102 protein-coding genes and 1 pseudogene (1 of these 103 running past the window's edge) are annotated in these 115,343 nt (G+C 62.8%); 60 read left to right on the top strand and 43 right to left on the bottom strand.

Going from position 1 to position 115,343, the window contains the following annotated elements; genetic code table 11:
* Positions 1-584 carry the 5' portion of a fumarylacetoacetate hydrolase family protein gene (locus DMY87_RS12075; protein ID WP_425353497.1) on the bottom strand. 115 nt of this gene lie to the left of the window's left edge, so 584 of the gene's 699 nt are visible here — the first part of the coding sequence; its start codon is at positions 582-584; its stop codon lies beyond the left edge, outside the window.
* Positions 585-881: 297 nt separating this feature from the next.
* Here DMY87_RS12075 and DMY87_RS12070 point away from each other — a divergent pair, with 297 nt between their 5' ends.
* From DMY87_RS12070 to DMY87_RS11980, 19 genes are all read left to right on the top strand, one after another.
* Positions 882-2,309, top strand: a complete 1,428-nt coding sequence (locus DMY87_RS12070) for a mannose-1-phosphate guanylyltransferase/mannose-6-phosphate isomerase (protein ID WP_110791619.1) — start codon at positions 882-884, stop codon at positions 2,307-2,309.
* Positions 2,310-2,442: 133 nt separating this feature from the next.
* Complete coding sequence (locus tag DMY87_RS12065) at positions 2,443-5,787, top strand: transglutaminase family protein (protein WP_110791618.1); 3,345 nt, start codon at positions 2,443-2,445, stop codon at positions 5,785-5,787.
* Positions 5,788-5,791: 4 nt separating this feature from the next.
* Positions 5,792-8,206 carry a circularly permuted type 2 ATP-grasp protein gene (locus DMY87_RS12060; RefSeq protein ID WP_110791616.1) on the top strand — a complete coding sequence of 805 codons (2,415 nt, stop codon included), beginning with the start codon at positions 5,792-5,794 and terminating at the stop codon, positions 8,204-8,206.
* Positions 8,207-8,210: 4 nt separating this feature from the next.
* Positions 8,211-9,092: a transglutaminase family protein gene (locus tag DMY87_RS12055; RefSeq protein WP_110791614.1), complete on the top strand. Its 882-nt coding sequence runs from the start codon at positions 8,211-8,213 to the stop codon at positions 9,090-9,092.
* 112 nt (positions 9,093-9,204) lie between these two features.
* Positions 9,205-10,434, top strand: a complete 1,230-nt coding sequence (locus DMY87_RS12050) for a VWA domain-containing protein (protein WP_110792159.1) — start codon at positions 9,205-9,207, stop codon at positions 10,432-10,434.
* 265 nt (positions 10,435-10,699) lie between these two features.
* Positions 10,700-13,162 carry a glycogen/starch/alpha-glucan phosphorylase gene (locus tag DMY87_RS12045; protein WP_110791613.1) on the top strand — a complete coding sequence of 821 codons (2,463 nt, stop codon included), beginning with the start codon at positions 10,700-10,702 and terminating at the stop codon, positions 13,160-13,162.
* Positions 13,162-15,375 carry a 1,4-alpha-glucan branching protein GlgB gene (glgB, locus tag DMY87_RS12040; RefSeq protein ID WP_110791611.1) on the top strand — a complete coding sequence of 738 codons (2,214 nt, stop codon included), beginning with the start codon at positions 13,162-13,164 and terminating at the stop codon, positions 15,373-15,375. The genes DMY87_RS12045 and glgB overlap by 1 nt, the downstream gene beginning before the upstream one ends.
* A gap of 13 nt (positions 15,376-15,388) precedes the next feature.
* Positions 15,389-16,648 carry a glucose-1-phosphate adenylyltransferase gene (gene glgC / locus DMY87_RS12035; RefSeq protein ID WP_110791610.1) on the top strand — a complete coding sequence of 420 codons (1,260 nt, stop codon included), beginning with the start codon at positions 15,389-15,391 and terminating at the stop codon, positions 16,646-16,648.
* A gap of 8 nt (positions 16,649-16,656) precedes the next feature.
* Positions 16,657-18,096: a glycogen synthase GlgA gene (glgA, locus tag DMY87_RS12030; protein WP_110791608.1), complete on the top strand. Its 1,440-nt coding sequence runs from the start codon at positions 16,657-16,659 to the stop codon at positions 18,094-18,096.
* A gap of 3 nt (positions 18,097-18,099) precedes the next feature.
* Positions 18,100-19,728 (top strand): alpha-D-glucose phosphate-specific phosphoglucomutase, encoded by a 1,629-nt coding sequence (locus DMY87_RS12025; protein ID WP_110791606.1) that lies wholly within the window; start codon positions 18,100-18,102, stop codon positions 19,726-19,728.
* Positions 19,729-19,844: 116 nt separating this feature from the next.
* On the top strand, positions 19,845-20,204 hold the full coding sequence (locus DMY87_RS12020; protein WP_110791604.1) for an ArsR/SmtB family transcription factor: 360 nt from the start codon (positions 19,845-19,847) through the stop codon (positions 20,202-20,204).
* 10 nt (positions 20,205-20,214) lie between these two features.
* Positions 20,215-20,724: an arsenate reductase ArsC gene (locus DMY87_RS12015; protein WP_110791603.1), complete on the top strand. Its 510-nt coding sequence runs from the start codon at positions 20,215-20,217 to the stop codon at positions 20,722-20,724.
* 5 nt (positions 20,725-20,729) lie between these two features.
* Positions 20,730-21,431, top strand: coding sequence for an aquaporin (locus DMY87_RS12010; RefSeq protein WP_110791601.1), 702 nt, complete (start codon positions 20,730-20,732; stop codon positions 21,429-21,431).
* On the top strand, positions 21,428-21,853 hold the full coding sequence (gene arsC / locus DMY87_RS12005) for an arsenate reductase (glutaredoxin) (RefSeq protein WP_110791600.1): 426 nt from the start codon (positions 21,428-21,430) through the stop codon (positions 21,851-21,853). The genes DMY87_RS12010 and arsC overlap by 4 nt, the downstream gene beginning before the upstream one ends.
* Positions 21,828-22,556, top strand: a complete 729-nt coding sequence (gene arsH, locus DMY87_RS12000; protein ID WP_110791598.1) for an arsenical resistance protein ArsH — start codon at positions 21,828-21,830, stop codon at positions 22,554-22,556. Before arsC ends, arsH begins: the two co-directional genes overlap by 26 nt.
* Positions 22,557-22,635: 79 nt before the next feature.
* The gene (glgX, locus tag DMY87_RS11995) at positions 22,636-24,594 is read left to right on the top strand and encodes a glycogen debranching protein GlgX (protein WP_110791597.1); all 1,959 of its coding nucleotides are present in this window, start codon (positions 22,636-22,638) and stop codon (positions 24,592-24,594) included.
* An 88-nt stretch (positions 24,595-24,682) separates the two neighbouring features.
* Positions 24,683-25,171, top strand: a complete 489-nt coding sequence (locus DMY87_RS11990; RefSeq protein ID WP_110792157.1) for a MaoC family dehydratase — start codon at positions 24,683-24,685, stop codon at positions 25,169-25,171.
* Positions 25,172-25,191: 20 nt separating this feature from the next.
* Positions 25,192-26,250, top strand: a complete 1,059-nt coding sequence (locus DMY87_RS11985) for a DUF2332 domain-containing protein (RefSeq protein WP_110791595.1) — start codon at positions 25,192-25,194, stop codon at positions 26,248-26,250.
* A gap of 228 nt (positions 26,251-26,478) precedes the next feature.
* Positions 26,479-27,015: a hypothetical protein gene (locus DMY87_RS11980; protein WP_110791593.1), complete on the top strand. Its 537-nt coding sequence runs from the start codon at positions 26,479-26,481 to the stop codon at positions 27,013-27,015.
* Between the two features lie 336 nt (positions 27,016-27,351).
* Here the strand turns inward: DMY87_RS11980 and DMY87_RS11975 are convergent.
* The 7 genes and pseudogenes from DMY87_RS11975 to DMY87_RS11945 all read right to left on the bottom strand — a co-directional run.
* Positions 27,352-27,489: pseudogene (locus DMY87_RS11975) on the bottom strand (sarcosine oxidase subunit gamma); the annotation flags it as partial.
* Between the two features lie 22 nt (positions 27,490-27,511).
* Positions 27,512-27,826 (bottom strand): type II toxin-antitoxin system RelE/ParE family toxin, encoded by a 315-nt coding sequence (locus DMY87_RS11970; protein WP_110791592.1) that lies wholly within the window; start codon positions 27,824-27,826, stop codon positions 27,512-27,514.
* Positions 27,813-28,082, bottom strand: a complete 270-nt coding sequence (locus DMY87_RS11965) for a ribbon-helix-helix domain-containing protein (RefSeq protein ID WP_110791590.1) — start codon at positions 28,080-28,082, stop codon at positions 27,813-27,815. The genes DMY87_RS11970 and DMY87_RS11965 overlap by 14 nt, the downstream gene beginning before the upstream one ends.
* Positions 28,083-28,214: 132 nt before the next feature.
* Entirely contained in the window at positions 28,215-28,769 is a 555-nt protein-coding gene (locus DMY87_RS11960; RefSeq protein WP_110791589.1) for a sarcosine oxidase subunit gamma, read from the bottom strand.
* The gene (locus DMY87_RS11955) at positions 28,762-31,755 is read right to left on the bottom strand and encodes a sarcosine oxidase subunit alpha (RefSeq protein ID WP_110791587.1); all 2,994 of its coding nucleotides are present in this window, start codon (positions 31,753-31,755) and stop codon (positions 28,762-28,764) included. Before DMY87_RS11955 ends, DMY87_RS11960 begins: the two co-directional genes overlap by 8 nt.
* Positions 31,752-32,072, bottom strand: a complete 321-nt coding sequence (locus tag DMY87_RS11950; protein WP_110791586.1) for a sarcosine oxidase subunit delta — start codon at positions 32,070-32,072, stop codon at positions 31,752-31,754. The genes DMY87_RS11955 and DMY87_RS11950 overlap by 4 nt, the downstream gene beginning before the upstream one ends.
* A 17-nt stretch (positions 32,073-32,089) precedes the next feature.
* Positions 32,090-33,343 carry a sarcosine oxidase subunit beta family protein gene (locus tag DMY87_RS11945; protein ID WP_110791584.1) on the bottom strand — a complete coding sequence of 418 codons (1,254 nt, stop codon included), beginning with the start codon at positions 33,341-33,343 and terminating at the stop codon, positions 32,090-32,092.
* 304 nt (positions 33,344-33,647) lie between these two features.
* Between DMY87_RS11945 and rpsU the strand changes: the two genes are divergently transcribed.
* Positions 33,648-33,872 carry a 30S ribosomal protein S21 gene (gene rpsU / locus DMY87_RS11940; protein ID WP_062280187.1) on the top strand — a complete coding sequence of 75 codons (225 nt, stop codon included), beginning with the start codon at positions 33,648-33,650 and terminating at the stop codon, positions 33,870-33,872.
* Between the two features lie 141 nt (positions 33,873-34,013).
* Positions 34,014-34,874, top strand: coding sequence for a tetratricopeptide repeat protein (locus tag DMY87_RS11935; protein ID WP_425353496.1), 861 nt, complete (start codon positions 34,014-34,016; stop codon positions 34,872-34,874).
* Between the two features lie 159 nt (positions 34,875-35,033).
* Here DMY87_RS11935 and DMY87_RS11930 read toward each other — a convergent pair whose 3' ends face one another.
* The 3 genes from DMY87_RS11930 to DMY87_RS11920 form a co-directional block, all read right to left on the bottom strand.
* Positions 35,034-35,258 carry an aa3-type cytochrome c oxidase subunit IV gene (locus DMY87_RS11930; protein WP_062280190.1) on the bottom strand — a complete coding sequence of 75 codons (225 nt, stop codon included), beginning with the start codon at positions 35,256-35,258 and terminating at the stop codon, positions 35,034-35,036.
* A gap of 130 nt (positions 35,259-35,388) precedes the next feature.
* The gene (locus DMY87_RS11925) at positions 35,389-36,138 is read right to left on the bottom strand and encodes an N-acyl amino acid synthase FeeM domain-containing protein (RefSeq protein WP_110791581.1); all 750 of its coding nucleotides are present in this window, start codon (positions 36,136-36,138) and stop codon (positions 35,389-35,391) included.
* A 161-nt stretch (positions 36,139-36,299) separates the two neighbouring features.
* Positions 36,300-38,609 (bottom strand): putative bifunctional diguanylate cyclase/phosphodiesterase, encoded by a 2,310-nt coding sequence (locus tag DMY87_RS11920; RefSeq protein WP_110791580.1) that lies wholly within the window; start codon positions 38,607-38,609, stop codon positions 36,300-36,302.
* 362 nt (positions 38,610-38,971) lie between these two features.
* On the opposite strand from DMY87_RS11920, the gene DMY87_RS11915 reads away from it, so the two are divergent.
* Positions 38,972-39,523: a TRAP transporter small permease subunit gene (locus DMY87_RS11915; RefSeq protein WP_110791578.1), complete on the top strand. Its 552-nt coding sequence runs from the start codon at positions 38,972-38,974 to the stop codon at positions 39,521-39,523.
* A 1-nt stretch (position 39,524) separates the two neighbouring features.
* A complete protein-coding gene (locus DMY87_RS11910) occupies positions 39,525-41,411 on the top strand; it encodes a TRAP transporter large permease (protein ID WP_110791577.1) in 1,887 nt (628 codons plus the stop codon).
* 112 nt (positions 41,412-41,523) lie between these two features.
* On the opposite strand, the gene DMY87_RS11905 is transcribed toward DMY87_RS11910, so the two are convergent.
* Entirely contained in the window at positions 41,524-42,630 is a 1,107-nt protein-coding gene (locus DMY87_RS11905; protein ID WP_110791575.1) for a TRAP transporter substrate-binding protein, read from the bottom strand.
* A gap of 260 nt (positions 42,631-42,890) precedes the next feature.
* On the opposite strand from DMY87_RS11905, the gene DMY87_RS11900 reads away from it, so the two are divergent.
* Positions 42,891-43,643, top strand: a complete 753-nt coding sequence (locus tag DMY87_RS11900) for a gamma-glutamyl-gamma-aminobutyrate hydrolase family protein (RefSeq protein ID WP_110791574.1) — start codon at positions 42,891-42,893, stop codon at positions 43,641-43,643.
* 10 nt (positions 43,644-43,653) lie between these two features.
* Here DMY87_RS11900 and DMY87_RS11895 read toward each other — a convergent pair whose 3' ends face one another.
* The 4 genes from DMY87_RS11895 to DMY87_RS11880 form a co-directional block, all read right to left on the bottom strand.
* Positions 43,654-44,118 (bottom strand): hypothetical protein, encoded by a 465-nt coding sequence (locus DMY87_RS11895; protein WP_110791572.1) that lies wholly within the window; start codon positions 44,116-44,118, stop codon positions 43,654-43,656.
* A gap of 88 nt (positions 44,119-44,206) precedes the next feature.
* A complete protein-coding gene (locus DMY87_RS11890; RefSeq protein ID WP_110791570.1) occupies positions 44,207-45,172 on the bottom strand; it encodes a 2-hydroxyacid dehydrogenase in 966 nt (321 codons plus the stop codon).
* A gap of 19 nt (positions 45,173-45,191) precedes the next feature.
* On the bottom strand, positions 45,192-46,208 hold the full coding sequence (locus DMY87_RS11885; RefSeq protein WP_110791569.1) for a LacI family DNA-binding transcriptional regulator: 1,017 nt from the start codon (positions 46,206-46,208) through the stop codon (positions 45,192-45,194).
* 76 nt (positions 46,209-46,284) lie between these two features.
* Positions 46,285-46,842 carry a MarR family winged helix-turn-helix transcriptional regulator gene (locus tag DMY87_RS11880; RefSeq protein WP_110791567.1) on the bottom strand — a complete coding sequence of 186 codons (558 nt, stop codon included), beginning with the start codon at positions 46,840-46,842 and terminating at the stop codon, positions 46,285-46,287.
* A 102-nt stretch (positions 46,843-46,944) separates the two neighbouring features.
* Between DMY87_RS11880 and DMY87_RS11875 the strand changes: the two genes are divergently transcribed.
* From DMY87_RS11875 to DMY87_RS11850, 6 genes are all read left to right on the top strand, one after another.
* Positions 46,945-47,736 carry a creatininase family protein gene (locus tag DMY87_RS11875; RefSeq protein WP_110791565.1) on the top strand — a complete coding sequence of 264 codons (792 nt, stop codon included), beginning with the start codon at positions 46,945-46,947 and terminating at the stop codon, positions 47,734-47,736.
* A 59-nt stretch (positions 47,737-47,795) separates the two neighbouring features.
* A complete protein-coding gene (locus tag DMY87_RS11870) occupies positions 47,796-48,068 on the top strand; it encodes a type II toxin-antitoxin system Phd/YefM family antitoxin (RefSeq protein ID WP_110791564.1) in 273 nt (90 codons plus the stop codon).
* Positions 48,065-48,478: a type II toxin-antitoxin system VapC family toxin gene (locus DMY87_RS11865; RefSeq protein ID WP_110791562.1), complete on the top strand. Its 414-nt coding sequence runs from the start codon at positions 48,065-48,067 to the stop codon at positions 48,476-48,478. The genes DMY87_RS11870 and DMY87_RS11865 overlap by 4 nt, the downstream gene beginning before the upstream one ends.
* A gap of 80 nt (positions 48,479-48,558) precedes the next feature.
* Complete coding sequence (locus DMY87_RS11860; protein ID WP_110791560.1) at positions 48,559-49,668, top strand: CobW family GTP-binding protein; 1,110 nt, start codon at positions 48,559-48,561, stop codon at positions 49,666-49,668.
* Positions 49,669-49,736: 68 nt separating this feature from the next.
* A complete protein-coding gene (locus DMY87_RS11855; RefSeq protein ID WP_110791559.1) occupies positions 49,737-50,723 on the top strand; it encodes a WD40 repeat domain-containing protein in 987 nt (328 codons plus the stop codon).
* A 305-nt stretch (positions 50,724-51,028) separates the two neighbouring features.
* Positions 51,029-52,876 carry a methyl-accepting chemotaxis protein gene (locus tag DMY87_RS11850; RefSeq protein WP_110792156.1) on the top strand — a complete coding sequence of 616 codons (1,848 nt, stop codon included), beginning with the start codon at positions 51,029-51,031 and terminating at the stop codon, positions 52,874-52,876.
* 77 nt (positions 52,877-52,953) lie between these two features.
* Here DMY87_RS11850 and DMY87_RS11845 read toward each other — a convergent pair whose 3' ends face one another.
* The 5 genes from DMY87_RS11845 to odc2 all read right to left on the bottom strand — a co-directional run bounded on the left by DMY87_RS11845 (position 52,954) and on the right by odc2 (position 57,439).
* On the bottom strand, positions 52,954-53,586 hold the full coding sequence (locus tag DMY87_RS11845; protein ID WP_110791557.1) for an outer membrane protein: 633 nt from the start codon (positions 53,584-53,586) through the stop codon (positions 52,954-52,956).
* 295 nt (positions 53,587-53,881) lie between these two features.
* Positions 53,882-54,580, bottom strand: a complete 699-nt coding sequence (locus DMY87_RS11840; protein WP_110791556.1) for an OmpW/AlkL family protein — start codon at positions 54,578-54,580, stop codon at positions 53,882-53,884.
* Positions 54,581-54,850: 270 nt separating this feature from the next.
* A complete protein-coding gene (locus tag DMY87_RS11835) occupies positions 54,851-55,486 on the bottom strand; it encodes an outer membrane protein (RefSeq protein ID WP_110791554.1) in 636 nt (211 codons plus the stop codon).
* A 153-nt stretch (positions 55,487-55,639) separates the two neighbouring features.
* Complete coding sequence (locus DMY87_RS11830; RefSeq protein ID WP_110791552.1) at positions 55,640-56,236, bottom strand: GNAT family N-acetyltransferase; 597 nt, start codon at positions 56,234-56,236, stop codon at positions 55,640-55,642.
* A gap of 69 nt (positions 56,237-56,305) precedes the next feature.
* Entirely contained in the window at positions 56,306-57,439 is a 1,134-nt protein-coding gene (gene odc2 / locus DMY87_RS11825; RefSeq protein WP_110791550.1) for an ornithine/lysine decarboxylase, read from the bottom strand.
* 572 nt (positions 57,440-58,011) lie between these two features.
* On the opposite strand from odc2, the gene DMY87_RS11820 reads away from it, so the two are divergent.
* The 3 genes from DMY87_RS11820 (at position 58,012) to DMY87_RS11810 (ending at position 60,767) form a co-directional block, all read left to right on the top strand.
* Entirely contained in the window at positions 58,012-58,908 is an 897-nt protein-coding gene (locus DMY87_RS11820; protein ID WP_110791548.1) for a LysR family transcriptional regulator, read from the top strand.
* An 87-nt stretch (positions 58,909-58,995) separates the two neighbouring features.
* Positions 58,996-59,640, top strand: a complete 645-nt coding sequence (locus DMY87_RS11815) for a DUF1007 family protein (protein WP_110791547.1) — start codon at positions 58,996-58,998, stop codon at positions 59,638-59,640.
* Entirely contained in the window at positions 59,634-60,767 is a 1,134-nt protein-coding gene (locus DMY87_RS11810; RefSeq protein WP_110791545.1) for a nickel/cobalt transporter, read from the top strand. Before DMY87_RS11815 ends, DMY87_RS11810 begins: the two co-directional genes overlap by 7 nt.
* A gap of 13 nt (positions 60,768-60,780) precedes the next feature.
* On the opposite strand, the gene DMY87_RS24390 is transcribed toward DMY87_RS11810, so the two are convergent.
* The 4 genes from DMY87_RS24390 to DMY87_RS11790 form a co-directional block, all read right to left on the bottom strand.
* Positions 60,781-61,182, bottom strand: a complete 402-nt coding sequence (locus tag DMY87_RS24390; protein WP_245408903.1) for a hypothetical protein — start codon at positions 61,180-61,182, stop codon at positions 60,781-60,783.
* A 19-nt stretch (positions 61,183-61,201) separates the two neighbouring features.
* Complete coding sequence (locus tag DMY87_RS11800; protein WP_110791543.1) at positions 61,202-61,906, bottom strand: GNAT family N-acetyltransferase; 705 nt, start codon at positions 61,904-61,906, stop codon at positions 61,202-61,204.
* Positions 61,907-62,005: 99 nt separating this feature from the next.
* A complete protein-coding gene (locus DMY87_RS11795; RefSeq protein WP_110791542.1) occupies positions 62,006-62,704 on the bottom strand; it encodes a tellurite resistance TerB family protein in 699 nt (232 codons plus the stop codon).
* Between the two features lie 86 nt (positions 62,705-62,790).
* Entirely contained in the window at positions 62,791-63,429 is a 639-nt protein-coding gene (locus DMY87_RS11790) for a 2-dehydro-3-deoxy-phosphogluconate aldolase (RefSeq protein ID WP_110791540.1), read from the bottom strand.
* Positions 63,430-63,583: 154 nt separating this feature from the next.
* Between DMY87_RS11790 and DMY87_RS11785 the strand changes: the two genes are divergently transcribed.
* The 5 genes from DMY87_RS11785 (at position 63,584) to trhO (ending at position 67,168) form a co-directional block, all read left to right on the top strand.
* Positions 63,584-64,072, top strand: coding sequence for a CYTH domain-containing protein (locus tag DMY87_RS11785; RefSeq protein ID WP_110791538.1), 489 nt, complete (start codon positions 63,584-63,586; stop codon positions 64,070-64,072).
* Complete coding sequence (locus DMY87_RS11780) at positions 64,056-64,985, top strand: CHAD domain-containing protein (RefSeq protein WP_110791537.1); 930 nt, start codon at positions 64,056-64,058, stop codon at positions 64,983-64,985. The genes DMY87_RS11785 and DMY87_RS11780 overlap by 17 nt, the downstream gene beginning before the upstream one ends.
* Positions 64,986-64,991: 6 nt before the next feature.
* Positions 64,992-65,690, top strand: a complete 699-nt coding sequence (locus tag DMY87_RS11775) for a helix-turn-helix transcriptional regulator (protein ID WP_110791535.1) — start codon at positions 64,992-64,994, stop codon at positions 65,688-65,690.
* A gap of 63 nt (positions 65,691-65,753) precedes the next feature.
* Positions 65,754-66,119, top strand: a complete 366-nt coding sequence (locus DMY87_RS11770) for a VOC family protein (protein ID WP_110791533.1) — start codon at positions 65,754-65,756, stop codon at positions 66,117-66,119.
* Positions 66,120-66,223: 104 nt separating this feature from the next.
* Positions 66,224-67,168, top strand: a complete 945-nt coding sequence (trhO, locus tag DMY87_RS11765) for an oxygen-dependent tRNA uridine(34) hydroxylase TrhO (protein ID WP_110792152.1) — start codon at positions 66,224-66,226, stop codon at positions 67,166-67,168.
* 98 nt (positions 67,169-67,266) lie between these two features.
* Here the strand turns inward: trhO and DMY87_RS11760 are convergent, their stop codons facing one another.
* Together DMY87_RS11760 and DMY87_RS11755 are read right to left on the bottom strand one after the other, a co-directional pair.
* Complete coding sequence (locus DMY87_RS11760; RefSeq protein WP_245408902.1) at positions 67,267-69,504, bottom strand: bifunctional diguanylate cyclase/phosphodiesterase; 2,238 nt, start codon at positions 69,502-69,504, stop codon at positions 67,267-67,269.
* Between the two features lie 196 nt (positions 69,505-69,700).
* Complete coding sequence (locus tag DMY87_RS11755) at positions 69,701-70,339, bottom strand: NAD(P)H-dependent oxidoreductase (protein WP_110791532.1); 639 nt, start codon at positions 70,337-70,339, stop codon at positions 69,701-69,703.
* 160 nt (positions 70,340-70,499) lie between these two features.
* On the opposite strand from DMY87_RS11755, the gene DMY87_RS11750 reads away from it, so the two are divergent.
* The gene (locus DMY87_RS11750) at positions 70,500-70,895 is read left to right on the top strand and encodes a winged helix-turn-helix transcriptional regulator (protein WP_110791530.1); all 396 of its coding nucleotides are present in this window, start codon (positions 70,500-70,502) and stop codon (positions 70,893-70,895) included.
* A 36-nt stretch (positions 70,896-70,931) separates the two neighbouring features.
* Here DMY87_RS11750 and DMY87_RS11745 read toward each other — a convergent pair whose 3' ends face one another.
* Together DMY87_RS11745 and DMY87_RS11740 are read right to left on the bottom strand one after the other, a co-directional pair.
* Positions 70,932-72,305: a GH1 family beta-glucosidase gene (locus tag DMY87_RS11745; RefSeq protein WP_110791528.1), complete on the bottom strand. Its 1,374-nt coding sequence runs from the start codon at positions 72,303-72,305 to the stop codon at positions 70,932-70,934.
* A gap of 399 nt (positions 72,306-72,704) precedes the next feature.
* On the bottom strand, positions 72,705-73,877 hold the full coding sequence (locus DMY87_RS11740) for a Gfo/Idh/MocA family protein (RefSeq protein ID WP_110791526.1): 1,173 nt from the start codon (positions 73,875-73,877) through the stop codon (positions 72,705-72,707).
* Between the two features lie 181 nt (positions 73,878-74,058).
* On the opposite strand from DMY87_RS11740, the gene DMY87_RS11735 reads away from it, so the two are divergent.
* Positions 74,059-74,694: a CatB-related O-acetyltransferase gene (locus DMY87_RS11735; RefSeq protein ID WP_110791525.1), complete on the top strand. Its 636-nt coding sequence runs from the start codon at positions 74,059-74,061 to the stop codon at positions 74,692-74,694.
* A gap of 2 nt (positions 74,695-74,696) precedes the next feature.
* Here the strand turns inward: DMY87_RS11735 and DMY87_RS11730 are convergent, their stop codons facing one another.
* From DMY87_RS11730 to DMY87_RS11715, 4 genes are all read right to left on the bottom strand, one after another.
* Positions 74,697-75,749, bottom strand: a complete 1,053-nt coding sequence (locus DMY87_RS11730) for a sugar phosphate isomerase/epimerase family protein (RefSeq protein WP_110791523.1) — start codon at positions 75,747-75,749, stop codon at positions 74,697-74,699.
* 139 nt (positions 75,750-75,888) lie between these two features.
* Positions 75,889-76,842 carry a substrate-binding domain-containing protein gene (locus DMY87_RS11725; protein WP_110791521.1) on the bottom strand — a complete coding sequence of 318 codons (954 nt, stop codon included), beginning with the start codon at positions 76,840-76,842 and terminating at the stop codon, positions 75,889-75,891.
* 68 nt (positions 76,843-76,910) lie between these two features.
* Entirely contained in the window at positions 76,911-77,921 is a 1,011-nt protein-coding gene (locus tag DMY87_RS11720; protein WP_110791520.1) for an ABC transporter permease, read from the bottom strand.
* Between the two features lie 97 nt (positions 77,922-78,018).
* Positions 78,019-79,545, bottom strand: a complete 1,527-nt coding sequence (locus tag DMY87_RS11715; protein WP_110791518.1) for a sugar ABC transporter ATP-binding protein — start codon at positions 79,543-79,545, stop codon at positions 78,019-78,021.
* A 174-nt stretch (positions 79,546-79,719) separates the two neighbouring features.
* Here DMY87_RS11715 and DMY87_RS11710 point away from each other — a divergent pair, with 174 nt between their 5' ends.
* Both DMY87_RS11710 and greA read left to right on the top strand, forming a co-directional pair.
* Positions 79,720-80,739, top strand: coding sequence for a LacI family DNA-binding transcriptional regulator (locus DMY87_RS11710; RefSeq protein WP_425353495.1), 1,020 nt, complete (start codon positions 79,720-79,722; stop codon positions 80,737-80,739).
* 129 nt (positions 80,740-80,868) lie between these two features.
* The gene (gene greA / locus DMY87_RS11705; protein ID WP_110791515.1) at positions 80,869-81,351 is read left to right on the top strand and encodes a transcription elongation factor GreA; all 483 of its coding nucleotides are present in this window, start codon (positions 80,869-80,871) and stop codon (positions 81,349-81,351) included.
* A 243-nt stretch (positions 81,352-81,594) separates the two neighbouring features.
* Here greA and xylA read toward each other — a convergent pair whose 3' ends face one another.
* From xylA to DMY87_RS11675, 6 genes are all read right to left on the bottom strand, one after another.
* The gene (gene xylA, locus DMY87_RS11700; protein ID WP_110791513.1) at positions 81,595-82,905 is read right to left on the bottom strand and encodes a xylose isomerase; all 1,311 of its coding nucleotides are present in this window, start codon (positions 82,903-82,905) and stop codon (positions 81,595-81,597) included.
* Positions 82,906-83,047: 142 nt separating this feature from the next.
* Positions 83,048-84,496 (bottom strand): xylulokinase, encoded by a 1,449-nt coding sequence (gene xylB / locus DMY87_RS11695; protein WP_110791512.1) that lies wholly within the window; start codon positions 84,494-84,496, stop codon positions 83,048-83,050.
* Positions 84,497-84,519: 23 nt separating this feature from the next.
* Entirely contained in the window at positions 84,520-85,545 is a 1,026-nt protein-coding gene (locus DMY87_RS11690) for a LacI family DNA-binding transcriptional regulator (protein ID WP_110791510.1), read from the bottom strand.
* Between the two features lie 117 nt (positions 85,546-85,662).
* A complete protein-coding gene (locus DMY87_RS11685; protein ID WP_110791508.1) occupies positions 85,663-86,313 on the bottom strand; it encodes a hypothetical protein in 651 nt (216 codons plus the stop codon).
* Positions 86,314-86,404: 91 nt separating this feature from the next.
* On the bottom strand, positions 86,405-87,934 hold the full coding sequence (locus DMY87_RS11680) for a DHA2 family efflux MFS transporter permease subunit (RefSeq protein WP_110791507.1): 1,530 nt from the start codon (positions 87,932-87,934) through the stop codon (positions 86,405-86,407).
* Between the two features lie 108 nt (positions 87,935-88,042).
* A complete protein-coding gene (locus tag DMY87_RS11675) occupies positions 88,043-89,266 on the bottom strand; it encodes an HlyD family secretion protein (protein ID WP_110791505.1) in 1,224 nt (407 codons plus the stop codon).
* 144 nt (positions 89,267-89,410) lie between these two features.
* Between DMY87_RS11675 and DMY87_RS11670 the strand changes: the two genes are divergently transcribed.
* The 5 genes from DMY87_RS11670 (at position 89,411) to lysS (ending at position 96,524) form a co-directional block, all read left to right on the top strand.
* Entirely contained in the window at positions 89,411-90,106 is a 696-nt protein-coding gene (locus tag DMY87_RS11670; RefSeq protein ID WP_425353494.1) for a TetR/AcrR family transcriptional regulator, read from the top strand.
* Between the two features lie 87 nt (positions 90,107-90,193).
* The gene (locus DMY87_RS11665; RefSeq protein ID WP_110791503.1) at positions 90,194-90,952 is read left to right on the top strand and encodes a TerC family protein; all 759 of its coding nucleotides are present in this window, start codon (positions 90,194-90,196) and stop codon (positions 90,950-90,952) included.
* 139 nt (positions 90,953-91,091) lie between these two features.
* Entirely contained in the window at positions 91,092-92,858 is a 1,767-nt protein-coding gene (locus tag DMY87_RS11660; protein WP_110791502.1) for an SLC13 family permease, read from the top strand.
* A gap of 466 nt (positions 92,859-93,324) precedes the next feature.
* On the top strand, positions 93,325-94,782 hold the full coding sequence (gene gltX / locus DMY87_RS11655; RefSeq protein WP_110791500.1) for a glutamate--tRNA ligase: 1,458 nt from the start codon (positions 93,325-93,327) through the stop codon (positions 94,780-94,782).
* Positions 94,783-95,027: 245 nt separating this feature from the next.
* Entirely contained in the window at positions 95,028-96,524 is a 1,497-nt protein-coding gene (gene lysS, locus DMY87_RS11650) for a lysine--tRNA ligase (protein WP_110791499.1), read from the top strand.
* Positions 96,525-96,634: 110 nt separating this feature from the next.
* Here the strand turns inward: lysS and DMY87_RS11645 are convergent, their stop codons facing one another.
* The gene (locus DMY87_RS11645; RefSeq protein ID WP_110791498.1) at positions 96,635-97,042 is read right to left on the bottom strand and encodes a tautomerase family protein; all 408 of its coding nucleotides are present in this window, start codon (positions 97,040-97,042) and stop codon (positions 96,635-96,637) included.
* Positions 97,043-97,143: 101 nt separating this feature from the next.
* Between DMY87_RS11645 and DMY87_RS11640 the strand changes: the two genes are divergently transcribed.
* Entirely contained in the window at positions 97,144-98,040 is an 897-nt protein-coding gene (locus DMY87_RS11640; protein ID WP_110791497.1) for a LysR substrate-binding domain-containing protein, read from the top strand.
* Positions 98,041-98,080: 40 nt separating this feature from the next.
* On the opposite strand, the gene DMY87_RS11635 is transcribed toward DMY87_RS11640, so the two are convergent.
* Complete coding sequence (locus tag DMY87_RS11635) at positions 98,081-99,808, bottom strand: hypothetical protein (protein ID WP_110791496.1); 1,728 nt, start codon at positions 99,806-99,808, stop codon at positions 98,081-98,083.
* A 234-nt stretch (positions 99,809-100,042) separates the two neighbouring features.
* Here DMY87_RS11635 and DMY87_RS11630 point away from each other — a divergent pair, with 234 nt between their 5' ends.
* The 5 genes from DMY87_RS11630 (at position 100,043) to arsA (ending at position 105,407) form a co-directional block, all read left to right on the top strand.
* A complete protein-coding gene (locus DMY87_RS11630; RefSeq protein ID WP_110792147.1) occupies positions 100,043-100,930 on the top strand; it encodes a metal ABC transporter substrate-binding protein in 888 nt (295 codons plus the stop codon).
* A complete protein-coding gene (locus tag DMY87_RS11625) occupies positions 100,927-101,814 on the top strand; it encodes a manganese/iron ABC transporter ATP-binding protein (RefSeq protein ID WP_280953045.1) in 888 nt (295 codons plus the stop codon). The genes DMY87_RS11630 and DMY87_RS11625 overlap by 4 nt, the downstream gene beginning before the upstream one ends.
* Entirely contained in the window at positions 101,795-102,703 is a 909-nt protein-coding gene (locus DMY87_RS11620; RefSeq protein ID WP_110791495.1) for a metal ABC transporter permease, read from the top strand. Before DMY87_RS11625 ends, DMY87_RS11620 begins: the two co-directional genes overlap by 20 nt.
* Positions 102,700-103,557 (top strand): metal ABC transporter permease, encoded by an 858-nt coding sequence (locus tag DMY87_RS11615; protein WP_110791494.1) that lies wholly within the window; start codon positions 102,700-102,702, stop codon positions 103,555-103,557. Before DMY87_RS11620 ends, DMY87_RS11615 begins: the two co-directional genes overlap by 4 nt.
* Positions 103,558-103,637: 80 nt before the next feature.
* Positions 103,638-105,407, top strand: a complete 1,770-nt coding sequence (gene arsA, locus DMY87_RS11610) for an arsenical pump-driving ATPase (protein ID WP_110791493.1) — start codon at positions 103,638-103,640, stop codon at positions 105,405-105,407.
* 14 nt (positions 105,408-105,421) lie between these two features.
* Here the strand turns inward: arsA and DMY87_RS11605 are convergent, their stop codons facing one another.
* On the bottom strand, positions 105,422-106,318 hold the full coding sequence (locus tag DMY87_RS11605; RefSeq protein WP_110791492.1) for a DMT family transporter: 897 nt from the start codon (positions 106,316-106,318) through the stop codon (positions 105,422-105,424).
* Positions 106,319-106,505: 187 nt separating this feature from the next.
* Here DMY87_RS11605 and DMY87_RS11600 point away from each other — a divergent pair, with 187 nt between their 5' ends.
* From DMY87_RS11600 to DMY87_RS11575, 6 genes are all read left to right on the top strand, one after another.
* Positions 106,506-107,414, top strand: a complete 909-nt coding sequence (locus DMY87_RS11600; RefSeq protein WP_110791491.1) for a LysR family transcriptional regulator — start codon at positions 106,506-106,508, stop codon at positions 107,412-107,414.
* A gap of 293 nt (positions 107,415-107,707) precedes the next feature.
* On the top strand, positions 107,708-108,865 hold the full coding sequence (locus DMY87_RS11595; RefSeq protein ID WP_110791490.1) for an ABC transporter substrate-binding protein: 1,158 nt from the start codon (positions 107,708-107,710) through the stop codon (positions 108,863-108,865).
* A gap of 196 nt (positions 108,866-109,061) precedes the next feature.
* Positions 109,062-110,051, top strand: coding sequence for an ABC transporter ATP-binding protein (locus DMY87_RS11590; protein WP_110791489.1), 990 nt, complete (start codon positions 109,062-109,064; stop codon positions 110,049-110,051).
* Positions 110,048-110,998, top strand: coding sequence for an ABC transporter permease (locus DMY87_RS11585; RefSeq protein WP_110791488.1), 951 nt, complete (start codon positions 110,048-110,050; stop codon positions 110,996-110,998). The genes DMY87_RS11590 and DMY87_RS11585 overlap by 4 nt, the downstream gene beginning before the upstream one ends.
* On the top strand, positions 110,988-111,803 hold the full coding sequence (locus DMY87_RS11580; RefSeq protein ID WP_110791487.1) for an ABC transporter permease: 816 nt from the start codon (positions 110,988-110,990) through the stop codon (positions 111,801-111,803). Before DMY87_RS11585 ends, DMY87_RS11580 begins: the two co-directional genes overlap by 11 nt.
* A gap of 68 nt (positions 111,804-111,871) precedes the next feature.
* Entirely contained in the window at positions 111,872-113,296 is a 1,425-nt protein-coding gene (locus DMY87_RS11575; RefSeq protein ID WP_110791486.1) for a gamma-aminobutyraldehyde dehydrogenase, read from the top strand.
* A gap of 43 nt (positions 113,297-113,339) precedes the next feature.
* On the opposite strand, the gene DMY87_RS11570 is transcribed toward DMY87_RS11575, so the two are convergent.
* Positions 113,340-113,810 (bottom strand): YccF domain-containing protein, encoded by a 471-nt coding sequence (locus DMY87_RS11570; protein WP_110791485.1) that lies wholly within the window; start codon positions 113,808-113,810, stop codon positions 113,340-113,342.
* Between the two features lie 228 nt (positions 113,811-114,038).
* On the opposite strand from DMY87_RS11570, the gene DMY87_RS11565 reads away from it, so the two are divergent.
* Positions 114,039-114,509, top strand: coding sequence for an SH3 domain-containing protein (locus tag DMY87_RS11565; RefSeq protein ID WP_110791484.1), 471 nt, complete (start codon positions 114,039-114,041; stop codon positions 114,507-114,509).
* Positions 114,510-115,343: the final 834 nt, after the last annotated feature.

Below are 115,343 nucleotides of genomic sequence, written 5' to 3'. Positions count from 1 at the left end.
TCGCCGGGCGTCAGGTGATAGTAGCGCGACAGGTGGCTGACGATCTCCGGCACCGACCAGACCATGTCGGAGAGTTCGCCCTCCTGGCGGATCGTGTCATTGACGGTCAGTTCGATACGCTGGCGGCCAGGCGAGAACTCGGCGGCTTGCGTGATCGGTCCGATCCCAGCCGAATCTTCAAAAGACTTGCCCATGTCCCAGGGGCGCTGCTTGTCCTTGGCCGCCTGCTGCAGGTCGCGCCGGGTCATGTCGAGGCCGACGGCGTAACCGAAGATGACACGGGCTGCCTCCTCCACCGAGACCCGGAATGCCGGCGCACCGATGGCGATCACCAGTTCGATCTCGTGGTGGCAATCCTCGGTCCCTGGCGGATAGGTCATGGTGCCGCCGCTCAAGACCAGCCCTGTCGGTGGCTTGGTGAAATAGAAGGGCGCGGCGCGATCGATCGTGTTGCCCATCTCTGCGGCATGGGCGGCATAATTGCGGCCGACACAGAAGATCCGGTGTATGGGAAAGCCTTGCGCCAGCCCCTCGACGGGCAGAAGCGGCGACTGGGGGACGGCAAAAAGCGGAGCGGTGGGGATCAAATCGATGACTTTCCTGGGCGACGAATGAACATCCTCCTGCGCGCTCGGCGACGAAGGTTTGCCCGACTTGATCACATCGCCCCACAGGCGGCAATGCGGAAGCTTGCTAAATTAAGGACGATCTTGGACCGCACTTGGAACCATCGGCCAAACATGTAACAAAACCGGCGCCCCCGCGTTTGGGTTGCGTCGGCCGCCTGCCGGACGACGTCTGACAGAGGCGCTGCACAGAGGCAGGCACAGCGAATTCGGTCGGGACAATTGCCCCGGCCAGACATCGAAAGGCAAGAAAACATGAGCACCAAGATCGTGCCGGTCGTCATGGCCGGCGGCAAGGGAACCCGCCTCTGGCCATTGTCGCGCGCGGCTGCCGCCAAGCAGTTCATCCGTTTCCTCGGCGACGAAACGCTGCTGCAGAAGACCTTGCTGCGCGTTTCCGACGAGACCCTCTACGACGCGCCGCTCGTCGTCACCAATGAGGACTTCCGCTTCCTCGTCGCCGAACAGGCCCGCGAGCTGAATGTGAAGCTTGACGGCATCGTGCTGGAGCCGGAAGCGCGCAACACGGCAGCCGCCGTCGCGGCCGCCGCCGTCATCGTCAGCCAGCGCCATGGCCGTGATGCGCTGATCCAGATCCTGCCCTCCGACCACGAAATCACCGTCGACGACCCCTACCGCGCCTGCGTCGCCAGTGCCGCCGCCGCCGCCCGCACCGGCAAGATCGTCACCTTCGGCATCACCCCCACCGAACCGGCAACCGGCTATGGTTACATCGAGATCGGCGCCGAGATCGGCAACGGTGTTCACGAGGTCTCGCGCTTCGTCGAAAAGCCCAGTGCGGATGTCGCCCAGCAGATGCTCGACAGCGGCAACTATGCCTGGAACTCCGGCATGTTCGTCTTCTCCGCCGGCCGCATGATCGAGGAATTGAAGGCGCTCGCCCCCGAGGTGCTGGCCGCCGTCGAAAAATCCGTCGAACAGGCCAAGGGCGACCTCGACTTCACCCGCCTCGATGCCGAAACCTTCGCCGAAGCGCCCAGCATCTCCATTGACTATGCCGTGATGGAAAAGACGGCCAATGCCGCCGTCGTGCCGGCCGCGATCACCTGGTCCGATCTCGGCAGCTGGGATGCGATCTGGAAACTCGCCGGCGGCGATGAGAACGGCAATGTGGTGAGTGGCCATGCCACCGTCTCCGACACGAAGAATTCGCTGGTCATGTCGCGCGAAGCCCATCTTGCCGTGCAGGGCATGGATGGCGTTGCCGTCATCGCCTCGGAAGATGCCGTCTATGTCGGCCGCCTCGACCGCAGCCAGGATGTCGGCAATCTGGTCAAGCTTCTCGCAGCAGATAAGGAGACCGCAGGCCTCACGGAAAACCACCCGACGGCACTGCGGCCATGGGGCGGCTACACCTCCGTTCTCAACGGCGACCGCTTCCAGGTGAAGCGGCTCTTCGTCAATCCGGAGAAGAAGCTGTCGCTGCAGAAGCACTATCACCGTGCCGAACACTGGGTCTGCGTGCGCGGCACGGCCGAGGTGACGATCGATGACAAGGTCACAGTTCTGCACGAAAACCAGTCGATCTATATCCCGCAAGGCTCGGTCCACCGTCTGGCCAATCCCGGCAAGATCCAGCTTGAGGTCATCGAGGTCCAGACCGGCTCCTATCTCGGCGAAGATGACATCATTCGCCTCGTCGACGAATTCGGTCGCAGCTGACGACTATCAATCTGCGTAAGTTGTGCGGCCCGGAAGCTTCGGCTCTCCGGGCCGCTTGCTTTATGGCGCTGCATTGCACAAGATCGATGCAAGCCGGAAAAAGCGGCACGGGCGAACAGCGAAACGGTAACGAATGTCGATCAAGGCAAGCATCTACCACCTCACCCACTACAAGTATGACAATCCGGTCCGTCTCGGGCCCCAGGTGATCCGGCTGAAGCCGGCGGCGCATTCGCGCACGAAGGTGATCAGCCACTCGCTTAAGGTCACGCCGGAAAACCACTTCGTCAATCTGCAGCAGGATCCCTACGGCAATTACCTCGCCCGCTTCGTGTTTCCCGATCCGGTGACCGAGCTGAAGATCGAGGTCGATCTCGTTGCCGATATGGCGGTCTACAATCCCTTCGACTTCTTCACCGAGGAAGAGGCGGTCAAATGGCCCTTCGACTACGCCGCCGACATCCGCGACGATCTGGCGATCTATCGGACCCCGGAACCGGCAGGCCCGGCGCTGGAAGCCTTCATGGCGACGGTAGACAAGACGCCCGGCCAAGGCACGGTGGACATGGTTGTCGGCCTGAACGCCCGCCTGCAGCAGCAAATCGGCTATGTCATCCGCATGGAGCCCGGTGTCCAGACGCCGGAGGAAACACTGACCTCGGCGCGCGGCTCCTGCCGTGACACGAGCTGGCTGCTCGTCCAGATCCTGCGCCATCTCGGCCTCGCCGCCCGCTTCGTCTCCGGTTATCTGATCCAGCTCACGCCCGATCTGAAGGCGCTGGACGGTCCCTCCGGCACAGAGGTCGATTTCACCGACCTGCATGCCTGGGCCGAGGTCTATATCCCCGGCGCCGGCTGGATCGGGCTCGACCCGACCTCGGGCCTGCTGACGGGAGAAAGCCACATCCCGCTTGCCGCCACCCCGCATTACAAGAATGCGGCCCCGATCTCCGGCGGTTATATCGGCCAGGCCAATACCGAATTCGCTTTCGACATGCGCGTCACCCGCGTCGCCGAACATCCGCGTATCACCAAGCCCTTTTCAGACGACAGCTGGGACGCGCTGAATGCGCTCGGCCTCAAGGTCGATGCCGACCTGAAAGCGCATGACGTGCGGCTGACCATGGGCGGCGAGCCGACCTTCGTGTCGATCGATGATTTCCAGTCGGCCGAATGGAACACCGATGCCGTCGGCCCGACCAAACGCGACCTCGCCGACCAGCTCATCCGCCGCCTGCGCGAAAAATTCGCCCCCGGCGGCTTCCTACATTACGGCCAGGGCAAGTGGTATCCGGGCGAAAGCCTGCCGCGCTGGACCTTCTCGCTCTACTGGCGCAAGGACGGCAAGCCGATCTGGCACGACCCCGCGCTGATCGCCGCAGAAAAAGCCGACACCGGCATCACCCACGAGCAGGCCGAGGCCCTGATGGCGGGCATCGCCGGAGAGCTCGAGATCGAGCCCGAAATGATCATCCCGGCCTATGAGGATCCGGCCGAATGGATCATCAAGGAAGGCAGCCTGCCGGAAAATGTCGATCCGTCCAATTCCAAGCTCGAAAGTGCTGAAGAGCGCGCCCGCATCGCCAAGGTCTTCGAGCGCGGCCTCACCACCCCGACCGGTTATATCCTGCCGGTCCAGGCCTGGAACGCCAAGGCCAGCGGTCGCCGTTGGGTGAGCGAAAAGTGGCGCACCCGTCGCGGCAAGATCTTCCTCATCCCCGGCGACAGTCCGATCGGCTTCCGCATGCCGCTCGGCACCCTGCCCTATGTGCCGCCGTCGCAATACCCCTATATCCACACCACGGACCCCTCGATCCCGCGCTCGCATTTGCCCGATTTCGGTCCGAAGATGAGTGAAGGCCGTGCGATGCCGGAAGCCTCCCGCAAGAGCGGGGAAGGTCAGCAGGACCGCAACGAGCAGAACATCACGGGCTCGGCCGGCGATATCAGGGGCGCCGTGCGCACCGCCATGAGCGTCGAACCGCGCGACGGAAGGCTTTGCGTCTTCATGCCCCCGGTCGAAGCCATCGAGGACTATCTGGAGCTGGTGGCAGCCGCCGAGACGGCCGCCCGCAATCTCGGCCTTCCCGTCCACATCGAAGGTTACGCCCCGCCGCAGGACGAGCGCATCAACGTCATCCGCGTCGCCCCCGATCCGGGTGTCATCGAGGTCAACATCCACCCGGCCGACAGCTGGGAAGACTGCGTTGCAACCACCAACATCATCTATGAAGAGGCCCGCCAGACGCGGCTCGGCGCCGACAAGTTCATGATCGACGGCCGCCACACCGGCACCGGCGGCGGCAACCATGTCGTGGTCGGCGGTGCCAACCCGGCCGACAGCCCCTTCCTGCGCCGCCCCGACCTGTTGAAGAGCCTCGTTCTGCACTGGCAGCGCCACCCGGCGCTCTCCTACATGTTTTCAGGCATGTTCATCGGCCCGACCAGCCAGGCACCGCGTTTTGACGAAGCGCGGCACGACAGCCTCTACGAACTGGAGATCGCGCTTGCCCAGGTGCCGCTGCCGGCCAGCGGTGCGGCAGCCCCCCTGCCCTGGCTCGTCGACCGGCTGTTCCGCAATCTTCTGACCGATGTCACCGGTAACACCCACCGCTCGGAAATCTGCATCGACAAGCTGTTTTCGCCTGACGGTCCGACGGGGCGTCTCGGCCTCGTCGAATTCCGTGGCTTCGAAATGCCGCCAAACCCGCGCATGTCGCTTGCCCAGCAGCTCCTTGTCCGCGCGCTCATCGCCCGCTTCTGGAAGAACCCGATCGGCGGTGGCTTCGTGCGCTGGGGCACCAGCCTGCATGACCGTTTCATGCTGCCGCATTATCTCTGGCTGGATTTCCTCGAAGTTCTGGCCGATCTCCGCGAAAACGGCTTCGACTTCAAGCCGGAATGGTTCGCAGCCCAGCTCGAATTCCGCTTCCCCTTTGTCGGCGAGGTCGAATACGAGGGGTCTAAGCTCGAACTGCGCCAGGCGCTGGAGCCCTGGCATGTGATGGGCGAGGAAGGCGCGATCGGCGGCACCGTGCGCTATGTCGACTCCTCCGTCGAGCGGCTGCAGGTGCAGTTGGAGACCGCCAATCCGGAACGCTATGTCGTCGCCTGTAACGGCCGCCAGGTGCCGCTGCGCAAATCGGTGGTCAATGGCGTGGCCGTCGCCGGCGTGCGCTACAAGGCCTGGCAACCGGCATCGGGCCTGCATCCGGTTCTGCCCGTCAACACACCGCTAACATTCGACATCTATGATACGTGGTCTGCCCGGTCCATCGGGGGCTGCGTCTACCACGTCGCCCATCCCGGGGGCCGGACATACGATACTTTCCCTGTGAACGGGAATGAAGCGGAAGCCCGTCGGCTTGCGCGTTTCGAGCCTTGGGGCCATACAGCCGGTTCCTATCCATTATGGCCCGAGACCGTGTCGCCGGAATTCCCGCACACACTGGACCTGAGACGACCGCAGGGTATCTGATCCGATGGCACCAAAGACGGCAGCGGAGCTCTCTCCGCCGGAGGCAGCGAATGGCACGGCCCTTCTGGCCGGCTATCGCGCGCTGGCGGGTGCTGCCGATGAAATGCTCGACAACAAGGGCAATGTTCGCCCGGTCTGGCAGCCTTTCGTCTCGGCCATTGAGACCATGGCCGAGCAGGAACTCGACGAACGCTTCGCCCGTGCCGACCGCTATCTCCGTGATGCCGGTGTCTTCTACCGCGCCTATGGCGCGGGGGGATCGAGCGAGCGGGCCTGGCCCTTCTCGCACATACCGGTGCTGATCTCGGACGCCGAATGGCAGGTGCTGGCGGACGGCCTCGTCCAGCGTGCGAACCTGCTGGAAGCTGTCGTTTCCGACATCTATTCGGAAAACCGGCTGGTGCAGGAAGGCTTTTTGCCGCCGCAGCTGATCGCCTCCAATCCGGAATTCCTCCGCCCCCTTGTCGGCATCAAGCCGGCCGGTGGCCACTATCTGCATTTCTGTTCCTTCGAGATCGGCCGAGGACCTGATGGCAACTGGTGGGTTCTGGCCGACCGGACGCAAGCCCCCTCCGGTGCCGGCTTTGCGCTGGAAAACCGTGTCGCCACCGCCCGCGCTTTCTCCGATCTCTACGCCGAAACCCATGTGCACCGCCTCGCCTCCTTCTTCGGCGCCTTCCGCAAGGCGCTGCAGGGGCGCCAGCAGAGCGCCGACGATCGCATCGCCGTTCTCTCTCCAGGCCCGGCAAACGAGACCTATTTCGAGCACGCCTATATCGCCCGTTATCTCGGCATCATGCTGCTCGAAGGTGAGGACCTGACGGTTGTCAACGGCAAGGTCATGGTCCGCACGGTGGCCGGTCTCAAACCCGTCAGCGTGCTCTGGCGCCGCCTCGACGCGGCCTTCGCCGACCCGCTGGAACTCGACCAGAATTCCTATATCGGCACGCCCGGCATGGTCGATGCGCTGCGCAATGGCTCCGTCACCTTCGTCAACGCGCTCGGCTCCGGCATCCTCGAAACGCGCGCGCTGCTCGCGTTCATGCCCACGCTCTCGCGCCATCTGCTCGGCGAAGAGCTGAAGCTGCCCTCCATCGCCACCTGGTGGTGCGGCCAGAAGGCCGAGCGCGAACACGTCGCCCGCAATCTCGACCGCATGGTCGTCGGCTCCGCCTTCTCCCGCCTGCCCTTCTTCGACGACAATGGTCGCTCGGTGCTGGGGTCGCGTTACAAGGATCCGCAGAGCCGCAGCATCTCGGAATGGCTGGAAGCCGAAACCGGCAATCTCGTCGGCCAGGAAGTGGTGACGCTTTCGACCACGCCCGCCATGGTCGATGGCAAGCTGACCCCCCGGCCGATGTCGCTGCGCGTCTTTGCCGCCCGAACCAGGAACGGTTGGCAGATCATGCCTGGCGGCTTTGCCCGCATCGGCAGCGGCTCCGATGTCTCGGCCATCGCCATGCAGTCCGGCGGCAGTGCAGCCGATGTCTGGATCGTTTCCGACAAGCCGGTCGACCGCACCTCGCTGTTGCCGGCCGAAGAAAGCTTCACCCGCAACATGCCGGGAAGCCTGCCGAGCCGCGCGGCCGACAACCTCTTCTGGCTCGGCCGGTACATCGAGCGGGCCGAAGGTGTCCTGCGCATCCTGCGCGCCTGGCACGCGCGTTATGCCGAAAGCGCCAATCCGGATCAGCCGCTGCTGGCCTTCGTCAGCGACTACCTCGCCGACATCGACGTCGACACCAAGACCGGCGTGCCCGAAAGCCTGCTGCGCAACATCGACAGCGCCGTCTATTCCGCAAGCAACATCCGCGACCGTTTCTCGCCCGATGGCTGGCTTGCCCTGAACGACCTGTCGAAGACGGCGAAACGCTTCCACGAACGGGTCAAACCCGGCGACGATGCCGCCCATGCGATGACCATCCTGCTGCGCAAGCTGGCGGGTTTTGCCGGTCTCGTGCATGAAAACATGTATCGCTTCACCGGCTGGCGCTTCCTGACGATCGGCCGCCTCCTGGAACGTGGTCTGCACATGACCCGCCTGCTTGGCCGGATGACCGGGCCGGACGCTCCCGATGGCGCCCTCGACATGCTCTTGGAGATCGGCGACAACGTCATGACCCATCGCCGCCGCTACAACGTCTCGACGGCGCGTCTGACCGTGACCGACCTTCTGGCGCTCGACCCGCTCAATCCGCGCTCGATCCTCTTCCAGTTGAACGAGATCCGCATCGAGGCCGAGCAACTGCCGAACGCCATGGTCAATGGCCAGATGTCGATGCTCTTCCGCGAAGCCATGCGCCTGCATTCGGGGCTCGCGGTGATGACGCCGGAAGCGATGAGCGCCGAGGTCTATACCAATCTCGAGCGCGAGCTGGAGAAGTTCTCCGACATCCTCGCCCGCACCTATCTGAATTGAGCCGATGCTGTACGATCTCTCGCTCCACATCGGTTACAAATACGAGGTCCCCGCCTCAGGCGCCCATCACATGCTGCGCCTGTTGCCCTTGTCCCTGCCCGATCGCCAGCGGCTGGTCGCCGGCGCCGTAACGGTCACGCCGGAGCCGGACGAGATCGCCACCTTTGAAGATTTCTTCCACCATCCGACCCGCCATGCGATCCTGCGCGCGCCTCACGAGACGCTCGACATCCGCATGCAGGCCCGTGTCATGGTCCAGCCGGTGCCGGTCCCGGCCGACTTCTCGCCGATCCTTGACCGGATGCCGCAGGAACTCGCCGAAACCTGGACGCTGGATGCCGCCTCGCCGCACCATTTCCTCGGCGTCAGCCCACGGCTGCCCCGAGACCGCGAGATTGCGGCCTATGCCCGCAAGGACCTGAAGCCGAGCATGACGGTGCGCCAGATTGCCGAGCAGCTCTGCGCCTCCATCTTCAAGGATTTCAAATACGACCCTGAGGCGACGACGGTGGACTCGACGCCCGGCGAAGCCTTCACCAAGAAGCGTGGCGTTTGCCAGGATTTCTCCCATGTGATGATCGTGGCACTCCGCAGCCTCGGCATCCCCGCCGGTTACGTCAGCGGCTTTCTGCGCACCATCCCGCCGCCAGGCAAGGAGCGCCTGGAGGGGGCAGACGCCATGCATGCCTGGGTCCGTGTCTGGTGCGGCAAGCTGACCGGCTGGATCGAACTCGATCCGACCAACAACATCTCGGCCGGCACCGACCATATCGTCGTCGGCTACGGTCGCGACTATTCCGACGTTGCTCCCGTGATCGGGGTTTTAAAGAGTTATGGCAGCCACAAGACCGATCAATCCGTCGATGTCGTCCCCGTGAAGCCGTAATTCAGCACATTTGCTCGAATTTTACCGTCTTCTTTAAATCGAATGGAACGGGTCCACCCCTATAAATCGTCCATAGCCTGCGTTTGGGTGGACCTGCGTTTGGATGGACATGATGACTAGGACCAAGACACAGAAATCTTCGATCTTCGCGCGGCTCGCCGCCTGCCGTTCCGGCAACTTCGGAATGATGACAGCTATTCTCATGCCTGTCGTCGCCGCCGGAGCAGGTGTTGCCATCGATTACAATCGCATGGTCCAGATCAAGACACTGCTGCAGGACTCCGCCGATTCCGCAGCCCTGGCCGCAGCAAACGCGCTGGCCGTCAAAAACGTCTCCGACGAAGAAGCCATCGCACTCGCCAAGCAATTCATGGCCGCGCAGTTCTACAACATCGTCCCGCGCAACGACAGCTCGACCGAAGACGGTGCCGCCGCCCCGGTCGATATCGACAAGGCCGCTGTTGCCAGTGTTGAGCGCCAGACGTCAACCAGCGGCAAGACATTCGATGTCGAACTTGCCGGCTCATACACAATGGAGACGAACGGCATGACCGCCCTCCTGGGCTGGAAATCCGTGACCCTCAAGGTGACCGCAAGCGCGCAGAGCACCACGGAAAGCAAGAATGCTCTGTCGATGTTCCTCGTGCTCGATCGCTCCGGCTCGATGGCGGAGGACACGAGCACCGTCAATGGTGCCAAGCCGCTCAAGACGGTCAAGTATGACTGTGGCTACTATCAGGGTGACAAATGGATCTCCCGGACCTGCAGCTATCAGGCTACGAACTACTATTCGAAGATCGAATCCTTGAAGCTCGCCGTCGGCAGCCTGACCACACAGCTGACCAAGGCAGATCCGCTGAGCAAATACGTCCGAACCGCAGCCGTGTCCTATAACGCTTCTATGCAGAACCCGACGACTCTGCAGTGGGGTAGCGCCACCGCCCTGACCTATGTCCAGGCACTGACTGCGACCGGCGGCACCGATTCGTCCGGCGCCATGGCGCGAGCCTATAGTGACGTCTCGGCTTCGTCGGAGGACACTGCTCACAAGAACAAGAACGGCCAGGTTCCAAGCAAGTTCATCATCTTCATGACCGACGGCGACAACAACCAATCGAGCGCAGACACCAAGACCAAGGCCACCTGCGATACCGCGAAGAAGGCCGGCGTCCAGATTTTCACCGTGGCCTTCATGGCCCCGAGCAAGGGCCAGTCCCTCTTGAAATACTGCGCCTCCAGCACGTCCAATTATTATGACGCACAGAACGCCGCGGAGCTCGTTGCAGCCTTCAAGGAGATCGGTGACAAGGCCGTCCAGGCGTCGACCCGCCTGACCAACTGACACGGTCCCAAAGCGTTTTCGGAGAATTCGCTGGCATTGGCCGCGCCCCACCGGGTCGCGGCCTTTCCATGTCCATGACCAGACAAACAACCCTCTGAAAAATCAGGTATTTGCAACAAACCTGATATTCGCGAACAATTTCGCGCGGCCACTCACGGGCCTGTTGCATGTGTATCATATCGATGCGTAAACTGGCGGCGAAGGGGGTGACCGCCGAGAGCGGACTTGGCGGTGCCCTGCGAACCGAGCAACGCCAGGCGGACCGATGATCAAGACCCCCCACAAAGCCGACCTTCCCCTTCCCAAGCGCGGTGCATCTGACCCGGCCGCCCTTGCCGCCGAAATCATGGACAAGCTGACCTACAGCATCGGCAAGGATGCCAAGGTCGCAACCCCGCATGACTGGCTGACCGCCACCATCCTCGTGGTCCGTGACCGGATCATCGACACCTGGATGGAATCGACCCGCGGCACCTACATGAACAACGGCAAGCGGGTGTATTACCTGTCGCTGGAATTCCTGATCGGCCGCCTCCTGCGCGACGCCATGTCGAACCTCGGCCTGATGGACGATATTCGAGACGCTCTGCAGTCGCTCTCGGTCGAGTTCGACGTGATCGCCGGTCTCGAACCGGATGCAGCCCTCGGCAATGGCGGCCTCGGCCGGCTCGCCGCCTGCTTCATGGAATCGATGGCGACCGTCAACATCCCGGCTTACGGTTACGGCATCCGCTATGTGCACGGCCTCTTCCGCCAGCAGATGGCGGAGGGCTGGCAGGTCGAGCTGCCGGAAAGCTGGCTCGCCCACGGCAACCCCTGGGAATTTGAACGCCGCGAAAGCTCCTACGAAATCGGCTTCGGCGGCACGGTCGAGACGATCGACGCGCCGGATGGCGAGCTGCGTTACGTCTGGAAGCAGGGCGAGCGCGTGATTGCCACCGCCTATGATACGCCGGCCGTCGGCTGGCGTGGCGAGCGCGTCAACACGCTGCGCCTGTGGTCGGCCCAGCCGATCGACCCGATCCTGCTCGACGCCTTCAATGCCGGCGACCACATTGGTGCGCTGCGCGAAAGCAACAAGGCCGAGTCCCTGACCCGCGTCCTCTATCCGGCCGACGCCACGCCGGCCGGCCAGGAGCTGCGCCTGCGCCAGGAATTCTTCTTCTGTTCGGCCTCCCTGCAGGACATCGTCCGCCGCCACCTGCAGCAGGGCAACACGCTGGCGCAGCTGCCGGAAAAGGTCGCGATCCAGCTCAACGACACCCACCCGGCCGTCTCGGTCGCCGAACTGATGCGCCTTCTGGTCGACGTGCACGGCGTGAACTTCGACGAGGCCTGGGAGATTTCCTCCAAGACCTTCTCCTACACCAACCACACGCTCCTGCCCGAAGCGCTGGAAAGCTGGCCGGTGCCGCTCTTCGAACGCCTGCTGCCGCGCCACATGCAGCTGGTCTATGCGATCAACGCCAAGATCCTGCTCGACGCCCGCAAGAACCGCGGCTTCAACGACCAGGAAATCCGCCACATCTCGTTGATCGACGAAAGCGGCGATCGGCGCGTGCGCATGGGCAACCTCGCCTTCATCGGCTCCCACTCGATCAACGGCGTCTCGGCCCTGCACACCGAACTGATGAAGGAGACGGTCTTTGCCGATCTCCACAAGCTCTATCCGACCCGCATCAACAATAAGACGAACGGCATTACGCCCCGCCGCTGGCTGATGCAGTGCAACCCGGATCTGACGAACCTGATCAAGGAAGCGATCGGCGCCGAATTCCTCGACGACGCCGACAAGCTGAAGGCGCTCGACGCTTTCGCCGACGACGCCTCGTTCCAGCAGAAGTTCGCCGCCGTCAAGCGCGCCAACAAGGTGCGGCTCGCAAGCCTCGTTGCCGGCCGCATGGGCATCCGGCTCGATCCGGACGCCATGTTCGACATCCAGATCAAGCGCATCCACGAATACAAGCGCCAGCTCTTGAACATCATCGAGACCGTCGCCCTGTTCGACCAGATTCGCTCGCACCCCGAGCGCGACTGGGTGCCGCGCGTCAAACTCTTCGCCGGCAAGGCGGCGCCGAGCTATCACAATGCCAAGCTGATCATCAAACTGGCCAACGACGTCGCCCGCGTCATCAACAACGACCCCTCGGTGCGCGGCCTGCTGAAGGTCGTCTTCGTCCCCAACTACAACGTCTCGCTTGCCGAAGTCATGGTACCCGCTGCCGACCTCTCCGAGCAGATTTCCACCGCCGGCATGGAAGCATCCGGAACCGGGAACATGAAGTTCGCGTTGAACGGTGCATTGACCATCGGAACACTCGATGGCGCCAATGTCGAAATGCGCGACCATGTCGGGGAGGAAAACATCGTGATATTCGGAATGACCGCGGACGAGGTCGGACGGGTGCGTGCGGAAGGACACAATCCCCGCACCGCCATCGACGCCTCGCGCGAGTTGCAGCAGGCCCTGTCCTCCATCTCCTCCGGCGTCTTCTCGCCCGATGACCGCGAACGGTATGCCGGCCTCATGCAGGGCATTTATCAGCACGACTGGTTCATGGTTGCCGCCGATTTCGACGCCTATGCCCAGGCACAGCGTCAGGTCGACGAGATCTGGAACGGCAAGTCGGGCTGGTATTCCAAGACAATCCGCAACACCGCACGCATGGGCTGGTTCTCCTCGGACCGCACCATTCGCCAGTACAATGCGGACATCTGGAGAGCCTGATGGCAAAATCGCCGAAGAAGAACGGTGTCGACCCCAAGCCGGATACACCGTCGGCGGCCGAAATTGAGGCCATCATCAATGGCACGCATGGCGACCCCTTCGCCTTTCTCGGTTTGCAGCAGCATGAGGGCGGCTTCGTCGCACGCTGCTTCATACCCGGCGCCGAGACGGTCACGGCCCACACCCTGTCGGGTGAGGCGATCGGCGAGCTGACCCGCCGGCATGATGCGGGCTTCTTTTCCGGCCTCGTCAAGGCGACGAGCCTTCAGCCCATCCGCTACCGCGCCACCCGTGGCGACGATGAGTGGATGGTGACGGATCCCTACAGCTTCTGGCCGATCCTCGGCCCCATGGATGACTACTTCATCCGCGAAGGCTCGCATCTGCGGCTGTTCGACAAGATGGGCGCCCATCCGGTCAGGCATCAGGGCGTCGACGGCTTCCATTTCGCCGTCTGGGCACCGAACGCCCGTCGGGTCTCCGTCGTCGGCGACTTCAACGACTGGGACGGGCGGCGCCACGTGATGCGCCTGCGTCGCGACACCGGCATCTGGGAAATCTTCGCGCCCGATGTGCGATCAGGTGCGACCTACAAGTTCGAGATCGTCGGCCCGCATGGCGAGCTTCTGCCGCTGAAGGCCGACCCTTACGCGCGCCGTGCCGAACTGCGGCCGAAGAATGCCTCGGTCACCACGGGCGAACTGGAACAGGTCTGGGAAGACGAGGCACACCGGAAGCACTGGGCGAGCATCGACCAGCGCCGCCAGCCGGTCTCGATCTACGAGGTGCATGCCGGCTCCTGGCAGCGTCGCGATGATGGCTCGATGCTGTCCTGGGACGAGATGGCCGAACGGCTGATCCCTTACTGCGTCGACATGGGTTTCACCCATATCGAGTTCATGCCGATCGCCGAACACCCCTATGATCCATCCTGGGGTTACCAGACGACCGGCCTCTATGCCCCGACCGCCCGTTTCGGCGAGCCGGAGGGTTTTGCCCGCTTCGTCAACGGCTGCCACAAGGTGGGTCTGGGTGTCATCCTCGACTGGGTCCCGGCCCATTTCCCGACCGACGCGCATGGCCTTCGCCATTTCGATGGCACCGCGCTCTACGAACATGCCGACCCGCGCCAGGGTTTTCACCCGGACTGGAACACGGCGATCTACAATTTCGGCCGCCTCGAAGTCCTGTCCTACCTGATCAACAACGCGCTTTACTGGGCCGAGAAATTCCACCTCGACGGCCTGCGCGTCGACGCTGTCGCCTCGATGCTCTACCTCGATTATTCCCGCAAGGAAGGCGAGTGGATCCCGAACGAATATGGCGGCCGCGAGAATCTGGAGGCCGTGCGTTTCCTTCAGCAGATGAACCACCATGTCTATGGCAGCCATCCCGGCATCATGACCATTGCCGAGGAGAGCACCTCCTGGCCCAAGGTCTCGCAGCCCGTGCATGAAGGCGGCCTCGGCTTCGGCTTCAAGTGGAACATGGGCTTCATGCACGACACGCTGAGCTATTTTGCCCGCGACCCGATCTACCGCAAGCATCACCACAGCGAACTGACCTTCGGTCTGCTCTATGCCTTCTCGGAAAACTTCGTCCTGCCGATCTCCCATGACGAGGTCGTGCACGGCAAAGGCTCGATGCTCGCCAAGATGCCCGGCGACGACTGGCAGAAATTCGCCAATCTCAGGGCCTATTACGGCCTGATGTGGGGCCATCCCGGCAAGAAACTGCTCTTCATGGGCCAGGAATTTGCCCAATGGGGCGAATGGTCCGAGGAGCGGTCGCTGGACTGGAACCTGCTCGCCTATGCCCCGCACGAAGGCATGCGCCGCCTGATCCGCGATCTCAACTCCACCTACCGCTCGAAGCCGGCACTGCATGCCCGCGATTGCGAGGGTGACGGCTTTGAATGGATCGTCGGCGACGACCAGGACAATTCGGTCTTTGCCTGGCTGCGCAAGGCGCCCGGAGAAAAGCCGATCGCGGTCATCTGCAACCTCACCCCGACCTATCACGAGCGCTACGAATTGAGCTTGCCAGTCGCTGGCCGTTGGCGTGAGATACTGAACACCGATGCCGAGATCTATGGCGGCAGCGGCAAGGGCAATGGTGGTCGCGTGGAGGCGCATGCCACGGGAAGCGATTGGGCAAAGGCGGGGCTTACCCTGCCGCCTCTGGCCGTGATCATGCTGGAACTGGAACACTAAGGGGAGGATAACAATGACGGAAAAGAGAACAAAAAGCCTGTCGCGCGATGCCATGGCCTATGTGCTGGCCGGTGGTCGCGGAAGCCGCCTCAAGGAACTGACGGACCGCCGCGCCAAACCGGCCGTCTATTTCGGCGGCAAGGCCCGCATCATCGATTTCGCCCTGTCGAATGCGCTCAACTCCGGCATCCGCCGCATCGGCGTCGCCACCCAGTACAAGGCCCACTCGCTGATCCGTCACCTGCAGCTCGGCTGGAACTTCTTCCGTCCCGAGCGCAACGAGAGCTTCGACATCCTGCCCGCCTCCCAGCGCGTCTCCGAAACCCAGTGGTATGAAGGCACGGCCGACGCCGTCTACCAGAACGCCGACATCATAGAATCCTATGCGCCGGAATACATGGTCATCCTCGCCGGCGACCACATCTACAAGATGGACTACGAGCAGATGCTCCAGCAGCACGTCACCTCCGGCGCCGATGTGACCATCGGCTGCCTGGAAGTGCCGCGCATGGAAGCGACCGGCTTCGGCGTCATGCATGTTGATGGAACCGACCGGATCATCGATTTCGTCGAAAAGCCCGCAGACCCGCCGGGCATTCCGGGCAACCCGGATCTGGCGCTGGCCTCGATGGGCATCTACGTCTTCCACACCAAGTTCCTGATGGAACTGCTGCGCCGCGACGCCGCCGACCCCGATTCAAGCCGCGACTTCGGCAAGGACATCATCCCTTACGTGGTCAAGAGCGGCAAGGCCGTCGCCCACCGCTTCGCCCAGTCCTGCGTCCGCTCGGACTTCGAGCGCGAACCCTACTGGCGCGACGTCGGCACGATCGATGCCTATTGGCAGGCCAATATCGACCTGACCGACATCGTCCCCGAGCTTGATCTCTACGACAAGAGCTGGCCGATCTGGACCTATTCCGAGATCACCCCGCCCGCCAAGTTCGTTCACGACGACGAAGGCCGACGCGGCTCGGCGATCTCCTCGCTCGTCTCCGGCGACTGCATCATCTCCGGCTCGTCGCTCTACAAGAGCCTGCTGTTCACCGGCGTGCGGGCCAATTCCTATTCCCGCCTTGAGGGCGCCGTTGTCCTGCCGAAGGTGCAGATCGGGCGGCATGCACGCCTGACCAATGTCGTCATTGACCACGGCGTGGTGATCCCCGAAGGCCTGATCGTCGGGGAAGATCCGGAAATGGACGCCAAGCGTTTCCGCCGCAGTGAGAATGGCATTTGCCTGATCACCCAGGCGATGCTCGACAAACTGGGTTAGACACGGAAATGAAGGTCCTTTCGGTTGCCTCCGAACTCTACCCGCTGATCAAGACAGGGGGCCTTGCCGATGTGGCCGGCGCCCTGCCCTTGGCGCTTTCCGCCCATGGGGTGGAAACGAAAACCCTCATCCCCGGCTACCCGGCGGTCATGAAGGCAGTCAAGGCACCGAAGAAGGTTCACGAATTCGAGAACCTGCTTGATGAACACGCGACCCTGCTTTCGGTCCGTCATGAGGGGCTGGATCTGCTCATTCTCGACTGCCCGCAGCTCTACGAGCGCTCGGGCGGCCCCTATCTCGATACCCATGGCCGCGATTATCCAGATAACTGGAAGCGTTTTGCCGTGCTGTCCAAGGCCGGCGCGGAGATTGCCGCCGGCATTCTGCCGGATTTCAGGCCTGACCTCGTCCATGTGCATGACTGGCAGAGTGCGCTCGTTCCGGTCTACATGCGTTATGCCGAAACGCCCGAGGTCCCGAGCCTCATCACCATTCACAACATCGCCTTCCAGGGCCAGTTCGCCGGCTCGCTCTTTCCCTATCTCGAACTGCCCGGCCATGCCTTCTACGAAGCGCTCGAGTATTACGGCACGCTGAGCTACCTGAAGAGCGGCATCATCACGGCCCACGCCGTCTCCACCGTCAGCCCGTCCTATGCGGAAGAGATCCTGACGGCGGAATTCGGCATGGGCCTGGAGGGACTGATCGCAAGCCGCGCGGACGATCTCTACGGCATCGTCAACGGCATCGACGCCGATGTCTGGAACCCGGCCGCCGATGCGCTGCTGCCGGCGGGCTATTCTGCGGCAAACCTGAAGAAACGCGGCGGAAACCGCGCGGCGCTCCTGGAGCGCTTTGGCCTCGACAGCGATGACGGGCCGATCTTCTGCGTCGTCTCCCGCCTCACCTGGCAAAAGGGCCTCGACCTGCTGCCCGCCGTGATCGACGACATCGTGGCGCATGGCGGCAAGCTCGCCATCCTCGGCTCGGGCGACAGCGAGATCGAAGCCGCCCTCCAGCATGCCGCCGCCCACAATCGCGGCCGCGTCGGCATGGTCCTGGGTTATGACGAAAAACTCTCGCATCTCATGCAGGCGGGCTCCGACATCATTCTCGTGCCCTCGCGCTTCGAGCCCTGCGGCCTCACCCAGCTCTACGCGCTGCGGTATGGCTGCATTCCGCTCGTCGCCCGCACCGGCGGCCTCGCCGACACCATCATCGACGCCAATGAAGCGGCTCTCGCCGCCGGTGTCGCAACGGGTGTTCAGTTCGCACCTGTGACCACCGACGCGCTGCGCCGCGCAATCCACCGCACTTTGCGCCTGTACAGTGACCAGGGTCTCTGGTCGCAGATGCAGAAGCAGGGCATGAAGTCCGACGTCTCCTGGATCAGGAGCGCCGCGACCTATGCCGAACTCTATCAACGCCTCGTCTCGAAAGGCCAGTAATCGATGATCTCGACCGTCTCTACCAAGCCCTATGCCGACCAGAAGCCCGGCACCTCGGGACTGCGCAAGAAGGTTCCGGTCTTCCAGCAGGAGAACTACGCCGAAAACTTCATCCAGGCGATCTTCGACAGCCTCGAAGGCTTCGAAGGCCAGACGCTGGTGATCGGCGGCGACGGCCGTTACTACAATCGCGAAGTCATCCAGAAGGCGCTGAAAATGGCCGCCGCCAATGGCTTCGGCAAGGTCTTGGTCGGCAAGGGCGGCATCCTCTCGACGCCGGCCGCCTCGCATGTCATCCGCAAATACAAGGCCTTCGGCGGCATCGTGCTCTCGGCCAGCCACAATCCCGGCGGCCCGACCGAAGATTTCGGCATCAAATACAATATCGGCAATGGCGGCCCGGCCCCGGAAAAGATCACCGATGCGATCTTCGACCGCACCCGTAACATTGACAGTTACAAGATTGCCGACGTCGCCGACATCGACCTCGATACAACAGGCAGTTTCGACCTCGCCGGTATGACCGTCGAGGTCATTGACCCCGTCACCGACTATGCCGACCTGATGGAAACCCTCTTCGACTTCCCGGCCATCCGCGCGCTGATCGCAGGCGGCTTCCGCGTCGTGATCGATAGTATGAGCGCCGTCACCGGCCCCTATGCCGTCGAGATCCTCGAAAAGCGCCTCGGCGCGCCCGCCGGTTCCGTGCGCAACGAAGTCCCCCTGCCCGACTTCGGCCACCACCACCCGGACCCGAACCTCGTCCATGCCAAGGAACTCTATGACGACGTCATGAGCGCTGATGGCCCGGACTTTGGTGCGGCCTCCGATGGCGACGGCGACCGCAACATGGTCGTCGGCAAGGGCATGTTCGTCACGCCCTCCGACAGCCTCGCGATGATCGCCGCCAACGCCACCTGCGCCCCCGGCTACAAAAACGGCATCGCCGGCATCGCCCGCTCCATGCCGACAAGTGCCGCCGCCGATCGCGTTGCCGAAAAGCTCGGCATCGGCATGTACGAGACGCCGACCGGCTGGAAATTCTTCGGCAACCTGATGGATGCCGGCAAGGTCACCGTCTGCGGCGAAGAAAGTTTTGGCACCGGTTCGGACCATGTGCGCGAGAAAGACGGCCTCTGGGCGGTGCTCTTCTGGCTCAACATCGTCGCTGCCCGCAAGCAGAGCGTGAAAGAGATCGTGGAAAGCCACTGGGCCGAATACGGCCGCAACTACTATTCCCGCCACGACTACGAAGCCGTCGACACGGACAGCGCCAACGCCCTCGTCGCCGCCCTCCGCGCCAAGCTCGACAGCCTGCCCGGCAGCAAGATCAACGGCCTCACCGTGACCGCTGCCGACGACTTCGCCTATCACGACCCGATCGACCACTCCGTCTCAAAGAACCAGGGCATCCGCATCCTTTTCGAAGGCGGCAGCCGCATCGTCTTCCGCCTCTCCGGCACCGGCACCTCCGGCGCGACGCTGCGTCTTTATGTCGAGCGTTATGAGCCCGACGCCAGCCGCCATGGGATCGAGACGCAGGCGGCGCTCGCCGACCTGATTGCGGCAGCGGAGGAAGTGGCCGATATCACGCGCTATACGGGGATGAGCGAGCCGACGGTTATCACCTGACCACATCGAGGCCTTCGCTCAAACATCGGAACCCCGGCGTCTTCGACACCGGGGTTTTTCTTTGCCAGCAGCGTGACCCCGATTGACTCCATGCTCATATCCAATATTCTGGATATATGGATGAAAAATCGACAATCGCGGCCCTCGCCGCCCTGGCTCAACCGACCCGGCTGCAGACCTTTCGCCTGCTGGTGGCGCACGAACCCGACGGTATTCCCGCCGGTGAACTCGCCCGCCTGATCGGCGTGCCGCAGAACACCATGTCGGCGCATCTGTCGACGCTTTCCCAGGCAGGCCTCGTCACCGGCGAGCGCCAGAGCCGCTCGATCATCTACCGCGCCGATCTCGACCGCTTCCGCGCCGTTGCCCTTTACCTGCTTAAGGATTGCTGCGGCGGCAATGCCAGCCTTTGCCAGCCGCTGATCGACGATCTCGCCTGCTGTTCACCCACCCTCGAAGTCACCCGCCCCAACTGAGAGACCGGCCATGTCCGACAAGGTCTACAACGTGCTCTTCCTCTGCACCGGCAATTCAGCCCGCTCGATTATCGCAGAAGCGCTCCTCAACCGTCTTGGCCAGGGCAAGTTCAAGGCCTATTCAGCCGGCTCTCAGCCGAAGGGCGAAGTCCACCCCTACACGCTGCAGCTTCTGAAGGGCATGAACTACGACACGAGCTTCGCCCGCTCGAAGAACTGGGACGAGTTCGCAGTACCCGGCGCGCCCCAGCTCGATTTCGTCTTCACCGTCTGCGACAACGCGGCCGCCGAAGCCTGTCCTGTCTGGCCGGGCCAGCCGATGACCGCCCATTGGGGCGTTCCCGACCCGGCTGCCGCAGACGGTACGGAAGCGGAGAAGCACTTTGCCTTCGCCGAAGCCTATCGCATGCTCAACCACCGCATTTCGATCTTCGTCAGCCTGCCGATGACGAGCCTCGACAAGCTTTCGCTGCAGAAGCGGCTGAATGAGATCGGCAGCGACACCTCGAAGGCGGATTGAGACGCATGGTCGAGCTGACCCGCCGCCTGACTGCCGAGGCGCTCGGCACCGCAATCCTTGTCGCAACCGTCGTCGGCTCAGGCATCATGGCCGACCGCCTCTCCGACGATGTCGCGGTCTCCCTGCTCGGCAACACGATCCCGACCGGCGCCATCCTCTTCGTGCTGATCACCATTCTGGGACCGATCTCCGGCGCCCATTTCAACCCGGCTGTGACCCTCGTCTTTGCCCTGCGCAAGGAGCTGGAGAGGGCAGCCGTTCTGCCTTACATGCTCGCCCAGATCCTTGGCGGCATTGCCGGCACGCTCATCGCCCATGCCATGTTCGAGCTACCGATCTTCCAGGTCTCGGAGACAGTTCGCACGGGATCGGCGCAATGGACGGCGGAGGCGGTGGCAACCTTAGGCCTGCTCCTCACCATCCTCGGCGGGTTGCGCTTCAAGGCAGACGCCATCCCCATGCTGGTCGGCCTCTACATCACGGCCGCCTACTGGTTCACCGCCTCGACCTCCTTCGCCAATCCGGCAGTGGCCATCGCCCGCAGCCTGACCAATACCTTTGCCGGCATCCGTCCGATCGATCTGACAGGCTTCATCCTCGCCCAGGTGGCCGGCGCGCTGATCGCTGCCGCTCTCGCCTCATGGCTCTTCGCCGAGAGCCGCAATCAAATCCCCCCGATCATACCCGAAGGAACGGAACGTCCATGACCGTCACCATTTATCACAATCCTGCCTGCGGCACCTCGCGCAACACGCTCGACCTCATCCGCCACGCCGGCATCGAGCCCACGGTCATCGAATATCTGAAGACCCCGCCGAGCAAGGAAGCACTGGCCAAGATGATCGCCGACGCCGGCCTCTCCGTACGCGAGGCGATCCGCGAAAAGGGCACACCCTATGAGGAACTCGGCCTTGCCGATCCCGCCCTCTCGGACGACCAGCTGCTCGACGCGATGATCGCGACGCCGATCCTGATCAACCGTCCGCTTGTTGTCACCGAGATCGGCACCCGCCTCTGCCGCCCGTCCGAAGTGGTGCTCGACATCTTGGCCCCGGACGCCTTCATCAGCGCCTTCGTCAAGGAAGACGGCGAAGCCGTGCTCGATGCGGAGGGCAAGCGCATTGTCTGACGCGAAGATAGACCTCCCCGCTGCCGATCCCGATTACCTGCGCCTGCCGGACCCCGAGGCGCTGCGCCGCCCCTTCTCGACGCACAAGCCGCGCATCCTGATCCTCTATGGCTCGCTGCGGCAAGTCTCTTTCAGCCGCCTGCTCGCCATGGAAGCCAAGCGCCTGCTCGAACATTTCGGCGCCGAGGTGAAGGTCTTTGACCCGTCCGGCCTGCCGCTCCCCGACGATGCACCGGTGAACCATCCCAAGGTGCAGGAATTGCGCGACCTCTCCGAATGGTCCGAGGGCCAGGTCTGGGTGAGCCCCGAGCGTCACGGCACGCTGACCGGAATCATGAAGGCGCAGATCGACTGGATCCCCTTGTCGATCGGCGCCATCCGCCCGACCCAGGGCAAGACGCTCGCCGTGATGCAGGTTTCCGGCGGATCGCAGTCCTTCAATGCGGTCAACGCCATGCGCCTGCTCGGCCGCTGGATGCGCATGATCACCATCCCCAACCAGTCTTCCGTCGCCAAGGCCTGGCAGGAATTCGACGGCAACGGCCGGATGAAACCCTCGTCCTATTACGAGCGTGTCGTCGACGTCTGCGAGGAGCTGGTCAAGTTCACGCTTTTGACGCGCGATATCTCGGGTTACCTCACCGATCGCTACAGCGAACGCAAGGAAGCGGCGGTGAAAGCGGTGAACCTCAAGGCCATGTAAGCCAACCGCTCTGGCCGATGGCGCGCCGCCTGCTATTGTTCCCTGAGGCGAGCGAATCAACCGGACCGCGAGGCGACCCATGACGGAAACGATGCTCGGAGCCATCCTCAGCAAGGCCGGGGCCGATTTCCGCCTCTGGTCGCACCATGCCAGTCTCGTCGAGCTCTGTCTCTTCGACGACCACGGCCAGACGGAACGCTCCCGCCTGCCGATGAGCCGGGGTGACGGTGATGTGCACCATGTTTTCGCAGCGGGCATCAAGGAAGGCGCCCGCTACGGCTTCCGCATCCACGGCCCCTATGATCCTGCGCAAGGGCATTGGTACGATCCGTCCAAGCTGCTGGTCGACCCCTACGCCACCGAACTCGACCGCCCCTTCGTCTATGACCCAGGCCTCGGCCAGTTCGGCGTCGACACTGCGGATCTCATGCCGAAGACGATCCTCAAGGCCCATAAGTCGCTGAAGCCGATGATGCCGCTCGGCGACCGCGCCGGCTTCATCTACGAGGTCAACGTCAAGGCGCTGACCATGCTGCATCCTGGCGTGCCCGAGGCTCAACGCGGCACGCTATCCGCCCTCGCTCACCCCGCCATCCTCGCCCATCTCAGGCGCATCGGCGTCGACATGGTCGAACTGATGCCGATCACCGCCTGGATCGACGAACGCCACCTGCCCCCGCTCGGCCTCACCAACAGCTGGGGCTACAATCCCGTCGCCATGATGGCGCTCGATCCGCGCCTCGTGCCCGGCGGGGTGAAGGAATTGCGCGAGACGGTCGCTGCCCTGCATGCGGAGGGCATCGGCGTCATCCTCGACCTCGTCTTCAACCACACCGGCGAAAGCGATGTTTTGGGCACCACGCTCTCCCTGCGCGGCATCGACAACCGCTCGCTCTTCCGCCATGTGGCTGATGATCCCGGCACGCTGGTCAACGACACCGGCTGCGGCAACACGCTGGCCTGCGACCATCCCTTCGTCCGGCAACTGATTGTCGATACGCTCCGCCACTTCGTCCTTACGGCAGGAGTGGACGGCTTCCGCTTCGACCTCGCCCCGATCATGGGCCGCCACTGGGACGGTTTTCATCCGGACGCGCCGACCTTGAAAGCCATCCTTGAGGACGAGGTGTTGGAAGACCGCATCCTGATCGCCGAACCCTGGGATATCGGCCCCGGAGGCTATCAACTCGGCCGCTTTCCGCCCGCCTTCCTTGAATGGAACGACCGCGCCCGCGACACCTTTCGCCGCCACTGGCGGGGTGACGCTGGTACGACGGGCGATCTCGCGACGGCACTGGCCGGCTCCGCCGATCTCTTCGCCCATGACGGCCACGGCCAGACCCGCAGCGTCAACTTCATCGCCGCCCATGACGGCTTCTCGCTCTACGACGTCGTTTCCTTCGAGCACAAACACAACGAGGCGAATGGCGAGGAGAACCGCGACGGCCACAACGAGAACCATTCCTGGAACAACGGGGTCGAGGGTGAGACATCGGACAAGGCGATCCTGAAGAAACGTCGGCAGGATGTCGAAGCCCTGCTCTCGACCCTCTTTGCCAGCCGCGGCGCCGTGATGCTGACGGCGGGCGACGAATTCGGCCGCAGCCAACGCGGCAACAACAATGCCTATTGCCAGGACAATGCGCTGACCTGGCTCGACTGGTCTGGGGCGGACGAGGAGCTGATCGAAACCACCGTACGGCTTGCCGCCATGCGCCAGCGTTTCTCCTGCTTCATGGACACCTCGACACTGACCGGAAACGGCGATGTCAGCTGGCTGAATACAGAGGGGCTGCCCATGACCGTCGCCGACTGGGAAACGCCCGATCTCGGCGCCTTCGCGATGCTGCTCGCGTCCATCGATCGTGAGACCGGCAAGGACTGCCGTGTGGCCGCCCTGTTCAATCGATCCACCGAGCCGCAGGACTTCGTGCTCCCCGCACAAGACAAACGCAAATGGCGCCGCCTCGAGACGGGTCGAAGCGCCGCGAAGATCAGCGTGAGGGCCCGCAGCGTGGATTTCTGGGTCGAAGCCTGAGTTTTTGACGACCAGTGACGTTAGCCTCTTCCGCCTGACATGAACCGGCTGTAGCCTGCGGGAATTATTGAAGGATCAGGTTCTTTTCATGCCGCAAGAGATTTCGCTCAAGGACGTACCGGGCCTCGTCGGCACCGTGGTCGGCGTATCCGACTGGATCACGGTGGACCAGCCGATGATCGACGCCTTCGCCGGCGCCACCATGGACCATCAGTTCATCCACACCGACCCCATCCGCGCCGCAGCAGAGACGCCCTTCGGCGGCACCATCGCTCACGGTTTCCTGACGGTCTCGCTTCTGTCGGCGATGAACTACAACTGCCTGCCCAAGATCCGTGAACAGACGCTCGGCATCAACTACGGCTTCGACAAGCTGCGCTTCATGTCGCCGGTGAAGACTGGCAAACGCATTCGCGGCTCCTTCAAGCTCGCCGAAGCCCGCTTTCGCGGCGCCGGCATGCTGATGAACACCTACGAGGTGACGGTCGAGATCGAGGACGAGCGCAAGCCGGCGCTGACCGCCGATTGGATCACGATTTCCCAGTTCGACCCGAAGGATCGGCCGGAAGGCGTCTGACACGAAAGGCGCCTCAGACCATGACCGACGACCGCAGCGAACTGATCCGCCAGAGTTTCCGCCGTCAGGCCAAGGCCTGCGCCGATCTCGGCTCCCCTTTCACCGCACGGCTGTGCACACTGGCGGCCGAACGGCTGACCGATACGACGCCCGTCGGCGCCACGGTCCTCGGCTGGCCGGGCAATCCTGACGGCACCGGCGATGCGCTGGCACTCAGGCTGGCCGGCACACTGCATGCCCTGGTCCGATCCGGCCAGGACCCAGCCCTGGCGGCGGTCTATCCCCCGCATACCGCCGACGATGATACGCTCTGGGCCGCCTTGGAAGCCGCCTTGCGCCGCGACGAAGCCTTCATACTGGAGCGCCTGAAATCCGCCCCACAGACCAACGAGGTGCGCCGTTCCTCCGCCCTGCTCCCCGGCTTCCTGACCATCGCCGCGCAGACCGGCAAACCGCTGATCCTCTCGGAAGTCGGTGCAAGTGCGGGGCTGAACCTGCAATGGGACCGCTACCGCAACCAACTGGGAAACTTCCGCTGGGGCAAGGCCTCCGCCGTCGAACTCGCCCCACGCTGGGAAGGCCCGCCGCCACCGCAAGCCGCAATCGAGATCACCGACCGCGCCGGCTGCGACCTGAACCCGCTCGACCCAGCCTCTGAAGACGACCGCCTGCGGCTCTTCTCCTATATCTGGGCCGACCAGCAGGACCGCCTCGACCGCACGGCAGCAGCGCTCGAAATGGCAACCGAAAGCGGCTTGAAGGTCGAAAAGGCCGATGCCATCGGCTGGCTGCGGCACCGTCTGGCAACGCCCCGCTCAGGGCTGACGCACGTGATCTACCACACCATCGCCTGGCAATATCTGCCGCCGGCGCTGAAGGCCGAAGGTGAAGCGCTGATCGCCAACGCCGGCAGCCGCGCGACGGAAGCCGCGCCCCTTGCCCGCTTGCAACTGGAGGCCGACGGCAAGCCGGAGGGGGCGGCAATCCTGCTCACGCTGTGGCCATCAGGCGAGACTCGCGAGATCGGCCGCGCGGATTTTCATGGGCGTTGGGTGAAATGGGTGGGGTGGGAAAGTTGAGCCGCTTGAGTTGGACAGAGCCGGTCTCACGTCTACTATCGGTCCAAACCGGTCATGGCGGCAGCACTTAAAGACAAAGCTCTGCTCGCTCCGGTTCGGTCGGCAGCGCCTTGTGCGCCGGGCCCATCAGCAGATAGCGTCCGCGGTAGAGTCTCATATCGCTGCGCTCTTGAATCTTGCTCCGTCTAAGACCTCCCGTGTGTGGAGGTAGTGATATCGAGGCCGCTTATGTTACACAAATTTCCAACAATAGCCCTGGCAGCAATCCTCTTTTGTAACTTTGCAACAGTCTCCAAGTCGTCGGAATTGCAGGATGCTGACTATGCTAGCGCGACAGATTTGGTGTCCAAGGGCGATTGTCAGAGGGCATGGGAGTTGATTCGAGACTCCATTGTCACGCAGCCGGCAGTCTTAGATAGTTTCTTAACGTTCGCGTTCAGCAATGATTTTCGTGTATATCCTTCCATGGAGGATGAGGAAGAATTCGCAAAATTCTTTATCGCGGTGTCGATATCTAATTCTGAGAAATTAGACACTAGCGCGCTGAACTTCATTGACTCCGCTTTATTCCAAATTATTGATAAAGATGCGAAAAGCGCATTTCTTAACTACGAAATTGAAGGGACGCATTGCAGAGAGGAAGCTTTTTTCTCTTTGGAGCGTAAAGCGGTAGGCGAATATTTAAAAGAATTTGTTGCATCTATGTCGGATGTACATAGCTACGGCTATTGCCCACCTGGCATGGGCAAACGACGAAAGCCTTAGGCCTTCCTTGATTTCCACAGAAGCAACAGCGCATGTCCTGAAGACTCACGGAATTTTCTATTCCCTGTAGTCTTTGGGAGGTTCCCGGGTTTCAGATCAACTTGGTTCTTTCGCCCAGGCTGCCAAAGCGGTCAGTTTCCGCCCGGTCCCAAATTGGGAGACCCCTTGCGTCGACCGAATGTCCGTTTTTGGAACGAAGCGGTCATCAGCTCTCCACACCTCCGAGCCACGTGCTACCTCGCAATGCCGTCCACGCGCTTGCGCCGAAGTCACCATCAAACGCAAAAAGGCCGGGTCACCCCGGCCTCCTCAAATCCCGTCTAACATCCCCGTCCCTCAGAGCGAGGCATCCTCCGCACCCTCGGCCAGCATGCCAAACGCATACTCCGCAAAGGACCGCCAGCATTCGACCCGGAACATATCCTCCTCAACCCGGTAGAGGATGATCTCGATCCTGCCAAACACCGAGCGGGTGAAGTGGGCAGGTTTGGACCAGTCAACCGCTTGAGTTGAATAGAACCGCATAGTTGCGCCGCCCGTAGAATATGTTGGTGATCTCCACGCCACCGTTCTCCACGACGTAAAGCACAATTGCACTATGTTCGAACGGCACCATGCGCAGCCCCGGAGCCAGATCCTCCCGTGACACTCCGCCATGGGGAATATCACCGATCTTCTCGCAGCGCGCACGAATACGACCGACATAGCGTCTTGCCGTCACCGGTGACTGACTGAGCGACAGCACGAACGCGAATATGTCTCGAAGATCGGTCAACGCCTCGGGGCGAAAACGGACCTTAGCGCGCCGCACGTCCCGACACCGGTCGCGCCTCGGCCATCATCTCGTCAAGTGCGGCATCCACCTCTTCCATGCTGAGGCTTGGCCGGGGGTCATCAATCGACCGGCGCACACGCAGCCGGATGGCCTCAAGCTGCTGAGCCGGGTCGTCCGCCGTTTGGTGCCAAGCCTCGATTGCGGCAAGCACAGCCTCGTCCGCAGACGCAAAACCGCCGACCTCGACAAGGTCGTCCACAGCCTTCAGGGTCTCGTTTCGCAAAGATTTCATCAAACCTGACTTCCATGCTGCGCAATCGCGACCTCACAATAGCATGCGGAAAACATCGACGCGAGATCCACGCCAAACGCAAAAAAGGCCGGGTCACCCCGGCCTCCTCAAACCTCTTCAAACACCAGCCCCTCAGAGCGAGGCATCCTCCGCACCTTCGGCCAGCATGCCGAACGCATACTCCGCAAAGGACCGCCAGCATTCGACCCGGAACGTCTCGTCCTCGACGCGGTAGAGGATGATCTCGATCTTGCCGAAGACGGTGCGTGTCACCGCACCCACCGGGAAGGCGGCGAGCGACAGGTCAAGTGGGCAGGCCGCGTTCAGCGTGTCGGCGGCAGCCGGACCGGAGACGATGATCGCGGTGTTGCGGTGGGAAATGTCCGTCGCCGAGTGAACCACGCCGGAGGCGGCGCAGTCGGTCATCGGCGTGTCACCCTTCTCGTCGATCAGGAACCATTCGTCCGGACCGATCCAGAAGGCCGTGCGCCCCTTGGCCGAGGCGGAGGTCTTGGGCTTTGTCGGCAGCTTCAGACCGAGCGTCTTGGAGAGGCCTGCGACGGCATCGGCGCCTGCGCGCAGCGACACGCGGGTCGCGGGAAGTGCCGGCGTTAACCGCACCTTGGCGCTGCCGCCGTGGAGGCCGGCGAGAACGGGTTTGCGCTCTGCAACAGACATATCAGCCATGGATGCGGCCTCCTTCCTTGTCAACGAACACCATGTCGGTCACTTCGACCGCGATGGTCTTGTCCTTCATCGGCACATAAAGCGTCTCGCCCATGCGGGCGCGTCCACCGGCCACCATCGCAATCGCAATCGAGCGACCGAGGTTTTCCGACCAGTAGGACGAGGTGACATGACCGAGCATGGTCATCGGCTTCGGCTGGTTCGGGTTGGCGACGATCTGCGCGCCCTCTTCCAGCACTTCGCTCGGATCCTTGGTGAAGATGCCGACGAGCTGCTTGCGGCCTTCCTTGACGAGGTCAGGACGCTTCATGCCGCGAATGCCGACAAAGTCGGTCTTCTTCTTCGACACCGCCCAGGAAAGGCCGGCATCGTCAGCCGTCAGGGTGCCGTCGGTGTCCTGGCCAACGATGATATAGCCCTTTTCAGCACGCAGCACGTGCATGGTCTCGGTGCCATAGAGGCAAGCACCAAGTGATTGCGCGCGCTCCCAGATTTGTCTGAAGACGTCAGCACCGAAATCGGCAGGTACGTTGACTTCGAAACCGAGTTCGCCGGTGAACGACACGCGGAAGAGCCGCGTCGGCACGCCGCAGAACTTGCCTTCGGCCACGCTCATATGCGGGAAGGCTTCGTTCGAGATGTCGATGCCCTCGACAAAAGGCGCGATGATGTCGCGCGCCCTCGGACCCTGGACGGCTATGACCGCCCACTGTTCGGTGGTCGAGGTGAGCCAGACCTTCAGATGCGGGAATTCCGTCTGCAGATAGTCTTCCATGTGATGCATGACACGCGGCGCACCGCCGGTCGTCGTCGTCACGTGGAAGCGGTCCTCGGCCAGACGCCCGACAACGCCATCGTCATAGATGAAGCCATCTTCGCGGGTCATGATGCCATAACGCGCCTTGCCGGGCTTCAGCGTGTCCCAGGCATTCGTATACATCAGGTTCAGGAACTCGGCGGCATCGGGACCGACCACCTCTATCTTGCCGAGCGTCGAGGCGTTGAACACGCCGGCTGCCTCGCGCACCGTCTTGCATTCGCGGTTGACGGCGGCATGCATGTCCTCGCCCGCCTTGGGATAGTACCAGGCGCGCTTCCAGTTGCCGACATCTTCATAGACGGCGCCCTGAGAGACTTCATAGGCATGCATCGGCGTCTTGCGCACGGGGTCAAACAGCGCATCGCGCGAATGGTTGATCAGCGTGCCGAAGGTGACAGGCGTGTAGGGCGCGCGGAAGGTGGTGAGCCCGACCTGCGGGATCTCCTTGCCGAGCACTTCCGCCGCAATGGCAAGACCATGCATGTTGGACAGCTTGCCCTGGTCGGAGGCCATGCCGTTCGTCGTGAAGCGCTTGATATGCTCGATCGAATGCATGCCTTCGCGCACAGCCAGACGAATATCTTTGGCGCAGACATCGTGCTGGAAGTCGACGAAGGCCTTGACGTTGTCCTCGCGGCCAGCGCCTTCGGCAGCGCCGATCATGCCCCCGGTCCAGGCATGGGCATTGGCACCGGAGATAGAGATTGAAGGCGTCTCGGTCGCACCGGCAGCCTTGGCCGAGGAAAGGCCGGCAGCCGTTGCCTCGTCGAGCAGCGCCTGCAGATCGTCAGTGCCGTTGCAGCCACCGACGGAGACACAATCCTGAACATAAACATCAGGCAGGAAGCGGTCGTTTGCCGCGTCATATTTCAGCTTGCCGCGCGACTGCGAGAACATGTGCACCGACGGCGTCCAGCCGGCCGACATCAAGAGCGCATCGACCTCGATCTTGCGGGTGGAACCGCCGCCATTGCGACGAACGGTGATCGAGCGAACGCGCAGGCGGCCAGCCGTGTCGACAACACCATGGCCGGTCAGCACTTCGATGCCAAGCGCACGCGCCTGGGCCAGAACGCCCTCGCCCGGCTTTTCGCGGGCATCGACGATGACGGGAACGGACACGCCCGCCTTCTTGAGATCGATCGCCGCTTCATAGGCCGAGTCATGCGCCGTGTAGACGCCCACCTTGGCACCGACAGCGACGCCGAAATGGTTGAGATAGGTGCGGCCGGCAGCTGCCAGCATGATGCCCGGGCGGTCGTTGTTGGCGAATACCATGTGCCGTTCGATCGAACCGCTGGCGATGATCACGCGCTTGGCACGCACCTGCCACAGCCGCTCGCGCGGCTGGTTCTTGGAGGGCTTGGCGATATGGTCGGTGACACGTTCGACCAGCGCCACGTAATTGTGGTTGTGATAGCCAAACGCCGTGGTACGCGTAAGCACCGTGACATTCGGCATGCCCTTCAGCTTCGCGACGGTCGCTTGCGCCCAGTCCCAGCCGCTCTGGCCGTCGACGGTCGCGCCCGTGTCGAAGTGGAAGGCACCGCCCATGTCCGGCTGCTCGTCGACAACAATGACGCGCACGCCCGTCTGGGCGGCGGCGAGCGCCGAAGCGATACCGGCGGCACCGCCACCAATCACCAGCACGTCGCAATAGGCGTAACGGTTGGCGTAATGATCCGGATCGGCTTCCTTCGGCGCATGGCCGAGGCCGGCCGCGCGACGGATGAAGGGCTCATAGATCTGGTGCCAGGCAGCCTTCGGCCACATGAAGGTCTTGTAGTAGAAGCCGGCAGCGAAGAAGGGCGACAGCAGGTTGTTGACCTCGCCGATGTCGAGCGACAGCGACGGCCAGCGGTTTTGCGTCTCGATCTTCATCCCGTCGAAGACTTCCTGCACGGTCGCCCGCACATTCGGCTGGCGGCGGGCAGCGTCACGCGAGACGTCGAGCAGCGCATTCGGCTCTTCCGGACCTGCGGTCAGGATACCGCGCGGACGGTGATACTTGAACGAGCGGCCGGAGAGATGCATGCCGTTGGCGATCATGGCAGACGCCACGGTATCGCCTTCGTAAGCGGTCAGCGTGCGGCCATCGATGGTGAAGCGCGCGGTCAGAGCCGGCGTCAGGCGGCCCTTGCCGGGAATACGGTTGGCAGCGCTCATGCCTTCTCTCCCTTCGATGCAGACGGGGCAACCAGTGTTGCAGGATCGGGCATGGGTTCACCGGCCTTGTAGGTCAGCAGGATCTTGTCGGAGATGGTGTCGCGGGCCGCGTTGAAGAAGCGACCGCAGCCATGGATATGGCGCCAGCGCTCGAAGATGAGACCCTTCGGGTTGTCGCGCAGGAAGAAGTAGTCGGCGAATTCCTCGTCCGTGATCGAGGCAATATCGGCGGGACGCGCGATATGCGCTTCACCGGCGGCGCGAAACTCGAGCTCTGCGCGCTCTTCTTCGCAATAGGGGCATTTGATGACCAGCATGATGGACGATCCCTAATTCAGTGCGCCACGGCAGCGGCGGCTGCCTCGTCGATGAGGCGGCCGGTGCGGAACCGGTCGAGCGTCAGACCCTGGGCCAGCCGATGCGGCTCGCCCTTGGCGATGAGGTGTGCGAACAGGTTGGCAGACCCCGGCGTCGCCTTGAAGCCGCCCGTACCCCAGCCGGCATTGACGAAGAGGTTCGGAACCGGCGTGACGCTCTGGATCGGCGAACGGTCGGCCGTGTTGTCGGTGATCCCGCCCCACTGGCGCATCATCTTCACACGACGGAACATCGGGAAGAGCTCGCAGATGGCATCAAGCGTATGCGTGATGATCTGCATGCCGCCAGTCTGGCTGTAGGAGTTGTACTGGTCGGTACCGGCCCCGATGACCAGCTCGCCCTTGTCCGACTGCGAGATATAGGCATGCACGGTGTTCGACATGACCACGCAGGGGAAAATCGGCTTCAGCGGCTCGGAGACAAGAGCCTGCAGCGGCGTCGAGTGAACCGGGAGACGAACGCCCGCCATGCCCATGACGACGGAGGAATGGCCGGCAGCGGAAACGCCGATCTTCTTCGCGCCGATGAAGCCCTTCGTCGTGTCGACGCCAGTCACTTCACCATTCGGGCCACGGCGGATGCCGGTGACTTCGCAGTTCTGGATGATGTGCACGCCGCGATCCGAGGCCGCACGCGCAAAGCCCCAGGCAACCGCATCGTGACGGGCGGTACCGCCGCGACGCTGAAGTGCTGCACCATTGATCGGGTAGCGGGCATTCTTCGAGATATCGAGCGGCGGGCAAAACGCCTTGGCCTGCTCCGGCGTCAGCCACTCATTGTCGATGCCGTAGAGATTGTTGGCATTCACATGCCGCTTGAACGACTGCTGGTCATGCACATTGTGCGACAGCATCATCACGCCGCGCGGCGAATACATGACATTGTAGTTGAGGTCCTGGCTCAAGCCCTCCCAGAGCTTCAGCGAATGCTCGTAAATGTCCATGCTCTCTTCATAGAGATAGTTGGACCGGATGATCGTCGTGTTACGGCCGGTATTGCCACCGCCGAGCCAGCCTCTTTCAATCACAGCGACATTGGTGATGCCGTGCTCCTTGGCCAGATAATAGGCGGCGCCCAGACCATGGCCACCGGCACCGATGATGATCACGTCATAGGACTGCCGCGGCTCGGGAGAGACCCACTGAGCCTCCCATCCCTTGTGGGCACGCATGGCCTCACGGACAACGGCAAAGACCGAATATTTGCGCATTCGCCTTAAACTCCTGTGGTTCAGGCACTGGGGTAGGACGATACTCCTCGCAAATCAATATGCGCTATGACGTCCGTTTTGCGACGCAATGCCACCCGGCTTTCGACACATCCCCGTCCGCCTGCTCCAGCGAGAAATTAATCGGCTGCAGGGCTTGCGCCATATGGACTTTTGAGGGCGGATCTGCTATTTCGCACCCCAATCGCCGGACTCAATTGGCCGCGCGAAGCAATTTGCTGTTTCCGTGGATGCGACCTCCATCGACGGAAGGACCAACCCTAAGAACCAAAGGAACGGGATAAACGTGCAGGTACTAGTCCGCGACAACAACGTTGACCAGGCGCTCCGCGCTCTCAAGAAGAAGCTTCAGCGCGAAGGCGTCTTCCGCGAAATGAAGATGCACGATTTCTTCGAAAAGCCATCTGAGAAGCGTGCCCGCGAAAAGGCCGAGGCTGTTCGTCGCGTCCGCAAGCTGGCGCGCAAGAAGATGCAGCGCGAAGGCCTCCTGCCGGCTGCACGCGGCCGTTGATCGGCCCCGTTTTAGACGTTTTTCTGTGAAATAAGGGCGGGGGCGAAACGAATCGCCGCCGCTCTTTTGATATCCAACACGAACTAACGCTGTCACCGGGCCTTCAATGGCGCTGGCAGCGGCCGGATGATGCGCTCCATGATGAACAGCCTTGTGCTCCCGACCGCCCTCACCGCCATCAGCAGCAAACGCCTGATCACAGCGACCGCCCTTGCCGGCGTTCTGGCTCTGAGCGGTTGCGCGACGACGACGGAAACGACGGATGTGATCCGCATCGATCGTGCCCAGGGTTCGGAAGAAAACATCGCCTCCCTGTCGGCCGTCATCCAGTCCAATCCGCGCGATCCGGAAGGCTACAATGTGCGTGGCTCGGCTTACGGCCGCGCCGGCCAGTTCCGCCAGGCGCTGGACGATTTCAACACCGCCCTGCAGATCAATCCGCAATTCTACCAGGCCTATGCGAACCGCGCGCTGGTCTACCGCAACATGGGCAAGCCCGTCGAAGCGGCTGCCGACTACAATTCGGCCCTTAAGATCAATCCGAATTACGACGTCGCCTATATCGGCCGTGGCAATATCTACCGCCAGGCCGGCCGTGTTGACGAGGCCTTCGGCGACTTCAACCGCGCCATCCAGCTCAACACCACCGATGGCCGCGCCTATCACAATCGCGGGCTGATCTACCAGCTGCGTGGCGATCACGCCAAGGCGATCGACGACTTCTCCAAGGCGATCTCGCTGTCGCCGAGCGCGCCGGAACCCTATAACGGCCGTGGCGTCTCCTATATCGCGCTGAACGACGACGAAAACGCCTTTGCCGACTTCAACCATGCCATCGAGCTGAACGACAAGCTCGCCGAGGGCTGGGCCAACCAGGCGCTGGTCTATGAGCGTCGTGGCGACAAGGCCCGCGCGGCGAAGTCTTATTCGCACGCCCTGCAGCTCGACCCGAAGTATGAGCCTGCCAAGCAGGGTCTTGCCCGTACACGCGGCACGACCTGATCGCAGCAGAAAGCCAGTATCCATCAACGAACGGCGGGGAGACCCGCCGTTTTTTTATGCGCCCCGCGACAGCGGAAACGGCCCGCAGACAACAAAAAAGGGCGACCCGCCTGGGGTCGCCCTTGATAAGATCAGACGTCGAAGACGCCCGGCAGACACTCAACGCAGCAGGAAGACGCCCGCGACGCTCAGCACGATCCAGATGAAGGTGCCGCCGAGGAAGCCTGCGCCGCCAAAGAAGCCGGCAGCCATGGCCAGCATCAGCGCAACGATGATAGCGGTGCCGTATTTTGCGCCGGCGATGAAAAGATCATAGGTCTTGTCGTGTTCCCGGTAGTCCATCGAAGCACCGATTTCGACAGGACCAGAATGCTCTTCGCTCATATTCGATCTCCCAGTTCAATCGCGGGCCGCACCGGTGGAGAATCTGATCCCACACCGCAAACGGTGAATTTTCGTCTTTTTCCGCATACACAAAGGTCAGACCGAGCGCAATCGCAACTCGCGACCTGAGTCAATAATCCAGTCCCGCAATTGCGCCGCTGATCTTGCCGTTGGCCACAAGCCGCGCCGATGGCAGGATTGTCAGCGGATCGAACGCGCTGCGCTTATCCTGCCGTCCGAACATCAAGCGCCGCTCGTGAACGCCGGAATCGAAGAACGGATAGCGCCGCAGCAGCTTGTCGCCTGTCGTATGGGTATTCGTTGCCATCAGCGTCAGTTCCAGGCCGTAAATCTCGGTCATGCGCCGATCGACGACGGTCTCGGCATAGAAGACGCGTTTATAGAAAGCGGCGTGGTGCGGCCGCACATGTTGCAACACACGGTCGGCCTTGAAATAGGCGGCCGCCACGATGCTGGGTCGAAGCGTGATATAGGGCAAGACCGGCATTTCGCCCGCCACGTCAGGGTCGACCGCAAAGCGCGCAGGATCAATCAAGGTCAGCCCTGCGTCGAGATAGGCCTCCATGACATCCGGGAAGACCCCGGCCGACTGCGACAGAGTATGCTGCGGCGTCACATGGTGAAGCCGAATCGTGCTGACCAGTTCTTCAAAGTAATAGATGCCGAAGACGAAGGCATGCGGATCGAAGTCGGCATCGTCGATCATGCTGGGAACGGCGACGGGCAGCACATTGGCCGCCTTGTAAGCCTTGTAGCGGAGCTGTTCGATCGCCTCCAGATCTTCACTTGTTTCGACCCGCCGATATTCGACATGGTCGAGATATCGCATCAGTCGTTCTGAAAACCCTTCAAGTTCCATGGCCTCAACTCATTACGCTTCACCGGATTCAAGGGCTATCACGCAACGTTAATCAATATCTCCCCCCAAAATTAACAGATTATTAAGCTTGTTATTTTTAAGGTTAACGTCAAAAGACTGCGCGCCGCGCAGATCTGGTCGCTCCTTTATTACATTCGGAATTACGCGACGGAGGCGCCGCCCGTGCCTTTGCGGCTCTCCACCTCGCGCGCCAGCTCGATGACGGCGGCCGGACTGATCGGCATGGAGAAGACATAGCCCTGGATCAGGTCCGCGCAGTGATGCTTGGACAGAAGTGCCAGCTGCTCGCGGTTTTCCACACCTTCGACGACGATGCTGAGGTCCAGGCCGCGGCTGAGGCTGACGATGCCGCGCAGCAGCTTGAATCGTCGCTGGTTCTCCCCGATGTCGCGCACAAAGGAGCGGTCGATCTTCACCACGTCGATCGGGAGCGTGTCGAGATAGCTGAGGCTAGAGAAGCCGGTCCCGAAATCGTCTATGGCAATGGTGATCCCGAGCGACCGCAGCTCTTCCAGGATCGCACGCGCCGACGACAGTTCCTCGATCAGACTGCTTTCGGTCACTTCCAGATGCAGGCGATTTGCAGAAAAACCAGTCTCGGCAAGGATCGCCTTGACGCTGTCCACGAGGCCGGCTGAGCGCAAATCATGCACAGAGAGATTGACGGAGACCCCGATGCTGGCGGGCCAGATTCGACAGTCGATGCAGGCCTGCCGCAGCACATGGCTGGTGATGGACGAGACGATGCCCATCTCCTCGGCGATCTGGATGAAGATGTTCGGCGCAATCGCGCCCTTCTCCGGATGGTACCAGCGCGCAAGCGCTTCGCAGCATCTCAGTTCACGACCGTCGGGCGTGAACATCGGCTGATAGACCACCGTGATATCGCCATTCTCGACCGCAGCCCGAAGATCCTCCTTCAGGCGCTGGCGCTCGAGATAACGGGCATCCATCTCCTCGACGAAAAGCGTGAACTGCCCCTTCGACCGCGCCTTGGATTCGAACAGCGCGATATCCACCTTGACCGGCCAGTCGTCCATCGACAGCGCTTCGCTGTCGAAGATCGCGGCACCGGCCGAGAAGGACACCGGAAGTCGCAGGCCCTCGACATCGCAAGGGCCGCTGGCCGCCTCATGAACGGCCCGCATCTCGGCCTCAAGGTCCGCCCGGTTGTCGACATTCGGAAAGAACAGCACGAACTGGTCACCGACGAGATGCCCGACAATGGCCTTGCCGGCGACCAGCGCCGTCAGCCTGTTGGCAAGGGCCGTCAGCAGTCGATCGCCGGTCAGGTGCCCCCTGAGATCGTTGACGTGTTTGAAGTCGGCGACATCAAGGATCATGAAGCCGACGGACGCACCGAAGCTGTCCGTCTGGTCCATCCGCTCGCGCACGAGTTCGCCGAAATAGCCGCGCTGAGGCAACCCCGTCAGGGCGTCGTAACGGGCCATGTGCAGGATCTTCCGGTCGGCCCTCACCCGTGCCGTCACATCTTCGAAGATCAGCACGACACCGCCCTCGGCCCGTCGATTGGCCGAGAACTCCAGCACCAGGCCTTCGGAGAAATGCATCTGGGCACGGCTCGAAAGTCCCTGCGTCATCTGTGCAAGCTGCTTTTGCAGGAGGCTCGGCATCGAACCGTCGACAAAGGTGTGGCGCACCCCGTAGCGCAGCACGACGTCGAGATCACATCCGACCAGACGTTGGCGGTCACCCAGATGCAGCAATTCGCAGGCCTTGCGATTGATGACCTCGATCCGGTTGTCCGGATCGAGCATCAACAGCCCATGCGTCATGTTGCTGAGCGCCGTATCGAAACGGTCGGCGATCTTCGCCATCTCGCGCGAGGCGATGACGTTTTCGTACAGGAACTCGCGCACCCCGTTCGCCATCGCCCGCGTGGTGAGGAAGAAGGGGATGAGCATCAGGGACAAAAGCCCCTTGAAAAGGTCCTGCGCCAGGAGGCTGCCAATGACCATCGGGGTGCAGCATGCCAGCGTCTGCAGGTCGACGGCGAGACGCGAGCCGTAGTTGCGCCCGACCACCGAAACCATCGAGCCCATGGTCACGGCAATGCAGGCCAGTTCCGCGAACGTATCGTTGAAGGCAAGCATGGCATAGCCGCTGCCGATGCCCAGGATCGCCGCAGTCGATGCGCCGCCGATCACGTAACGCATCTCCCATCCGGCAATCGCCGCGCGCGTCAGGCTCGACTTGTCGACCTGGTCGAACTGCTTGAAGGAATAGATGCGATAGGCGAAGACCGCCGCAAAGCAGCCGCAGAGAAAGAGATAGAAGGCGGCATTCGTCTGCAGATAGACGACGAGATAGGTGAGGATATGGACGACCATGCCGGTGAACAGGGTCGACCGGTTGCCGAACAGCGAACTGACGAAGGACAGATAGACGTCCGACGGCACATTGAGCTCGCGCCCTTTCTCGGCTCTCATGATCTGCCTCCCGGCAAGGTTGGACGCAAAACGCCAGTCGCCAATCGAAGTTTCAAGGCCCCGTTTCGCTCCGTCCCAAAGTGATCGCGAAAGCCGTGTTCCAAATCGCCACAGTCTTGCCCATGCTTACCTGTCATTAAATGTGCACTGCTTCGAAGCGGGACGCAAACCCGTACACGAGAACCTGTTAAAGTCGGGCAAGCACAACCCGTAAAATTCTCCTGAATTCCGCAGCGACCCTGAGATGTGGCCTACACCGAAAGCCATAGGACTTTCGTCGGCTATGCCCTTCGCAAAAGGGTACTCCAGTTGCACCTAACAGACCCATGCTCTAAGGACGAAAGGACACGGGGAGAAAAACAATGACCGTTTTATTGGCTGTTTCGCGGCTGATCGATGCGATCAACGGCGTCATCGGACGTTCGGTATCCTGGCTGCTCTTGGCTGCAGTTCTGATCAGCGCCGGCAATGCCGTCATCCGCAAGGCATTCGACATATCATCCAACGCCTGGCTGGAATTGCAATGGTATCTGTTTGGCACAGTATTCATGCTGGCCGCCGCCTATGCGTTGCAGCGGAACGAGCACATCCGCATCGACATCCTGTCCAGCAACTGGAGTGCACGCACCCGCAGCTGGATCGATCTCATCCTGCACATCATCTTCCTCGTACCTTTCTCCGGGCTGATGGCCTATCTGGCCTGGCCCTGGTTCTGGCGCTCCTTCTTCAGCGGCGAGATTTCATCGAGCGCCGGCGGTCTGATCATCTGGCCTGCCAAGGCCGCAATCCTGCTCGGCTTTCTGCTGCTGACCGCCCAGGCCTTCTCGGAGATCATCAAGCGCGCAGCCGTTCTGATGGGCATCATCGACGATCCACTGGCAGCCCCTGCCCCATCGGAAAGCGCGGAGGTTTGAGATGATTGACCTGATCGCCCACAACCTCGCCCCGATCATGTTCACCACCGTGATGGCCATGCTTCTGCTTGGTTATCCGGTCGCCTTCACGCTCGCCGCTGGCGGCCTGATCTACTTCGTGCTCGGTGTCGAACTCTCGCATATCTCCTCCGAGATCCGCCTGTTCTGGCCACTTCTGCAATCGCATCCCGAACGCATCTTCGGGATCATGTACAACGACACACTGCTGTCGATCCCCTTCTTCACACTGATGGGCATCATTCTCGAACGATCGCGCATGGCTGAAGACCTGCTCGACACGATCGGGCAATTGTTCGGCCCCGTGCGCGGAGGTCTCGCCTATGCCGTCATTCTGGTCGGCGCCCTGCTTGGCGCCACCACGGGTGTCGTCGCAGCCTCCGTCATGGCCATGGGCCTGATCTCGCTGCCGATCATGCTGCGCTACAAGTACAACGGCCCACTGGTGTCGGGCACCATCGCCGCTTCCGGCACACTGGCCCAGATCGTGCCGCCGTCGCTCGTTCTGATCGTCATGGCCGATCAGCTCGGCCGGTCGGTCGGCGACATGTATGTCGGCGCGCTGTATCCGGCGCTGATGATCATCGCCGCCTACTGCCTCTATATTTTCGTGATCACCATGATCAAGCCGGAATGGGCGCCCGCCCTTCCGCGTGAAGCGCGCACGCTCGGCGATGGCGTCACCTCGCTCTTCATCATGATCGCAATCGGCGTGGCGCTCTACTTCCTCGGCCATGAGCTTCTGTTCACCGGCATCGAGAGCCCGGAATGGCAGATGGTGGCAGCCCTCGCCTTCGGCGTTCTCACCGTCTACATCTGCGCCCTGATCAATCGCGGCATGAACCTCAATGTCATCTCGCGTCTCGCCCAGCAGGTGATCATCGTCATGGTGCCGCCGCTGGCCCTGATCTTCCTCGTGCTCGGCACCATCTTCCTCGGCATCGCCACGCCGACCGAAGGCGGCGCCATGGGGGCTGCCGGCGCCATGATCATCGCGGCTGCCAAGGGCCGCATGTCGATCGGCATCCTGAAGAATGCCCTCGACGCCACGACAAGGCTTTCCGCCTTCGTCATGATGATCCTGATCGGCGCCCGCGTCTTTGGCCTCACCTTCTACGGCATCAATGGCAATGTCTGGATCGAGGACCTGATGCTGGCGCTTCCCGGTGGCGAATACGGCTTCCTGATCGTCGTCACCATCATCGTCTTCATCCTCGGCTGCTTCCTCGATTTCTTCGAGATCGCCTTCATCATGGTGCCGCTGCTGGCCCCCGTCGCCCAGAGCCACGGCATCGACCTCGTCTGGTTCGGCATCATCCTCGGCATCAATCTGCAGACCTCGTTCCTGACCCCGCCCTTCGGCTTCTCGCTCTTCTACCTGCGCTCGGTCGCGCCGGAAGGGCAATGGAAGGACAAGGTGACAGGGGAACTGAGAGACGGCATCAGGACGCTCGATATCTACAAGGGCGTCGTCCCCTTCATCATCATCCAGTTCCTGGCGATCATGGCCGTCATCGCATTCCCCGGGCTGGTGATGCACTACAAGGGAGAAGCGGTCGTCACCGATCCGAACACGATCGAGATCAAGATCCCGGAACAGTCCAACCCCGGTGGCGCAGCCGGCCCGAATTTCGGTCTGCCGCCGATCGGCAGCGAAGGACAGGCACCGGCCGCAGGGCAAGCGCCGACCCTCGGCCTGCCACCGCTGGACTTCGGCGGCGGTGCGGCACCGGCCACCACGCCGGCCCCGCCACCCGCGCTCGGCCTGCCGCCGCTTGAGCTGGGCACGCCACCGGCCGCCCAGCCGGCCACTCCCGCACCGGCCCCTGCGCCCGCGATCGACCTCAGCAAGCCTCCGGTCATCAACTGACAGGCAGTCCAGAGCCCTGCTCAATCGGGCGGGGCTCACAGATGGGCAGACAACAAAAAGCCCTGGTCGAGATCCTCGACCAGGGCTTTTCGCATTCAAAGCGGGCGTCAGCTCAGAGCTTGCCGGCGCGCTGCTGGATCATCATGAAGGTGTCGAAGGTGTATTCGCCGACCTGCGCCCAGAGATAGGCGTCCTTCTTGAAAGCCAGCTGGTCTTCATAGGTCTTCTTGAAGAACGGGCTCTGCGCCGAAAGTTCGGCATAGATCTCGGTCGCTGCCGTGTAGCAGGCTTCCATGATCTCCTGGCTGAACGGACGCAGCACTGTCCCTTCGGAGACCAGCTGCTTGAGCGCGGGCGGGTTCTTGGTATCGTATTTCGCCATCATGTTGGTATTGGCGAAGGCGCAGGCATCGGTCAGTACGGCCTGATAGTGCTTCGGCAGGCTGTTGTACTTTTCCAGGTTGAAGAAGGCATGCACGACCGGGCCGCCTTCCCAGAAACCGGGATAGTAGTAGTACTTCGCCACCTTGTGGAAGCCGAGCTTGGAATCGTCATAGGGGCCGACGAATTCAGCCGCATCGATCGTGCCCTTTTCCAGCGCCGGATAGATGTCGCCACCGGCAAGCTGCTGCGGCACGACGCCGACCTTTTCCAGAACCTTGCCGGCGAGACCGGCAATGCGCATCTTCAGACCCTTGAGGTCATCGACCGTATTGATCTCCTTGCGGAACCAGCCGCCCATCTGCACGCCGGTATTGCCGGCCGGCAGACCGTAGAGGCCCTGGGTTGCATAGAATTCGTTCATCAGCGTATTGCCGTTGCCCTGGTTGAACCAGGCATTCGACATGCGGGCATTGAGACCGAAAGGAAGCGCCGTCCCGATCGCGAAGGTCGGCTCCTTGCCCCAGAAATAATAGGAGGTGGTGTGGGCGGCCTCCACGGTGCCGGCCGAGACGGCATCGACGGCCTGCAGGCCGGGCACGATTTCGCCGGCGGCGAAGACCTGAATGTCGAAATTGCCGTCCGTCGCGGCGCGGACATGCTCGGCAACATCCACGGCGCCGCCGTAGATGGTGTCGAGCGACTTCGGGAACGACGACGTCAGACGCCACGTGACCTTCGGATTTTCCTGGGCAATCGCCGGTGCGGCAAGCACGGCAGATGCGGCAACACCTGCCCCGGTCGCGCCGGCCTTCTTAATGAATGATCTGCGATCCATGTAGTTCCTCCCTGTGAAATTCCCCGGCCGGTGGTGGTCTATGCCCCTCCCGGCACTGACATGTGAGCTAATCATGTTGGACCATCGCTTTCAAGCCAAAGCGCCTTGGTCTTTCGGACTAGACTTTGGTCGAGCATTCGAGACAGGATCGGGCCTGCGCGTGCCATCAGGGCCAGCGCTCCGCATGCCGGCGACGGTCGCGCGTTGACAAGAGTTCGCCGCCGGGCCATCGGATAAAACACCTTTTCGGAGCCTTGAAGATGAAGCCGATCATCGCCATCCCCGCCGATATCCGCCAGTTCGACGGCACCACCTGGCATGCCGTGCAGACCCAATATGTCCGCGCAGCGCTGAAGGCGGCAGATGTCATGTCCTTGCTGATTCCGGCACTCGAGGAGGGCAACGATCCCGATGCCATTCTGGACCGGGTCGATGGCCTCCTGGTGTCCGGCTCGGCGACCAATGTCCACCCGTCGCTTTACGGTGGTGAAGTCCGCGAAAGCGACGGCCCCTTCGATCCCGCCCGCGACGCCACTTCCCTGCCGCTGATCCGCCGCGCCCTCGACCGCGGCATTCCGCTCCTCGCCATCTGCCGGGGCATTCAGGAACTCAATGTCGCGCTGGGCGGCACGCTGGCGACCGAGATCCAGGACCAGCCCGGCATCTGGGACCACCGCAACCCGCTGCAAGCGGACCGCGACGTCAACTATGCCATTCGCCAGGATGTCGTGATTGCGGAAGGGTCCTGCATCGCGCGTTATCTGGGTGCCGGCCGCGTCCCGGTCAATTCGCTGCATCGACAGGCCATCTCGAAGACGGCTCCCCGCTTGCAGGTGGAGGCGCTCGCCGACGATGGCACGGTGGAGGCCGTCTCGGTCATCGACGCCAAGGGCTTCGCCATCGGCGTGCAGTGGCATCCGGAATATTGGGCAGAAAAGGACGGCCCTTCGCGAGCCCTGTTTGAAGCTTTCGGAACCGCAGCCCGCACCTATGCGGCCAGCCGGCAACGCTGAGCCGGCGGTTTCAGGGCACCATCAGCAGCGCGAGATCCGCCTCGGCCGGGTCGGCCACTTCATAGGAAAAGCTCTTTCCCCGGATCAGCGTGAGCACGGGCGCCCCATGCACGGTGGAAAGCGTCACGCTGCCATCTTCGTTCTGCGTCCAGTTGGTGGCCCGCGCGAGACCGGGCCAGACACTCTCGCATTCCGGCGGCGCAAAGAAATCGCGGCTGCGGCTGGTAAGCGTCGCCCCGCGCTCGACAAGGCAGACGGTCTTGCGCGAAAAATTGGACACCGAAAAGACGGCCGGCGGTGAGGCACTTGCCGTCATGACCCCCAGTCTTGCCACCGGAGCGGTGGTTCCGGAGATGATCGGATCAGGCATTTCGTCGAGAGCAATGGGCGCCTGTGCCGTCCAGAAGGAGAGAAGTACGGCACACACGGCCGCCGAACCGGCGGAGATTCCCAGGACCTGGTGATAGGCCTTCATCGAAGCACATCCTCTTGCCTTGAAAGGCTATGACAAGGAGGATGCGCCCCGAAGCTTGCGGAAGGCTGGCGAAACCGGCGCTGCCGCCTCAAGACGCCTGCGGCGTTTCCGGCACCGGCGTGATCGCCTTTCCCGTGTCGAACCAGGACTTCAGATTGTCGACAACCAGATCCGCCATGGCGTTGCGTGTCGGAACCGAAGCCGAGGCGACATGCGGCAGAAGCGAGACGTTTTCGAGTGCGATCAGCTCGCTCGGCACCTGAGGCTCGTCGGCATAGACGTCGAGCCCGGCCGCGGCGATCGTGCCGTCCTCAAGAGCCCGGATGAGGGCCGGCTGATCGACGGTGGAGCCACGGCCGACATTGATCAGCACACCCTGTGCACCGAGCGCCTGCAGCACCTCCGCATTGATCGCCCCCTTCGTCTCCGGCGTCGCCGGCACGATCGAGATCAGCGTATCGACGGCGCGGGCAAGACCAAGAAGGCTGTCGTGATAGGTGAACGGCACATCCGACCGCGGACGACGCGTGTGGTAGCTGATCTCCACCTTGAACGGCACCAGCCGCTCGGCAATCTCAAGCCCAATGCGCCCCAGTCCGTGGATCCCCACGCGACGCCCCTTCAGCGACATCGGCGACAGCGGGAAAGGCCCTTCGGCGGCCCAGCGCCCGGCCCGCAGATAGGTCTCGGCTGCCGGAAACTGCCGCAGCGTGTTGAGAAGCAGCGCGATGGTCGTATCCGCCACTTCGTCATTGAGCACGTCTGGCGTGTTGCTGACGACGACACCACGGGAGGCTGCGGCCTTCACATCGACGCCGTCATAACCGACGCCGAAGCTGCCGATCATCTCAAGATTGGGCAAGGCCGCAATCAGCGAAGCCGGAAAACGGCCCGAAACCGCAGCTCCACGCACGCTTCTGCGTTCCTCCTCGGTCAAGCTCTCGACCGCCTCGGCACTGTCGATCTCGACCAGAGCGAAATCCTCTGCGAGACGGGCCCGCACACGCGCATGAATACGCCCCGGAATAAGGACGGCGATGCGTTCCGATGACATGGGATACTCTCCTTGGGCTCTAGCGGCGGATCGGACCAGTCGACTGGCGGATCCGCATCTCCGGCTTGATCAGGTGGATGCCGTCAGGCTCGTGGCTTCCCGCGAGCTTGTCGAGAAGCGCGCGAGCCGCAAGGCGCCCCACCTCGGCCTGGCCATTCCAAACGGTGGTCAGCGACGGCGTCGCGATCGAGGCCTCTTCCAGGTCATCATAGCCGGTGACGGAGATATCCTGGCCGGGGATCAGTCCGGCACGGGCGATCCCGTTCATCAGGCCGATGGCGACCAGATCGTTCCAGCAGACGGCAGCCGTCGGCTTCTGCGGCAGCGACAGGAAGTTGACGGCAGCCTCGAACCCGCCCTGCTTGGTGCGGGGTCCGGGAATGCGAAGACCGGGATCGACTTCGATGCCGGCCTTGCGCAGCGCATTCACATAACCCTGGTAGCGGTCACGGCCCGTGGAGGTCTGGTCCGTGCCGCCGATCATCGCAATCGAGCGATGGCCGAGACCGATCAGGTGGTTGGTCGCGAGCGAAATGCCATAGCTGTCGTCGCCGCGATAGATCGGCACGTCGACGCCTTCCATCGAGCGCGCCACGAAGATCGCCGGCATGCCGTTGTTTTCCGCCAGCGCCACGTCTTCCGCCGGCGTGCCGATGGCCGGCGACATGATGACCCCGTCACCGCCGAGCTGCAGCAGCGTCTCGACGAACATGCGCTGCTTGTCGACGCTGTCATAGTGGTTGGACAGGATGAAGGTGTGGCGGCTGCGATCGAGCTCGGTCTCGATGGCTTTGAGGATCTCGCCGTAGAACGGGTTCATGATGTCGTGCACGACGACACCGATGATGCCGGACCGGGATGTGCGAAGGCTCGCAGCGCGGCGATTGTAGATATAGCCAAGCAGCCGGGCCTGTTCCTTGATCTTCTCGCGCGTATCGACGGCGACGAGCGGACTATCCCGGAGGGCCAGCGAGATCGTGGCCGTCGACAGACCAAGCGACTCGGCAATGGTCGAAAGCTTCACCTTTTGCGCCACGTTTCCTCCCTCGCAGCAGATCGGCAGGCGTCCCGGCGCCCTTAAATGTTTTAATTAAACAATTTAATGAGGCTTTTCAATCGTCTTCATCGAGGTCGTCCGCACCACGGGAGGCCGAGCCTTTCCCGGACAGATTTCCCTCGACGGCCGCCAGCAGCTTGACCAGCGTCCGCAACTCCTTGTTCGACAGCCCGAGCGTGGCTTCACGCTCGCAGTCGGCGGTCGCACCGACGATGCGATCGACGCTGTTGCGCCCCTCTTCGGTCAGGAACACCTTGGTCAGCCGCGCATCCCGGTCATCGGCCCGGCGGAACACGAAGCCTTGCGCTTCCATGCGTCCGATGGTGCGGGTCATGGTCGGCGCCTTCACGCCGAGGCGCTGCGCCAGCGCACCGGGGGTCAGCCCGTCATCGGCCGACAGCAGCTGGATAACCCCATCCTGGCCCGGATAAAGTCCGCTTTCGGCAAGGCCGTGCGACAGGCGCGTGCGCATGGCGCGTGCCACCTGGGTCACGGAATTGGCAAGCGTGCCCGGAGCGGCAGGCTCCTTTTTCTTGGCGCCCTTTTTCCGTTCGGCCTTGTCGGACCGGTCCTTGTCGCCCCGCTCCTTGTCGACCTTGTCCTTTTTCGCCATTACTCTCCCCGCCTCACACAGATCAGGCACTGTCGGCGCAACGGCCGAGAACCCATCAAAACGTGGTGGGCAGTCTTAACGAACTTCAGGAGGGGATGCCAGATGGCGAGACCGGCACCTTGGTACAAGGATAACGATCCGTCCCTCACCCTGGCAGATCGCACCGGCTGGATCGCGATCCTGCCATTGGGCGCGCACGAACAGCACGGCCCCCATTTGCCCTTCGAGACAGACACCCTGATTGCAAAGGGCATCGCCGAGCGACTGGCCGCCGCCTTGCCGGACACGTTGCCCGCCACCATCCTGCCGGTGGAACCGATCGGCTATTCCATCGAGCACATGGACGTCGAAGGCACCCGCACACTCGGCTTTGACGAAGCCGTGCATCGCTGGCTCTCCATTGCCGAAGAGCTCAACCGCACCGGCATCCGCAAGCTCGTCCTTCTCAACGCCCATGGCGGCAATTCCCCTTTGCTGACGATCGTCGCCACCGAAGCCCGTGTCCGGTTCAACATGCTGGTCGTCGCCACCAGCTGGACCCGCTTCGGCCAGCCGGACGGCTGGATCAGGCCGCAAGACAAGGCGATCGACATCCATGGCGGCGATATCGAGACTTCGGCGATGCTGGCGCTTGCCCCAGAATATGTCGACATGACCAAGGCCCGCCCCTTCCCCTCGCGGCAATCCGAGTTTGCCGTCCTCTTCAAACACCTGCGCGCCTATGGCCCCCACGCCTTCGGCTGGAAGATGTCCGACCTCAACCCGGACGGTGTCGCCGGTGACGCATCGGCGGCAACGGCGGAGCGGGGGGAACGGCTGGTTGCACACGCCGTGGCCGGAATCCTGGAGCTTCTGGAAGACGTGCATGGGTTTGACGCCACAACATTGGCGTGAGCTTGCGGACATCAGGTGTTGGGCGCATATTGAAAGCGAAGAGATCGCGAGTAAGAAGCATGCGTGTTTCCATGGAACAAGCAGGCGACCAGTTCGAGGAACTTGTGGAGCGAGCCGAACGCGGAGAGCCCGTCATCATCACCCGCAATGGGCAGGATGCGGCCGTGTTGCGGGCGGTCGAAGCGACCGACCACCGTCCCGAACTCACCCTTGAGGAACGACGGGCAATCATCAAAGAAATCATGGCCAGGGCCCCTCCACCGGTTCCAGGTGAGCCGCTAGCCGACAGAAGCCACGACTTTCTGTATGACGAAAACGGTCTTCCGGTGTGATCGCGCTCGACACATCTGCCCTGATTGCCATCATCAAAAATGAACCGACTGGCCGTGCCTGTGCGGCAGTTCTGGCAATCCCGAATAGGCGCCTGCTGTTGTCAGCTGGCACGCTGCTAGAACTCAAAATCGTCGCCCTTCAGAAGAAGTGCTCTGACCAATTGTCGCAATTGATTGCTTCCCTCAATTTCGAGATTGTCGATCTCACGCAGGCACGCGCCGAACGCGCCGCCGCAGCCTATCAGCGCTTCGGCAAAGGCTTTCACCCTGCCGCGCTCAACTTCGGCGACTGCTTCTCCTATGCCACGGCGCAAGAGTTCGACTGCCCGCTCCTTTATGTCGGTGACGACTTCGCCCGCGCAGATGTGCGCTCGACACTCGACGTCCCCCGTCAGGACGAAAGCCTTTGAACTGCTGCAATGGAACGCCTATATGGGGGTAACATCATTACAGCCGCATCGCCCGGCGCCCCCTGACATCAGAGGCTTTCATGACCGAAGCATCCGCGAAACCGACACCCGTCACCGTGCTCACAGGCTATCTCGGCGCCGGCAAGACGACGCTGCTCAATCGCATTCTCTCCGAGAGCCATGGCAAGAAATACGCCGTCATCGTCAACGAATTCGGTGAGATCGGCATCGACAACGACCTCATCGTCGAGTCGGATGAAGAAATCTACGAAATGAACAATGGCTGCGTCTGCTGCACGGTGCGCGGCGACCTGATCCGGGTCGTGGAAGGCCTGATGCGCCGTCCCGGCCGCTTCGATGGCATCATCGTCGAGACCACGGGCCTTGCCGATCCTGTTCCCGTCGCCCAGACCTTCTTCATGGACGACGATGTCCGCGCCAAGACCGAGCTCGACGCCGTCGTCGCCCTGGTCGACGCCAAGCACCTGCCGCTCCGCCTGAAGGACAGCCGCGAAGCCGAAGACCAGATCGCCTTCGCCGATGTCGTCGTGATCAACAAGACGGACCTCGTCAGCCATGACGAACTTCATCAGATCGAGCACATCGTCCGCGCCATCAACCCGTCGGCCCGCATCTATTCGACCACCCGCTCAGGCGTCGACCTCGCCAAGGTGCTGAACCAGGGTGCGTTCAATCTCGAGCGCGCGCTGGAAAACGATCCGCACTTCCTCGACCATGACGACCCGGACCATGTCTGCGGCCCGGATTGCGACCATGATCACCACCACCACGGCCATGACGACCATCATGACCATGATCACGGGCACGACCATCATCATCACGATCATGGCCACCATCATCATGACCACGCCCCCTCGGCGATCCACGATGTGACGGTGACCTCGGTCTCGCTGCGCGGCGGCGAGATGAACCCGGACCGCTTCTTCCCCTGGATCCAGAAGGTGACCCAGACCCAAGGGCCGAACATCCTGCGCCTGAAGGGCATCATCGCCTTCAAGGGCGACGAGGAACGTTATGTTGTTCAGGGCGTGCACATGATCGTCGAGGGCGATCACCAGCGCCCGTGGAAGGATGGCGAGAAGCGCGAAAGCCGCCTGGTCTTCATCGGCCGCGAACTCGACCGCGAAAAGCTTGAAGCGAGCTTCAAGGCCTGTGAAGCCACAGCCTGAACCGTCTGAGCGGGGCGTGCTCTACGCCCCTCACCGCTTGAACTCTGCCTGAAAGAAAGCCTGTCCGTATGCCCACTGTCGCACCGCTCGATATCGAAGGCCACGTTGTCTCGACCCACTTTCTCGGTGACATCCCGGTCTTCGCCGCCGCGAGCGGTGCCATTCACCGGTTGGATGGCGGCGAGAAGGTGACCGAGGCCAATGCCGGCCTGCTGACCTGCGTCAAGGATGCAGCGAGCCAGACCCTGCTGACGGGCGGCGAAGACGGCCGCGTGCTGCGCATCGCGCATGACGGGACCGTCACGGAACTGGCCCATGTTCCACGCAAATGGATTTCGGTCGTGGCCCCCGGCCCGCAGGGCGCGGTCGCCTATGCTGTCGGCAAGTCGGCCTTTGTGCGTCTCGCCGATGGCACGACCAGGGAATTCACGGAAGAGCGCACCGTCGAGGCCATCGATTTTGCACCCAAGGGCCTGCGTATCGCAGTCGCCCGCTACAACGGCGTCACCCTGCATTGGGTGGGCACCGCAGGCGCTCCGGTCGATCTCGAATGGAAGGGTGCCCATACCGGCGTCACCTTCTCGCCCGATGGCCGTTTCGTCGTCACCATGATGCAGGAATCGGCGCTGCACGGCTGGAAGCTGGACGGCAAGGGCTCGGACACCCGCCACATGCGCATGACCGGCTATCCGGCCAAGGTGAAATCCCTCTCCTGGTCGCCCAAGGGCAAGTGGCTCGCCTCGTCAGGCGCGCCCGCCGCCATTGTCTGGCCCTTTGCCGGCAAGGACGGCCCGATGGGCAAGGCACCGCTGGAACTCGGCACACGCGCCAACATCATGGTCACCTGCGTCTCCTTCCACCCCGCCGAAGAGGTTCTCGCAATCGGCTTCATCGATGGCATGATCCTCGCGGTCCGCATCGCCGATGGCAAGGAAGCCCTGCTCCGCCGTCCCGGCAAGGGTGCCGTCACGGCCATGGCCTGGAGTTCGAGCGGAAAACTGCTGGCTTTCGGTTCGGAAGCGGGAGACTGCGGCGTCATCGACATCGCCGGCTGATTGCGCCGCAAAGCCCTGTCACGGCTTGAAATTGCGTGTATTTTCGGTGGTTTTTAGCCAAGGGTAGCAAAATTGGCTAAAATTCGCATATTGGCGTTTATCGATCACTTACCTTAACTGTGCGGTAGTAATTGCATCCCTAATTTCAGGGAGGCGAACAAGAGACATAAAGCCGTGTTTCGCCAGCAGTGGGAATTATTCCTTTTACTTTGCGTTTGAACCAGATCAACGACGGCAGGCCTCGCCTTCGGCGCGCAGACGCGTGCGTGCCGGCTGGCCTTGTCGGCCTCGCCAATGGACCGCCCATGAATCTCAATCTCAAAATCGTCGTCACGGCAGCGGGCCTTGCCCTCGCGGCCGGCATCGTCGCGGTCGCGGGGATTGGAGCCCAGACCTTGCAGACGCTGAAGGTCAACGGCCCGATCTACAAACAGATCGTCGATGGCAAGGATCTGATCGCCGACATCCTGCCGCCGCCGCTCTATCTGATCGAATCCTACGCCCTCGCCAACGAAACCGTGCTGCATCCGGACACGGCCGGCGTCAACGTTCCGCGCTTCGACGCCCTGCAGAAGGCCTATGACGAGCGCCGGGAATACTGGAAGAGCTCGACGCTGCCCGACAATCTGCGCGATCAGCTCTACAACAAGGTGCTGACCAAGGGCGATGTCTACTGGAGCACGCTGCGCAACGACTACCTGCCCGCTTTGCAGGCCGGCGATGAAAGCGCTATCAGGCCGGCCCTGCTCAAGTTGAAAACCGAGTTCCACGATCACGAAGTCTCGGTGAACGAACTCGTGGCCATGGCAACGGAATATCTGGTCGGTCGCGAAAAATTCGCCGCGGAGGAATCGGCGAGCCGGGAATCGCTGCAGTTGATGCTCGGCATTCTCCTGATCAGCACGGCCCTCGGCACGGTCTTTTTCATCCATCGCCGTGCTCTGAAGCCGCTTGGTGAAATCACCGACTACATGACGCGTATGGCGGGTGGCGACCTCCAGACGGCCGTGCCGCATGCGCGACGCAAGGACGAGATCGGCCATATCGCGACCGCCGTCGAAGTCTTTCGCCAGGCGGGCCTGGAAAATCAGCGCCTGCAGGCCGAGACCGAATCCGCCCGTTCCGAGGTCGATCGCCAGCGCGCAGCGCGCGATCAGGATCGCATGATCGAGGCGGAAGCACTCAGGTTCGTCATCGAGGCACTGGGTGCCGGCCTCCATCGTCTGGCCGAATGCAACATCCGCATCACCCTGGACGAAGCCTTCGACGCAAGGTTCGAACCGCTGCGCCAGGACTTCAACCATTCGATCGCCACCTTCCAGACCACCCTCGAAAAGGTCCTGGAGGAGACGCGCCGGCTGCTCGAAAACAGCCAGGAAATGCGTGACGCATCCGGCAATCTCGCCACCCGCACCGAACAGCAGGCCGCAGCCCTCGAGCAGACCTCGGCAGCGCTCGAACAGGTAACGAAGACCGTCCGCTCCTCGGCCGAACGCACGCATGACACCCGCGAACTGGTCCGCGAGGCGAAGAACTGTGCGGAAGCCTCCGGTGCGGTGGTCAGCTCGGCCGTGTCGGCCATGCAGCGCATCGAGACCGCCTCCTCCGAGATCGGCCAGATCATCGGCGTCATCGACGAAATCGCCTTCCAGACCAACCTGCTCGCGCTCAACGCAGGCGTCGAGGCAGCGCGCGCCGGCGATGCCGGCAAGGGTTTTGCCGTCGTGGCACAGGAAGTCCGGGAGCTGGCGCAGCGCTCGGCCAATGCCGCGCGCGACATCAAGGGATTGATCCAGAAATCGAGTGTCGAGGTATCGTCCGGCGTGCAGCTGGTCGGCGAGACGGGCACGGCCCTGACGCAGATCGGCGACTATGTCAGCCGCATCGACACGAATGTCGACGCAATCGCCATCGCCGCGCGCGAACAGGCTGTCGGACTCCAGGAAATCAGCACCGCGATCAACAGCCTCGACCAGATGACGCAGCAGAACGCCGCCATGGTCGAAGAGACGACGGCAATCAGCCACACGCTGGCGGAAGGGGCGGTGCAGCTCACATCGCTGGTCAACCGGTTCCAGCTCAACCGCCGCAGCGTCTCCCGCGAAGGCATGGCGTCACAGGCGCGTATCCACGACGCATCCTCCGCCGCCTGATCGCTCGGAAGACAGGAAAAACGCAAAACGCCCGGCCATCCGCAAGGAAGGCCGGGCGTTTCACATGATCAGGTCGATCAGAACTTGACGGCGAGGCCGACGTTCACGACGTGCTGGTCGAACTTGACATCCGTGCCGCCGAGGTTGCCGCTGCCGAAGTCGTTGTAACGATATTCGAGGCGGGTGAACACGCGGTCGGTGAGAGCGTAGTCAACGCCACCGCCGATGGTCCAGCCATGCAGCGTGTCGTCGAAGCTGCCGCCAGGGCCGTCAGACTTGATGTTCGTGCCGGTGTAACCACCAGCTGCGAACAGCAGGGCGCGGTCCATAGCGTAACCGACGCGAGCACGAGCCGACCAGTTCAGGCCGCTCTTGATGTCAGTTGCGAAGACGGTTTCTTCGTTCCAGTCGTAGTTCAGGTCGCCTTCAACACCAACAACGAGCTGGTTGCCGAGGTCCCAGTTGTAGCCGGCGAAGCCGCCGAAGCGTGCGCCGTCAAAGCTTTCGGTGCCAGCGACACCGCTGAGTTCGCCGTCGCCCCAGCCGTAGCCAGTCAGAATACCGGCATAGCCACCAGCCCACGAAAACTGCGGTGCAGCTTCAACAGCAACCGGCGGCTCTGCGGGAGCTTCGTAGATTGCATCCGCTGCGAAGGCCGAGGTCGAAATTGCCACAGCTGCGGCAGATCCGAGAAGGAAGGTTTTGAACATATGAGTCACTCCTGTTTACAAGGTCGCTTATATCACCATCCTGAGATTGTTTGTGTATTAATTATACAACACAACAAAACAAACCCTGCTGGTGCGTGAGTTCCCGCCCGCGCGATGGACTCGCCGGACCCAGCCGCAAAAGTCCCCAAGCGTTAGATGGTTCCCAACTTGGACCGAAAAATGTTCGTGACGCACACAAGACTGTGAGGCGTGGCGAAATGGCCACGATTTCGCGCAAGAAAAAAGGGGCGATCACCGCTGTGATCGCCCCCCGCAACTGCGCAAAAATACAATGTCAGAACCGGTAGGTCACGCCGGCACCGACCAGCCACGGATCGAGCTTGGCCTTGCCGGTATAGGTCGTGCCGCCGATGGTGGTCTCGAAGTCGGGGCGCAGGAACAGCTTCTTGACGTCGAAGTTCACGCCCCAGTGCTCGTTGATCATGTAGTCGGCACCAATCTGCAGCGCGGCGCCGAAGCTGTCCTTCACGTCGAGCGCGCTCGCCGTGTCGCCGGACTGCTTGTAGAACATCGTGTAGTTCACGCCGGCACCGACATAGGGCTTGAAGGCACCAAAATCGGTGAAGTGATACTGCAGCGTCAGGGTCGGCGGCAGCACCCAGGTCTTGCCGATCTTGCCGAGCCCGGCGATGGTGCCCTCGCCATAGACATTCGCATAGGTCGTTCCGAGGATCAGCTCGGCGGCGATATTGTCGGTCAGGTAGTAGCTGATATCGAGTTCGGGAATGACGGTGTTGCTGTAGGACAGATCCGAACCGCCGATCTGGTCGACCGAACCGGAATCATTGGTGATGACGCCGAGGCCGCGCACGCGAACCTGCCAGGGGCTCAACGCCTGGATCGCATCGGCCGTCGCCTGGGGCACCGGGTCCTGCGCGGGCGCGAGATCCGCAGCCATGGCCGCCGGAGCGACGAGCATCAACAGGGTGGTGGTGGCAAGCGCGCGATCGCGCAGGGTCCGGGCGGCAGTCATGGGTCTCTCTCCTTGAACATCTGTTTTGGCAAAGCCACCCGCAGGTAAAGGCTGGACCACCCCAATCGGATTGAGCCAGATCAATAGGTTAGCAATATCGAACGGAGAAATGTCCGCGCGAGCGGAGTGTGACTGAAAAACCACGGCCAGGATTGACGATTGGGAAAACGGCGCACGGACTTCAGGCGACGGAGTTCGCGCCCGCACACCAAACAGAAGCCCTGCCCCGTCATGGACGGAGGCCGGGCCCGACTCGCTGCGGTGGATAGATCAGAATTTCAGGCCGATCCCGGCCTGCACGACATGCTGGGTGAAATCGATATTGACCGGCCCGATATCGGCGCTTCCGTAATCGTTGTAACGATATTCCGCCCGCGCAAAGAGGCGATCCGTCACCGCGTAGTCGATGCCGGCGCCGACGGTCCAGCCGTTCATCGTCTCCTTGATGGACACGCCGGTATCCTCGAAACTGAACTGTGCGGCGGCCCATCCGCCGGCCGCATAGATGAGGGCGCGATCGACGGCATAACCGATGCGGCCGCGAATAGCCCCCTGGATCGTGGTTCCGAAGGTCTCGGTTCCATCCTCGCGCTCGTTCCAGTCATAGCCGAGGTCCCCTTCGATACCGGCAATCAACGAGGAGCCGAGGTCGAAGTTATAGCCGGCAAAACCGCCGAACCGGCCACCGTCGAAATCGATAGTGCCGGTTGCGCCGCCGGCCGCCGCATCGCCCTCGCCCCAGCCGTAACCGGCATGGAGCCCGACATACCCCCCAGCCCAGGAAAAGGATGACACGCCTGCCGCCTCCGGCGGCGGCGCCGGCGAGGCTTGAACCGCGTCGGCGGCCTGTGCTGCAACGGTGAACAGAAGCGCCAGGGCCACTCCGCTCGACAAGACTTTCAACATTCCCACTCTCCCTCATCACCAGAACCCGCTTGTTCGGTCGAGGCGACTTTAAAAAGGGTGCGGGAGAGGCAACAGTCCAATCTCTGCACGCATTTGAGGGACCGCGTGGTGGCGCGCGGCCCCTCACTGGAGGTTCGGGAAATGTCTCGGCGCTCAGGCGGCCCGGCGGAATGCCGACGGTTGCGACAGCTTGCGGCCGGAGGCGACCACCATGCCGGCCGCCCCTTCCAGCCAGCCGGGCACGAGTTCGAGCGCCAGGAAGCGGTCGCGGGCGAAGGGACCCGGCATCACGAGATGCTGCGTCTTTTCGGCAAAGAAGCCGAAGCGCTCGTAATAGGGCGCGTCACCGACCAGCAGCACGGCGCCATGGCCGCGCTTCTTCGCTTCCATCAAGGCAGCCCGCATCAGGGCAGCCCCGACACCCTTGCCCTCATGGGCGGAATCGACGGCAAGCGGCCCGAGCAGCAAAGCGTCGATGGCCTTGCCCTCGCGGCTGACTCCGGCTTCGATGTTCCAGAGCCGAACCGTACCGATGACGTGGCCGTCGCGGTCGCGCGCGACAAGTGCAAGCCCTTCGGCCGGGATCCGGTTGCGACGGATCTTCTCGGACGACTTCTTGCGGCGATCCGCCCCCATGGCGCGGTCGAGCAGCGCTTCGCGCGCAACGACGTCGGCCGGCGTTTCAGTATCGATGACAAATGCAGGCGCCGGCGCGAAAAGCGCGCGCATGCTGGTCAGAACAGCGGCCATTCTGGCCTCCCATCCCAAGCGATGATGATGATTGTGAAGGTCCGCGCCGGTTGGCCGGCGCGGGAGACGTCAGATGACGTAGGACTTCAGCGGTTCGAAGCCGTTGAACGCCACCGCCGAATAGGTGGTGGTGTAGGCGCCGGTCCCCTCGATCAGAACCTCGTCGCCGATCGAAAGCGAGATCGGCAGCGGATACATGTTCTTCTCGTACAGGACGTCGGCCGAATCGCAGGTCGGGCCGGCCAGCACGCAGGGCTCCATCGCGTCGGCGTCACGGGCGGTGCGGATCGGGTAACGGATCGCTTCGTCCATGGTTTCGGCGAGACCGCCGAACTTGCCGATGTCGAGGAACACCCAGCGGTGCTCGTCATTGTCAGACTTCTTCGAGATCAGCACGACTTCCGCCTTGATCACACCGGCATTGCCGACCATGCCGCGGCCCGGCTCGATGATGGTCTGTGGGATGTGGTTGCCGAAGTGCTTCTTCAGCGCACCGTTGATCGCACGGCCATAGGCTTCCGCCGACGGGATGTCGCGCAGGTACTTGGTCGGGAAACCGCCGCCCATGTTGACCATCTGCAGGTGGATACCCTGCTTGGCCAGCGACGAGAACACGCGCTTGGCATCGGCAAGAGCCGAATCCCAGGCATCGACCTTGGTCATCTGCGAACCGACATGGAACGACACGCCGAACGAATCGAGGCCGAGCTGGTGAGCGTAGACGAGAACGTCGACGGCCATCTGAGGCACGCAGCCGAACTTGCGCGACAGCGGCCATTCGGCACCTTCGCCATCGGTCAGCACGCGGCAGAACACGCGGGAACCGGGAGCGGCACGCGCGATCTTTTCGACTTCCTCGTGGCTGTCGACGGCATAGAGGTTCACACCAAGCGCGAAGGCGCGGGCAATGTCGCGCTCCTTCTTGATGGTGTTGCCGAACGAGACGCGCGAAGCGTCAGCACCGGCATCGAGCGCCATCTGGATTTCCGCGACCGAAGCGCAGTCAAAGTTCGAGCCCATGGAGGCGAGCAGCGACAGGATTTCCGGAGCCGGATTTGCCTTGACGGCGTAGTAGATCGCGCTGTCCGGCAGGGCGTGACGGAAGGCCTGGTAGTTGCCGCGCACGACGTCGAGATCGACCACGAGGCAGGGACCTTCGGGACGTCGGGTGTTGATGAAGTCGAGGATGCGTGCAGTGGTCATCGATGTAACCTTCCAAATTCCAGCGATACCCGAAGCGGCCAAGCTTCGGATGGACAAAGGACGGCGAGACATCGCTCGAAACCAGTCGGTGGAGACACCGGTACCGTACGAACGCTCGACGCGCGAAACGATGGATGAACGCACTCTTGCCTGAGCGCATAAATCCGCTTTGTCTGCCATGGATTGGAGGGAAACCCTACCGCACGTCCGGCAATGATGGTGTGCCTCTTCAGTACCCCGGCTGATGGAAAGCCGGCAGAGAACCAGAAAGGCCCGCACCGTCGTTGCTTCAAGATGTCCTCGCATTTCCCGGTTGGCCGGAATAGCGACTGGAGGGGTTAGTTCCAGGTACCTTACCGATGACCTCACCTTAGGGATAAATCCCAGTTCGAGGGTCGGCGGACACCCACAGGCACGTGCGACTTTGGGCAAGCAGGAGATAAGAAATGCGATCGTCATAATCAAGCGGTTTTTTCGCCTGCCGGGGAAGTTTTTTCCCGCATTTATCGATATCTGTTGAACGAACTCGCGCGAATGTTCACAATCCGGAGAAACAGGAGACCGATTACCTCATGGACACGCTGACCCGAATTCGTGCCTTCATCGATGTGGTGGAAGCCGAAGGCTTTTCCGCAGCGGCCCGCAAGACGGGCCGGTCCAAGGCTCTGCTGTCGAAGTATGTCCGTGAATTGGAAGACGAATTGGGCGCGCTGCTGCTCAACCGCACCACCCGGCAATTCTCCATGACCGAGGCCGGCCACACCTATTATCGCACGGCCGCCGACATTCTGAAGGAGATCGACAACCTCGCCGACCTCGTGCGGGAGAACAATGCCGACCTCAAGGGCAAGCTCAAGGTCACCCTGCCGCGCACCTTCATCGACGCGGAAATCGGCCAGTCGCTGATCGATTTCGCCAGCGAAAATCCGGAACTGGCGCTCGAAATCGTCGCCGAAGACCGTTTCGTCGATCTGATCGAGGAAGGTTTTGACCTGGGCATCCGAATCACCAAGCTCGACGATTCGGGCATGATCGCCCGCAAACTCTCCGATTTCCGCATCTACGCCTGCGCCACACCCGCCTTCGTCGCCGCCCATGGCCCGCTCAGCCACCCGAGCGAACTGTCCCGCCTGCCCTTCCTCATCGACACCAACTCGCGCTCGCACAACAGCGTCCGTTTCGTCGAACCGGAGGACGGCGCGACGATCTCGGTCAGCGTCAGCGGCCCGATCGAGGTCAACAGCCCGCAGGCGACGCTACGCGCCGCCCGTGCCGGTCTCGGGGTCGCGATGATCCCGGATTTCATCGCCCGCCCCTATATTGCCTCAGGCGAACTGATCTCCCTCTTCGACGACTTCATCCCGAAGGATCGCGGCATCTATGCCGTCTATCCGCATCGGCGCTATCTGCCGGCGAAGGTGCGCGCTTTCGTCGACTATCTCCACGCATGGTTCAAGCGCTATGCCTGACCGCCTGACGGAACAACGGGTCCCATTTTCGTCCCAATCGTGAGGCACGGAAGGCACCCTGAACGGAACGCGGGAAGGTCGAATTACATGCGCGGATGCCTTGGATATGCAGCGGCGGCCCTTGCCCTGTTGCTCGCCACACCCGCATGGTCGCATCCCCATATCTTTGCTGAAGCAAGGCTGGAGATCGTCGCGGCCGATGACGGCACGGTCAAGGAACTGCGCAATGTCTGGCGCTTCGACGACGTCTTCTCCTCGAGCGTCCTCATGGACTTCGACAAGAACAGCGACCTGAAGCTCGACCACACGGAACTCCAGGAGATCGCCCACACGATCCGGGAATCGCTCGGCGACTACAGCTATTTCACATTCATATCTAAGGACGGCGCCTCGTCCGAGGTCGCCAAGCCCGATGTCTTCAACGTCGACTACAAGGACAACCAACTCCTCGTCTTCTTCATCGCCAAGCCGAAAACCCCGCTGAAGATCGGCGGCCGGATGAATTTCGGCGTCTATGACCCGACCCTCTACACGGCCATCGACTTCGCCAAGGACACCGACATCGTTGTCGAGGGCAAGGCTTTCGCCGCCTGCAAGCATCAGGTGGTCCGCCCGGACCCGGACCAGGTGATCGCCCAGAACCAGTCGAACCTGACCGAAGCCTTCTTCAACGATCCGGCCGGCACCGACATGGGCAAGCTCTTTGCCACCCGCCTGGAGCTGACATGCTGAACGGGGTCCGCGCCAACAAGGCCCTGCCCCTGCTGCTGACGCTCGGCGCCCTCCTGCTGGCATCGAGCCTCGCGCATGCGGCATCGCCGCTTGGCGTCGGCGCCGCCGAACCCTCCTACCAGCCGGCAAGCGGCCCCTTCGCCCATCTGCTCGTCTGGATCAACACCCACCAGCAGGCCTTCTACCGGGCGCTCACCACGGCGCTGAAGGCCATGCGCGAAGACCCTTCCGCGCTCGCGACGCTGGTCGGCCTCTCCTTTGCCTATGGTGTCTTCCACGCTGCCGGCCCCGGCCACGGCAAGGCGGTGATCTCCTCCTATATGCTCGCCAATGAGATCGAGCTGAAGCGCGGCATTCTCGTCGCCTTCGTCTCGGCCCTGCTGCAGGCCGTGGTCGCGATTGCCGTCGTCGGCGCCGCCTATTTCGTGCTGCGCGGCACCGCGATCACCATGACGGTTGCGACCCAGGCGCTAGAAACGGCAAGTTACGCCATGATCGTCGCCTTCGGCGTCTGGCTTCTGGTCCGCAAGCTGAGGGTCTCGTTTGCGCCCGCCCTGCGCCGCAACAGTGCAGCGTCCCCCCTCTTCGACGGTCCAGCGCCGGCAATGAGCCCGTCCGGTGTCACGGCGTCACTGTTTGCCGACACCAACGAGCCGGCCACCGCGCCGAAGGACCTGCCGGCGGCGGCCTCCCGCTTCCGCGCCGATGCCGTCAGCCACGATCATGATGCCCTGGCGCCCGGATCGATCTGCCATGAATGCGGCATCACCCACGCGCCCGACCCTGCCATGCTGCGCATGAGCGCCTTCGGCCTGCGGGATGCCTGGTCTGCGGTCATTGCGGTGGGATTGCGCCCCTGCTCTGGCGCGCTTCTGGTCATGACCTTCGCACTGCTCAACGGCCTGGTGCTCGGCGGCGTGCTTTCGGTCTTTGCCATGGCGCTCGGAACGGCGATCACGGTTTCAGCGCTCGCAGCCCTTGCCGTCGGCGCCAAGGGGCTGGCGCTCAGGCTGTCCGGCCCCGGCTCCCGCCGTGCCGGGATGGTGGCAAGCGGCATCGAGATCGGCGCCGCCGTGCTGGTCATCCTGCTCGGCGCCCTGCTGCTTGCGGCAAGTCTGCAGGGCTGAGTTATCCCTTGGGTCAGTCGTTCTCGTGGCTGCGCTGGTAGCGCGAACGGAGCCACAGGATGAGGAACATTGCCATCAGCCCGATCGCACCGACGAAGGCGCCGAGTTCCGGCGAATAGGCACCAATGCCGAGCACGATGGTCGGCAGGAGCAGCATCAGACCCACAACGACCACGACGATGACGGCGGCGGAGACCGCCGGCGACTTGGGCGCGCCAGCCGCAGCACTGCCATCCGTCCGGGGCCTGCGCTTCGGTGCTGGCAGGAAGCGGAAGGCGTAGACGACGAGACCGATCGACACGCAGATCCCGACCGAATAGGCGACCGTCGTGTTGAGATAGCTGCCATAGGCAAGCGCCGCGACGACCAGCACCGTGCCGACATTCAGGATGATGCTGAAGATGTTCTTTTCCACGAAACCGTCTTTCCTTGTCTTATGCCTGTTTGGCGGCCGGATCGGACGCGGCAATGCCAGCCCGCAGGTCTTCCAGCTTCTGCTTCTGCTTGCCCTCGGCGTCAAAATTCTCCGGTGCCAGCCACGCCTCGAAAGCAGCCCCGATCAAGGGCCATTCGCTGTCGATCATCGAGAACCAGGCCGTGTCGCGGTTCTTGCCCTTGGACAGCATGTGCTGGCGGAAGACGCCTTCGAACTGGAAGCCGTAACGGACCGCAGAAGCCTTGCTCGGCGCATTCTCGTTGTGACACTTCCACTCGTAGCGGCGATAACCGAGGTCTTCGAACACGTGTTTCGCCAGAAGGTAATGCGCCTCTGTCGCAAGCGGCGTGCGGCTCATGGCGGGCCCATGCGCCACGCCACCGATCTCGACCACGCCATTCGCCGGGTCCGGCCGCATGTAGTTCGCCATTCCGACCACCTGGCCCGTTGCCTTGTCGCGAAACACTTCCGTCACCCAGCCGCCCTTCTGGACAGCACTCAGCCAGGCGTCGAAATCGGCAAGACCGCCGAAATCGGGCTGGGTGAAATAGGTGAGCAGCGGATTGATCTCCATGCCGCCGAGCCCGTCCCACAGCGCCTCCAGATGCGCTGCGCGGTCATAGGGTTCGACAACGACAAAACGCCCCTCCAGCCGAACGGGCTGGGGAGCGGCACATCCCTTGAACGTGGACAGATCGCGCATGGCGGGCCTCCGGCTAACTGATTGCCTGAGGCTTAGGCCACCGGCCGGCCAAAGGCAACCGTCGGGGCAAGGCGGCCCCCTGCCCCGATGCCGCAGCGCTTAGAGACTGACCTTGGCAGACGACACTGTCGCCTCGATATGCTCGACCAGTGCATCGGCAAGACCAAGCCGGCCGGCCAGCATGTCGAGATAGCCGCGTTCGGTGCGTGTGTCCGGCTCGATGGCAAGCCGCGAGGCGGTGTAGAGCTCGACCTTCTGCTCTTCGGTGACGGCAGAGGCGATCAGCGCGTCCATATCCGTCGGCTTGGCAAGTTCGCCTTCGATAAAGGCTTCCGCCTCGGAGCCGAGACCGGACAGGTGGATCTTGTCCATGATCCGGCTGCGCTCTTCGGCATCGATGTGGCCGTCCGCCTTGGCAGCCGCGATCATCGCGCGCAGGAGACCGATCGCGAAATCATTGCTGACGGCGGAAGGTTCCGTGCTGAAGGCCGAATCCGATGGCGGCGGAAGCAGTTCCGGCAGTGCCTGCTTCGGCTCGGGTGCCTGGCCGGACTGGTAATTCTTGTAGGCCTGGTAACCGAGGCCGGCGATCACGGCGAGGCCGCCAAGCTTCAAGGCACCACCGCCCAGCGACCGGCCGGTCCTGGTGCCAAGCAGGACGGCAGCCAGCGCACCGGTCTTCCAGGGATTGGACTTGGCCATGCCGATAAGATCAGTGCCCTTCTGGCCGATCGAACCGGTGCTTCCCGGCATCTGCGATCCGAGGAATTGGTCCAGCAGTTTCTTGGCGTCGAACATTGTGGTCTCCTGGTTCAGCGTCTCGTTCCCTAGATAGGAACCAGGACGCTGAATACAATTGGAGACCGGAGGTTCCCGCCGAAGTCTCAGCCCTTGAGGGCGGCCGCCTCGCTGGCGAGCTTGGTGATGCCGGCCCAGTCACCGGCCGAGACTAGTTCCTTCGGCGCAACCCAGGAGCCGCCGACACAGACGACGTTCGGCAGCGAGAGATAATCCATGGCGTTCTTCAGCGAGATGCCACCGGTTGGGCAGAACAGCGTGCCGGCGAGCGGCGACGACAGTGCCTTGAGATAGGCGGCACCACCGGCCTGTTCGGCGGGGAAGAACTTCAGCACCTCGTAGCCCTCTTCGCGCAGAGCCATGACTTCCGAGGCGGTCGCCGCACCCGGCAGCAGTGGAATGTCCGACTGGCGCGCCACGTCGAGCAGTTCCTGCGTCGTACCGGGGCTGACGATGAACTGCGAACCAGCATCGACGGCTGCGGCATAATGGCTCGCATTGAGAATGGTGCCGGCGCCGACCACGGCACCCTCCACTTCCTCGGCCACCAGGCGGACGGCCTCGAGTGCTGCAGCCGTGCGCAGCGTGATCTCGATCGCCTTCAAACCGCCGGCCACCAGGGCGCGCGCCAGCGGAACGGCCGACTTGGCATCCTCGATGATCAACACCGGAACGACCGGCTGGAGCTTCAGGGTGGAGAGCAGCTTCGCGGTTTTTTCGCCCATGACGGAGGCCTCTTTAAAACGATTAGATTGGAGATCTCAGTACCGCGCATGGCGGCACTTGTCGAGACTGACCGCTAACACGGAATCTTTCCGGTTTCCTAACAGCACCTCGTCGTCTATGGTTGCACTGCGTAATTTTTCGGAGCGAGTGGGTATGGCGAAGGAAATCGAACGCAAGTTTCTGGTCCGCAATGACGGTTGGAAAGCCGGCGTGACATCCCGGACTCGGATCAGACAAGCCTATGTCACAGCCGAGCCCGACCGTTCGGTGCGCATCCGCACCCGCAATGACGAGACAGCGCAGCTGACGATCAAGTTCGGCACGGGCCTGCTGACACGCGACGAATTCGAATACGACATCCCCCATGAAGACGCGCTGGAAATGATCGAATTTGCCACCGGCAATGTCATCGAGAAGACGCGCTACACCGTCGATTTCAAGGGTTTCACCTGGGAAATCGACGTCTTCGAGGGCGCCTATCGCGGCCTGGTGATCGCCGAGGTCGAGATGGCCTCCGAAGAGGACGAGCCCTTGCTTCCCGCTTGGCTCGGCCAGGAGGTGACCGGCGACAAGCGCTATTCCAACCAGGCCCTGGCCACCCAGAGACTGCGGCCGGAGCTGGTGCATGCCATATCGCATTAGGCCGGACAGGGACCTGTCCGCCGAGGTCCGGTCCGTCGCCCGCCACCAGCTGAGCATCGCCATCGCCGTTCTGAGCGACCGCCCGGACGGCCTGCACGAGGTCATTCACGAAGCGCGCAAGAAGTTCAAGCGCGTCCGCGGCCTTTTGCGCCTCGTCGCCGATGCCGACAAATCCTTCCAGACCCGCGAAAACGAACGCCTGCGTGACATTGCCCGCAGCCTGTCTCGCATCCGAGATGCCACCGCGCTGATGGAGACCGTGACGCATCTGGCCGGCTTTGCGCTCAACGACGACGAAAGTGAAACACTGGCGGCGACGCGCACGGTTCTGCAACTGCGTCGCGACGATATCGCCGCAAGCGAGAAGGATCTCGAAGACAAGGTGGCCCGCGTCATCGACGAATGCCGATCCGCCATCACGGCCCTTGATGAACTCGACCTGCCGTCCAAGGCGGGGCCTGCGGCCCGTCTGCTCGCCAAAGGCTGGCGCAAGGCCCTGAAGCGGGGCCATGAGGCGCTGCACACCTGCAAGGGTGAAGGCCACGGCGAAGCCTTCCATGACCTGCGCAAGGCAGCCCAGACCTATTGGATGAACCTTTCCCTGCTGCGCGAACTCTGGCCGAGCGCCTTCGCCGCCAAGCGCCGGGAGGCCAAACATCTGGTCGACCTGCTCGGCCGCGAGCATGACCTGACGGTTCTCACCGAACTGTTCGACAGCGAACCCGACCTGTTCGGCGATGGCGAAGGCCAGGCCTTCCTGCTGGCCATCATCATCCGTCGGCAACAGGACCTGCGCCGCGAAGCCCTGGCGCTGGCCGGCAGCATCTTTGCCGATCGGCCGCGACGGGAGGCGGATGTGATCGAAATCCTGTGGACCGCCGCCGCCATCGGCGAGACGTCCGGGCGCAGCTGACAGCGCATGAGCCGCTCGCAACGCCTTCTCTCTTTGTTGCAGGTCCTGCGCCGGCACCGCTTGCCGGTGAGCGGCGCGACACTGGCGGCCGAAACCGGCGTTTCGCTGCGCACGCTCTACCGCGACATCGCCACCCTCCAGGCCGAAGGCGCGGATATCGAGGGCGAGGCCGGCATCGGGTATGTGCTGCGCCCCGGCTATATGCTGCCGCCCCTGATGTTCACCCGCGAGGAGATCGAGGCGCTGATGCTCGGCTTCCGCTTCGTCGAAAAGCGCACGGACACCGCCATCGCCTCTGCCGCCCGCAACGCACTCGCCAAGATCGACGCCGTGCTGCCCGAAGACCTGCGTCGCGACATGGCGGATGTTCCCCTGCTCGTCGGCCCGGGCGCCCCGCTTGCGACCGAACGGGTGGACCTCGACAGGCTTCGCCAGGCCCTGCGCCACGAAAAGCCGCTTCTGATCGCCTATCGTGACCAGCGCGGCGACCTCTCCAGCCGCACCGTCTGGCCCTGCGCCCTCACCTTCTTCGACGGCGTCAGGGTCTTGGTCGCCTGGTGCACTTTGCGCGACGATTTCCGCCATTTCCGCACCGATCGCATCGAAAGCGCCGTGGCCGGCGAGACGCGCTACCCGAAGCGTCGCACCACCCTCCTCAAGGCCTGGCGGCAACAGAATGCCATCCCCGACGGCACCTTGAAATGATGCTGACAGTTTTTGGCAGCATCAGGGGCTAAGGTCGCGTCATCAACCCCACAGGAGATGACGATGACACCCGCAATGACCATTCTCTATGTCGAGAACGCTGCAGCAAGCGCCGATTTCTACGCAAAGCTCTTCGGCGTAGCACCCACCGAACGCGCCGACACCTTCTCCCTCTTCCGCCTGCCGACAGGCCTCGTTCTCGGTCTCTGGAGCCGCGCGGGCGTCGAACCGCAGGCGCAGTTCACCGGCGGCGGCTGCGAACTGGCCATCCGCGCGCCGAGCGCTGCCGATGTCGACGCCACCCACGAACGCTGGAAGGCGCTTGGCATCCCGGTCCTGCAGGCCCCCATCGAGGCCGATTTCGGCCGGACCTTTGCGGTCGCGGATCCGGACGGCCACCGCATCCGCGTCTTCAACCCGCCAGCCTGATCCTGGATCAGCCGCAGGGCGCGCGAAATTTGACAGATTTCAAACTTCGCGCGCTGTGCGGAAATCCGTTGCACGGCAAGGGCCGAGGCGGTATTTCGCAGGCCATGACACAGATCGATCAAGCCCCCCGCCACGAAGAAGGCGGCGCCTTCCTGGTTGCCGCCCTCTATCACTTCGCCAAGTTTCCGCGCTTCGAGAGTTTTCGCGAACCGCTCGAGAGCCTGTGCAAGGCCGAAGGCGTGAAGGGCACCCTGCTGATCGCCCATGAGGGCATCAACGGCACGATTGCCGGCACCGATGCGGGCATAACAAACGTTCTCGCCTACATCCGCAGCCAGCCGGAATTCACCGCTTTGGTGCATAAGGAAAGCCGCGCATCCAAGATGCCCTTCCTGCGCATGAAGGTGCGTCTGAAGAAGGAGATCGTGACGATGGGTGTCGAGGACATCGACCCCAACGAGATCGTTGGCACCTATGTCGACCCGAAGGACTGGAACGAGCTGATCTCCGACCCGGAGACGATCGTCATCGACACCCGCAACGACTATGAGACGGCGATCGGCATCTTCCGCGGTGCCGTTGATCCGAACACCAAAACGTTTCGTGAGTTTCCGGACTGGGTGAAGAACAATCCCGGCCTGCACAACAAGCCGAAGATCGCCATGTATTGCACCGGCGGCATCCGTTGCGAGAAGGCGACCGCCTTCATGAAGCAGCAGGGTTTTGACGAGGTCTACCACCTCAAGGGCGGCATCCTGAAATATCTCGAGGAAGTGCCGGAAGAACAGAGCCTCTGGGACGGCGCCTGCTTCGTCTTTGACGAGCGCGTTTCGGTGACCCATGGGCTGAAGGAAGGCAATCACAAGCTCTGCCACGCCTGCCGCAACCCGATCACCGCAGAAGAACTGACCCATCCCCACTACGAGGAAGGCGTCTCCTGCAGCCATTGCTATGAAAGCCGCACGGAAGCCGACCGCGACCGCTATCGCCAGCGCCAGCTGCAGATCGCACTCGCAAAGAAGCGTGGCGAACGCCATATCGGCAGCTGAACGGCATCCGGTGATGCCGGCTCAGCCGGAGATCGCATCCCCCTTCTGCCGGGACAATGCGAGAAGCCGTCGATGGCTCCGGAAACCGTGTCGAATGCTCAGCGCGCGGAGGAAACGTCGCGCGGATGCGCAAAGGCGATCGCCGCCGCCTTGGCCCTCAGGTCCATCGGCCGGAGCCGAAGCGCATCGATATCGGCAGGGCTGCACGGACGGCCGAACAGATAACCCTGCAACTGGTCGCAGCCGGCCAGACGCAGATTGACGGCCTGCTGATCCGTCTCCACCCCTTCTGCGGTCACCGGCACATCGAGCGAACGCGCCAGCGCCACGGTGGCCTGCAGCATCTCCACCGCCCTGTGTCCGTCGCCGAGCGACTGCACCAGGGATTTGTCGATCTTCATCCGGTCGAAACCGAACTGGCGCAGGTACCCGACGCTGGAGAAACCGGAGCCGAAATCGTCAAGGGCGATCTGCACGCCGATCTTGCGCAACCGCTCCAGAACGGTCCGGGCCCGCTCGGGATTCTGGATGAAATAGGTCTCGGTCATTTCCAGCACGACCCGGTGCGGATCGATGCCGGTGACGTAGAACAGGTCCGCCACATGGCCGGCAAAGGCGGGGTCGCGGAACTGGCCCGGTGAGACGTTGACCGAGAGCTTCAGCCCCGGCCATTCGGCAAGCTGCATCAGCGACTGCCGCAGAACATCGAGACCGAGACGGTCGATGAGGCCGCTCGCCTCGGCGATCGGAATGAAGACGTCCGGCGACACCGGCCCGTGACCCGGCCGATTCCAACGCGCCAGCGCCTCGACGCTGACAAGTTCGAAGGTCGAGGAATCCACCACCGGCTGGTAGACGACCTGGATGTCCTCGTTGTCGATGGCGGCACGAAGGTCGAGCGCCATCTGGTTGCGGGTCTCGCGCTCCTCGTCCATCTGCGGATGATAGGCCGTCCAGCGTCCGCGACCGCTTTCCTTCGAGGCATACATGGCCATGTCCGCCTGCCGCGTCAGCTCGCCGCCGTCGATGGTGCCCTCGGGGGAAAGCGCCAGGCCAAGGCTGCAGCCGACGGAAACGACCCGCTCGCCGAGCGGCAGCGGCTCGCCGAAGAAGCCCAGGATCGCCTCGGCGACGGAGATTGCCCGCTCCTCCGCATCTGCGCCAAAGAACACGATGCCGAATTCATCCCCGCCGATGCGCGACAAGGCGGCATTCCCGCCGACCAGCACCGCAAGCCCGGCCGAGACGGCCCGGATCAGGCTGTCGCCGACCGCATGGCCATAGGAATCGTTGACCTCCTTGAAGCCATCGAGATCGAGATACAACAGCACGACGTCGCTGCCATCGAGACGGGCTTCCGCAAGCGCCTGGTCGAGCAGCACATGCAGGCCGTCGCGATTGGCAAGTCCGCTCAGCCGGTCGGTTCGTGCAAGCTTCAGGGCCGCCGCCTCATCCGTTCGCAAACGACGCACGACGCTGTTGCCGATGATGAAGAGCAGAAGGCAGTAGACGGCCACCATCACCAGCGCGGCCTTGACCAGCGGTTCCACCTGCTCCCGGCTGATGTCACCGGGTGCCCGGGGTGTCCAGGCCAAGGAGGCAAGCGAGATGCCGGATGTGGATTCGATCGTCACCGCATGGGTCGAGCGGTAGGAGGGGGCCGCCAGAACCAGGCCCGGCAAGACATAGGCACTGGAGATCCGTTCGACCTTGTCGCGCGAGATATGCCGGATGAAGACGAGATAGGAACGTTTGGCCGGATCGACCTCGATCTCACCGGACTTCTTCCGGATCAGCGCAACGCCGGCGGCACCGACACCCTTGACCGTGCGAACGAAGCCGAGCGCCTGCGGAACTTCGCCGCTGCCTGCGGAACGCACCTGATCGAAGAGCATCATCAGATCGTCAGGCAGATATCCTTTGCCCCCGCGTTCGAGCGGCTTTCCATCGGAATAGGCCATGCCGGAGCGACCGTTCTGGTCGAGCACGATGGCGACATCGAACAGGTCGCTCTCGAAGGTCATATCGCCGAAATTGCTGATCACCCAGTCTGCATCGGGCGCCGTATAGACGTTCTCGGCAGCATCGTCCCAGGCGGCGTAGTCATTCAGGGTTGCACCCAGCTGGAACTTGAAGGTCTGGATCGCACCGACCAGCGTCTCGCGCGACCGCTCTTCGTCGAGATGGTTGGCATTGCTGGCCACCCGATCGAGCGCAGTCAGCACGATGCTCGTCACCATGACGGCGAGCATGGCAAAGACCAGCAGCATGCCGGTCACCGCCATACGGCGATTTACGTGCGACTTCAGTCGATTATATGTTCCGCGAAGCCGCATGCGATACTGTCCTGGCTTTCCGGGCACCCTGACAGAGAATGTGTTCAATTTGACTTAACATACTGACAGGTTTGACAAATATCGGATAGTGCGGGAATTCTAATGGAGTGCGGCATTCTGAACGGCAAAAGGGCTCCGGTTTCCCGAAGCCCTTGGCAGGCCGGCCTGGAGGTGCCAGCGCTGAAAAGTGCGATCGTCAGGCGACGAGCGAGACGAACTGGTCCTTCGGGCGGCGCACCTTCTTCAGGTTGACCAGCCAGTCACCGTCATCGGCACGATAGCCGAGCGGCAGGATGGTGACGGAACGCAGGCCCTTTTCGCGCAGGCCCAGGATTTCGTCGAGCTTGGCCGGGTCGAAACCTTCCATCGGCGTGGCATCGACGCCTTCGAAGGCAGCGGCTGCCACCGACATGCCGAAGCCGATATAGGCCTGGCGAGCGGCATGTTCGAAGTTCACCTGTTCGTCGCGAGCGGGATAGCTGTTGAGCAGCATCTGGCGATAGTTTTCCCAGCCCTCATTGGTAAAGCCGCGTTCTTCGTTCACCAGGTCGAACATGTCGTTGATGCGATCGGCGGTGTAGTTGTCCCAGGCGGCGAAGACGAGCAGATGCGAGCCTTCGGTGACCTGGGCCTGGTTCCAGGCGATTTCCTGGATCCGCGCGCGAACGTCCGGATTGGTGACGACGATCACTTCGAAGGGCTGCAAGCCGCTCGAGGTCGGTGCGAGGCGGGCCGCTTCGACGATCCGTTCAACCTTGTCTTCCGGAACGACCTTCGACGGGTCCATTTTCTTGGTGGCGTAGCGCCAGTTCAGCTTTTCAATGAGTGCGGACATGATCTCGCTCCTGGTTGGACCCGCCAGGCGCCATGGGAGTTGGCAGCATCGACGTAGTCTGGTATCAATTCGTAACCAGGCCTAGATATGGAACCATGAGATTTGTGCAAGAAGGCACATTTTTGATACCAGGTTACAACGATACAACAAAGAGACCGTTATGTGCGACAACTACGACATGACAAAGTGCCAGACCGTCAGCGAAATGCTGGCCCGATTGGGCGACAAATGGACGGTTTTGGTCATCATGATGCTCGCCGACGGCCCTCAGCGCTTTTCCGATCTCAAGCGCTCAGTCGTCGGAATCTCGCAACGCATGCTGACATTGACACTGCGTTCACTGGAAAGAGACGGCATCGTGGCGCGGACAGTGCATCCGACCGTGCCGCCGAAGGTCGAATATGCGCTGACCGATCTCGGCTGCTCCTTCGGCGAACCGATCCGGGCGCTGGGCGGCTGGGTCTTCACCCATCACGACCGCATCCAGTTGGCCCGCGCCGAATTCGACCGGCGCAACGAGGTCGATACCAGCAACAAGCTGATCAAACTCGGCTGACCAGCGCAAGGCGCGAAGGCACAATGCCCCACCCTATCAGTCGGCCTTGAAATTGCCCTTGGGAAATTCGAGCGCCAGATCGCGATACCACTTGCCGCTTTTCTTGATCGTGCGGACCTGGCTGTCGTAATCGACATGCACGAGGCCGAAGCGCATCTTGTAGCCCTCGGCCCATTCGAAATTGTCCATCAGCGACCAGGCGAAATAGCCCTGCATCGGATAACCCTCGGTGATCAGATCGGCCACCTTGTCGAGATGCTCGGCGTAGTAGTCGAGCCGCGGCTGGTCATCGACCTCGCCACCCTCGACCTCCATATTGTAGCAGGCGCCGTTCTCGGTGATGTAGCAGGGCGGCAGGTCGTAGCGGGCATAGAGCCGTTCGACGAGCGACTTCAAGGCCGGCGCATAAACCTCCCAGCCGATGTCGGTCGTGACCTTCGAAACCGGCGGTGCCCCCACCGTTGCCGGGAATTCCGCACCCGGCGTCGGATCGTCCGCCACACGCATCGGCGTATAGTAATTCAGCCCCCACCAGTCGAGCGGCTGGTTGATGATCGCGAGATCGCCTTCCTCGATGACAGGCATGCGATGGCCAAGCGCCGACAGGAACTCCGCCGGATACTCGCCCTTGAACACCGGATCGAAGAACACGCCGTTGTGGAACTGATGCGCGCGCTCGGAGGCTGCGCGATCGGCATCACTCTCCGACCCCGGCAGCGTCTCATGCGCATTCAGCACCAGTCCGACCGGCACCTTGGGCGACACGTCCCGGATCGCCTGGACGGAAAGCCCATGCGCCAGATTGGTGTAATGCAGCGCGTGGAGCGCCGCATCCATGTTGCGCTCGCCCGGCGCGTGAATGCCATAGAGATGGCTGAGCCAGACCGAGCACCAGGGCTCGTTGAAGGTCGCGACGGCATCCAGCCGATCGCCGAGACGCTCCATCACCACCTTGGTGTAACGCTGGAAGGCCTGTGCCGTCGATCGCGCCGTCCAGCCGCCCTCGCCCATCAGCGAAAGCGGCAGATCCCAATGGTAAAGCGTCGCATAGGCCATGATGCCGCGCGCCTTCAAGCCATCGACCAGTCTGTCGTAGAAATCGAGACCCTTCTCGTTGATCGGCCCCGTCCCCTCCGGAACGATGCGCGGCCAGGCGATCGAAAACCGATAGGCAGAGACCCCCATGTCCTGGATCAGATCGAGATCGCTTTCCCAGCGATTGTAGTGATCGCAGGCGACGTCGCCATTGTGCCGCCCGAAGACCCGGCCCGGCATGTTGGAAAACGCATCCCAGATCGAAGCTTTCCGCCCATCCGCCTTCGACGCCCCTTCGATCTGGAAGGAGGCGGTGGCCACGCCAAAGAGGAAATCACCGGGAAAACGCGAGGCAAGCGCCTTGGGATCGATCATGGGACGTCTCCTTCGTCAGGGTGCAGGCGGAAGGGGCCGCCGCTGGTCAGTCGATGAGCGGTTTAGAGCAATCGAACGACGCGGTGAAGACGTTGGAAACAAAAAACTGCAACGTTGCAGGAAATCCACCTTCTCGTTGATGGTGAGCGGTAGAGCGAAGCTCCGGTGGGTCATCGAGAGGATCGGTCGAGTTTCATCTGCGCCGCCCCCCCTGTAACCATGCCCCTCATCCGCCCTTCGGGCACCTTCTCCCCGCGAGCGGGGAGAAGGCCTCGCCGCTGGCCAAGCATTCCCCCCTCTCCCCGCTTGCGGGGAGAGGGTAGGGTGAGGGGCAAGTTCATAGATCACCCCACCCGCCGCTTCGCGGCGACCTCCCCCCCCCTCAAGGGGGAGGTGATATCAAACCTTCACCCAGCCACCATTCTTCTTGCCCGACTCGATACAAGCAGTGACAAACGCCACACCCTTCACGCCATCATCCACCGTCGGATAAACCACCGCCGGATCAACGGCCGCCCCCGTCCGCGCCGCCTGGATGGCCGCAGCCGCCTCCGAATAGATCGTCGCAAAGGCTTCGAGATAACCTTCGGGATGTCCCGACGGAATGCGGGTCACACGCGCCGCAGCCGAATTCGCCCCGGCCCCGCCGCGCGTGATCAGCTGCTTCGGCTCGCCCAGCCGCGTGAACCAGAGATAGTTCGGATCGGCCTGCGTCCATTCAATACCGGCCTTGGTGCCATAGATCCGCACCTTCAGCCCGTTCTCATTGCCGGTCGCCACCTGGCTGCACCAGAGCATGCCCTTCGCGCCGCCCTTGAAGCGCAGCATCACATGGGCGTTGTCGTCGAGCCGACGCCCTTCGACGAAGGTATGCACGTCGGCCGCCAGTTCATCCAGTTCGAGGCCGGAAATGAACGAGCCGAGATTATAGGCATGCGTGCCGATATCGCCGGTCGAGCCGCCGACGCCCGATTGTGCCGGGTCGGTGCGCCAGGCCGCCTGTTTCGATCCGGTCTGCTCGACAGGTTCGGCGAGCCAATCCTGCGGATATTCCATCTGCACCAGTCGGATATCGCCGAGTTCGCCCGAGCGCACCAGCTCGCGCGCATGGCGCACCATCGGATAACCGGTGTAGTTATGCGTCAGGATGAACAGCGCCTTGGCCTTGTCGGCCACAGCCTTCAGCGCCTTCGCATCCTCGAGATTGGACGTCAGCGGCTTGTCGCAGATGACATGGATGCCCTTTTCGAGGAATGCCTTGGCGGCGGCGAAATGCACATGGTTCGGCGTGACGATCGAGACGGCCTCGATACCGTCGGGTCGCGCCGACTCCTTGTCCGCCATCTCCTGGAAGGAGCCGTAGCACCGCTCCGGATCAAGCCCGAGGTCACGGCCGGACGCGAGCGACTTCTCCGCCGTCGACGACAGCGCTCCGGCAACGAGGTCATAATGGTCGTCCAGCCGGGCGGCCATGCGATGCACCGCGCCGATAAACGCGCCCTGCCCGCCACCGACCATGCCGAGGCGAATTTTCGCCGCGCGGTGTTCCGATTTGCTCGCTTCGATCGCCATGATGCGTCCTCCTTCATGAGCTGCGTCTGGAGTTCACGCTCCAGATCCGTTACCTGGCATCCAAGAAGAAGGATGCCCTGACAGTGAACATCTGAGATCCGCCTCTTGTGAGGCAAAGCGAACAAGCCCGCGTCAGCGATCACCGCGACGCCAGATGCAAGCTTTTGCAAGGATCTCAACCATGCCTTTTCTCGACCCGAGACAACCCTATCCCATCACGCTGGCCGACGGCACGCCCTATCGCGAGACCGTTCAGCTCGCTGCCGTCGTCGATCATCCCCGCATGGAGATTGGCGACTTCAGCTACTTCACCCATTCCGGCACGGCGAAAGAGACGGCAGCGATCCTCGCGCCTTATCTCTATCCCTTCAGCCGGGAACGACTGGTGATCGGCCGCTTCGTGCAGATTGCCCGCGAGGCGATCATCATCACCAGTTCGGCCAATCACGCGATGTCCGGGATTTCGACCTACCCCTTCCGCGTGTTCAGCCCTGAAACCATCACCGGCTACCAGGACCTGCCTTTCCGCGACACCGTCATCGGCCACGACGTCTGGATCGGCCACGGCGCGACGATCATGCCGGGGGTCACGATCGGATCCGGCGCCATCATCGCCGCCCGCGCTGTGGTGACGCGGGATGTGCCCCCCTACACCATCGTCGGCGGCAATCCCGCGACCATGATCCGACAGCGCTTCACGGACAAGGAGATCGCCGACCTCCTGGCGCTCGCCTGGTGGGACTGGCCGCTCGACAAGATCGAACGTGCCCTGCCCCACCTCGAGAGCGGCGACATCGTCGCCCTCAAGTCCGTCTAGTCTCAGAGGCCCAGCATCCGGCGATTGGCCGCATCGTCGGTCCCGCCGGAGGCGAAGTCGTCAAACGCCTTTTCGGTCACGCGGATGATATGCGCCCGGACGAAGTCTGCCCCTTCACGGGCGCCGTCTTCCGGGTGTTTCAGCGCGCATTCCCATTCGACAACGGCCCAGCCGTCGAAATCATTCGCCGCCATCTTGGAAAAAATCGCACCGAAATCGACCTGGCCGTCGCCGAGAGAGCGGAAGCGCCCGGCCCGCTGAACCCAGCCCTGATAACCGCCATAGACGCCCTGCCGGCCGGTCGGATTGAATTCCGCGTCCTTGACGTGGAACATCTTGATCCGGTCCTTGTAGATGTCGATGTTGTCGAGATAGTCGAGGCATTGCAGCACATAGTGCGACGGGTCGTAGAGCATGTTGGCTCTGCTGTGGTTCTTCACCCGCTCCAGGAACATCTCGAAGGTCACGCCGTCATGCAGGTCTTCGCCCGGATGGATCTCGTAACAAACGTCGACGCCCTGCTCCTCGGCATAATCGAGGATCGGCAGCCAGCGGCGCGCGAGTTCGTCGAAAGCGGTCTCGACCAGGCCCGCCGGGCGCTGCGGCCAGGGATAGATGAACGGCCAGGCGAGCGCGCCGGAAAAGGTCGCATGCGCCTTGATGCCGAGATTGCGCGAAGCCTTCAGCGCATACTTGACCTGCTGCACGGCCCATTCCTGCCGCGCCCTAGGATTGCCGCGCACTTCGGGCGCCGCAAAGCCGTCAAAGGCTTCGTCATAGGCCGGATGCACGGCGACCAGTTGGCCCTGAAGGTGGGTGGAAAGCTCGGTGATCTCGACGCCGTTCTGGCGCGCCACACCGGCGAGCTCGTCGCAATAATCCTTGGATTCAGCGGCCTTTTTCAAGTCCATAAGCTGGCCGGCCCAGGTCGGAACCTGCACGCCGACATAGCCTTTGTCGGCCGCCCATTTGGTGATTCCATCCCAGGTGTTGAACGGTGCGGCATCACCCGCAAACTGGCCGAGAAAAATCGCCGGTCCCTTGATCGTCTTCATGAATTCTCCTCCCTGAGATCCCTGCAACGTTTCCGTGAACGATTACAGGAGATGGAATTTCGACACAACCGCAATGATGTTTGTCGCAGAAATCTGCCCGGGAAAACCCGGGCAGACATTGGACTTGGATGGTTTCAGATCAGAACGGCGAGTCCGGGAAGTAGTAGTTCTTCGCGTTGTCGGCGGTGATCAGCGTCGCGTCCAGCGTATAGGTGCCGTGAACCGGAACGCTGTCGTAAAGCGCAGCGGCCGTCAGCTCCATGGCAGTCCCCACCATCGACGGCGGGTAGAGAACGTTGACCGGCACCATCTTGTCGCCATCCATGACCTTCTTGATCATGTCCTTCGAACCGGCACCGCCGATGATGTACTGGATGTCGGTACGGCCGGCCTGCTCGATCGCCTGCAGCACGCCGACGGCCATGTCGTCGTCCTGGCACCAGACCACATCGATCTTCGGATATTTGGTCAGGTAGTCCTGCATCACCTTGAAGGCATCGTCGCGGTTCCAGTTGCCGAACTGGCGGTCGAGGACCTTGACGTTCGAGCCCTTGATGCCTTCATCGAAACCGTCCTGACGCTGCTGGTCGATGGGGATCGGCAGACCACGGATGATGACGACTTCGGCGTCCGGCGAGTTCTTGGCGATGTATTCGCCGGCGACCTTGCCGAGCGCCGGGTTGTTGCCGGCGACATAGAGGTCGCGCACGCTGTTGTCGTTCATCGACGGTGCACGGTCGACGATCGTGACGAAGTGACCCTTGGCCTTCACTTCCTTCATCGCGTTGACCAGCGGATCCGGATCGGTCGGCAGGATGACCAGCGCATCGATGCCCTGGACTTCAAGGTCCTGCACGGCATTCGCCTGGGTGGCCGGATCAGCCGAGGTCTTGACGACGACGTTGAGGCCCGGATGTTCCTTCATCAGGAGTTCGGCGACGCGGTTGGCGTGATAGACGACGCCGGCCGTCCAGCCATGGTCGGCGGCCGGAATGGAGACGCCGATGGTCTTGGTGTCCTGTGCCTGCGCTGCGGTAAAGATCGCGGTCAGGGCCGTCATCGCGACGGCGAGACCCAACAGTTTCTTGTGCATTGGTTTCCTCCCAAAGTGACTAGGGTCGAGTTGGAACGGACCGGGCGACCCTCCTGCCCGGTCACGCGTCACGCCTTGCGCGCCAGCGACCGCTGGACGAGCATCGCGATGATAATGATCGTGCCCTGGATGGCGCCGATCAGATATTCGGAGATGAAGTTCGACAAGAGCATGATGTTGCCGACGAGTTCGAGGATGAAGGCGCCGCAGATCGTGCCCCAGACGCGGCCAGCCCCACCCTTCAGCGCCGTGCCACCGACAACGACGGCGGTGATCGCCTGCAACTCCCACAGGATACCGGTCGTGGCCGATGTCGAGCCGAGACGCGGCACATAGAGCAGCACCGCAATGGCCACGCAGAGCCCCTGGATGACGAAGGCGATGGTGCGCACCCGGTCCACGGCAATGCCGGAATAACGCGCGACATCGCGGCTTGAACCGACGGCAACCACATGGCGGCCATAACGGGTGCGATAGAGAATGACGGCGGCAATCGCGGTCACCACGAGAATGATGACGATCGGCACCGGCAGTCCAAGGATCGAGCCGAAATAGACCGGTCGGTAGATTTCCTGCTGCACCGGATCGCGCAGCGTGATGGCGCCACCTTGAGACAGCCAGGTCGTCAGGCCGCGATAGATGCCCATGGTGCCGAGCGTGGCGATGAAAGGCTCGATCTTGCCGACGGTGGTGATCAGTCCGTTCAACAGCCCGCAGAGCGAGCCGATGATGATGGCAAGCGCCATGGCGGCGGCAATCATCAGGCCCGGATCGGCAATGGCCCCGGAATTCATGAACAGGATCATCAGGCTCGCCACGAAGGCCACCATCGAGCCGACCGAGAGATCGAGATCCCCCGACGAGATGACGAAGGTCGCGCCGACGGCGATGATCGCAATGAAGGCGGACCGTGTCGCGACATTGGCGAGGTTGGTGAGACCAATGAAGTTAGGGTTCACCAGGGCGCCGATGATCAGCAGGATCAGCAGCGCCGCAAAGGGCGCCACGGCCCGCAGATCGACGTCGCGCCAGGTGCGGCGGCTAGGCCCAGGGGTGGTCGTGTCAGTCTCGGCAGTCATGGTTTTCCCGTCTCCTCCCGCGCCTCTTTACCGGAGGTCGCGCACCCTGAAGTCTTCGTCTCAAACCCGGTCTTGTTCGCCGGGCCTTGGCCTTGGATCAGCTCGCCATCTGCCGTTTCAGGCCGGCGGCGTAACGCATGATCGTCTGTTCGTTGATGTCCTCACCCTCGAGCAGGCCGACCATCCGGCCCTCCCGCATCACGGCAACGCGGGTGCAAAGGCCGATTACCTCGGGCATTTCCGAGGAAATCACGATGATCGAGCGCCCTTCGCGGGCGAGCGCGGCGATGAAATGATAGATCTGCTGCTTGGTGCCGACATCGATGCCGCGCGTCGGCTCGTCGATGATGATGATCTGGGGTTCGACTTCCATGATCTTGGCGAGCAGCAGCTTCTGCTGATTGCCACCGGACATGCGCCCCACCCTGACACGGTCGTCGCGCACGCGGATGTCGAAGCGCCGCTTGGCCCGCGCCATGGCCTTGGCCTCGCTGCCGGGGTCGAGATAGCCGTGCCGCACGTGATTATCCATAGACTGCAGCGTCAGGTTCGCCGTCATGCCCTCGCCGAGCAGCAGGCCCTTGCCCTTGCGATCCTTGGTCATATAGGCGAGCCCGCGCCGGTTCGCCTCGCGGAAATCACCGGCCTCAAGCACCGTGCCCTTGAGCCGCACCTCTCCGGAGAGACGCGGACGAAGCCCCGCCACCGCTTCCATCAGTTCCGTACGCCCCGATCCGATCAGACCGGAAAAGCCGAGCACCTCGCCGCGCTTCAAGTCGAAGCTGGCATTTTTCACAAAGCCCGTGGTCAGATCCTTGACCGACAGCACGATCTCCTCGTCGACGTCAGGCTCGTGTTTCGTCGGATAGAGGCTCGACAACTCACGGCCCACCATCAACTGCGCGATCGCCTCGCCGTCGAGCGCAGAGGTCGGCGCGGTCTTCACCCATTGCCCGTCGCGCAGCACGGTGACACGGTCGGTCAGCTCCATCACCTCGTCCAGCTTGTGGGAGACGAAGACGAAACTCGTGCCCCGGGCGCGCAGCTTGCGCACCTGGTCGAACAGCACCTCGGTCTCGTCGCGCGACAGGACGGCCGTTGGCTCGTCCATGAAGACGATGCGCGCCTTGCGGCTGATTGCCTTGGCGATCTCGACCATCTGCTTGTCGGCAACGGCGAGCGAACTGATCAGCGCATTCTCGTCGATCCGTGACCCCAGCTGATCGAGCACGCGCCGCGTCTCGGCCCGCATCACCTTGCGATCCAGCATGCCGAAACGGGTGACCTCGCGGCCGAGAAACAGGCTTTCGGTGACGGTCAGATGGTCGGCGAGGTTGAATTCCTGGTGGATCAGAACGATGCCCATCGCCTCCGCGGCACCGTTCGCCGGCAGCGTCACCGGTTCGCCGTCCAGCAGGATGCGTCCGGCAGTCGCCTGCTCGAAACCCGAGAGGATCTTGACCAGCGTCGACTTGCCCGCGCCATTCTCGCCCATCAGCGCGTGAACTTCGCCCGGCATCACGTCGAAATCGACGCTGAACAGCACCTGGACGTCGTTGAATGATTTGGAAATACGCTCCGCCACGAGCACGGGTGCCCGCGCCTCGCCCCCAACCGATGTCATGCAATCCTCCCGGCGGTCCTCCACCGCTGTGAGACCTTGTGTAAACCTTTACATGGCCGATGTAAAGGTTTACATCATCGCATCACGCAGAGTTTTTGTTCCCGCTCCGCTTTCGCGCCTGCAGCAGGGAATGTAAGGTCGCCAACGATTCCAGACGGATAGGGGATGGGCCGCGTGCCGGAGCAAGCACCAGCGACGATCGAGGACGTGGCGCGCATCGCGGAAGTGTCGATCGCGACGGTCAGCCGCGCCATCCACACCCCCGACAAGGTGGCGAAATCCACCCGCCAGCGCGTCAATCAGGCCATCGCCATCACCGGCTATACGACCAATGCCATGGCGCGTTCGCTGCGCATGGGCCGGTCGAACATGATCCTGATCCTGGCGCCGGATATCGGTGACCCCAACTTTTCCTCGACGCTCATCGGGCTTGAAAACGAGGCCCGCGCGCATGGTTATGGCGTGTTGATCGGCCACACCCAGAACGATCCGGAACGCGGTCTCGAATACCTGAAATTCCTGAGCTCCGGCCAGGCAACCGGCCTCGTGCTCTTCACCGGCCACGAACCCTTCGGCCATCAGGTCGTCGGCCAGCGCCTGCCGCCCTCGGTCGCCGTCTTCGAACCCGTCTTCGGCTCGAAGATTTCCTATGTCGGCGTCGATGACGTGGCCGGAGCCCGCAAGGCAGCCGAACACCTGCTGTCCGCCGGCCACCGCTCCATCGCCTTCATCGGCGACAGCAAGACAAGGCTCGGCCACCAGCGCCGCCGCCAGGGTTTCGACAAGGCGCTCGATGCCGCCCGCATCCCACCCAATCAGCGCTTCGTGCTGGAAGGCGAAGGCACCATCGAAAGCGGCCGCCTCGCGGTCGAGCAGCTTTTCATGCGCGACCAGCTTCCCACCGCCTTCATGTGCGTCAACGACGCGACCGCCGTCGGCGTATTGAACGGCCTCACCGCCCGTGGCTACGACCTGCCGCACGACTTCTCCGTCATCGGCTTCGACGACGTGCCCCAGGCAACTTACGTGAACCCGGCATTGACCACCATCCGCCAGCCCCGCACGGCCATCGGCCGCCAGGCGATGGCGCTTCTGATCAAGTCACTCGGGGATCGGACGATGGAGCGCCAGGAAATCCTGCTGATGCCGGACCTGATTGTCAGGGGCTCGGTGACGGGACCGGCCAAGCGATAGTCCGGATCTCACCGATCATCGGACGGACCCAAAGCGGCACTTGGCCGTTAGACCGGGAACATCCTATGATATACCCACATGACGGTGGCCCGAGCGGCGCCACCTCGCCATTCCCCATCGGAGACCAATGTGAGTGTCGCTTTCACCAAAGAAGAGAGTTCGGAAACCGCAGCGGAACTGCATCTGCCGGATCGCCCGGTCTCGCAGCACCCGAACCTGGTGACGGCAGACGGCTTGAAGCAACTGGAAGCGCAGGCAGAAGACGCCCGCGCCGCCTATCTTGCCGCACAGACAGTGGAGGACGTGAACGAACGTCGCCGTCAGTCGGCGGTCCCCTACCGCGATCTCAAATACCTGACGGAGCGTCTGCGCACCGCGCAGGTCATCCCCGCGCCCGAAACCAACGCGGTCGTCGGCTTCGGCAGCAAGGTCACCTTCGAGCGAGACGACGGTCGCGTCCAGACCTACCGCATCGTCGGTGAGGACGAAGCCGACCCGAAGACCGGCTCGATTTCGTTTGTCTCGCCGGTTGCTAGCCGCCTGATGGGCAAAGCGGTCGGCGACGTGGTGACAGTCGGCGACCAGGAACTGGAGATCACAGCGATCGGTTAAGGGCCGTCGAGCGACGCCTTTACCGCCGTCATCCTCGGGCGCAGTCCCGAGGATCTACTGCCGCCCGCCGAAAACTCGACTGTTCGGGCGTCCGCTGCGCCCGCCCCACATTCCTCAACCGCCCCACCACGACCACCCTTGGCAGATCCTCGGGACTTCGCCCGAGGATGACGACGGTTGAGGCAAACGAAAGGCCGGGGTGCTTTCGCCCCCCGGCCTCCAAACGCACTCGAAGCGTCGAAATCAAACGTAGCGGTTGACCACGTTTTCCAAGAGTTCCTGCTTGCCGGACACCGGCTTCGGGTTGACGTTCTGGCTCTCGACGCGAGCAGCAATCGCATCGAGGCTTTCCTCGCCGCGCAGCATCTTCTGGTTCTCGGCCTTGTCCCAGCCGGCGTAACGGCTGTTGAGCGGAGCCGAAAGCGCCTTGTCTTCGACCATCTTGGCAGCGGCCTTCAGGCCACGGGCGCAGCAGTCCATGCCGCCGATATGGCCGATCAGCAGGTCTTCGGCGTCGAGCGACTGGCGACGCAGCTTGGCGTCGAAATTGGTGCCGCCGGTGGTGAAGCCGCCAGCCTGCAGGACCTGGTAGTAGGCCAGCGCCATTTCCGGAACATTGTTCGGGAACTGGTCGGTGTCCCAGCCGGACTGGTAGTCGTTGCGGTTCATGTCGATCGAGCCGAAAATCCCCAGAGCATTTGCAAGCGCCAGCTCGTGTTCGAAGGAATGGCCGGCGAGGATCGCATGGCCCTGCTCGATGTTCACCTTCACCTCGTTCTCGAGGCCGTAGCGCTTCAGGAAGCCGTAGACGGTCGCAACGTCGTAGTCGTACTGGTGCTTCGACGGCTCCTGCGGCTTCGGCTCGATCAGGATGGCGCCCTTGAAGCCGATCTTGTGCTTGTATTCAACGACGAGGTTGAGGAAGCGGCCCATCTGGTCCAGTTCCTTCTTCAGGTCGGTGTTGAGCAGGGTCTCGTAGCCTTCGCGACCGCCCCACAACACGTAGTTTTCGCCGCCGAGCTTCAGCGTCGCATCCATGCAGGTCTTCACGGTCGCAGCGGCAAAGGCGAAAACGTCAGGATCCGGATTGGTGGCGGCACCCGACATGTAGCGGCGATGCGAGAACATGTTCGCCGTGCCCCAGAGCAGCTTGACGCCGGTCTCTTCCTGCTTCTTGGCGAAGTAGTCGACGATCTCGTTCAGGTTCTTCGTGTTCTCGGCAAAGCTGTTGCCCTCGGGGCGAACGTCGGCATCGTGGAAGCAGTAATAGGGCGCCCCCAGCAGCTGGAAGAATTCGAAAGCGACATCGGCCTTCAGCTTGGCCGCATCCATCGTGTCCTTGAACCAGGGACGCTCGAAGGTGTTGCCGCCAAACGGGTCGGTGCCCGGCCAGACGAAGGTGTGCCAATAGGCAACCGCAAAGCGCAGATGGTCTTCCATGCGCTTGCCGAGAACGACTTCGTCCGGATTGTAGTGGCGGAAGGCCAGCGGATTGCTGCTGCCTTCGCCTTCATATTTGATCTTCTGGATATTGCCGAAGAAACCTGTGCTCATGGGTAGTCCTCCTTGGTGTGTTGTTTCTACCCTCCCCTTGAGGGGGAGGGTCGGACCGAAGGTCCGGGGTGGGGTGATGGTGGGGTTCACCCCCACCCGCTGCTTGCGCAGCGACCTCCCCCCTCAAGGGGGAGGTGGAAGTTCAAATCCCTCGGATCGCCGGATACAGCGCCCGGTAGCGGCCATAGGCTGCCTCATAGGCAGAGCTGAGCGCCCTGACCGGCTCCACCGTCTCGGCCGTCTGAGGCGCCGTGCAGACCGACAGCGGATCAGCCCCGGTCGCCGCGATCAGCCCCAGACGCGCCGCCCCGAAGGCAGCGCCGAAATCGCCGTCGGCGGGAATATCGACCGGCATGTCGAGGGCGGTTGCAATCGAGGACAGCCAGTAGCGCGAGCGCGAACCGCCGCCGATCGCCGTGACGCGGGAAATCTTCGTGCCCGCCGATTTCAGCGCCTCCAGACTGTCACGGATGGCAAAGGTGACGCCTTCCAGCACGGCCTGGGTGAGCACGGCGCGATCGCTTTCGTGACCAAGGCCGATAAAGGCACCCCGGATCTTGGCATCATTATGCGGTGTCCGCTCGCCGGAAAGATAGGGAAGGAAGGTAACGCCGGTTGGCGCCTTGAGCGTATCGCCGAGTTCGCCGGTCAGTTCGCCGGCCGATTTGCCGGTGACCGTCGAATGCCAGTTGAGCGCGTCGGTTGCCGACAGAATGACACCCATCTGGTGCCAGGTCTTGGGCAGCGCATGGCAGAAGGCATGCACGGCACTTTCCGGCTTCGGCAGGTAGGAGGCATTGGCGGCAAACAGCACGCCCGACGTACCGAGCGAGACAAAGGCCTGGCCTTCGGCCACCGTGCCCATGCCGCAGGCCGAGGCGGCATTGTCCCCTGCCCCACCGGCGACGACGACATCGGAACCAAGACCCCATTTTTCCGCAAGCTCGGCGCGCAGCGTCCCGGCGCGATCCGCACCTTCGACAAGCCCAGGCATCTGCTCGACGGTGAGGCCAGTGGCCTCCAGCAACTCGCTCGACCAGGCCCGCTTACCCGTGTCGAGCCAGCTGGTGCCAGCCGAATCCGACATGTCGGAGAGATATTCGCCCGTCAGCCAGAGACGGAGGAAATCCTTGGGCAGGAGCACCTTGGCGACCTTGGCGAAGGTATCCGGCTCGTTGTTCTTCACCCAGGCGAGCTTCGGCGCCGTGAAGCCGGGGAACACGATGTTGCCGGTCAGCGCCCGGAAGCGCGGATCGGCATCGAGCGCGGCTGCTTCCGCATGGCTGCGTGTGTCGTTCCAGAGGATGCAGGGCCTGAGCACCCGATCCTTGGCGTCGATCAGTGTCGCGCCATGCATATGGCCGGACAGGCCGATGCCCTTGACGGCGGCAAGTTCCTTCGGGTGCGCGGCCTTCAGCGCCGCAACAGCCTCTTCCGTGGCGCGCAGCCAGTCGCCCGGCGCCTGCTCCGACCAGCCGGGATGCGGCCGCTGCACGGTGAGCGCCGCGTGACCGACGCCGATGACGTTCTGGTCGCCGTCAATCAGCATCGCCTTGACGCTGGATGTGCCGAGATCCAATCCGAGATACATGGGTGTCCTCCATTCCTCTGCCTTCAGGGCAGATTGTCCTTCAAGAATATGTCGATCCGAATGCGCTCCTGGTCAGCAACGACCGGCAGCCCGTCGGCTTTGGCTTTCAGCACGCGAATGGCGCTGCGTACCTCATGACCCGCATCCTGGTTGAGCACGGCATCGATCAAGCCCGACCGCAGCGCCGCGCGCGTCGTTTCCGTCAGCTCGTGTGCAACAACCACAGGGCGCCGATCTTCCGGTCGCCGCTGAAGCGCCCGGATGAGACCCCGGTTGCCCGCCCCAAGGCTGTAAAGAGCGACGATGTTGTTCCGGATCGCGAAAATCTCAGAAACGAGCCGCTCGACGACATCGGGATCGTCGCGTCCTTCGAGCACCGGCATCAGCTGGAGATGGGAGAAATCCGAAGCCATGACAGACGCGAAGGCCTCGTAGCGTTCACGATGGTCGCGGACCAGCATGGAGCCTGCGAGCACGGCAACCTTGCCCTGCCGACCGCCGGCGAAACGCCCGAGAAGGCTGGCGGCGGTGCGTCCCGCGGCCGCATTGTCAATACCCGCATAGTGATCGCGCTGAGAACCCGAGAGGTCCGAGACCAGCGTCACCAGCGGTATGCCGGCAGCAATCACATTGGCTGCCGCAGCCGCGACCTCAGGTGCATCGACGGCAACGAAGGCAATGCCGGCGGGCTGTTCCGCCGCCGCATCCCTCAGCGCCTCGGCAAGGGCCGGCCCGTCAAAGGCCGGCACATCAACGAGACGGATCGCAACGCGCTCGACGCCGGCGCGGTCCCGCGCCTCGTCGAGCGCAAGCCTCAAGCCCCGCATGAAGGAATTGTCGTTGGACGGAATGAGGAAGGTCAGCGGATAGGTCCGCCCCTTGGCGAGATTGGCGGCCGCCACATCCCGCACGAAGCCGAGTTCCACCACCGCCTGATCGACCTTCTCCCGAGTTCGCGCGCTCACCCCCGGCCGCCGGTTCAGCACCCGGTCGACGGTGGCAAGGCTCACGCCCGCGCGGCTCGCGATGTCATGGACAGTCGGCTTCATTCTCTCCTCCGGCGCCTGTCCTACACCAGAGGATGAGGTACGTAAATCAGATTTCGATGTACGTACCTCAGATTCTTTGCGGCATCCCCATGACAGGCCGCACGCCCTGTCGTCAGTTCACGGCAAAGAGGCAGCCTCGATCACGTAAGTTATGCGACCGTCGTCGGAGAGCCGGCGGAACACGAGGTAATGCGGTGGCACAGAAATTGGCAGGCCCTCTCGAACACCGGCTGCCATGGCTTCGACCAGCTTGTCCATGTCGGTCGACTGCACCGTCAGAGTATTTGCGTCTGCTCCGACGATGCGCAGCGCCTGATCACCCGGCATCCGAGCAAGGAAGGTGGCCGCCAGATCGCCTTTCATATAGCCATACAATTCAAGCATTTTCGTTTCGGTATGCTGGAAGGCGTTACCATTGTTCGACGTGCTGTTGTGCCAGGAACAGAGCGGCATCAGGTAGCAGGTTCCTCCGATGTCCACGGACCCATCCGCGTTCTGCGTCATGTGCCCGCCGACGCTGAAGGCCGGGTGAGTGGTGGTACCCGGATTCGGCAAGGGATGCGTAACATAACAATTGCCGTCGATCCCCTCGGCCTTCAGCAGACCTTTCCAGGAGGCGCCGTTGATTTTCGGGTCATCGGTACTGCCGTCGACATTGTAAAGGTCGCCACTGTAGTACACCACGTTGGCCGACGTGGACTGGAGTCGAATTCCGGCATAACGCCTTGCGAATTCCGCGAGCCTTTGCACTGCAATCTCGTCACTCATTGCCATGCTCCCCCTGTTGGCCGCCCAATCAAATGTCGGTGCGCCCCGCAAGAATTACACGCAAAAATATATTAGTAAATAGAATGCAACCTCAGTGCCCAGCCCCGGCCGGTGCAGCCGCCTTCGGCTTCTTCAGAAGAAGCGCCATGAAGACGAGGCAGGAGAACAGCACGGTCAGCCCCATGAACACATCCATGAAGGACAGGAGCCAGGCCTGTTGCGTGACGACACCCGACAGCTTCTTGATCGCCACGGCCGTACCATCAAGGCCATAGCTGTCGTAATTGGCGCCGACGCTGGCAAGCCAGTCGAGAGCTGCCCGGTTGCTCCAGGACACCTGCTCGGACAGACGCGCATAGTGGTCGTCGGAACGCTGCGTGAGCATCGTGTTGATGATCGCAAGACCCACGGCACCGCCCAAGTTGCGCGTCAGGTTGAACAGGCCCGAGGCGTTCTTGATGCGATCGGGCGGCAGGGTGCCGAGCGCCAGATTGTTGATCGGCACCATGCAGATCATCAGCGAGCAGCCACGCAGGATCTGCGGCACAAGCAGCTCGTAGAAATCCCAGTCGGCGGTGATGCCGGTCATCAGATAGGTCCCGAGCGCAAAGCCGGCAAAGCCCATCATCATCATCGCGCGCGGATCCATCTTGTTCGACAGAATGCCGGCGATGGGCGCGGTCAGGAACATCGCGGCACCCGACACGAACATCGTCTCGCCGATCATCAGGGAGTCATAGCCGCGGATGCGTCCGAGGTAGAGCGGGTAGAGATAGGTGAGCCCGTAGAGGCCGACGCCCATGATGAAGGAGAACAGCGAGCCGAAGGCGAAATTGGCGTTGGAAAAGGCCCTGAGATCGACCACCGGCAGTTCCGCCCTGAACACGCGGCGGAAGAAGATCACCGCCCCGATGGTCATGGTGATCGTGCCGATGACGATGTGCTGGTCGTTGAACCAGTCCTTGTTGTTGCCTTCCTCCAGCACGAATTCGAGCGAGCCGAGGAAGACGGCCATCGACGCCAGTCCCCACCAGTCGAAGATCTTGAAGAGCTTCAGGTCCGGCTTGTCGAAATCAACGAGGCTCCAGGTCGCAGCCGCCACCAGCATGCCGGGGATGACATTGATCAGGAACAGCCAGTGCCAGGACAGCGCATGGCTGATATAGCCGCCGATCGTCGGCCCGATGGTGGGCGCAAGCGTGGCGACAAGGCCGACCATGGGCGACACGATGTTGCGCTTGGACGGCGGGAAGATGGTGAAGGCGGCCGCGAAGACGGAGGGGATCATGCCGCCGCCGATAAAGCCCTGGATCGCCCGGTAAACGATCATCTGCTCGATATTCGTGGCCGTGGCGCAGAGTGCGCTCGACAGCGTGAAGCCGGCAGCACAGATGGTAAACAGCACGCGCGTCGACAGGATGCGCGCAAGCACCCCCGAGAGCGGGATCATGATGACTTCGGCGATCAGATAGGATGTCTGCACCCAGGCGACTTCGTCGGAACCGGCACCAAGACCGGCCTGGATTTCGGCAAGCGAGGCCGAGACGATCTGGATGTCGAGGATCGACATGAACATGCCGAAGACCATGGCGAGAAACGCAAAGACCCGCCTCGGGTCCATGCGTTCCTCGGCGCCGGTTTGAGCAACAGAGCCAGAAACCGCAGCGCTAGCCGGAGATGTAACGGTGGCCATGGAAGGCCCTTTCCCAGACGAAACCCGACCGAATGTTTACTGCTTGGCCGCGACCGCCTGGGCATCCGGCGCCGTGCGAGTATCGACGTCGACGATGACGCTGAGGCCGGCACGCAGATGGCCACCGGCCAGCGCATCCTTCGGCAGAGCGATCCGCACCGGTACGCGCTGCACGACCTTGGTGAAGTTGCCCGTCGCATTTTCTGCCGGCAGCATCGAGAAGATGGCGCCCGAAGCCGGCGCGATCGACGTCACTGTGCCTTCCAGCGGCTCTTTGCCATAGGCATCGACATGGATCGAGACCTTGGAACCGGGTACGAGATGCGCGATCTGCGTTTCCTTGAAGTTCGCCTCGATATAGAGCTCGTTCGTCGGCACCAGTGCGGCCAGCCGCTTGCCGGCCGACACCAGGTCGCCGGCCTGGACGGCGAGATTGCCGACGACGCCGTCATAGGGTGCCTTCAGCACGGTGAAGTCGAGGTCGCGCTGCGCCTTCTCGATGGCGAGGTCCTGCAGCCGAACGCTGGACAGCGCTTCTTCGCGCTGCGCCTTCAACAGGCTCAGATTGGCGTCAGCCGAAGCGACAGCCGCCTCCCCAGCAACGAGGTTGGCATTCGCCTGGTCGAGAAGCACCTTGGCATTGTCGAGATCGGCCGTCGTACCGACAGACTTGGCGGCGAGATCGCTGGCCCGCTTTTCGGTGATCTGGGCGCCGCGCACGGCCGCCTGCAGCGCGCCGAGCTGGGCCTTGGCCTGCGCCACGCTGGCCTCGCCACCCGTGATCTGGGCATCGATCCGCTTGACGGCCAGTTCGGCGCTTTGCTTGTTGGCAACGGCCTGCTCATAGGCAATCCGGTAATCGCCGCCGTCGAGCGTCACCAGCGGATCGCCCGCGCGGACGATCTGGTTGCTGTCGACATTCACCTTCTCGACATAACCGGAAACCTTCGGCGAGATGATCGCGATGTCACCTTCGATATAGGCGTCTTCCGTCGACACCATGAAGCGGCCATTGGTCCACCATTCATAGCCGTACCAACCTGCGCCCGCGAGCAGAACGGCGAGCACCACCGGCAGCACCGGGCTGCGGCGTTTCTTGGGCTGCGCCACGTGTTCTGCCGCTGGCGCCGGGGACACGGCAGCCGGCTGCGCTTCGGCCGAAGGGGTCCCTGGTTCGAGCTGCGTCTCGGACGCATCTTCATTCCGGTCGAGGGGACTGGAGGTGGAACGAAGGGCGGTGGATCTGTGCGTCACGGACATGTGCAAAGGACCAGGGATGGGGTTAATACTTTCGAACTGAACCGTTCGGTTCGATTGACATATAGACTTCCGTACCTCATATCAAGGGGCAACAACGAGGCTGATGAACTCTCGAGCCGGGTAGCGTTAAGATTTGGACAAATCATGTCAAAACTGAGCATTGACCAGCAGATGATACCGGAATGCGTTGCCGCCCCGACGGCCGGCATGGGCCGGTTTGCGGCAGGCGCAGACCCCATCAAGCGCGGCCAGATCCTGGACGGCGCGCACCGCGTTTTCATGAAGATGGGGTATGACGCCGCCAGCATGAACGACGTGACGCGGGAAGCCGGCGTCTCCAAGGGCACCATCTATGTCTACTTCCAGAGCAAGGAAGAACTCTTCGCAGCCCTGATCGAACGGGCCAAGGGTCTGTTTGCCGAAAGCATCCGCGACCTGCTCGCCCACCACCCCGATCCCGAAGAGGGCCTGCGCCAGTTCGGCCTGGCTTTCATCCGGCAAATCTTTGAATCGGAAATGATTCCGGCCATGCGCATCCTGCTCGGCCTGGTCGACCGCATGCCGACGCTCTGTCAGCGTTTCTTCGCCTCGTCGCCCAGCAATGCGCGCACGATCCTGAAGGACTATCTCGAGGTTCACGTAAAGTCGGGCTACTTCGACATCGCCGATACGTCGCTCGCCGCGATGCAGTATATCGAGCTTGTAACCGGCGCCTACATGAAGGGCCGGCTGTTCAACGAGATCGCCGAAACGCCGCCGATGGAGGAGATTGAGCGCGTGATCGACGGCGGTCGCGCCGTCTTCATGGCCGCCTACCGGCGCAAGCCCGACATTTCCTGACGCATTGCCACGTCACGTGGCCTTGCCAACTGCGATGTTTTGCCCCACATCCACCGTCGCTCACCCTCGCGCACGGAACCCAAAAACATGCAGGACTATCTTCCGCTTCTTCAGGACCCCACCGCCTGGGTCGCCCTGGTGACACTCGTGGTCATGGAGGTCGTGCTCGGCATCGACAACCTGATCTTCATCTCGATCCTGACCAACAAGCTGCCGGAAGAGATGCGCGAACGCGCCCGCCGCATCGGCATTGGTCTGGCGCTCGTCATGCGCCTCGCTTTGCTCGGCACCGTCGCCTGGATCGTGCAGCTGACCACCCCGATCTTCGAACTCTTCGGCCACGGTTTCTCCTGGAAGGATCTGATCCTGATCGCCGGTGGTCTCTTCCTCGTCTGGAAGGCGACGAAGGAAATCCATCACAGCGTCGATCCGGTCGACCATGAGGAGGATTTCATCGCCTCCTCCGCCACGACCACCTTCGCCAGCGCCATCGGCCAGATCCTGCTGCTCGACCTCGTCTTCTCGATCGACAGCATCATCACCGCCGTCGGCATGACGCCGCATCTGCCGATCATGGTCATCGCCGTCATCGCCGCCGTCACGGTCATGCTGCTGGCAGCGACACCGCTCGCCAACTTCATCGCCAAGAACCCGACGGTCGTCATGCTGGCCCTCGGCTTCCTGCTGATGATCGGCACGACGCTGATCGCCGAAGGCATGGGCTTCCACGTGCCCAAGGGCTACATCTACGCGGCCATGGCCTTCTCGGCCCTCGTCGAAGTGTTGAACATGTTCGCGCGCCGCAAGCGAACGAGCGACCGCAAAGCCAAATCGACGCTGCACTGACAGCGCCTGATACCGCCATATCCGCACGAGACACGCGACACACGCGCGCTCGGCGGATATGGACGTTTGCAGGAACCAATTGCCATGCGGGCGATTGGTAGCGCACAATGGCACAAATCAGCATTCCGGCCGGGACCTTATGACATCAGAGCAAATTCTCGCCTTCGGCCTCATCGCCGTCATGATGGCGGCCTTCCTCTGGGAAAAGTTCCGCTATGACGTGGTCGCCTGCGTCGCACTCATCGCTGCGGTCTCGCTTGGCCTTCTGTCGCCGAGCGACGCCTTTTCGGGCTTCTCGGACGACCTGGTGATCATCGTCGGCAGCGCGCTTGTGGTCAGCGCCGGGGTTGCCCGCTCGGGCGTCGTCGATCTCGCCATCAAGCGGTTCTTCCCGGCCCTATCCTCCCTGCACGGCCAGATGCTCCTGCTGCTGATCACCGTGACGGTGCTCTCGGCCTTCATCAAGAACATCGGCGCGCTGGCGATCATGATGCCGGTCGCCTTCCAGTTTGCCCGGCGCTCCAATGTACCGCCTTCGGTCTTCCTGATGCCCATGGCCTTCTCGGCCCTGCTCGGCGGCCTGATGACGCAGATCGGCACCTCGCCCAATATCGCGGTCTCGCGGCTGCGCCAGGAACTGACCGGCGAACCCTTCACCATGTTCGACTTCACGCCCGTCGGCGCCACGCTTGCCGTGGCCGGCATTATCTTCCTGATCTTCTTCTACTGGCTGGTGCCGCGCCGCGAAAACCAGAACCCCTCGCTTCAGGAAGCGCTGGAAGGCTCAAGCTTTGCAACCGAAGCCCATATCCTGGCGCAATCGCCCTTCGTGCTGAAGCCGCTGCACCAGCTCCTCAAGATCGCCGAGGGTGAGGTCACCGCCTCTGCAGTGCTGCGCGGCGAGACGCGGCTGTCGCCTTTCCCGGACATCCTGCTGCATGCGGAAGACATTCTCCTGCTCGAAGGCCCCTCCGAGGCGCTCGACCGGATCGTCTCTCAGGGCAATCTGAGCCTCGCCGGGCATGCCAAACCGAATGTCATTCGTGGCGACCTGTCCTCGATCGAAGCCGTGATCGGGCGCGGCTCACCTCTGATCGGCCAGACGGCCCAGGAGCTGTCCCTCGTCCACACCCATGGCGTCAACCTGCTCGCCGTCAGCCGGCAGGGCAAGCGCATCCGCGAACGTCTTGGCCAGCTCACGCTGCGCTCCGGCGACGTCGTGCTGCTCCAGGGCCTCCGCGCCCAGATGCCGTCGATCCTGACCGAACTCGGCTGCCTGCCGCTGGCCGAGCGCGAGATCCTGCTCGGCACCAGCCGCAACGTGCTCATTCCGCTCGCCATCCTGGTGGTCGCCATGGGCGCGACGGCGCTCGGCATCGCACCCGTCGCCATGGCCTTCTTCACGGCAGCGCTCGCCATGGTGGCCTTCGGCGTCATTCCGGTCAGCGAAGTCTACCGCGCCGTCGATGGCCCGATCCTCGTCATGCTCGCAGCCCTGATCCCGGTGGCCGACACGTTGCGCACCTCCGGCGGCAGCGACGTCATTGCCGGCTGGCTCAATGCGGCTGCCGGCGGCATGCCGGCCTGGGGTGCGGTCGCCATGATCCTGCTGACGGCCATGGCCGTCACGCCCTTCCTCAACAACGCCGCGACCGTTCTCGTCATGGCCCCGATCGCCGCAAGCTTCGCCACCGGCCTCGGCTACAAGCCGGAAGCCTTCCTGATGGCGGTTGCCATCGGCGCCGGCTGTGACTTCCTCACCCCCATCGGCCACCAGTGCAACACGCTGGTCATGGGTCCGGGCGGCTACAAGTTCTCGGATTATCCGAAGCTCGGCCTGCCCTTGTCGATCCTGATCGTGCTGGTGTCGGTCCCCGCGCTGCTGATGGTCTGGCCGGTGCAGTAAACCGGCAACGGCAATAAAAACCGCGCAAAGAAAAACCTGCGTCGGCGGGACGCAGGTTTTCCTTTGGGGCGGGGACTTGGGGGAGAGCGCAGGCCGGACGGTTAAGGGGCTCGCCTGCCATTTCGTTGGCCACGGGAAGAAACCGGAAAAACTCCCGTGTTCCCCTTGTCCGTCGCGTCCGGTTGGCACGGCCTGCGCTCTGTCACAAGAACGCCGAGGCCGCCTTCGGGTTCCGGGTCGGACAAAATAATTTGAAGATTTTTTCAGCCGCCCGCGCGCCCCAGCCCGGATCCGTGGTTTTTCTTGACGCAAGGGCCTGAATATGGCCTAAGGCCCAGCGGTGGAACCGGCTTGCGCATCGCTGTTCCCTTGCCTGTTTCCGGCCTGCCACCGCACTGATTTCGCACATTGTCCCGATCCGGCGCCTGAGCGCCAGGTCCCCCGCACGCACCACGAGCTGAATTCCATGACCACATCAGGCGTCCGCGTCCGCATCGCACCCTCCCCCACCGGCGAACCCCATGTCGGCACCGCCTATATCGCGCTGTTCAACTACCTCTTCGCCAAGAAATTCGGCGGCGAGTTCATCCTGCGCATCGAGGACACCGACGCCACCCGTTCCACGGCCGAATTCGAGCAGAAGGTTCTGGACGCGCTGAAATGGACCGGCCTCACCTGGTCGGAAGGTCCCGATGTCGGCGGCGCTTACGGCCCCTACCGCCAGTCCGAGCGCAAGGACATCTACCGCCCCTTCGTTGACCAGATGCTGCGCGACGGCGGTGCCTTCCGCTGTTTCTGCACGCCCGAGCGCCTGGAGAGCATGCGCGAAGCCCAGCGCGCCGCCGGCAAGCCGCCGGGTTATGACGGCCTCTGCCTGCATCTGAAGGCCGAGGAAGTCACCGCCCGTGTCGAAGCCGGCGAGCCGCATGTCGTGCGCCTGAAGGTGCCGACCGAAGGCTCCTGCGACTTCCACGACGGCGTCTATGGCGATGTCTCGATCCCGTGGGAAAGCGTCGACATGCAGGTTCTGCTCAAGGCCGACGGCATGCCGACCTATCACATGGCAAACGTCGTCGACGACCACCTGATGAAGATCACCCACGTCGCCCGTGGCGAGGAGTGGCTGGCATCCGTGCCGAAGCACATCCTGATCTACAAGCATCTCGGTCTCGAGCCGCCTGTCTTCATGCACCTGTCGCTGATGCGCAATCACGACAAGTCGAAGCTGTCGAAGCGCAAGAACCCGACCTCGATCTCCTATTACTCGGCCCTCGGCTATCTGCCGGAAGCGCTGATGAACTTCCTCGGCCTGTTCTTCATCCAGATCGCCGAAGGCGAAGAACTGTTGACCATGGACGAGCTGATCGAAAAGTTCGATCCCGACAATCTCTCCAAGGCCGGCGCGATCTTCGACATCCAGAAGCTCGACTGGCTGAACGGCCGCTGGCTGCGCGAGAAACTGTCGCCGGAAGATTTCGTTGCCCGCGTGCTCGACTGGTCGATGGAGAATGATCGTCTCGTCGAAGGCCTGAAGCTCGCCCAGAGCCGCGTCACCAAGCTCGGCGAAGTCCCGCCGCTCGCCGGCTTCCTGCTGGCGAACGACGTCGGCCTGACACCCGCCTCCTTCGGTGGCCTGAAGACCAGCCCGGCCGAGACGCTCGAAATCGTCACGACGGCTCAGGCGGATCTCGAAAAGATCCTCGAATGGAACGTGGCGACCATCGAGGAGGAACTCCGCGCGATTTCCGAGCGCATGGGCAAGAAACTCCGCGTCGTCACCCCGCCGCTCTTCGTCGCCGTCTCCGGCAGCCAGCGCTCGCTGCCGCTGTTTGACTCGATGGCGCTGCTCGGCCGCTCGGTCGTGCGCCAGCGGTTGAAGGTGGCGATCCAGGTGCTGACCGCGATGGCGGGTGCCGCCAACTAAGATGCCGTGTCGCCTCAATTGGCGGCGCACTGAATACCCCCCTCTGCCCTGCCGGGCATCTCCCCCTCAAGGGGGGAGATTATCGAGTGGCCGGCCCCGTGCCTCAAACTCACACTCTGTCGGCAGCGACGCGGGAGGGAAGCAATGAGCGTACCCCCAACCGATCTCCCCCCTTGAGGGGGAGATGCCCGGCAGGGCAGAGGGGGGTGACCGAAACGATGACAGCCGCCGAAGGCAAACACACGATGACCGAACAGACACCCGAAACCGCCCTCTCCTCCGACCCGACGGAAGTCCGCCGCCAGAAACTCGCGCTGCTGCGCGAACAGGTCGGCGACGTCTATCCGGCGCATTTCCACCGCACGATGACGAACGCGGAATTCGCCGAGAAATACGCAGGGCTTGAGCTGGACGAAACGTCTGATGACATCATCACGGTCGCCGGTCGCGTCTATTCCTCGCGCAATTCCGGCATGTTCATGGACATCCATGACGCCTCCGGCAAGATCCAGATCTTCTCCCACAAGGACACGACGCCGGAAGAAGCCCGCGCGCTGCTGCCGATGATCGACCTCGGCGACATCATCGGCGTCAAGGGCCAGGTGCGCCGCACCAAGCGCGGCGAACTCACCATCAACGCCCATGAAATCACCATGCTGACCAAGACGCTGCTCCCGATGCCGGAGAAGTATCATGGCCTCTCCGACATCGAGCTGCGCTACCGCAAGCGCCACCTCGACATCCTCACCAACGAGGATTCCAAGCTCCGCTTCCTGCAGCGCTCGAAGATCATCTCCGGGCTTCGCCGTTTCATGGAGGGCGAAGGCTTCCTCGAAGTCGAGACCCCCATGCTGCAGACGGTCTATGGCGGCGCCACCGCCGATCCGTTCAAGACCTTCCACAACACGCTGAAGATGGACATGTATCTGCGCATCGCGCCGGAACTGTTCCTCAAGCGCACGCTGGTCTCGGGCCTCGCCGACAAGGTCTTCGAGGTCAACCGCAACTTCCGCAACGAAGGTGTGTCGACCCGCCACAATCCCGAATTCACCATGATGGAATGCTACTGGGCCTATGCCGACTACGAGGACATCATGGGCCTCGTCGAGCGGCTGTTCGAGACGCTCGCCGTCTCGATCCACGGCACGCCCGAGGTCACCTTCGGCGACAAGCAGATCTCCTTCAAGGGTCCGTTCAAGCGCGTGCCCATGCCGGATGCCGTCAAAGAAGCGACCGGCATCGACTTCCTCGCGATGAAGACCGACGAAGAAGCCCGCACCGCCGCCAAGGCCGCCGGTTTTGCCGTCGAGAAGGACTGGACCTGGGGCGAATGCCTGGCCTTCATCTTCGAGGAGAAGGTCGAGGGCACGCTGATCCAGCCGAGCCACGTCACGCATTTCCCGAAAGACATCTCGCCCTTCGCCAAGGAAGTGCCGGGCGAACCGCGCCTCGTCGAACGCTTCGAGACCTATTGCAACGCCTGGGAAGTCGGCAACGCGTTTTCCGAGTTGAATGACCCGGAAGAGCAGCGCAAGCGCATGGTCGAGCAGCTCGAACAGGCCCATTCGCGCGGCGAAAAGGACAAGCAGCTCGACGACGAATTCCTCGATGCGATCGACCAGGGCATGCCGCCCGCCGGCGGCCTCGGCATCGGCGTCGACCGACTGATCATGCTTTTGACCAACGCCCCGTCGATCCGCGACATCATCCTCTTCCCGGCCCGCCGCAACAAGGCCGACTGAGACGGCAGAAGATCCCGGCTACGGCGTGGGAACAATTCGAGAGAAAAAAAACGCCCGCAGCGACAAACTGCGGGCGTTGTGCTGACCGGAATGACCTGCGATGCGACGCCTCAGGCGTCGGTGCCGCGCTGCTGGGCGATCGCCATGGCGAAGACGCCGTTTCCGACGCTCCAGTCGGAATAGTCATTCTCGTGCATGAAGATGAAAACGTCCTTCGGCGAAACGGCCGCCCGTGTTTCAAGATTGCGAGTGATCGCGGCATAGAGCGCCCGTTTCATCGCATCGCTGCGCCCGCGCCGCATGGTGATTTCCACCACGATCACCGCATCCGATCGGGCAATGCCGTTGAACCCGCGATCGAAGAAGAACTCCCCGTCCCGATATTCGCTGACAAGATTGAACAGCTCGTCGCTCGGCATGCCGATCCCCTCGACCAGAGCGTCGTGAATCCCCTCCACGATGTGACGTTTGCGTGCGGCATCGGTGCCGTGGGGAAGTGCTGTCCGGACGAAGGGCATGCTGGAAACCTCTGTAACGTGATAAAGATGAAGGCGAACTATCACGCCGAAGGCAGCGCACCTATTGACATCTAGGCGCATCCTTTGTGACTTCTACTCACATGAAGAACCGCAAGAATCTCCCTGTTGCTGCCCTGCGCGCCTTTGAAGCCGCCGCCCGCCACGGCACCCTCACCCAGGCGGCGGAAGAGCTTGCCGTCACCCATGGTGCCATCAGCCGGCATGTCAGCCATCTGGAAGCGGTGATCGGAACCCCGCTCTTCGAGGGCGCACGCAATCGGCCGAAGCTGACGCCCGAGGGCCGCGTCTTCGGCTTTGCCCTCACCAATGCCTTCGATCAGATCGACGATGCGCTGCGGCTCATCTCACGGGGCGACGACAGCATTCTCGATGTCGCCTGCCTCAGCACCTTCGCCATCCGCTGGCTGGTGCCGCGCCTGCATGATTTCACCGCCCGATATCCGCGCTACGACGTGCGCCTTGCGACCGACGACCGCTCGCCGCGCAGTCCGGTCGATGTCCAGATCGTCGTCCTGGAACCCGGCACCGCGATCCCGGAGGATTGCACGCTGCTGTTCGAGGAACAGTTGGGCCTCGTGGTCGCCCCCTCGGCAGTTCCGGGTTTCGCTCCGGGACAGACGGACACGGTGAGGCTCGACGCCCTGCCCCGCCTGGAAACGCGCACGCGCCCGCATGTCTGGCACGAATGGTCACGGCTTGCCGCCGACAGCCGCACGACGCCACCCCGCCAGTCCCGCACCTTCGACCATTATCACCTGACCATCGAGGCGGCCCTGAGCGGCCTCGGTGTCGCCATCGCCCCCTGGCACCTCGTGGCAGGCGATGTCGCATCCGGCAGGCTGGTCGCCCCCTTCGGCTTTCACATGAGTGAACATCGCTACGGGGTGAGGGTGGCGCGCAAGGGCCGCCGCAAGACGCAGCACTTCATCGAATGGCTGAAGGCTGCAATCGCCGAGTTTCCCGAACCGACCTGCTGAGGGAAACGGTCACGAGGACCAGAGCCCGGCAAACCCGCCCTCAATGCCCGGCCTTGGCTTCCTCGGCCGGGATGATCTTTTTCGGCGGCAGCTTCGTTTCATCCTCGTTGGGAGCAGCATGCCCTTCGACAGCATGCCCGGCATCCGCCGTCCCAGCCGCAGGTGCATGATCCGCAGCAGCACCATGCTCTTCCGGTGCCGTTCCCGGCGCAGCGGCATCGCCGACAGGCTCGATCGGCTGGGATCGCATCTTCTCAAGCCAGGCGGCACCATGATCGGCGCTCGCCGCACCCGATCCGGCAGGAGTTTCAGCCGGTGCGGCGGCATCTCCGCCGGGATCCGCCGGAGCGGCAGCCTCGTCACCGCCAAGGCCAACCATGCTCTTCAGCGAGGAGAACCAGCCAGCATCCTCGGTCGGTGCCTCGGCGCTCGCAGCCTCATGCGCGGGCGCATCGCTTGCCGCGCCATCATGCGCCTGCGGTTCCTCGACTGGAACCTCTTCCACCGGCACCTCAGCCTCGTGCGCCGCCGACGCAGACGCCTGCTCGCCCTCGGTCGAAGCCCCATGCCCCGCAGCATCGGCATGCCCGCTCTCGGCAGGAACTGCGGCCGCATCGCCATGGGAAGCCGAATTCCCTGCCGGGGCCTCCGCCGGAGCGGAAGCGTCATGCGCAGGCGCCTCATGCCCGACGGCTGCGGCATCGGCCGGCGCCGGGGCATGCTCAGAATTCGCATCACCGGGGGCAGCCCCCTCGGTGGAATGTTCGCCCTCCGGCAACGCGGCACTGTCCTCAGCCGGCGCGGCATGGCCTTCGCCACCGCCATCCCCGTGGCCGGCCGCAGCCGGATCGCCATGCCCCTCGGCGGGCGCTTCACCATGTCCGGCATCCGCCGCACCATGGCCTTCGGCCGGCGCCTCGTCACCGCCAAGGCCAACCATGCCCATCAGCGAGGCCATCCAGCCCTTGCTCTCGCCGCCGCCGTGTTCGGCAACCGGTGTCTCTGCGCCATGCTCGCCGGCCGGCGCTTCACCATGACCATCTGCCGGCGCCTCGCCATGACCATCTGCCGGCGCCTCGCCATGCCCATCGGCCGCAGCTTCGCCGTGACCGCCATCTCCATGGCCATCACTCTTCTTGCCGTGGCTGTCGGTCTTCTTGCCATGCGCATCGCCATGGCCCTCGCCCTCCGGCACAACGACTTCCGGCTTGATGCAATCGGCGCTGTCATCGAGCTTGGCCAGAAGCGCCTGGATATCGCCTTCCATCATGTCGACCCGCTGGCCGAAAAATTCGCCATTGGCCGCTGCCGGCCCGTCCGCATAACGCGCGGTCAGCATGCGGGCCGTTGCCGCCTCGGGAACCCGGTGCGGATCGGGAACGAAGATGACGTCGGCGCCGACGGCCCGTCCGCGCATCTGGCCGCGTTCCTTCGGTCCGTTCAGGTCGAGGACGACCACCTGCACGAGATCGGCCTTTTTCGTCTCCTGCACGACCTTGGCCACGCGCAGCGCCGTCTTGATCCGGGTCAGCCCATCGGCGGTTTCGTTGGTGGTCACATATTTGCGGATCCAGAAGCGGTCCTTCTTGTGGATCTCGACGGTCTGCACTTCCGTGCATTCGAGCCCGTTCAGCTCGGCATAGGAAGGCCCGAGCAGTGTGTCGGCGCCGATATAGACGGCAGCCCCGCCCGTGCCGCCGCACAGGACGAGAACGCCGCCCACGATCAGCACGAGTTTCCGCGACAGGTGAAGCTTCGGCACCTTCACGCTTGCAACTCCGCCATCACACCACCCTCGACCATTACGCAATACTGCGTGTGAGCATAGGCGCGGCTCCTTGCAGAACCTTTAACCGCCACACGGCAATTCGCGCTGGTCTTTCAAGCCCGCTGAAAGCCTCGCCTGGGCGGTCTTTTTGCAAATGATTTGCAAATGCATTGACAATGCGTCGGCGCGCGATAGATTTTAATAGGAATGACTTGCAAGAACGGGATGCCGCTGATGTTGCCAAAGCTTGCCCGCAGTCTTTTTGCCCTGGCGCTTATGCTGCCCGGAGCAGCCCATGCCGCTGACAAGCCGAAGGTCGTCACCACCTTCACGGTCATTGCCGACATCGCCAAGAATGTCGCCGGCGATGCAGCCGACGTCGAAAGCATCACCAAGCCCGGCGCCGAGATCCACGGCTACCAGCCCACGCCCCGCGATATCCTCAAGGCCCGCGACGCCAACCTCGTGCTGCGCAACGGGCTCTTTCTCGAAGCCTGGTTCGAAAAATTCCTCGCCAATCTCGGCAATGTCCCGACCGTGACCGTCAGCGACGGCGTGGCCCCCATCGACATTTCCGGCGGCGCCTATGAAGGCAAACCCAATCCGCATGCCTGGATGTCGCCGGAAAACGCACTGATCTACGTCGAAAACATCCGCAAGGCGCTGACCGACCTCGATCCGGCCAATGCCGCGATCTACGAGGCCAATGCCCGCACCTATTCCCAGAAGATCCAAGCCGAGATCGAACCGATGAAGGCCGAGATCGCGAAGATCCCGGAAAACGAGCGTTATCTCGTCACCAGCGAAGGCGCCTTCTCCTACCTCGCCCGCGACCTCGGCATGAAGGAACTCTATCTCTGGCCGATCAATGCCGACAGCCAGGGCACGCCCCAGCAGGTCAGGGCCGTCGTCGACCAGGTGGTGGCCAACAAGATCCCCGTCGTCTTCTCGGAAAGCACCGTCTCCGACAAGCCGGCCAAACAGGTCGCAGCCGAAACGGGCGCGCGCTATGGCGGCGTCCTCTATGTGGACTCGCTCAGCGACCCGGATGGACCGGTCCCGACCTATCTGGATCTCTTGAAGGTAACGGTCTCGACCATCGTGAAGGGATTTGCCGGATGATCATGGGATCGGGCGCAAGACGCAAACGCGAAGGCATCGCCGCAGAGGATGTGACGGTCACCTATCGCAACGGCCACACCGCCCTGCGCCACGCCAGTTTTGCCATCCCGCCCGGAACCATCACCGCCCTTGTCGGCGTCAACGGCGCCGGCAAATCCACCCTCTTCAAGGCCATCATGGGCTTCGTGCCGGTCGCCTCCGGCGAGATCCGCGTGCTCGGCATGAGCGTCAGGCAGGCGCTGAAGCAGAACCTCGTCGCCTATGTGCCCCAGGCCGAAGAGGTCGACTGGAATTTTCCCGTCCTCGTCGAAGACGTCGTGATGATGGGCCGCTACGGCCATATGAGCTTCCTGCGCATCCCCTCCAAGCGCGACCACCAGCTGGTCGACGAGGCACTGTCCCGCGTCGGCATGAACGACTATCGCAAGCGCCAGATCGGCGAACTCTCGGGCGGCCAGCGCAAGCGCGTCTTCCTCGCCCGCGCGCTCGCCCAGGAAGGCCAGGTGATCCTGCTCGACGAACCCTTCACCGGCGTCGATGTCACCACCGAAGAACAGATCATCGGCCTGATGAAGGACCTGCGCGCAGAGGGCCGCGTCATGCTGGTCTCGACCCACAATCTCGGCAGCGTGCCTGATTTCTGCGACCGCACGATTTTTGTCAAAGGCACGGTCATCGCCTCCGGCAAGACCGAGGACACCTTCACCGAAGAAAACCTCAAGACCGCCTTCGGCGGCGCGCTCCGCCACTTCGTGCTCTCAGGCACCGACCTGCACGACGACGAAGACGGCCGCGAGGTCAAGGTCATCACCGACGACGAACGCCCCTTCGTCATCTACGGCCAGCCGAAACCGGGAACATCAGATGCTCGCGACCCTGGTTGAGCCCTTCACCTATGATTACATGCGCAACGCCATTCTGGTGAGCGCACTCGTCGGCGCCGTCTGCGGCTTCCTCTCCGCCTATCTCATGCTGAAAGGCTGGTCGCTGATCGGCGACGCGCTTTCCCATGCCATCGTCCCTGGTGTCGCCGGCGCCTATATGCTGGGCCTCCCCTTCGCCTTCGGCGCCTTCCTCTCCGGCGGTCTCGCGGCCATCGCCATCCTCTTCCTCAACCAGCGCACCAAGCTCAAGGAAGACGCGATCATCGGCCTGATCTTCACCTCCTTCTTCGGTCTTGGCCTGTTCATGGTCTCGATCTCGCCTGTCTCCATCGACATCAAGACCATCGTGCTCGGCAACATCCTCGCCATCACACCCGCCGATACGCTGCAGCTGATCCTGATCGGCGGCATCAGCCTCCTCGTGCTGACGCTGAAGTGGAAGGACCTGATGGTCACCTTCTTCGACGAAAACCACGCCCGCTCCATCGGCCTCAAACCCGAACGCCTGAAGGTAATCTTCTTCACCCTCCTCGCCGCCTCCACGGTCGCCGCCATGCAGACCGTCGGCGCCTTCCTCGTCATCGCCATGGTCGTCACACCCGGCGCCACGGCCTATCTGCTCACCGACCGCTTCCAGCGCCTGATCCTCATGGCGCTCGGCATCGGCGCCGGCACCAGCTTCATCGGCGCCTATGCGAGCTACTTCCTCGACGGTGCGACCGGCGGCATCATCGTCGTGCTCCAGACGGTGATCTTCCTCCTGGCCTTCCTCTTTGCCCCCAAACACGGCCTGCTCGCCGCCCGCAGCCGCGCCCGCGAAGCGCTGGAACCCATGCCTTCCGCAGCGCCGGCAGAGCCCCATGGCCTTCCCGAGGAGCGCCCCGCATGAGCGAAACCCTCGAACTCGCGCTCCTCCCCTTCCAGCTGCCCTTCATGCAGACGGCCTTCGTCGTCACGCTGATGATAGCCATCCCCATGGCGCTGCTCTCCTGCCTGCTGGTGCTCAAAGGCTGGTCGCTGATGGGCGACGCCGTCTCCCACGCAGTGCTTCCCGGCGTCGTCATCGCCTATATCGCCGGCATCCCGCTCGCCATCGGCGCCTTCATCGCCGGCCTCTTCTGCGCATTGCTCACAGGCTTCATCAAGGAGAACAGCCGCATCAAGGAAGACACCGTGCTCGGCATCGTCTTTTCCGGCATGTTCGGCCTCGGCCTCGTTCTCTATGTCCAGGTCGAAAGCTCCGTCCATCTCGACCACATCCTCTTCGGCGACATGCTGGGCATCCTGCCGTCTGACCTCCTGGAGACTGGCCTCATCGCCCTCTTCGCCACGCTCTTCCTGATCCTGCTGCGCAAGGATCTCCTCGCCCATGCCTTCGACCCGCAGCATGCCCAGGCGATCGGCCTCTCGGTCCGCCTCCTGCATTACGGCCAGCTCGCCGTTCTCTCGCTGGTCGTCGTCGGCGCCCTGAAGGCCGTCGGCATCATCCTCTCGGTCGCCATGCTCGTCGCCCCCGGCGCCATCGCCTTCCTGCTGACCAAGCGCTACGGCACCATGCTGGTGACAGCCGTCGCGGTCGCGGTAGCCTCGTCCGTGGCCGGAATCTATCTCAGCTTCTTCATCGACAGCGCACCGGCCCCGACCATCGTGCTGATCATGAGCGGCATCTTCGTGCTCGCCTTCTTCCGCACGCTCTGGCAGGCCCGCAGCGTCAACCGCATCACCGCCGCAGAAGGCATGTGATCATCGAGCACTTGCCATGGATCAAATCCGCAAGGGCCGGGTCGGACTAGGGTTTCCGCATCAAAGCGAGGATGAAGCCCATGTCGACGATGCACCTGCTTCAAAATCCCACCCGCCACCTGTTTTTCACCGGCAAGGGCGGCGTCGGCAAGACCTCGCTCAGCTGCGCGACAGCGATTGCGCTCGCCGATCAGGGCCTGAAGATCCTGCTCGTCAGCACGGATCCCGCCTCCAATCTTGATGAAATGCTGGGCCTGCCCCTTGGCAGCGATCCGACAGCGGTGCCGGGCGTCCCCGGCCTGTCCGCCATGAACATCGATCCGGAAACGGCGGCCGAAGACTACCGCCGACGCGTGCTCGACCAGATGGCACCGGAGGCGACCGACAAGGACCGCGCCGCCGTCCGCGAGCAGCTGTCCGGCGCCTGCACCACCGAGATTGCCGCCTTCGACGAATTCGTCGGCCTGCTCGCCGATGACAACCCGCGCTTCGACCACATCGTCTTCGACACCGCGCCCACCGGCCACACCCTCCGGCTCCTCAGCCTGCCGAAAGCCTGGACCGGCTTCCTGGAGGCCAACGAACGCGGCGCCTCCTGCCTTGGCCCCCATTCCGGGCTGAAAATGCAGGAAGACCGCTTCCGCACGGCGCTCGAATGCCTCGGCGATCCCGCCCGCACCACCATCGTTCTGGTCACAAGGGCCGACCGAGGCGCCATCCGCGAAGCCGCCCGCACGGCTGGAGAACTCTCGGAACTCGGCCTTTCCAACCAGATGCTCGCCGTCAACGCCCGCTTCACGCCATCAGACCCGAATGACCCCGTGGCCGCAGCCTTCGCCGCAGAACAGACCAAGGCACTGACGGACCTGCCAACGGCACTCGCATCGCTCCCCCGCGACGAGGTCGCCCTGAAATCCTTCGACATGGTGGGGCTCGCCGCCCTGCGCGGACTGCTGTCCGAAACGGACCTCACGCCTCCTGCCGAGACCGCAGACGACACCGTCGAAAGCCCCGGGCTTCCCCGCCTCTCAAAGCTGGTCGGCGAAATCGCGGCAAGCGGAAAGGGCCTTGTGATGGTCATGGGCAAGGGTGGCGTCGGCAAGACCACAGTCGCCGCCGCCGTCGCCGTCGGGCTTGCCGCCCGTGGCCACACGGTCCACCTCACCACCACAGACCCGGCGGCCCACCTCTCCTTCGTCGTCGGCGCCGCCGCCATGCCCGGACTGACCGTCGACCGAATCGACCCCGAAGCCGAAACGACCCGCTATATCGACAAGATCATGGCGACCAAGGGCCGCGATCTCGATGACGCCGGTCAAGCCCTGCTGCGCGAAGACCTCGCATCGCCCTGCACCGAGGAAGTGGCGGTCTTCCATGCCTTCTCCCGCGTCGTCGCCGAAGCCCGATCAAGCTTCGTCGTCATCGATACGGCCCCGACCGGCCACACGCTGCTGCTGCTCGATGCGACAGGCGCCTATCACCGCCAGATGACCCGCCATCTCGACGACGCCGCACCCGGCCGCATGGTGACCCCGCTGATGCGCCTGCAAGACCCCGCCTATACACGTGTCCTGCTCGTCACCCTGCCGGAGACGACACCGGTCTCGGAAGCCTCCGCGCTCCAGGATGACCTGCACCGCGCCGGCATCGCGCCCTATGGCTGGGTGATCAACAAGTCGATGGCGATCACAGGCACCCGCGATCCGCTCCTGCGCGCCCGCATTCGGGGCGAGAAATCCCAGATCGAAAGAGTGAGGCGCGATTGTGCAAACCGGGTCTACGGCCTGGACTTCCGCCCTGTCGCGCCGGTGGGTCTGGAGGAACTGAAGCGGATCGCTGCGGAGGAATAGAGCGCGGCCGCCGCTCAGACCCGCGCTTCTTCCTCGGCCCGCTTGGCGCGGTGCGACACCACCCATTCCCGCCAGACGGTGAAAAGGCCTGCCCCGACGACAATCACGGCACCGACCACCGTGTTCCAGCGCAACACCTCTCCAAACACGGTAACGGCGATGACCGCGCCCAGCACCAGCTGCCAGTAGGAGATCGGCTGAACGATGACCGCATCGAGATTTTCATAGGCCCTGATCAGCGACAGATGGCCGATGATGCCGGTGCAGCACAGCCCGATCATCAATCCCCAGTCGACGGCCGTGAACGGCGTCCAGAAGAACGGCCCGAGCAGGTTGGACCCGATGAAGCCGACGATCGCCAGATAGAAGAAGCTGGTCGACGGCTGGTCGTCGCGGCTGACCAGCCGCGTCGCGATTCCGTAGATCGCGCCCATCACCGCGCACATCAGCGGCAGCCAGATATAGATGTTGAAGCCGTCTCCGGTGGGCGACAGCATGATCACCACGCCGACAAGGCCGAACAGAATGGCTGTCCAGCGCCGCCAGCCGACCTTTTCGCCGAGGATCGGCATGGACAGCAGCGCCACGAAGATCGGGCCTGCGGCAAAGATCGCCTGGCTCTGGGCGAGACCGACTTTGGTGAAGGCAACGATCGAGACCAGGATCTGCGTGAACAGCAGGAGACCGCGCAGGATCTGCAGGAACGGCCGCTTGGTGTTGACCGCCGTTCTGAGGCCGCCGCTTGAGCGCATCGCCAGGAAGAGCGCGAAGGCGACGAAGGCCCAGTAGCGCACCATGGCCACCTGAACCGGCGAGTGGGTCTCGCCGAGATGTTTGGAAAGCCCGTCCTGGATGGCAAAGACGGAAAAGGCGAGAAAGGTGAAGAGATAGCCGAGCGGCGTCGATTTCATGGGATCAAGGGGACTTTGCACGAGGAGGGATCCGTGGACGAAGCAACGGCGCGGGCAAGACGATCCTACACCCTGCATGCTCTTTGACCAGCCCAGTATTGCAAACCTGCCCTGCAACCTGACAACCCCTCGCCGCGACCGATCGCGATGACCTTGCCTCTCGCCGGGTGCCGTGCTTCAAAAGGCCATGGCCTTCACCTTCCGTCAGTTGCAGTATTTCGTCGCCGTGGCAGAACAGGGATCGGTCACGCGCGCCGCCCAGAACCTCTCAATTTCGCAGTCCTCGGTCACCGAAGCGATCAAGGAGCTGGAGGGTGATCTCGGTGTCGAACTCTTCGAGCGCCACCCGCGCGGCCTGACCATCACCTATAACGGCCACCAGTTTCTCCGCCACGCGACGAAGATCCTCGCCGATGTCTCCGACGCCCGCAACGTCTTCACCGAAACGCAAAACAGCACCGGCGGCACGCTCAATATCGGCGTGACGTCGCTGGTTGCCGGTTACGTGCTCTCCGATCTGCTCGCCCGCTATCGCCGCGCCTGCCCGGGTGTCGAAGTGACGGCCATGGAAGACAATGGCTCCTATCTGGAACACCTGCTGATCGGCGGCGAACTGGATGTCGCCGTCATGGTCATCTCCAACCTGCGCGACCGCATGGCCCTGCAGGCGGAAATTCTCGAAACCTCACCCTACCGCCTCTGGCTCCCCATCGGCCATCCGCTGGTCTCAGCCGATATCATCTCCGTGCAGGACATCGCCCGCGAACCGCTGATCATGCTGACGGTGGACGAAATCGAGGAAAACACCGGCAAGCTCCTCTCGGCGCTCGGCGCTCGCCCGCATGTGGCCTTCCGCACGCGCTCGGTGGAAGCGGTCCGCAGCCTGGTCGCCACCGGCGCCGGCGTCGCCCTCCTCCCCGACCTCGTCTACCGCCCCTGGTCATTGGAAGGCGACCGCATCGAGAGCCGCGACGTGTCAGGCGCGCTGCCTGTGGTGCAGGTCGGCATGGTCTGGCGCAAGGGATCGAGCCTGCCGCAGGCGGCACGCGATTTTGTCGGGATTGCCGAGGCGAGCCGCAGTGGGCGGGTCAGGTAAACACCTCGCAGGCCCCAAAGAATAGCCCCTCATCCCCCTACCGGGACCTTCTCCCCGCGAGCGGGGAGAAGGCGAAAACGGCGGCCGCAGCGCCCTTCTCCCCGTTCACGGGGAGAAGGTGGCGGCAGCCGGATGAGGGGCGCCTAAGAACAACAACCTCAACCACCACGCCATCGGAAAAACCGATACCACCATTCTGGCGAATGAATTTGCGAATGCGGTTAAATCACGGCAACTTTCTCGCCGGGAACAATGGCCGCAAAAACGCGGCCTCACAAACGGGAGACCTCGCGATGAAGTCGTTATTGAAATCCTGCACCGTCCTCGCCTCCGTACTCAGCCTGACCACCGCCGCCGTCGCCCAGGAGCCGCTGAAGGAACTCGGCCCCGGTGAAGGCGCGCTCTCCATCGTCGCCTGGGCCGGCTATATCGAGCGCGGCGAGACCGACAAGAATTACGACTGGGTCACCGATTTCGAAAAGTCGACCGGCTGCAAGGTCTCGGTGAAGACCGCCGCCACATCAGACGAAATGGTCGCCCTGATGAACGAAGGCGGCTTCGACCTTGTCACCGCCTCGGGCGATGCGTCGCTGCGCCTCGTCGCCGGCAAGCGCGTCCAGCCGATCAACACGGCCCTCATCCCCTCCTGGAGCACAATCGACGAGCGCCTGCAGAACGCCCCCTGGCACACCAAGGACGGCGTCCATTACGGCACGCCTTACGTCTGGGGCGCCAATGTCCTGATGTACAACACCGACGTGTTCAAGGGCGAAGCGCCGAAGAGCTGGAACGTCGTCTTCGAAGAAATGAACCTGCCCGACGGCAAGTCGAACAAGGGCCGCGTCCAGGCCTATGACGGCCCGATCTATGTCGCCGACGCCGCCCTCTATCTGATGGCCCACAAGCCGGAACTCGGCATCAAGGACCCGTACGAACTGAATGAAGACCAGTACAAGGCCGCCCTCGACCTGCTGCGCGGCCAGCGCCAGCTGGTCGGCCGCTACTGGCACGATGCCATGATCCAGATCGACGACTTCAAGAACGAAGGCGTCGCCGCCTCCGGTTCCTGGCCCTTCCAGGTCAACCTGATGAAGGCCGAAGGCGCCAAGATCGCCTCCACCTTCCCCGAGGAAGGCGTGACCGGCTGGGCCGACACCACCATGCTGCATGCCGAGAGCGAACACCCGAACTGCGCCTATATGTGGATGGAGCATTCGCTCTCGCCCAAGGTCCAGGGCGACGTCTCCGCCTGGTTCGGCACGGTGCCCTCCGTCCCCGCCGCCTGCAAGGGCAATGCGCTCTACGGCGACGAGGGCTGCAAGACCAACGGCTATGAGAACTTCGACAAGATCAAGTTCTGGCGCACCCCGACCTCGAAGTGCAGCACCGGCGAATGCGTGCCCTACCACCGCTGGGTCTCCGACTACATCGGCGTGATCGGCGGCCGGTAACCGCCATATCTCCCCCCTTGCGGGGGAGAAAGCAAAATCAACGAATTAGCCGAGCGGAGCGAGGCTAAGCGTTAGATTTTGCAAGAGAGGGGCTGAAACCCACGTCCCCTCTCTTGCGATTTCTAGCACTTAGCTGACGCTAAGCTGCTGAAATCGCATTCTCTCCCGCAAGGGGAGAGATGAAGCTGGAGCCACCATGACCGCAGCCGTCTCCTTCTCGAAGGTCTCGCGCCATTTCGGCAGCGTCAAAGCCGTCGACAGCGTCGATCTGACCGTCGCACCCGGCGAATTCTTCGCCATGCTCGGCCCGTCCGGCTCCGGCAAGACGACCTGCCTGCGCCTGATCGCCGGCTTCGAACAGCCGACGTCAGGCCATATCGAGATTTTTGGCGAAACCGCCGAGGGCGTGCCGCCCTATCGCCGCAACGTCAACACGGTCTTCCAGGACTATGCCCTCTTCCCGCATTTGAACATTCTCGACAACGTCGCCTATGGCCTGATGGTCAAGGGTGTGGCCAAGGCCGAGCGCCACCGCGAGGCCGAACAGGCCCTGGAGATGGTCAAGCTGCCCGGCTACGGCGCCCGCAAGCCCGGCCAGCTCTCCGGCGGCCAGCGCCAGCGTGTGGCGCTTGCCCGGGCGCTGGTCAACAAGCCGAAGGTCCTGCTGCTCGACGAGCCGCTCGGCGCACTCGACCTGAAGCTGCGCGAGCAGATGCAGGAAGAACTCAAGAGCCTGCAGCGTTCGCTCGGCATCACCTTCGTCTTCGTCACCCACGACCAGGGCGAAGCGCTCTCGATGGCCGACCGTGTCGCCGTCTTCAACGACGGCAGGATCGTCCAGGCCGGCACGCCGCACGAGATCTACAACCGCCCCCGCACCCGCTTCGTCGCCGATTTCGTCGGCTCCTCCAACGTCATCCCGCCCGAAGCGATGAAGGCACTCGGCGGCGAAGCGCGCTGGACGAGCCTGCGACCCGAAGCCATCCGCATCGTCTCCGAAGGCGGCGTCAACGCCACCATCCGCTCGGCAAGCTTTCTCGGCGCTTCGACAAAACTCTTCGTTGAAACGGCCGCAACCCCGCTCACCGTCTCGCTGCCGGCCGGCATGACCGCGCCGCAGGCGGGCGAAAGCATCCACATCGCCTGGTCACCATCTGACCTGCATTACATGGAGGAAGCCGCATGACGGCGACCTCCGCACCCGCCATCACAGCTGGGCGTCAGGGCCCGATGGGGCGGCTCTCGGATCTGTTCTGGCAGAGGCCCAACCTGCTGCTGGTTCTGATGCTGGTGCCGCCCCTACTCTGGCTCGGGATCATCTATGTCGGCTCGCTGCTGGCGCTTCTCTTGCAGAGCTTCTTCGCGATCGACGAGTTCTCCGGGCTGATCAATTACGAGTTCACCCTTTCGACCTATGGCCAGCTGCTGCAGCCGGCCAATTTCGACATCATCCTGCGCACGCTCCTGATGTCGGCCGCCGTCACCCTCGCCTCCGCGGTCATCGCCTTCCCGATCGCCTATTACGCCGCGCGCTATGCCAAGGGCCGCTGGAAGGCTGTCTTCTATCTCGGCATCATGCTGCCGCTCTGGTCGAGTTATCTCGTCAAGGTCTATGCCTGGAAGCTGATCCTCGCCAAGGAAGGCATCCTCAACTGGATCTTCGCCAAGCTGCATCTGACCTGGGCGCTCGACGCCATCCTCGCCATTCCCGTCATCGGCGGCAATTCGCTGTCGATCAGCTATCTCGGCACCTTCATCGTCTTCGTCTATGTCTGGCTGCCCTTCATGATCCTGCCGACCCAGGCAGCCCTCGAACGTGTGCCCGGCAACCTGATCGAAGCCTCGGGCGATCTCGGCGCTGACTCCCGCCAGACCTTCCGCCATGTGCTCTTTCCGCTCGCCCTGCCCGGCATCGTCGCGGGCTCGATCTTCACCTTCTCGCTGACCATGGGCGACTACATCATCCCCCAGATCGTCGGCACCTCCAGGCTCTTCATCGGCCAGGCCGTCTATGCCCAGCAGGGCACCGCCGGCAACATCCCGCTCGCCGCCGCCTTCTCGGTGGTGCCGATCGTCATCATGGGCATCTATCTCACGATTGCCAAACGCATGGGGGCCTTTGATGCGCTCTGACCGCTCCCAGTCCTCGGGCCTGTCCCTGAAGATCGCCGCCGGCGTCGGCCTTGCCTTCCTGCATCTGCCGATCCTGCTCATCTTCGTCTATGCCTTCACCACGGAGGAAAAGAGCTTCCAGTGGCCGCCACCGGGCTTCACGCTGCAATGGTTCGCCGTTGCCTGGAACCGCCCGGACATCTGGGAAGCGCTCACACTCTCGGTCAAGGTCGCTAGCATCGCCACGGTCATCGCGCTGATCCTCGGCACGCTCGCCGCCGCCGCCGTCGCCCGCACCAAATTCTTCGGCCGGGAAGCGATCTCCTTGCTCGTCATCCTGCCGATCGCGCTGCCCGGCATCATCACCGGCATTGCCCTGCGTTCGGCCTTTTCGATTGCCGATATCCCCTTCTCCGTCTGGACAATCATCCTCGGCCACGCCACCTTCTGCGTCGTCGTTGTCTACAACAATGCGGTGGCCCGCTTCCGCCGCACCTCCGGCTCGCTGATCGAGGCCTCCATGGATCTCGGCGCCGATGGTTTCCAGACCTTCCGCCATGTGATCCTGCCGAACATCGCGACAGCGCTTCTGGCCGGCGGCATGCTCGCCTTCGCGCTGTCCTTCGACGAGGTCATCGTCACCACCTTTACTGCCGGCCAGCAGTCGACCCTGCCGATCTGGATGCTGGAAGAACTGATCCGCCCGCGCCAGCGCCCGGTGACCAACGTGGTCGCCATGGTCGTGGTGATCGTCACCTTCCTGCCGATCCTGGCCGCCTATTATCTCACCCGCGATACCGACCAGATTGCCGGCAGCGGAAAATGAACCACAACCACCGTGCAGCCCCTGCCGCGCGGTCTCACAATTGACGTGTAATGAAAGGGAGAAAAAACATGGACACCCAGATGCTGATCGGCGGCAAGTTCGAGGCCGGTTCCGAGACGGAGGAGAAGATCCTGAACCCCAAGACCGGCGACGCCATCGTCGATCTCCCGGAAGCTTCGATCGCTCAGGTGGAAGCCGCCGTCGATGCGGCCGAAGGCGCCTTTACCAGCTGGTCGCAGACCACCCCCGGCCAGCGCGCCGGCTACCTGCTCGCCATCGCCGACGCGATCGAAAAGGACGCAGCCGCCTTCGCAGCACTCGAAAGCCTCAACTGCGGCAAGCCGATCAATGCCGTGCTGAACGATGAAATTCCGGCGGTCGTCGATTGCTACCGCTTCTTCGCCGGCGCGATCCGCACCCTGCAGGCTCCGGTGTCAGGCGAATACCTGCCGGGCTTCACCTCGATGATCCGCCGCGATGCCGTCGGCGTCATCGGCTCGATCGCCCCCTGGAACTATCCGCTGATGATGATGGCCTGGAAGCTGGCACCGGCGCTTGCCGGCGGCAACACGGTCGTCTTCAAGCCTTCCGAGCAGACCCCGCTGACAGCGCTGAAGCTCGCCAAGGTCATGGCCGACATCCTGCCGGAAGGCGTCATCAATGTCGTGCTCGGCCGTGGCGAAAGCGTCGGCAATGCGCTGATCAACCATCCGAAGATCGCGATGGTCTCGATCACCGGCGACATCGCCACCGGCAAGAAGGTGCTCAACGCCGCCGCCAAGAACGTCAAGCGCACCCATCTGGAGCTCGGCGGCAAGGCCCCCGTGATCGTGCATGACGATGCCGATATCGACGCCGCCGTCGCCGCGATCCGCACCTTCGGTTACTACAATGCCGGCCAGGACTGCACCGCCGCCTGCCGCATCTACGCCTCCGACAAGATCTACGACCGCTTCGTCGCCGATCTCGCAGCCGCCGTCTCGACGATCAAGTTCAACCAGGACGACGATGCCGACAACGAAATCGGGCCGCTGATCTCCAAGCGCCAGCGCGACCGCGTCGAAAGCTTCGTCACCCGGGCTGCCGAACACAAGCACATGGAAGTGGTCGCCGGCGGCAAGCTCGGCTCCGACAAGGGCTTCTTCTACACGCCGACCGTCATTGCCGGCGCAACCCAGGACGACGAAATCGTCCGCCGCGAAGTCTTCGGCCCCGTCGTCTCCGTCACCCGCTTCACCGATCCCGAACAGGCCGTGACCTGGGCCAATGACAGCGACTACGGCCTTGCCTCCTCCGTCTGGACCAAGGACATTTCCCGCGCCATGCAGAACGCCGCCAAGCTGCGTTACGGCTGCACCTGGATCAACACCCACTTCATGCTCTGCAACGAAATGCCCCATGGCGGCATGAAGCAGTCGGGTTATGGCAAGGATCTCTCGCTCTACTCGCTGGAGGACTACACGACCGTCCGCCATGTGATGATCGCGCATTGAGCGAGTTTTGGGCGGCATGGCTGGACCGTGCCGCCCATGTCCTTTAGGCGGCGCGCATTCTCTGGAGAACCAGCTTCGCGTTCTCTTCCCGTGCGAGCTGGGCCAACTCGATGCTGACGACGCGGCGGCCAACCGGCCATAGTGAGATGCCGGCCAACTTGAAGGATTGGATGCCGAAGGGGATGCCGATGATGGTCAGGCAATTGACGATGCCTGCCGCCAGATGCCCCAGAAAGAGGATCCAACCAAACGTCAACGCCCAGACGATGTTTGCCACGAAACCGATCGTCCCCGTCACGGCAGTCACGGCGGACAGTCCCTTTGCATCCAGTTCTCGGATGTGAACCACATCCTTTCCGAACGGGAATGCCGACATTTTTGCAATCTCAAAGGCCGCCCGTGACACCGGCAAGCCAATGATACTGATGGCAAACAGGGCCGCGCCGAGCAGCCAGACGAGCGCCAGAACCGCTCCACCGAAAACAAACCATATTGCATTTCCAACAAAACGCATCGCCCTACTCCCCTATTGGTTGTCGAGAGTAGATTACTCCCGCATGGGAGGTTGGCAAGTTCGCCACAGGATCATTTTTGGAGCAGCGATTTCACTGACATCCCCGACGCTGCGCCATCTCCCTCCGCCCATTGCGATGGAAACAGCCGGCACGTTTACCCTGACAGACCAAACCGGTGGCACCCCGCCTTTCTCCTCCGTATCATGATGTGGAATCAGGAGAGCGAAATGCGCGGCGAGCCAAAAGACGTCAGACACAAGAGCCACAAGGCCATGCTCGCAGCGGCGGCGCTCCTGTCCGTGACTGCTCTTGGCTCCCCGGCATCACATGCTCAGCAGCCCCAGGTGATCCCCGCCCCCAATCTCGACGGTGGCGGCGCCGTGATGGACACCTATCTCTGGCATGTCCGCGGCCTGCCCCCCGGCAAGCGCCTCGCCGTCTATTCCGGTGCCGGCCCCAGGTTCCGCGTGATCCATGCGCTGGAGGACGGTGAGCCGATCGAACGGCTCTCCTGCAAGGATATCAGCGGCGGCTACTGGTGCCGCATCGCAACCGTCACCCGCCCCCGCATCTCCGGCTGGGTCGATGGCCGCTTCCTGCTGGAAGAACCCGGCTTCGCCCCGCCGGACGACCTGCGAAACCCGCCCATCGAACCCGAAATCCTCATCGACCCCTTCGGCAAGCCGCGACGCCCTTGAAGGTCGGGAGCACGCGCTGCGTCCCAACGACGCTCTTGTCGTGACGGTGACTGGATCATCGGGACCAGACGCATGCCCATCAACGGCGGCCAAGAGTGAATCGGTTGATCTGCACGCCGAGATCACGGGAGGAACCTAGACGCAAAGGGGGAGATCGGACGCCAGAACCTCGCCCTTTAAAGAATGTCCACCGATGCGCTCGAAATCGCCACGACGTCAGCTGGGTCGATACCCACGCCGCAGCCCACCTCCCCCATGCGGGGGAGGACGGAAAATCGAAGGCTTAGGCGCGCGCAAGCCGCCTAAACTTCAGATTTTCCAGGAGAGGGGCACAGTTCCGTTGGCTCTCCCCTCACCGAGCCCTCCTCTTGCGAAATCTCAAGCTTTGGCCCTGATCGGGCCAATTCCTCTTCCAGCCTTCGCGCGGCGTCGCGCTCAGGCCTCCGTTCGCTGAAATCGATTCACTGGATCGATTTCCGGCCTTCGGCCGCCGCTCCGAAGTCTTCCCCACCAAGGGGGAGATCGGCGTCGCGCCTGCAGCCTCTGCCCCTCATCCGCCCCTTCGGGGCACCTTCTCCCCGCAAGCGGGGAGAAGGCCGAGACGGCCACCGCTTGCGCCCCCCTCTCCCCGCCTGCGGGGAGAGGGTAGGGTGAGGGGCAAAGCCACAAACTCGGCGTCACTGGCCAAAAAAGGGGGATGACTTTGAGAGAATTCCCAACAAATTCAAACCCCGACACATTTTTTCATCCCCCACCCTTTTTCCTCCCGTAGAATCATCGCTGTCCCGCCCTCGGATACACCTGACGATGCGATGTCAGGCGAGGCGGGGCCGG

The organism is Peteryoungia wuzhouensis (genome assembly GCF_003205195.1).
Lineage (GTDB): Bacteria > Pseudomonadota > Alphaproteobacteria > Rhizobiales > Rhizobiaceae > Allorhizobium > Allorhizobium wuzhouense.
Note: the sequence above shows the minus strand (reverse complement) of the source record. Positions and strands in the feature narration are given on the sequence as shown.

Bases quoted from the DNA above. Each gene is read 5' to 3' on its own strand.
- DMY87_RS11890 (WP_110791570.1), bottom strand. From the start codon at position 45,172: ATGTCATCGGAACGCATCGCCGTCCTTATTCCGGGGCGTATTCATGCG.
- DMY87_RS11620 (WP_110791495.1), top strand. From the start codon at position 101,795: ATGCTCGCGACCCTGGTTGAGCCCTTCACCTATGATTACATGCGCAAC.
- DMY87_RS11930 (WP_062280190.1), bottom strand. From the start codon at position 35,258: ATGAGCGAAGAGCATTCTGGTCCTGTCGAAATCGGTGCTTCGATGGAC.
- DMY87_RS11675 (WP_110791505.1), bottom strand. From the start codon at position 89,266: ATGTCCGTGACGCACAGATCCACCGCCCTTCGTTCCACCTCCAGTCCC.
- DMY87_RS11770 (WP_110791533.1), top strand. From the start codon at position 65,754: ATGACACCCGCAATGACCATTCTCTATGTCGAGAACGCTGCAGCAAGC.
- DMY87_RS12070 (WP_110791619.1), top strand. From the start codon at position 882: ATGAGCACCAAGATCGTGCCGGTCGTCATGGCCGGCGGCAAGGGAACC.
- DMY87_RS11875 (WP_110791565.1), top strand. From the start codon at position 46,945: ATGGCGAGACCGGCACCTTGGTACAAGGATAACGATCCGTCCCTCACC.
- glgC (WP_110791610.1), top strand. From the start codon at position 15,389: ATGACGGAAAAGAGAACAAAAAGCCTGTCGCGCGATGCCATGGCCTAT.
- DMY87_RS11670 (WP_425353494.1), top strand. From the start codon at position 89,411: ATGTCAAAACTGAGCATTGACCAGCAGATGATACCGGAATGCGTTGCC.
- DMY87_RS11835 (WP_110791554.1), bottom strand. From the start codon at position 55,486: ATGTTGAAAGTCTTGTCGAGCGGAGTGGCCCTGGCGCTTCTGTTCACC.
- DMY87_RS11685 (WP_110791508.1), bottom strand. From the start codon at position 86,313: ATGAGTGACGAGATTGCAGTGCAAAGGCTCGCGGAATTCGCAAGGCGT.
- DMY87_RS11640 (WP_110791497.1), top strand. From the start codon at position 97,144: ATGAAGAACCGCAAGAATCTCCCTGTTGCTGCCCTGCGCGCCTTTGAA.
- DMY87_RS11795 (WP_110791542.1), bottom strand. From the start codon at position 62,704: ATGTTCGACGCCAAGAAACTGCTGGACCAATTCCTCGGATCGCAGATG.
- glgB (WP_110791611.1), top strand. From the start codon at position 13,162: ATGGCAAAATCGCCGAAGAAGAACGGTGTCGACCCCAAGCCGGATACA.
- xylA (WP_110791513.1), bottom strand. From the start codon at position 82,905: ATGAGCACAGGTTTCTTCGGCAATATCCAGAAGATCAAATATGAAGGC.
- DMY87_RS11665 (WP_110791503.1), top strand. From the start codon at position 90,194: ATGCAGGACTATCTTCCGCTTCTTCAGGACCCCACCGCCTGGGTCGCC.
- DMY87_RS11910 (WP_110791577.1), top strand. From the start codon at position 39,525: ATGATTGACCTGATCGCCCACAACCTCGCCCCGATCATGTTCACCACC.
- odc2 (WP_110791550.1), bottom strand. From the start codon at position 57,439: ATGACCACTGCACGCATCCTCGACTTCATCAACACCCGACGTCCCGAA.
- DMY87_RS12065 (WP_110791618.1), top strand. From the start codon at position 2,443: ATGTCGATCAAGGCAAGCATCTACCACCTCACCCACTACAAGTATGAC.
- DMY87_RS11585 (WP_110791488.1), top strand. From the start codon at position 110,048: ATGACGGCGACCTCCGCACCCGCCATCACAGCTGGGCGTCAGGGCCCG.
- DMY87_RS11840 (WP_110791556.1), bottom strand. From the start codon at position 54,580: ATGACTGCCGCCCGGACCCTGCGCGATCGCGCGCTTGCCACCACCACC.
- DMY87_RS11850 (WP_110792156.1), top strand. From the start codon at position 51,029: ATGAATCTCAATCTCAAAATCGTCGTCACGGCAGCGGGCCTTGCCCTC.
- DMY87_RS11600 (WP_110791491.1), top strand. From the start codon at position 106,506: ATGGCCTTCACCTTCCGTCAGTTGCAGTATTTCGTCGCCGTGGCAGAA.
- DMY87_RS11660 (WP_110791502.1), top strand. From the start codon at position 91,092: ATGACATCAGAGCAAATTCTCGCCTTCGGCCTCATCGCCGTCATGATG.
- DMY87_RS11775 (WP_110791535.1), top strand. From the start codon at position 64,992: ATGAGCCGCTCGCAACGCCTTCTCTCTTTGTTGCAGGTCCTGCGCCGG.
- DMY87_RS11810 (WP_110791545.1), top strand. From the start codon at position 59,634: ATGCTGAACGGGGTCCGCGCCAACAAGGCCCTGCCCCTGCTGCTGACG.
- DMY87_RS11960 (WP_110791589.1), bottom strand. From the start codon at position 28,769: ATGGCTGATATGTCTGTTGCAGAGCGCAAACCCGTTCTCGCCGGCCTC.
- DMY87_RS11880 (WP_110791567.1), bottom strand. From the start codon at position 46,842: ATGGCGAAAAAGGACAAGGTCGACAAGGAGCGGGGCGACAAGGACCGG.
- DMY87_RS11895 (WP_110791572.1), bottom strand. From the start codon at position 44,118: ATGAAGGCCTATCACCAGGTCCTGGGAATCTCCGCCGGTTCGGCGGCC.
- DMY87_RS11690 (WP_110791510.1), bottom strand. From the start codon at position 85,545: ATGAAGCCGACTGTCCATGACATCGCGAGCCGCGCGGGCGTGAGCCTT.
- DMY87_RS11985 (WP_110791595.1), top strand. From the start codon at position 25,192: ATGACCGACGACCGCAGCGAACTGATCCGCCAGAGTTTCCGCCGTCAG.
- trhO (WP_110792152.1), top strand. From the start codon at position 66,224: ATGACACAGATCGATCAAGCCCCCCGCCACGAAGAAGGCGGCGCCTTC.
- DMY87_RS11735 (WP_110791525.1), top strand. From the start codon at position 74,059: ATGCCTTTTCTCGACCCGAGACAACCCTATCCCATCACGCTGGCCGAC.
- DMY87_RS11630 (WP_110792147.1), top strand. From the start codon at position 100,043: ATGTTGCCAAAGCTTGCCCGCAGTCTTTTTGCCCTGGCGCTTATGCTG.
- DMY87_RS11625 (WP_280953045.1), top strand. From the start codon at position 100,927: ATGATCATGGGATCGGGCGCAAGACGCAAACGCGAAGGCATCGCCGCA.
- DMY87_RS11945 (WP_110791584.1), bottom strand. From the start codon at position 33,343: ATGCGCAAATATTCGGTCTTTGCCGTTGTCCGTGAGGCCATGCGTGCC.
- DMY87_RS11745 (WP_110791528.1), bottom strand. From the start codon at position 72,305: ATGATCGATCCCAAGGCGCTTGCCTCGCGTTTTCCCGGTGATTTCCTC.
- DMY87_RS11730 (WP_110791523.1), bottom strand. From the start codon at position 75,749: ATGAAGACGATCAAGGGACCGGCGATTTTTCTCGGCCAGTTTGCGGGT.
- arsH (WP_110791598.1), top strand. From the start codon at position 21,828: ATGCGGAGGGCAAGCGCATTGTCTGACGCGAAGATAGACCTCCCCGCT.
- DMY87_RS12050 (WP_110792159.1), top strand. From the start codon at position 9,205: ATGACTAGGACCAAGACACAGAAATCTTCGATCTTCGCGCGGCTCGCC.
- DMY87_RS11590 (WP_110791489.1), top strand. From the start codon at position 109,062: ATGACCGCAGCCGTCTCCTTCTCGAAGGTCTCGCGCCATTTCGGCAGC.
- DMY87_RS11800 (WP_110791543.1), bottom strand. From the start codon at position 61,906: ATGCGCGATCTGTCCACGTTCAAGGGATGTGCCGCTCCCCAGCCCGTT.
- DMY87_RS11830 (WP_110791552.1), bottom strand. From the start codon at position 56,236: ATGGCCGCTGTTCTGACCAGCATGCGCGCGCTTTTCGCGCCGGCGCCT.
- DMY87_RS11790 (WP_110791540.1), bottom strand. From the start codon at position 63,429: ATGGGCGAAAAAACCGCGAAGCTGCTCTCCACCCTGAAGCTCCAGCCG.
- DMY87_RS11935 (WP_425353496.1), top strand. From the start codon at position 34,014: ATGAACAGCCTTGTGCTCCCGACCGCCCTCACCGCCATCAGCAGCAAA.
- DMY87_RS11870 (WP_110791564.1), top strand. From the start codon at position 47,796: ATGCGTGTTTCCATGGAACAAGCAGGCGACCAGTTCGAGGAACTTGTG.
- DMY87_RS11760 (WP_245408902.1), bottom strand. From the start codon at position 69,504: ATGCGGCTTCGCGGAACATATAATCGACTGAAGTCGCACGTAAATCGC.
- DMY87_RS11725 (WP_110791521.1), bottom strand. From the start codon at position 76,842: ATGCACAAGAAACTGTTGGGTCTCGCCGTCGCGATGACGGCCCTGACC.
- DMY87_RS12015 (WP_110791603.1), top strand. From the start codon at position 20,215: ATGTCCGACAAGGTCTACAACGTGCTCTTCCTCTGCACCGGCAATTCA.
- DMY87_RS11845 (WP_110791557.1), bottom strand. From the start codon at position 53,586: ATGTTCAAAACCTTCCTTCTCGGATCTGCCGCAGCTGTGGCAATTTCG.
- DMY87_RS11575 (WP_110791486.1), top strand. From the start codon at position 111,872: ATGGACACCCAGATGCTGATCGGCGGCAAGTTCGAGGCCGGTTCCGAG.
- DMY87_RS12055 (WP_110791614.1), top strand. From the start codon at position 8,211: ATGCTGTACGATCTCTCGCTCCACATCGGTTACAAATACGAGGTCCCC.
- DMY87_RS11990 (WP_110792157.1), top strand. From the start codon at position 24,683: ATGCCGCAAGAGATTTCGCTCAAGGACGTACCGGGCCTCGTCGGCACC.
- DMY87_RS11750 (WP_110791530.1), top strand. From the start codon at position 70,500: ATGTGCGACAACTACGACATGACAAAGTGCCAGACCGTCAGCGAAATG.
- DMY87_RS11900 (WP_110791574.1), top strand. From the start codon at position 42,891: ATGAAGCCGATCATCGCCATCCCCGCCGATATCCGCCAGTTCGACGGC.
- arsC (WP_110791600.1), top strand. From the start codon at position 21,428: ATGACCGTCACCATTTATCACAATCCTGCCTGCGGCACCTCGCGCAAC.
- DMY87_RS11980 (WP_110791593.1), top strand. From the start codon at position 26,479: ATGTTACACAAATTTCCAACAATAGCCCTGGCAGCAATCCTCTTTTGT.
- DMY87_RS12025 (WP_110791606.1), top strand. From the start codon at position 18,100: ATGATCTCGACCGTCTCTACCAAGCCCTATGCCGACCAGAAGCCCGGC.
- gltX (WP_110791500.1), top strand. From the start codon at position 93,325: ATGACCACATCAGGCGTCCGCGTCCGCATCGCACCCTCCCCCACCGGC.
- DMY87_RS11605 (WP_110791492.1), bottom strand. From the start codon at position 106,318: ATGAAATCGACGCCGCTCGGCTATCTCTTCACCTTTCTCGCCTTTTCC.
- DMY87_RS12010 (WP_110791601.1), top strand. From the start codon at position 20,730: ATGGTCGAGCTGACCCGCCGCCTGACTGCCGAGGCGCTCGGCACCGCA.
- DMY87_RS11855 (WP_110791559.1), top strand. From the start codon at position 49,737: ATGCCCACTGTCGCACCGCTCGATATCGAAGGCCACGTTGTCTCGACC.
- DMY87_RS11715 (WP_110791518.1), bottom strand. From the start codon at position 79,545: ATGACATCGGTTGGGGGCGAGGCGCGGGCACCCGTGCTCGTGGCGGAG.
- DMY87_RS11785 (WP_110791538.1), top strand. From the start codon at position 63,584: ATGGCGAAGGAAATCGAACGCAAGTTTCTGGTCCGCAATGACGGTTGG.
- DMY87_RS11580 (WP_110791487.1), top strand. From the start codon at position 110,988: ATGCGCTCTGACCGCTCCCAGTCCTCGGGCCTGTCCCTGAAGATCGCC.
- DMY87_RS11815 (WP_110791547.1), top strand. From the start codon at position 58,996: ATGCGCGGATGCCTTGGATATGCAGCGGCGGCCCTTGCCCTGTTGCTC.
- DMY87_RS12045 (WP_110791613.1), top strand. From the start codon at position 10,700: ATGATCAAGACCCCCCACAAAGCCGACCTTCCCCTTCCCAAGCGCGGT.
- arsA (WP_110791493.1), top strand. From the start codon at position 103,638: ATGTCGACGATGCACCTGCTTCAAAATCCCACCCGCCACCTGTTTTTC.
- lysS (WP_110791499.1), top strand. From the start codon at position 95,028: ATGACCGAACAGACACCCGAAACCGCCCTCTCCTCCGACCCGACGGAA.
- DMY87_RS11595 (WP_110791490.1), top strand. From the start codon at position 107,708: ATGAAGTCGTTATTGAAATCCTGCACCGTCCTCGCCTCCGTACTCAGC.
- DMY87_RS11720 (WP_110791520.1), bottom strand. From the start codon at position 77,921: ATGACTGCCGAGACTGACACGACCACCCCTGGGCCTAGCCGCCGCACC.
- DMY87_RS11860 (WP_110791560.1), top strand. From the start codon at position 48,559: ATGACCGAAGCATCCGCGAAACCGACACCCGTCACCGTGCTCACAGGC.
- DMY87_RS11920 (WP_110791580.1), bottom strand. From the start codon at position 38,609: ATGAGAGCCGAGAAAGGGCGCGAGCTCAATGTGCCGTCGGACGTCTAT.
- DMY87_RS11645 (WP_110791498.1), bottom strand. From the start codon at position 97,042: ATGCCCTTCGTCCGGACAGCACTTCCCCACGGCACCGATGCCGCACGC.
- DMY87_RS11925 (WP_110791581.1), bottom strand. From the start codon at position 36,138: ATGGAACTTGAAGGGTTTTCAGAACGACTGATGCGATATCTCGACCAT.
- DMY87_RS11915 (WP_110791578.1), top strand. From the start codon at position 38,972: ATGACCGTTTTATTGGCTGTTTCGCGGCTGATCGATGCGATCAACGGC.
- xylB (WP_110791512.1), bottom strand. From the start codon at position 84,496: ATGTATCTCGGATTGGATCTCGGCACATCCAGCGTCAAGGCGATGCTG.
- DMY87_RS11740 (WP_110791526.1), bottom strand. From the start codon at position 73,877: ATGGCGATCGAAGCGAGCAAATCGGAACACCGCGCGGCGAAAATTCGC.
- DMY87_RS11615 (WP_110791494.1), top strand. From the start codon at position 102,700: ATGAGCGAAACCCTCGAACTCGCGCTCCTCCCCTTCCAGCTGCCCTTC.
- glgX (WP_110791597.1), top strand. From the start codon at position 22,636: ATGACGGAAACGATGCTCGGAGCCATCCTCAGCAAGGCCGGGGCCGAT.
- DMY87_RS11955 (WP_110791587.1), bottom strand. From the start codon at position 31,755: ATGAGCGCTGCCAACCGTATTCCCGGCAAGGGCCGCCTGACGCCGGCT.
- DMY87_RS11950 (WP_110791586.1), bottom strand. From the start codon at position 32,072: ATGCTGGTCATCAAATGCCCCTATTGCGAAGAAGAGCGCGCAGAGCTC.
- DMY87_RS11780 (WP_110791537.1), top strand. From the start codon at position 64,056: ATGCCATATCGCATTAGGCCGGACAGGGACCTGTCCGCCGAGGTCCGG.
- DMY87_RS11905 (WP_110791575.1), bottom strand. From the start codon at position 42,630: ATGGATCGCAGATCATTCATTAAGAAGGCCGGCGCGACCGGGGCAGGT.
- DMY87_RS11820 (WP_110791548.1), top strand. From the start codon at position 58,012: ATGGACACGCTGACCCGAATTCGTGCCTTCATCGATGTGGTGGAAGCC.
- DMY87_RS11570 (WP_110791485.1), bottom strand. From the start codon at position 113,810: ATGCGTTTTGTTGGAAATGCAATATGGTTTGTTTTCGGTGGAGCGGTT.
- DMY87_RS11965 (WP_110791590.1), bottom strand. From the start codon at position 28,082: ATGAAATCTTTGCGAAACGAGACCCTGAAGGCTGTGGACGACCTTGTC.
- DMY87_RS11755 (WP_110791532.1), bottom strand. From the start codon at position 70,339: ATGTCCGCACTCATTGAAAAGCTGAACTGGCGCTACGCCACCAAGAAA.
- DMY87_RS12060 (WP_110791616.1), top strand. From the start codon at position 5,792: ATGGCACCAAAGACGGCAGCGGAGCTCTCTCCGCCGGAGGCAGCGAAT.
- DMY87_RS11565 (WP_110791484.1), top strand. From the start codon at position 114,039: ATGCGCGGCGAGCCAAAAGACGTCAGACACAAGAGCCACAAGGCCATG.
- glgA (WP_110791608.1), top strand. From the start codon at position 16,657: ATGAAGGTCCTTTCGGTTGCCTCCGAACTCTACCCGCTGATCAAGACA.
- DMY87_RS12020 (WP_110791604.1), top strand. From the start codon at position 19,845: ATGGATGAAAAATCGACAATCGCGGCCCTCGCCGCCCTGGCTCAACCG.
- DMY87_RS11680 (WP_110791507.1), bottom strand. From the start codon at position 87,934: ATGGACCCGAGGCGGGTCTTTGCGTTTCTCGCCATGGTCTTCGGCATG.